This is a genomic window from Sphaerisporangium sp. NPDC004334 (assembly GCF_053602655.1).
Genome location: NZ_JBSGDZ010000002.1, coordinates 1 through 85,336, shown reverse-complemented (window position 1 = coordinate 85,336; position 85,336 = coordinate 1). Strand labels below are relative to the sequence as shown.

Here is an 85,336-nt window from a genome sequence, read left to right as displayed (position 1 = left end):
GCGAGAGCGAGCCGAACCGGCCGCACGGGCACGCAGAGGACGCGCCGGTCCAGCCGACGGAAGGCGAGAGCACGCCGATCCGGCCGTCCGAGCCGATACGCCCGCTCGGGCGCGAAGCCGGTGGGCCGGTCCGGACGGTCGTGGCGGCGGTGGCCGACGGAGCGGCGGCGATGTTCCAGGCGGTCGCACGGCTGCGGCACGGGCGTCCGCTGCACCCCGACGGGCTGGTCTTCGACGCCACGCTCGCCCTGCACGGCGCCTCCCGCCGCAGGGGCGCCGCCTTCCTCGACGAGCCGGCGGACCTTCGAGGCATCGCCCGCCTGTCCCGCGCCGCCGGCCTGCCCCCTCCCCTGCCCGACATCCTCGGCCTGGCCCTGCGCTGGCGGACCTCTGCCGCCCCCGGCGACGGCGGCGCCGGTGAGGTCACCGCGGAACTCCTGCTCGCCACCACAGGGCACACCCCGCTTGGCCGCCGCCTGCTGCGCCCCGCGACCAGATGGTCGCCCGGCATGTACGGTTCGCTCCTCCCGTACGCGGCCGACGGCGGTCATGTCCTGCTCGGCGCGGTCGCGAGATGGCCCGGCCCGCCGGCGGGCCTCGCGGCGCTCAGACGGGCCGCGGAGGCGGGGCCACTGCGGTTCGACCTGGTGGTCGCCTCCCCTCTCGGCCCCTGGGAGCGGTTCGGTACGCTGACGCTGACCGGCCCCGCCCGTTCGGACGCCGCCGAGCCGACCCGCTTCGACCCCGTTCGCAACCCCATCCCCGGCCTGCCCCCGACCGGCCTGCTCCAGTGGGCCCGAGGCCCCATCTACGGCGCCAGCGAGCGCGTCCCGGACCACGACGCCATTCCATGACGCCCTCGTCCTCACCTGACTCGCCGACGCCGATCGCGGCCGGCGACCGTCTCCGCGGGACCGAGCGCGTCCAGCGGTCCGGGCCCTCGCCGTCGCGGACGCATAATCGGTCACAGGCCGCACGCCGTGCCGGCCTGGCCGGCGTCCGATCCCAGGTGAGGAGTCCCTTGCACGTCACCTTCTCCACGGCGGCCGCTCCCGTCCCGGGCCGCCGCAACGAGGACCTGGTCATCGCCGGGCCCGACTGGGTCGCCGTGCTGGACGGGGCCACGGCCGCGGCCGGGGTGGATTCGGGATGCCGGCACGACGTCGCGTGGTACGTCGCCCGGCTGGGCGCGGGGCTGGCGCGCGGGCTCGCCACCGAGCCGGACGCCGGCCTGCGGCAGATCCTCGCCACGGCGATCGGCGAGGCGACGGACGCCCACGAAGGGTCCTGCGACCTGGCGAACGCGGACTCGCCGTCCTCCACGGTGGCAATGGTCCGGCGGCGCGCGGAAATGCTGGACTACCTGGTGCTGTGCGACTCGCCGATCGTGGCGCACGGCAGGGACGGCGTGGTGACGGTGATCGACGACGACCGCATCGACCACCTCCCCGGCGGCCGGCCGTACAGCCTGGCGCTGGTGCGCTCGGTGCGCAACAGGCCGGGCGGGTTCTGGGTCGCCGGCGCGCTCCCGGAGGCGGCCGGCGAGGCCGTGGCCGGCTCGGTGGAGGCCGCCGGGCTGAGCGGCGTCCTGCTGGCCACCGACGGCGTGACCCGCCTGGTCGAGTGGTACGGCCACACGTGGGAGCACCTGGTGGATACCGCGGCCAAGGCCGGGCCCGCCGAACTGATCGTCCAGGTGCGCGAGGCCGAACTGCGGCACGGCGCCCCCGCCGGCGCCAAGCCCCACGACGATGCCACAGCGGCCTGGGCATGGTGGTGAAACCCTTCGCCGTACCGCGCCGACGCCTTTACAAAGTACGAACCAGTGGGGCGAAAGGGATCAGACCACGTCCACTCGCGTACGTCACCAGTTCGGGCCCGTCGCCCTTGCGTACCTCGAACGGAATCCATCCGTGACCACAGGTCAGCTCCATAGCCAGGTGGGTGGGGAGCCGTGCCAGTCCAGGCACACGGTGGTGGCATCGTCGGCCATGTGGCCCTGGCAGGCGTCCAGCACCGCGGTGACCAGGGTTTGGACGACCTGCCTGGGGTGCTGGTGGCGGGTGTCGCGCAAGAGGGCGGGCAGGTCGACGGCTGCGGCGCCGCGTTCGTACATGCCGTCGGTGAGCAGGAGCAGCCGGTCACCGGGGCGCAGGTCCAGGTGCTGCACCCGGTAGGAGCCGGGCACATGGACGCCGAAGGGCGGGTCGACCTCCAGGGTCACCTCCGTCACCGTGCCTTCGCGCAGGCGTAGCGGCCAGGGATGGCCGGCGTTGACGAGTTCGATCCCGGTGCCGTCCATGGCGACGCGCAGCAGCTGCCCGGTGGTCAGGGCGCCGTGACCGTGGTCCAGGAGGGCTTGGTGGGCCTGGCGTGCCTGCTCGGCGATGTCGGCGCCTGCGCGGCGGGCTCCGCGCAACGCGTTGACCGTGAGGGTGGCCAGCAGTGCCGCATCGACGTCATGGCCCATGGCATCGGTGAGGGAGACGTGCAATGTCCCTTGATCGAGGGTGTAGTCGTAGGTGTCGCCGCCGATGTCGTCGGCGGGCACCAGGCCCGCGGCGAGGGTGAAGTGGGCCGCCTCGCAGCAGGAGGCGTCCGGCAGAAGTTGGTACTGGATCTCGGCGGCCAGGCTCGTCGAAGTGGTGCGACGGCGCCGGTGGTAGAGGTCGGTGAAGCGCCGGTCGGTGATGATGATGTACGCCAGGGCGTGCGCGGCCTGGGCGACCTGCTCCAGTACGTCCTGGTCGAGCTCGGGAACGGTCACCTCCAGCACTCCGATCGGGTCGCCGCGGTTGCTGACCGGTACGATCACCCGCTGCCCGTCCTCGTCGACTGCCACCGAGTACGGCTCCTGCGTGCGCAACACCTCGTCATAATCGCTGCCGTCGAGCCGGATGAATTCGGTGTCTCGCCTGCTTGGCGCCTCGGTCTGCTCGGTCACTCGCACCAGTTCGCGTCCGATGAGGTCGACGATGAGCAAGGACACCCGCCGGGCTCCGAAACGCTTCTGCAGGTTGCGCGCCACCACGTCCAAGGACTCCATCGGCGGCGCGTCCTCCGCGGCCGCCAGTACCTCGGTCAGCTGCAGCCTGTCCTCAGCCATGCCGCCCTCTCTTCCCTCTTTCATCGGTCACATTCAGCGGAGTGGGGTGCATGTATTGACCTTCGCGTGATCTCGTCCCTGCGAGGGTCGGGTGCAGGTACGTCCGGAACCGGATACGGGAGCCTGCGTCGGCTTGGTCGGCGGTGAACCCATCGCCCAGGTGGCTTATCAGCCACAGCCCAGATTCGCGGACCGCACTCGGGCCGGGGCGCTCCGTTACAGGATTCAGGTCCCGTACGACGCTATCCGCACGAGCGAGAGGGCATGGCGGGCGGGGATCACAGGCACTCCTGCCGGGCGGGGGATGTGACGGTTAGTGAGAGGCTAGTCACTCTCTCACGGTTGGTTCCGGCTTTTCTTCGGTTGGGGTGACAGGTCGTCGAACGGGCGGAACCTGGCGGCCGGCCACCGCCTGGGCGCGGCCTGGTCTTCACCGTGCCCGGCCGCGGCACCTATGTACGGGGCGGCCGCACCGTGGTCGACGCCGAGCCCGGCATGCGGGTGCCGGCGCGGCCGGCGAGCGCGCAGGAGCTGACGACGATGGCCCTGGCCGAGGATGTCCGGGTGCTGGTCGTCGAGCGCCGCGGCGGTGACGTCGAGGTGTTGCCGGCGGCTGCGGCCGAGGTGCGCGCTCCGGAGTAGGCGGAGATGACGACGGCCCCGTGGTCCGGAGATCGCGGGGCCGTCGGCGTCCGCCGGCGAGGGCACGCAAGCGGCAGCGGGGCCCCTATGGGATGTCCACCCGCTTGTTCGTTCCGGTCTGTCCGCCCGTCTGGTCGGTGTGACCATGCGTAGCAGAGGGCCCTTTCATGATCGTGCGTCATGATCTTGGAGAACACTGGCCGATACCGACCCATGCCGACTCGTGACGCGTTGCACAACTGCGGGTAAGGGCCTAGATCACGTCCTTGACCAGGAGCACTACGGTCTCGACGTGGTGGGTCATCGGGAAGGCGTCGAAGGCGCGCAGGTCGACGGCGGGGTAGCCGTGGTCGGCGAACCAGGACAGGTCGCGGGCCAGTGTGGCGGGGTCGCAGGAGACGTAGACGATGCGGCCGGCGTCCAGGCCGGCGACCCGGCCGACCACGTCGCGGCCGAGTCCGGTGCGCGGCGGGTCGACGACCACCACGTCGGCCCGCTCGACGCCGAGCCGGTCGAGGGTGTCCTCGACGCGGCCGCGCTCGACGCGCGCCTGCGGCAGGTCGCGCAGGTTGTGGCGGGCGTCCTGCACGGCGCGCGCGTCGGACTCGATGCCGAGCACGGCGCCCTCGGGACCGGCCGCCTCCGCCAGGGCCGCCGCGAACAGCCCGACGCCGCAGTAGAGGTCGAGCGCCCAGTCCCCAGGCCGGACGGCGGCGTACTCCAGGACCGCCTCCAGCAGCACGCCGGGCACGCCGGGATGGACCTGCCAGAAGCCGCTGCCGGTGACCCGGAAGTCGCGTCCGCCGGCCCGCTCGGTGAGCGCCGTGCGCCCCCGCACGGCCCGCGCCTGGCCCCGGCCCTCGTCGACCAGCACGTAGGCGTCGGCGCCGAGCTCGGGCACCGCGACCGTGCGGTGGGTCTTGGGCGTGACGACGACGGCCCGCTCCCCCGTCGAGGTGGCGATGGCCTCCACGGCGGCGGCGCCGCGCCAGTCGGCCCGCTCGACGCCCACGCGCTCGACCTCCTTGTGCGCGATCAGGCAGGCGTCGACCGGCTCGATCTCGTGGGAGCGGTGGCGGCGCAGGCCGGGGACCCCGTCGGGGGTGACGGCGAACTGGACGCGGGTGCGCCAGCCGAGGCCCTTGACCGCGCCGGGGACCTCCTCGACCTCGACCTTCATGTCGATGCCGGCGAGCCGCTGGAGCTGCTCGGCGACGACCTCGCCCTTGAGGCGGCGCTGGGCCTCCAGGGTGGCGTGCTGCCAGTCGCAGCCGCCGCAGCGGCCCGGCCCGGCGAACGGGCACGGCGGGGTGACGCGGTCGGGCGACGCCTGGAGGATCTCCACGGCGTCGGCCCGCAGGAACCGCGTGGTCTCCTCGGTGACCTCGGCCAGCACCCGCTCACCTGGCAGGGCATGGCGGACGAAGACCACCCGGCCCTCGTGCCTGGCGACGCACCATCCCCCGTTGGCGACGCGCTCAACATTGAGTTCGATCGGCACTCCGGTCCCCCCGCTCACGTCTTGACCTGGTCATCCTTACGAGCCACAGCGTACGGCCGGCGCACCGAGCCGGGGGCGAACGTCTCCGGACGGCCCCGGAGCCGGTCGGAGGAGGCCAGCTGCCAGGGCACGCTGGTGACCATCACGCCCGGCTGGAAGAGCAGCCTGCCCTTCAGCCGCAGCGCACTCTGGTTGTGAAGCAGATGTTCCCACCAGTGGCCCACGACATACTCGGGGATGAACACGGTGACGACATCGCGCGGCGACCGGCGCCGCAGGCTCTTGACGTATTCGAGCACCGGCCGGGTGATCTCGCGGTAGGGCGAGTCCAGGACCTTCAGCGGCACCGGGATGCCCCGCTCCTCCCAGTCGGCCTGCAGTTGCCGGGCCTCGTCGGGGTCCACCGCGACGCTGATCGCCTCCAGTTTGGAGGGGCGCGTGGCGCGCGCGTACGCCAGGGCGCGCAGCGTCGGTTTGTGGATCTTGGAGAGCAGGACGATGGCGTGGTTCCTGGCCGGGAGCATGGACTCGTCGACCTCGTGCTGCTCGGGCACGGTGAGCTCGGTGGCGACGTTGTCGTAGTGGCGCCGGATGCCGCGCATCATGACGAACAGCACGACCATGGCGGCGCAGGCGATCCACGCGCCGTGGGTGAACTTGGTGATCAGGACGACCACCAGCACCAGGCCGGTCACCGTCGCGCCGAAGGCGTTGATCACCCTGGACCGCTGCATCTGCGCGCGCTTCTTGGCCTCGCCCTCGGTGCGCAGCAGCCGGTTCCAGTGCCGCACCATGCCGGTCTGGCTGATGGTGAAGGACACGAACACCCCGACGATGTAGAGCTGCACCAGGCGGGTGGTCTCGGCGTGGAAGGCGTAGATCAGCAGGCCCGCCATGGTGGCCAGGATGATGATGCCGTTGCTGAAGGCCAGGCGGTCGCCGCGCGTGTGGAGCTGGCGCGGCAGGTAGCGGTTCTGCGCCAGCACCGAGGCGAGCACCGGGAAGCCGTTGAAGGCCGTGTTCGCGGCGAGCACGAGAATCAGCGCGGTCATCGCCGTGATGAAGTAGAAGGCGGGGGTGAAGTTGCTGAACACCGTCTGGGCGACCTGCGCGATCACCGGGGCCGGGTTCTCCACGGGCCTGCCCGACCCGTCGAGGAGCGTGCTGCCCTGGGAGGGGTCGGCGAACTTGGCGCCGGTGACGTAGGCCAGGGCGGTGATGCCGACGAACATCGTCGCGGCCAGCGCGCCGAGCGCCAGCAGCGTGTTGGCGGCGTTCTTGCCCTTGGGCTTCTTGAAGGCCGGCACGCCGTTGCTGATGGCCTCGACGCCGGTCAGCGCGGCGCAGCCGGAGGAGAAGGCGCGCAGCAGCAGGAAGATCAGGGCGAAGCCGCCCACGCCGACGCTCTCACCGGTGACGGTGTAGCCGGCCGTGGGGGCGGTCAGCTCGGTGCCGAGCGCCAGCCGCACCCCACCCCAGATCATCAGGCCGAAGACGCTGAGCATGAAGGCATAGGTGGGGATGGCGAAGGCCAGGCCGGACTCTCTGATGCCCCGCAGGTTCATGACGGTCAGCAGGGCGACGACCACGATGGCCGCCGCGACCCTGCGGTCGGCCAGGAAGGGCAGCGCCGCGCCGAGGTTCTCCACGCCGGAGGAGACCGACACCGCGACGGTGAGCACGTAGTCGACCATGAGCGCGCTGGCGACGACCAGGCCCTGGTTGTTGCCGAGGTTCTCGGTGGCCACCTCGAAGTCGCCGCCGCCGCTGGTGTAGGCCCGCACGTTCTGGCGGTAGGAGGCGACCACCGTCAGCAGGATCACCACGACCGCGAGGGCGATCCACGGAGTGAAGTGGTAGGCCGCGATGCCGGCGATGCCGAGGGTGATGAGGATCTCCTGCGGGGCGTACGCCACCGAGGAGAGCGCGTCGCTGGCGAACACCGGCAGCGCGATGCGCTTGGGCAGCAACTGCTCGTGGGCCTGCGCGCTTCGAAGGGCGCGGCCCACGAGTAGTCGCTTGACCATATCTGCAACCTTGACCACGAGTGATGATGCTAGTCCTCAGGTGCGGTGCGCATCACATGGCGCTCCCAGAACCGGCCATACTTGGCCTGGTAGCTGTATAACGTCCAGTTGCCGCCTCGATGCCAACGGCGGGGGAGCATGCACATCGTCATCATGGGATGCGGCCGGGTCGGATCGACTCTCGCCCACATCCTCGAGGACAGCGGCCACTCGGTCGCGATCATCGACAGGGACCCGCAGGCGTTCCGGCGGCTGCGCGCCGGGTTCCGCGGGCGCCGCGTCACCGGCGTCGGGTTCGACCGCGACGTCCTGGAGGAGGCCGGCATCGAGTCGGCCGCCGCGTACGTCGCGGTCAGCAGCGGCGACAACTCCAACATCATCTCCGCCCGCGTGGCACGCGAGACCTTCGGCGTGGACAACGTGGTGGCCCGCATCTACGACTCGCGGCGGGCCGAGGTGTACCAGCGTCTCGGCATCCCGACGGTGGCGACGGTGCGATGGACGGCCGACCAGATCCTGCGCCGGGTGCTCCCCGAAGGCGCCGAGCCGCTGTGGCGCGACCCCACCGGCACCGTGACCCTCGCCGAGGTGGCCTACCACCAGGGCTGGATCGGCACCCGCACCAAGAAGGTGCAAGAGCTCGCCGCCACCCGGGTCGCCTTCGTCAACCGCATGGGCGAGGCGCTGCTGCCCAAGGACGACACGGTGCTGCAGGAGGGCGACATCCTGCACGTGATCGCCGCCGACACCGACATGGACCGGATCAACAAGGTGCTGTCCTCGGCGCCTGAGGAGGATTCCCACTGATGCGCGTCACGATCGCGGGCGCGGGGGCGGTCGGCCGGTCCATCGCCGCCGAGTTGCTGGAGAACGGCCACGAGGTCCTGCTCATCGACGCCGACCCGTCGGCCATCAAGATCGACAGCGTGCCGCAGGCCGAGTGGCTGCTGGCGGACGCCTGCGAGATCTCCGCGCTGGACGAGGCGGGGCTGAACGCCTGCCACGTGGTGATCGCGGCGACCGGCGACGACAAGGCCAACCTCGTGGTGTCGCTGCTGGCCAAGACCGAGTACGGCGTGCCGCGCGTGGTGGCCCGCATCAACCACCCGAAGAACGAGTGGCTGTTCAACGAGTCGTGGGGCGTGGACGTCGCGGTGTCCACCCCTCGCCTGCTCTCGGCCCTGGTCGAGGAGGCGGTCAGCGTGGGCGACCTGGTGCGGCTGATGACCTTCCGGCAGGGCCAGGCCAACCTGGTGGAGCTCACGCTCCCCGAGGACGCCCCGGTCGTCGGGCAGCGGGCCGGGTCGGTGCCCTGGCCGCAGGACTCGGCCCTGGTCGCCATCCTGCGCGAGGGCCGGGTGCTGGTGCCTTCGGACGACGATCCGCTGGAGGCCGGGGACGAGCTGCTGTTCGTGGCCAGCCAGGAGGTCGAGGAGGACCTCGCGCACCTTCTGTCCCCGCACTGAGACACCCGCCGAGACCGCAGCGGACGGCCGCGCACCCGCCAGGGGCGCGGCCGTCGCCGTCGCGGCCGTGGGTCGCCGCCGCGGAACGGCCGTCCCTGCCCTCGGCGACGGGACGGTCGTCGTCCGGACGCCCGCGGAACGGGCGCCGGACGGCCCGGGTCAGGTGCCGGTGGGCGGCGGCGCGGGGCTGATCGGGGTGCGGCCACGGGCCAGCACCCACACCATGGCGGCGAGCGCGGCCACCTGGACCGGCCAGCCGAGCGCGACCTTCGCCACCCCGAGCGCGGTGACCTGGTCGGCGAAGTAGAGCGGGAGCTGCACCACCACGCGCAGCAGGCAGGGCAGGATGAGCAGCCAGGTCAGCCGCGAGCAGAGCCGGACGATGCCGGGGTCGCGCCGCCAGCCGGTCGGGTCGCCGGTCACCGAGCCGATGAGGAACCCGACGACCGGCCAGCGGACGATGATCGACAGCGTCATCGCGGCCGCGTAGGCGGCGTTGTAGAGGATGCCCGGCATGAAGACGTCCTTGGCCTCGCCCGTGCGGAAGGCGAAGAACGCGCCGATGCCGATGCCGACCAGGCTGTTGAGCACGAACTGCGGCGTGGAGCGCTGCGCCAGCCGCACCACCAGCAGCAGGACGGCCGCGCCGATGCTGATGATCAGCGAGGTCTTGAGCTGCTCGGTGACGATCCAGGAGACGGTGAAGGCGATCGTCGGCACGGCCGCCTCGACGATGCCCCGCACGCCGCCGAGCGCCTTGGTGAGCTGGGCGCGGATGGCGGCCTCGACGGTGTCGTGCGCGGCCGCCTCGCGGGCCGTCTCGGAGGACGTGCTCACCGGCGCGCTCCCGTGGCCGGCGCGTCCTTGGGCGGCTGCATGGTCATTGGTCTCCTCGCCTGGGGGAACCGTGGTCACTGGCCGCTCGCCGGCCGCAGCTCGTAACGAGGGTTGAACATCACCTTACGGCCGTCCTGGACGCTGACGAGCCCTTCGGCGCGCACGACGCGCCCCGGCTCGATGCCCACGATCTTCCGCCGGCCCAGCCACACCAGGTCGACCACGTCCGACCCGTCGTACAGCTCGGCCTCGAGGGACGGGACGCCGCCCCGGGGCCGCAGCGTCACCGTGCGCAGGGTGCCCGCGACGCAGAACCTCCTGCGCTGGCCGCAGGAGGCGATGGGCGTCGCCCCGTATTGGTCGAGGTCCTCCTGGAGCTCCGCCGCCTCCAGCTCGGCCTGGCTGGTCGTCAGCCGCCGCAGGAAACCGCGCAGCCCCCGTTTGACGGGCTCTGCCGTACTCATCTCTGTTCACTCCTCGCGAGCCCTGTGGTCCTGACCGTCCTGCCCGCAGCTTACGTCAGCGAGTCTCGCTGATCTCAGGTCCGCGCTCGAACGGATCGAGCGAGGGCCGGCCCTCCTGGGCGGCCTGCTGCTCGACGGCCTGGCGGGCCTCGGCGGGCAGGCGCAGCTCGATGGGCTCCTTGGGCGCCATGGGCAGGTCACCCCGGACGACCACGATGTCGCGCAGGACGTCCTCCAGGGTCTTGGCGACGTCGGGGTCGGCGATGGCCCGGCCGCTGATGACCCCGCGCAGGAACCAGCGCGGGCCGTCGACGCCGATGAACCGGACGGGCTGGGTGGCGCCGTCCTGCTCGATCTCGGCGGCCAGCTCGGCGCCGAAGGGGCCCTCGCGCTGCTCGCAGGTGCCCCCGGCGGCGGTCAGCTCGCGCGACAGCTCGCCGCGGACCTCGTCCCAGATGCCGGTCTTCTTGGGCGCGGCGAACGCGTGCACCTGCAGGGCGCTCTCTTCGACCATGACGACGGCGCCGACGATCTGGTCGCCGGCGACGTTGAGCTGGATCTCGAACCCGGAGCCGATGGGCAGGCGCATGCCGCCCAGGTCGACCCGCTCGGTGTCGGGGTGGGGCTCGTCGGCGTCCCACGGTCCCGACTCGCGGACGGGGACCGGCGCCTCGGCGGCCGGTGCCGTCTCCTCTTGCTCCGCATGACGGCGGCGTCGGAACACTTCGTTCACACTCCTTGTCGACTTATCGGCCGGTGGAGCCGAACCCGTCGGCGCCGCGCGCCGACCCGGGAAGCCGCTCCACCTCGTAGAAAGCTGCCTTCTCGACCCGCTGGACGACGAGCTGGGCGATGCGGTCGCCCCGGCGCAGCCGCACGGCGTCCTTGGCGTCGGTGTTGATCAGCGTCACCCGGATCTCGCCGCGGTAGCCGGCGTCCACCGTGCCGGGCGCGTTGACGAGCGTGACGCCGTGGCGGGCCGCGAGGCCGGAACGCGGGTGCACGAAGGCCGCGTACCCGTCCGGCAGCGCGATCGCCACGCCGGTGCCCACGACGGCCCGCTCGCCCGGCAGCAGTTCGACGTCCGCGGCGGCGTGCAGGTCGGCCCCCGCGTCACCCGGGTGGGCGTAGGACGGGAGCGGAAGGCCGGGGTCGAGCCGCTGGATCAGCACCTCGATCATGGATTCACCTCGTGGTCGTGGAGCCGCGCTCGGCTGACGTCGGTGTGACCTCGCCTGCCGGGCCGCCGGGCGCCCACCGGGACCGGCACGCCGGCGCGGCGGCCCGCGGGCGCGCGGGCCGGGCCCTCAGCCTCAAGGTACGCCCTGAAGCGTACCGGGGCCGGCGGGGCGTGCAAGGTGTCACGAACGGAGACCTTACCCGCTGTGCTGCGGCGACACGTCCTCCCCCGCGGCGGGCGCGCGGCCCGCCGCGGGCGCGGCCGGTCCGGCGGCCTCGTGCGGCTCCTGCGGCCGGCGCGGCGGGGGCGGATCGGCGGACTCGCGCGGCCGGCGCGGCGCGGCGGGCTCCCCGGGCTCAGCGGGCTCAGCGGGCTTGGTGGACTCGGCGGGCTCGGTCGGCTCAGCGGGCTCGGCGGGCTTCCTGGGCTCGGCCGGCTCCTGCGGCCCGGCAGGCCCGGCCGGCGGCTGCGGCCCCGGCGGCTCGTGCGGCTCCTGCGGCTGGTGCGGGGCGGCGGGCGGCAGCTCACGCGGGGTCCTGCGCAGCTCGGGCAGGGCGCGGTAGACCACGGCGGCGATCGGCACGGCGATCGCCGCGCCGGCGATGCCGCCGAGGATGCCGCCGATCGCCAGCACCAGGATGATCGCCAAGGGGTGGAACTTCACGGCCCGCCCGACGATCATCGGCTGGAGCACGTGGTTCTCCAGTTGCTGCTCGACGAGCAGGATGCCGATGAAGATCAGGGCGAGGAGGGGCCCCTGCGCCCCGAGGGTCACCAGGGCGGCCAGGCCGCCGGCGATGAAGATGCCGATGATCGGGATGAAACTCGCCAGGAAGATCAGGACCGCGAGCGGCGCCCACAGCGGCACCCTCATGGCGAACAGCACGATGCCGATGATCAGGCCGTGGATGGCGGCCACGATGACCGTGCCGTGGATGTACTGCGAGAGGGTGTGCCAGGCGGCGCGGCCGGCGCGGTCGACCCGGGGGGCGGCCGAGCCGAAGCCGCGCAGGAACCACGACCAGATGCGGTCGCCGTCCTTGAGCATGAAGAAGGTCACGAACAACAGCAGGACGATCGAGGCGAGCACCTCGATGAAGACCGCCGCCGTGGACAGCAGCGCTCCGGTGAGCGCGCTGCGCTGGGTGTTGATCTGGCGGATGATCTCGTCCAGCATGCCGGTGAGCTGGGCCTCTTTGAGGTGGAACGGTCCGGTGAGCAGCCAGCCCTGCACGTCCCGGGTGGTCTTCTGGATCTGCGCGATCAGCCCGGGGAACTCGTCGTTGGCCCGGGTGCCGATGATGAACCCGACGGTGACCAGGACCAGGAGGGCGAAGAGCATGGTGATCCAGGTGGCCCAGATGGGCCGCAGGCCCGCCTTGCGCAGCCGGTCGGTGAGCGGGAACAGCAGGGCGGTCAGCAGCAGCGCGACCGCCAGTGGCAGTGCCACGAAGCTGAGGTGCACGATGATCTGCGCCGAGAAGTAGATCACCACGCCGATGACGATCAGCCGCCAGCTCCAGGCCGCCATGGCGGAAAGCACCGGTGGCACAGTGCGCCCGTCAGTCTCCCGTTCCGCGATCACCATTACAGACTGGCACGCCGGGCGGCCGAACGCGCGCAGGTTACGGCCCGGTTCAAGCGACGGCCTGGTCTCCCCCGCCGAAGGCCACCCGATATGCCCGTCTCGCTGGTGAATGGGTCACCCGGCGGCGGCCTCGGCGAGCGTGACGGTCACCTGCGGCTCACCGTCGGCGGAGCCGAGGACGAACTCCTGGACCGCTCCGGCCGCGCACAGGTCGTCCTGTCCGTGGCGCACCAGCTCGACCGCCGCGCCGTGGACGTCCAGCCGCGCCACCTCCGCGCGCATGGACAGCTTGGCCGCGGACTTGGCCTTGCGGACCTCGCGCAGCACCTCCGACACCGCGGCCAGGACCCGCGCGTCGCCGGAGGCGTCCAGTTCGCCGGCCGACGGCCAGGCGGCGCGGTGCACCGAGCCCTCCCGCCACCAGGACCAGACCTCCTCGGTGACGAACGGCAGGAACGGCGCGAACAGCCGCAGCATCACCTGGAGCGCCTGCCGCAGCGCGGCGCGGGCCGACACCGCTCCGGCGTCGTCCCCGTAGGCGCGGGACTTGACCAGTTCGAGGTAGTCGTCGCAGAACTCCCAGAAGAACCGCTCGGTGGCCTCCAGGGCGCGGGTGTAGTCGTAGGACTCGAAGGCGGCCGTGGCCTCCTCCACCACCCCGGCCAGCCGGGCGAGCATCGACCGGTCGAGCGCCTCAGTGACCTGCTCCCCCGCCGCCTCGCCCAGGCCGAGCACGAACTTGGAGGCATTGAGGATCTTTATGGCCAGGCGGCGGCCGACCTTGATCTGCCCGGTGTCGAAGGCCGTGTCGGTGCCCGGACGGCCGCCCGCGGCCCAGTAGCGGACCGCGTCGGAGCCGTACTCGCGCAGCAGGCCCATGGGCGTGACCACGTTGCCCTTGGACTTGGACATCTTCTTGCGGTCGGGGTCGAGGATCCAGCCGGCGATCGCGGCGTCGCGCCAGGGCAGCACGCCGCTCTCGAGGTGCGCCCGGACCACCGAGGCGAACAGCCACGTGCGGATGATCTCGTGGGCCTGCGGCCGCAGGTCCATGGGGAACACCCGCCGGTACAGGTCGTCGTCGCGCTCCCAGCCCGAGACGATCTGCGGGGTCAGCGAGGAGGTGGCCCAGGTGTCCATGACGTCGGGGTCGGCGGCGAAGCCGAACGGCTTGCCCCGCTGGTCCTCGGCGTAGCCGGGTGGCACGTCGCTCGAGGGGTCGACCGGCAGGGCCTCCTCGGGCGGCACGATCGGCGCGTCGTGGATGGGCTGGCCCTCGGAGTCCAGCGGGTACCACACGGGGATGGGCACGCCGAAGAACCGCTGCCGGGAGATCAGCCAGTCGCCGGCCAGGCCCTGCACCCAGTTCTCGTAGCGCACCCGCATGTGCGGCGGGTGCCAGCGCAGCTCACGCCCGCGTTCGAGCAGCGCCGACCGCAACTCCGGATCGCGCCCGCCGTTGCGGATGTACCACTGGCGGGTGGTGACGATCTCCAGCGGCCGGTCGCCCTTCTCGTAGAACTTGACCGGGCGGGAGACCTTGCGCGGCTCCTCCTCCAGCTCCTCGGTGTCCCGCAGCAGTTGGACGATGCGCTCGCGGGCCGAGTGGGTCGTCAGGCCGGCCAGCGGGGCGTAGGTCTCGGCGGGGACCCCCTCGGGCGGATCGGCCAGCATGCGGCCGTCCCAGCCGATGACCGGGCGGGCCGGCAGGTCGAGCTCGCGCCACCAGACGACGTCGGTGAGGTCGCCGAAGGTGCAGATCATCGCGATGCCCGAGCCCTTGTCGCGCTCGGCCAGCCGGTGGGCGAGCACGGGCACCGGGACGCCGAACAGCGGCGTTCGCACCGTCTTGCCGAACAGGGGCCGGTAGCGCTCGTCGTCGGGGTGGGCGACCAGGGCCACGCAGGCCGGGATCAGCTCGGGGCGGGTGGTCTCGATGGCGACGCCGTCGGCGTACGCGGTGCCGGGGACCCCGCCGAACCGGATGCGGTGGAAGGCGCCCGGCCACTCGCGGTCCTCCAGCTCGGCCTGGGCGACGGCCGTGCGGAAGGTCACGTCCCACAGGGTGGGCGCCTCGGCGACGTACGCCTCGCCGCGCGCCAGGTTGCGCAGGAACGCCCGCTGGGAGGCGGCCCGGGAGGCCTCGTCGATCGTGGCGTAGGTCAGCGACCAGTCGACCGAGAGCCCGAGGTGGCGCCACAGCTCCTCGAAGGCCTTCTCGTCCTCGGTGGTCAACTGCTCGCACAGCTCGATGAAGTTGCGCCGCGAGACGGGGACCTGGCGCTTGGGGTCGGGCTTGCCGGGCGGGCGGAAGCCGGGATCGTAGGGCAACGAGGGGTCGCAGCGCACGCCGAAGTGGTTCTGCACGCGGCGCTCGGTGGGCAGGCCGTTGTCGTCCCACCCCATGGGGTAGAACACCTCACGTCCGCGCATGCGCTGGAAGCGGGCGATCGTGTCGGTGTGGGTGTAGGAGAAGACGTGGCCGACGTGCAGGGCGCCCGAGACGGTCGGCGGCGGGGTGTCGATGGAGTACACCTGCTCGCGGGTCTTGGCCCGGTCGAAGCGGTAGGTGCCCTCGGCCTCCCAGCGGGCCGCCCATACCGGCTCCAGGCCATCGAGAGAGGGCCTTTCGGGAACGGTGACATGGCGCGGTCGCTGTTGGGTCATGGCGCCCTATGGTATGGCGTCACCCCGCCCTCCGGCACGAGGGGCTAGGGTTCATCTAGATCGACGAGGGGAGAAGTCATGGCCAAATCAGACGAGGTCGAGAAGCCCGACATGGCGTGGCGGCTCATCGGCGCGGTGGTCGCGCTGGGCGTCGGGTACGCCACCCGCAAGGCCATCGAGATCGGCTGGCAGAAGACCACCGGCAAGAAGCCGCCGGCCGACCCCAACTCGCTGGAGACCAGCCTCGCCGAGGCCGTGGGCTTCGCGGTGGTGCTGGGCGTGGGCATGGAGGTCGCCCGCATCGTGGTGACACGCTCGGCCCACAAGAGGTACCGGGCGTGGAAGGCCATCCCCGAGAAGGCCGAGCGCGTCGTCAGGTCGTAGGGCGGTCAGCGCTCCAGGGCCGCCAGGAACTCCCCCGCCCACCGGTCGACGTCATAGGTGGCGACGCGGCGGCGCATGGAGCGCATCCGCCGTGACAGCTCGTGCGGGGTGGCCCGCATGGCGGCGACCATCTGCCGCTTGAGCCCCTCGACGTCGTAGGGGTTGACCAGGAAGGCGTGCTTGAGCTCGTCGGCCGCGCCCGCGAACTCGCTGAGCACGAGCGCGCCCCGCAGGTCGTGCCGGCAGGCGACGTACTCCTTGGCGACCAGGTTCATGCCGTCGCGCAGCGGCGTGACCACCATGACGTCGGCGGCGCAGTACAGAGCGGCCAGCTCTTCGCGGTCGTAGGACTGGTGGAAGTAGTTCAGCGGCGGGACGCCGAGCACGCCGTGCTGGCCGTTGATGCGCCCCACCCGCAGCTCGATCTCGTCGCGCAGGGCGCGGTAGCTCTCGACCCGCTCGCGGCTGGGCGTGGCGATCTGGACGAACACCGCCTCGCCCGGGCTGATCGTCTTGTCGGCGAGCAGCTCGCCGAAGGCCTTCAGCCGCTGGCCGATGCCCTTGGTGTAGTCGAGCCGGTCGACGCCGAGCAGGACGTGCTCGGGCTCGCCCAGCTCGGCGCGGATCTCCTTGGCGCGGGCCAGGATGTGCGGCTCGCGCACCAGGGAGTCCAGCTCGCCGAAGTCCACCGAGATCGGGAACGCCTCGGCGCGGACGGTGCGGTCGCCGACGAAGATCTCCTGCCGCTGGTTCTGCAGGCCGAGCTGGCGGCGGCACAGCCGGATGAAGTTGGAGGCGCCGCCGGGCCGCTGGAAGCCGACCAGGTCGGCGCCGAGCAGCCCTTCGAGGATCTCGCGCCGCCAGGGGAGCTGCCAGAACAGCTCGGCGGGCGGGAAGGGGATGTGCAGGAAGAAGCCGATGCGCAGGTCGGGCCGCAGGGCCCGCAGCATCGAGGGGACGAGCTGGAGCTGGTAGTCCTGGATCCAGACGACGGCGTTCTCGGCCGCGGCGTCGGCGGCGGCCCGCGCGAACCTCTCGTTGACCGCGCGGTAGGCGTCCCACAGCACGCGGGAGAAGACGGGCGTCGCCACCACGTCGTGGTACAGCGGCCACAGGGTCGCGTTGGAGAACCCCTCGTAGTAGAGCTCGACCTCGCCGGCCGAGAGCGGGACGGGGATGAGGTTCATGCCGTCGTGCTCGAAGGGCTTGAGCTCCTCGTCGGGAGCCCCGTGCCAGCCCAGCCACGCGCCGTCGCGGCGTTGCATCACGGGCGCGATCGCCGTGACCAGGCCCCCGGGACTGCGCCGCCAACTGGCGGTGCCGTCCGCCGCGATGGTCCTGTCCACGGGCAACCGGTTCGCGACGATCAGAAACGAGCTGCGCACACGTCCTCCCTCGTTGCCTTGTGATCGGTCCATGACCACCTTACGAAACCGGGTGTGGCTCTCTGTACGGGGCCTCAGGTGGCGGGCGTCACAGGCGGGCGACGGCGCGGGGCGCGGCGAGAGAGATCGACCGGCTCGCGGGGGTCACGGCGAGGGGGTGCGGAGCGGCGCCGGGGGTCAGGGGGCCGAGGTCAGGGGGCCGGCGGTGCGAGGGGCCGTTCGGTGCCCGGGGAGGTGAAGGAGCGCGGCGCCGTCACGGTGAGGGGAAGGACGCCGGTCGGGGGGGTGGACGGGGGTCAGTCGGAGATGGAGGAGCGCTGGTCGGGGGCGGGGAGGGCGAGCTGGCGGCCGAGGTCCTTGCGGACGGCCTGGGCGAGGCGCCTGGTGGCGGCCCTGTTGAGGGCGCCTCCGGCGACGGCGCCGGTCAGGAACGGCCCTAAGGTGGTCAGGTGGCGGCCGAGCGTGCGCATCAGCCGGTTGCGCAGGGCGGCCTTGGCGGCGGCGCCGAGGGCCACCTGCACCGACGCGGGGGCGAGCGGGTCGACCCCTCGCTGCTTGGACCAGGCGACGGTGAACGCCATCGCCCGCTGGCTGCCGCTGCCCGGCACCTGCACGCCGTACACCTCGTACAGCTCGGCGATGAGCTTGACCTCGATGGCGGCGACGACGAGCGTCTCGGCCACGAGCTGCGCGGGCGCCGACAGCAGCAGCGGCGGCGCGGCGAACTCGGCGGCGGCCAGAACCCCGCCGACCGCTCCCACCGCCATCGTCGCCTTGCCCGCGGTGCGCACCAGGTCGTCGGCGAGCGCGTCGCCGGACAGGCCGTAGTGGTGCTCCTGCAGCGTCGCCAGGTCGCGGATCGGCAGGCGCGGCGCGATCGCGGCGAACATGTCGGCGAGCCAGCGGCCCCGCGCGGCGCCCGACCTGCGAGCCCGCCTCTGGGCCGTCACGAGCGCCGCGCTGAGGCGGCCGAGCAGCCGTCGCCGCTCGGCCCCGTCAATGTCGCCGCCGCCGGAAAGCTTGCCGACGAGCTCGGCGACCTCGGCTTCCGCTCCGGTCTGGTCCCCCGGGGGCGGGAGCTCCGGCCGCCCGGGCTGGTCCTGCGGTGTTCGATCCGTTCCAGATGTCACGGACCCTCCAAGATTCTCAGGCGGCGCATTCCCGGCAGATCTGCTGCCCGCCCTTGTCAGAGGCGAGCTGGCTGCGGTGATGCACCAGGAAGCAGCGCGAGCAGGTGAACTCGTCCGCCTGCCTGGGGATCACCCGGAGCGAGAGCTCCTCGTTGGACAAGTCGGCACCGGGAAGCTCGAGCGACTCGGCCAGATCGGTCTCGTCGATGTCGATGCTGCCGGAGGACTTGTCGGTCCGCCGCGCCTGGAGTTCCTGGAGGCTGTCCTCACTCAGGTCGTCGTCGGTCTTGCGCGGGCTGTCGTAATCGGTGGCCATTTGCGTATTCATCCCCCTCATCTATTGCGTGCGCGTCGCGCGTCGCGCGTCTGTAACGTCTGGGCGATCCATCTTGTGCCCGCATCTCTCGGGGAATTTTGCAATCGGTACCCCGTCGGAACGGTGGACGAACCTCCTGACACGTGAGGGTCTTGCCGCCTTCGCCGCGCGGTTAGCCAAATATGGCGAAAACCTAAGCATTGGCGACAGGACCCACCGTGTTCGACGGCACATCCAACCACATGTCTGGCGTGAACGAGACGCCCCCCGCCGTATCAGCCCGCCGGAAGTCTCACCGTCATCACCAGTCCCCCGCCTTCCCTGGGGATCGCCTTCACGGTCCCCTGGTGAGCGCGGACGACCGCGCGCACGATGGACAGCCCGAGCCCCGCACCGCGCGCGGATTCCACGCGGTCGGAGTGCAGGCGCCTGAAAGGTTCGAACAGGTCGTCCACCTCGTACGCGGGAACGTGCGGCCCGGTGTTGGCCACCTGAACAACCGGAGTGCCGTCCACCATTCCCGTACGGAGCCAGACTTCTCCGGACTCGCCGATGTTGTGCTTGATCGCGTTCTCCACCAAGTTGGCGACCAGGCGTTCGAGCAGCACCGGGTCGCCCATCGTGGGCGCGGGGCGCAGGTCGGCGTGCACGCTCACCTGCGTCTCCTCGGCGAAGGACGCGTGCTGCTCGACCACGGTCTGCCCGACGTCGCGCAGGTCGACGGGCTTGCGGGTGGCGAGCTCCCGTTCGCTGCGGGCGAGCAGCAGCAGGCCCTCGATGAGGTGCTCGTTCCTGGCGTTGGTGCCGAGCAGGGTGCGCCCGAGGACCTTCAGGTCCTCCGAGGCGCGCGAGTCGCCGAGCGCGACCTCCAGCACCGTGCGGTTGATCGCGAGGGGCGTGCGCAGCTCGTGGGAGGCGTTGTCCACGAAGCGCCGCTGGGCGTCGAAGGCCCGGTTGAGCCGGGTGAGCATCGCGTCGAAGGTGTCGGCGAGCTCCTTGATCTCGTCGTTGGGGCCCTGGAGGTCGATGCGCTCGTGCGCCAGCGAGGTCTCCGACAGCCGGCGCGCGGTCGCGGTCATCTTCTGGATCGGGCGCAGCGCCCGGTCGGCGACGAAGTAGCCGAACAGCAGCGCCAGGATGCCCACTCCGCCGAGGGCCAGCAGCGATCTGATCAGCAGTTGGTGCCGGGCGGCGGTGATGGTGTCGGCGCGGAAGTTCGCCCATCTGTCCTGGAGGACGGCCGCGTAGCCGGTCGGGACGTCGTCCAGGTTGAACGGGAAAGCCGGCCAGGAGTCCTGGATCGCCTTCCCGACGAAGGAATAGATCACGAAGAGCAGCAGGGCGCCCGCCGCGAAGAACAGCGCGCCGTAGGTCAGCGTCAGCCGCACCCGGATGCTCATGCGCCCGGTGACCCGCTTCAGCCGGGCCAGCAGGTCCTCGGCGACCGGCCTCGGGGCGATGGGCGGCGGCCCGTCCCAGGCGGGCGGCCCGCTCGGCGGCGGGGGCGCCGCCTTGGGGCGGAACGGCTGGCGGCCGCCCTCGAACGACAACACCTCGCTCCGCCGGCCGCCTCCCCAGGCGGGCGGGGTCTTGGCGGGCTGCGCGGGGACGCGGGGGCCGGGCTCGGCGGCGCCCGCCGAAGGCGAGGGCTGGACGACGGGGGTGGCCGTGGCCGCGCGCGGCGGTGAGCCGGCCGGCCGCCGGCCTGCCGCCGCCGTGCCCTGCCCGCCCGCGCGGACCGGCGCCGCGTTCTGCGTGCGCTCGCGGACCTGCGCGGCCTTCTGGGAACCCGTGCGGACCTGCGCGGCGTTCTGGGCGCCCGCGCGGACCGACAGGGCCGCCGGTCCCGGCGCGGCGCCGGCGTCCTCGGCGCCGGCGGGCAGCGGGGAACCGGGCGGGACGATGACCGGCTGGGGAGCGGCGAAGGTGGGACGCCCGGCCTCGGCGTCCCGCGCCGCGTCGTGTTCCTCGCTCACAGCTTGTAACCCACTCCCGGCACCGTCTCGATCACCGCCGGCTCGCCGAGCTTCTTGCGCAGCGTCATCATCGTGACCCGCACCACGTTGGTGAAGGGGTCGATGTTCTCGTCCCAGGCCTTGTCGAGCAGGTCCTCCTGGCTGACGACGGCGCCCTCGGCCCGCATCAGCTCCTCAAGGACGGCGAACTCCTTCTTGGTCAGCGCGATCTCGTTGCCGTCCCTGGTGACCAGGCGCTTGCCCGGGTCCAGGCGGACGCCCGAGCGCTCCAGCACCGGTGGCAGCGCCGGCGCGGAGCGACGGCCGAGCGCCCGCACGCGGGCCACCAGCTCCATGAAGGCGAACGGCTTGGCCAGGTAGTCGTCGGCGCCGAGCTCCAAGCCCTCGACCTTGTCGTCCACCTCGCCCGACGCGGTGAGCATCAGGATGCGCGAGGCGGTGCGGCCGGCCACCAGGCGCCGGCACACCTCGTCGCCGTGGATCTTCGGCAGGTCGCGGTCCAGCACGATCACGTCGTAGTCGATGTACCCCGTGCGCTCCAGCGCGCCGGCGCCGTCGTAGGCGACGTCGACGGCCATCGCCTCCCGGCGCAGCCCCGTCGCGATCGCGTCCGCGAGCACCCGCTCGTCTTCCACCACAAGCACTCGCACGGCCCTGGCACCTCCTGCTAGTCGCGACCTCGCGCGATCGGTCATTGCTCCACGGCCGGGCGGTTGCGCTTCCCGCGCCCGTGGCCGTACCCCGCGCAGGCCCATTCTTGCCACATCCGGCTTAAGCGCATGGTAAGCACTCGTCCGCCGTGCGCCGGACGCGTGACATAAAGCACACCCCGGACATAAGGCATGGCGGGTTTAAGCACGACAGAGCGGTGGGTAGACCCGCAAGACCCACTCACATGGCCGGGGAAGACGTTGTGCTCTCCCCAGGCGGTAGGTGGCCACACTGCTCCTTCGCCCCTCGAGAAAGAAGGTGAGATGGGCGAGTTCACCAGCACGATCACATACCGGCTCGACCAGGCCTATAAAGGTCTCGAGGAGGCGCGCACGAGCGGCGACGACTTCCTCGCCGACACTCTCACCGCCGAGATAGAGGATCTGCGCCGCATCGCCGTCGACAACGGCGTGCCGATCCAGACCTGACCGGCCTCCTCGCCCACGGCGCCGGGCCCGCCCCTACCCATGGGGCGGGCCCTTCGCATGCCGGGGAGCCTCGTGGACGTCCGGCGGCGCCGGGCTACAGGTCCCGCTCGGGGTTCAGCGGGACGAGCAGGTCGTGCAGGTCCTGGAACAGGCCGGGCGCCGCGCACAGCGTGAGCCTGCGGCTCTGCGGCCGCCCGTTCAGCCCGCCGATCCTGGCCCCCGCCTCGGCGGCGATCAGGCCGCCGGCCGCGAAGTCCCAGATCTGCGGGCCCCGCTCGTAGTACCCGTCCACCCGCCCGGCCGCGACCGAGCACAGGTCCACCGCGCACGACCCGCCCCGGCGGATGTCGCGCACCACCGGCAGCACCCGCGTCAGCACCTCGGCCTGGACGGCCCGCCGCTCGGGCAGGTAACCGAACCCGGTGGCGATCAGCGCCTCGGCGAGCGGCACCCCGGCGGTGCAGCGCAGCCGCTCGGCCGCGACGCCCTCGCGCAGCAGTTCGGCCCCGCCGCCCTTGGCCGCCGCGTACAGCTCGCCGCGCGGCGGCACGTTCACCACGCCGGCGACCACCTCCCCGTCGACCTCCACGGCGATGCTGACCGCCCAGTCCGGCAGGCCGTACATGAAGTTGACCGTGCCGTCGATGGGGTCGACGATCCAGCGGACACGGCCTTCACCGGTCTCGGCGCCCGCCGTCTCGCCTTCCTCCTCGCCGAGGAAGGCGTCATGCGGCCTTTCGGCCCTGACCCGCTGCCTGATCAGCTCCTCGGAGGCGCGGTCCAGGGCGGTGACCACGTCGGTCCTGCTGGACTTGGTCTCGATCGCCTCCGGGCGCGCGGTGCGCTTGGCGAGCAGCATGTCCCCCGCCTCGCGCGCGATGTCGGCGGCCAGCCGCAGGAAGTCGGTCATGCCACCGACTCCGGGCGCTTCCACTCCTCGCCGAGCACATGCTGACCGAGGAACGCCAGCACGGTCTCGTACCAGGCGACCGCGTTGCCCGGCTTGAGGATCCAGTGGTTCTCGTCGGGGAAGTAAAGGAACTTCGACTCCACCTGCGACCTGCGCAGGTCCCACCACAGGCGCAGCGCCTCGCCGATCGGCACGCGGTAGTCCTTGTCGCCGTGGATCACCAGCATCGGGGTGGTGATCTCGCCGAGCCAGTGGTGCGGCGACAGATCCCGGTACAGATCGCCGCCGACCGGGCCGAACTCCCGCTCCCAGTAGTCGGAGGCGTCGGTGGTGCCGGCGAACTGCTCGAGGTTCCACAGCGAGGCGTGCGTCACGACGGCGCGGAACCTGTCGGTGTGCCCGGCGATCCAGTTGGCCATGTAGCCGCCGAAGGACCCGCCCATCATGCCCGTGCGCCCGCCGTCGATGTCCGGGCGGGCGACGCACGCGTCGGTCACCGCCATCAGGTCGGCATGGGTGCGCGGGCCCCACTTGCCCCAGCCGCGCGCGATCATGTCCTGTCCGTACCCGGTGGACATGCACGGGTCGGGCATCAGGACGGCGTAGCCGTGCTCGGCCATGATCCAGGGGTTCCAGCGCCACATCCAGTCGTTCCAGCTCGCCATCGGGCCGCCGTGGACCCACAGCAGCAGCGGCGCGGGGTTGTCCGCCGAGGCGCCGGCGGGCAGCGCGAGCCAGGCCCTGATCTCCACGCCGTCGTCGGCGACCGCGGACACCTCGGTGAGCGTCCCGGGGATCTCGACCTTCGGCGCCGGGGACGGCAGCTCGGTGATCCCGCCGCCGCCCAGGTCGATGCTGACCGGAGCGGGCGGGGCGTCGGGGAAGCTGCGCAGCGCGTACAGGCGCCGCCCGTCGGGCGAGGGGCACAGCTCCTGGTAGGCGCCGTCGGGCGGGGTGAGGCGCTCGTGCTCGCCGGAGAGGCTCACCTTGAAGATCGGGCGCCTGCCGTGGTCGTCGGCGGCGACGTAGAGCGAGCCCGAGTCGGGCGCCCAGGCGACGCCCGCGGCCGGCAGGGCGACGGTGCTCGCCTGTCCGCCGTCCTGCCCGGCCTCCAGGGGACCGATCCACAGCGTGTACTCGACCGGCCGGTCCACGGCGCCGGGGCGCATCATCAGGCAGGCGACGTGACGGCCGTCCGGGGAGACGGTCACCAGTCCCGCGACCTCGAGGGCGGGGTCGGACACCAGGGTGCGCCGCTCGCCGGTGGCCACGTCGATCGCCACCAGCTCGAACCGGACGCCGCCGGTCGGCAGCGGCACGCCCCAGGAGGTGACGACGGTGGAGCCGTCGGGGGTGAGCGCGAAGGAGACCTCCTGCAGCGCGCCGCCCGGGTCGGGGGTCAGATCGCGCGGCTCGGCGAGCGCCGGGAGCGCGGCGGCGAACAGCCGGGTCCGCGCGGGGCCGAGGTCGTGGTCCCAGAAGCGGACGGGATATCCCTCGTGCAGGACCGCGCTGATCCCGGCGTCCTTCCTGGCCTTGCGGCGCTCGGCCTCGGAGGCGGCGTCGCCGTCGAGCACGTCCGCGGTGAAGACCACGCCGTCACCGGCGGTCTCGACGGCGCCGATGCCGCCGGGCCGGTCGGCCACCCTGCGCGCCTCGCCGCCCTTGGCGGACAGCAGCCACAGCGCGGGCACCTCGTCCTCGGGCTGGTCCTTGACGTCCGGGTCGGGACGCCGCGACACGAACAGCAGGTCGCCGTCCCGGGTGAACCGGGCGCCGGTCTCCCCCTTGGCCGAGCGGGTCAGCCGGAACGCCTCACCCTCGGGCTCGACCGGCACCTGCCAGATGGAGGTTCCGTAGGACTTCCCATCGGGGTTCAGCGACTGGACGACGGACACCAGCCGGGACCCGTCCGGGGACAGTTGCAGCGACAGCACTCGGGGAATGGCGACAAATTGGCGTATGTCCTTGAAGAGGCTCACTTCCCCGAACCTACCCCCCTCTCCCGCCGCCGCCCCAACACCACACCCACCCCGCCCCGCGCCGACGCCGCAGAGCCCTCCCTCCGCGCCCCGCGCCCGCGCCGACGTCAGCGCCGCAGAGCCTTCCCTTCGCGCCTCGAGTCGCCGCACATCCCTCCTCTGTGCCTCGCGCCGCCGCACACCCCTTCCTCCGCGCCTCGCGCCGGCGCCGCCTCGCCTTCGCACGGTGCTTCCCGACGCCGCTCCCCGACGCCGCATCCCGCGCGATGGGGTTGGATGGAGGCATGGCTCGTTACGACGCGTTGCTGATCGTCTCCTTCGGCGGGCCCGAGAAGCCCGAAGACGTCATGCCGTTCCTGGAGAACGTCGTCCGCGGCCGGGGCGTCCCCCGCGAGCGACTGCTGGAAGTGGAGGCCCACTACCAGGGCTTCGGCGGGGTCAGCCCGATCAATCAGCAGTGCCGCGACCTGATCGAGGCGCTGCGGCCCGAGGTGGACCTGCCGATCTACTGGGGCAACCGCAACTGGCACCCGTTCCTGCGCGACACGCTGGGCAAGATGGCCGCCGACGGCGTCACCCGCGCGGCCGCCTTCATCACCGCCGCCTACAGCTCCTATTCCAGCTGCCGCCAGTACCTGGACGACATCGCCCGGGCCAGGGCCGAGGTCCCCGGCGCTCCGGAGATCGTCCGGCTGCGCCACTACTACGACCACCCCGGCTTCATCGCCGCGATGACCGACCACACCCGCGAGGCCCTCGAACGGCTCCCCCAGGAGCACCGCGACGCCGCCCGGCTGGTCTTCACCGCCCACAGCATCCCGGTGTCCATGGCCGCCTCCTCCGGCCCGTCCGGTGGGGCGTACGAGGCCCAGTTGCGCGCCGCCGCCGCGCTGGTCGCCGGCGACCGGCCGTGGGACCTGGTGTGGCAGAGCCGCAGCGGCCCGCCCCAGGTGCCGTGGCTGGAACCCGACGTGTGCGACCACCTCGCCGCCCTGCACGAGGGCGGCACGAGCGCCGTGGTGCTGGTGCCCATCGGGTTCGTCTCCGACCACATGGAGGTCGTCTACGACCTCGACACCGAGGCCGCCGCCGTCGCCCGCGACCTCGGCATGCACCTCACCCGCGCCGCGACGGCCGGCACCCATCCGCGGTTCGTCTCCATGGTCCGCGAACTGCTGGACGAACCCGAGCCCGCGGCCTGCCTCGCCACCTGCTGTCCCGCCCCCCGCCCCCGCCCCCAGGCGTAGGCGCGGGCCTCGCGCTCAGGCGCGGGCACCAGGTCCCGCGCCAGCAAGGGCGCAGGCCCACTTGCGGGCGCGGGCGTCGCGCTGAGGCGTAGGCGCGGGCGTAGGCGTCGCGCTGAGGCGTAGGCGTCGCGCTCAGGCGTAGGCGCGGGCGTAGGCGTCGGCGATGCCGAGGACCTTGTTCACGTAGTCCCAGGAGTGGTTGTAGCGGAAGACCGCCGAGCGGAGCTTCGCGCCGCCCTGCCCGGCGCCGTTGGCGCACAGGTAGCGGGCGGCGCCGGGCACGGCGTCGTACGGGCTCCAGATGTCGGACCTGCCGTCCCCGTCGCCGTCCACGCCGTAGGCCTTCCAGGTGGCCGGCATGAACTGCATCGGGCCGAGCGCGCCCGCCGAGGACGGGCCGTTGTTGCGCCCGTGGCCGCTCTCGACCTGCCCGATGGCGGCCAGGACGGTCCACGACAGCCCCGGGCAGCCCTGCGCCGAGAGCTTGTAGAGGTCCAGGTAGCCGGCCGGCCGGCCGACCCGGTAGGTCCCCGGCTGGGCCTGCGCCGTCAGCGGTGCGGTGCTCGGCGCCGCGCTCGGCGGGGCCACCGGCACGGGCGTGCCGGCCGCGCTCCGGGCGCCGACCACCACCACCTGTGCGCCCGCGCCCAGCAGCCGCCTGACCCGCACGCCAACGGCCGCCGCCTTGCCCGCCGGGGTGTGCACGAGAACCGCCACGCCGGGGACCATGCCGAGCGCGCGGCCCACCTCCTTGCCGACCAGCCCGTCGACGCCCGGCAGCCCGAACGGCGCCGACGCGGCGACGCGCAGCCGCGACCCGGCGCCCGCCTCGTACTCGCCGCCGAGCTGGAGCAGGTAGCGGCCGGCCGTCCTTGACTCGGCGATGAACTCTCCGCGCGCCAGCGCGCTCCACACCTCGGGCTCCTCGGCCACGGCCTTCGGCGCCCACGGGCGGAACTCCGCCGGGTCGACGGCGAGCAGGTTCAGCGTGGCCGTGGAGAAGCGCACCGCCCCGGCGTCGGCCAGCGTCACCTTGCCGACGTACTTCAGCGCGGCGATCCGCCGCAGCGCCGCCTCGGTCACCGGCGTGCGGGCCACGGCGATCAGCCGGGGCGGCGTGGCGGCCACCCGCTGGTACGCCGCCGAGCCGGAGGCGGTCGCCTCGGGAGAAGGGGTCGTCGTAGGCCTGGCGTTCGCGTCCGGACCGGCGTTCGCGTCCGGACCGGCGTTCGCGTCCGGACCGGCGTTCGCGTCCGGACCGCGCGTGGAGGTCGTCGTCTTCGGTCCCCTGTCGCTCTTCGGTCCCGTCTCGCTCTCGGGTCCCGCGGTCCTCTTCGGTCCCGTCTCGCTCTTCAGTCCCGCCGTCCTCTTCGGTCCCGCGATCGTCTTCGGTCCCGGGCTCGTCCTGGGGTCGACGGTGGTTCTCGGAGCCGTGGTCGTCCTGAGGTCCGGGGTCGCCATGGGGTTCGCCGTCGTGCTCGGGTCGACGGTCGTCCTGAGGCCGGTGCCGCCGTCCGGGACGGTGGCGGCGGAGGACGGGAGCGGCGACCCGGCCACGATCGGGCCCGGCGTCAGGACCGGGAACGGCGACACCTGCGCGGACAGGTCACCGACGCCGGCCAGTTGGGTGCGGGCGGCGGCGGGAACGGCGCCGGCCGTGCCACGGCTGACCAGGAAGGCTCCGCCGGCCGCGACGCCGAGGACGATCAGCAGTGCCAGCCCGGCCATGACGGCGCGCGCCGGCAGCGGCCGAGGGGGAGGGGACACTTGACCCACGTTAGCCCCAGGAGTCCGTATTCGTGTACGTTGCCGGAAAATCACTTGAGCCGCGCTTCGATGGTGCGCGAAGGTGATGCGACACCGTAAGACGTGCGCCGGGGGCGTGCGAAAGGGGCGAGATCGTGGTCGGGCCGTATCGAGATCTGTTCAGCGCGCCCGGCACCAGAGGCTTCGTGATCGCCGGGTTCGTCGGGCGGATGCCCATGTCGATGCTCGGCATCGGCATCGTGCTGCTCATCTCGGCCCTCACCGGCTCGTACGCGACCGCTGGAGCGATCTCGGCGACGGTCGCCATCGCCTACGCGGTCGCCGCCCCGCTGTCCGGACGGCTGGTCGACCGCTTCGGCCAGGCCAGGGTACTCATGCCGCTGGTGCTGCTGCACGGCGCCGCGCTGGTCGTGCTCATGCTGTGCACCGCCCTGGGCGCGCCCATGTGGGCGCTCTTCGTGTCGGCCGTGGTCGTCGGCGGGGCCGCGACCTCGCTCGGCTCGATGGTGCGGGCCCGCTGGTCGCACATTCTGGGCCGCTCCGCGAAGCTGCACACGGCGTTCTCGTTCGAGTCGGTGGCCGACGAGGTGATCTTCGTGGCCGGACCCGCCCTGGTCACCGGCCTGACCACCCTGGTGAACCTGTACGCAGGCCTGATCTTGGCCCTGGTGTCCACCGTCGTCGGCACGGTGGCGTTCTCGCTGCAGCGCGGCACCGAGCCGCCCGTGCGCCCGGCGCACGCGCAGTCCGGCAGCCCGATCACCATCCCCGGCGTCGCGCTGCTGTCGTGCGTGTTCCTGGCGATGGGCGCGGTCTTCGGGTCGGTCGACCTGATCACCGTGGCCTTCGCGGAGGACCACGGCGCCAAGGCGGCCTCGGGTCTGCTGCTCGGGTCGTTCGCGGGCGGCAGCATGGTCTCCGGGCTCTGGTACGGGTCGCGGCGCTGGCGCATCTCGCTGCGCCGGCGGTTCACGCGCGGCATCGCGGTGTTCGCCGCCGGCCTGACGCCGATCCTGCTCATCGGGGACATCAAGGTCATGGCGATCGCCCTGTTCTTCGCCGGGCTGGCCATCTCCCCCACGATCATCACCGGGTACGCGCTGATCGAGCGGCTGGTGCCGGGTCACCTGCTCACGGAGGGCATGTCGTGGGTGTCCACGGCGGTCGGCTTCGGCGTCGCCATCGGCGCCTGGGCGGCGGGACGGCTGACCGACGCCTTCGGCGCGTCCAACGCCTACGCGTTCTCGTTCGTGTGCGCACTGCTGGCCGTGGCGATCGGCCTCGGCGGCAGCACCTTGCTGCGCACGCCCGAGGCCGGTCATGCCGAGGCCAGCTCCCCCGCCACCTGATCTCCGCCCCTGCCCGGCGGCGGGGCCGGCGGATCCGCCCGCGGGCGCCGCACATGAGAGCTGCTCACATCTCTGGTCTTCGGCGTGCCACGTGGTTATCGTGCTCGTGCATGAAGGCCGTCTTCCGCAACTGGGCCGGCAACCAGTCCGCCGTCCCCGCCGAGGTCCGCACCCCCGCCTCCGCCGGCGAGGTGTCCCAGGCCGTGCGGGACGCCGCCGCGCGCGGCCTGCGGGTCCGCATGGTCGGCACCGGGCACTCCTTCACCGGAGTGGCGATCACCGATGGCATCCTGCTGCGGCCGGACGCGCTCACCGGCGTTCAGGAGGCCGGCGACGGCCGGGTGCGGGTCGCGGCCGGCACGCCGCTGCGCGTGCTGAACGAGGAGCTCGACCGGCGGGGGCTCGCGCTCGCCAACATGGGCGATATCACCGAGCAGACCGTCGCCGGCGCGATCCAGACCGGCACCCACGGCACCGGCCGCGACGTCGGCGGCCTGGCCGACCAGGTCACCGAGCTGGAGATGGTGCTCGCCGACGGATCGGTCGTCACGGTGTCCCACGGTGACCTGTTCGACGCGGCCCGGGTCGGCCTCGGCGCGCTCGGCATCCTCACGGCGGTCACGTTCAAGGTCGAGCCGTCGTTCCTGCTGCGCAGCGACCGGCGGCCCATGGCGCTGGGCGAGATGCTCGACTCTCTTCCGGAGATGACCGGCGAGAACGAGCACCTGGACTTCTTCTGGCTGCCGCACACCGACACCTGCCTGACCAAGCGCAACAACCGCACGCCCGGCCCCGCCGCGCCGCCCGGCGCCTTGCGCCACTGGCTGGACAGCGTCTTCATGGAGAACACGCTCTTCCACGCGCTGTGCGCGGTCGGTGGGCGCTTCCCGGACGCGATCCCCAGGCTGAACGGCATCTCCGCGGGCGCGCTGTCCGCCTCCTGTCACACCGACAAGGCGTACAAGGTGTTCACCAGCGTGCGCAACGTGCGCTTCCTGGAGATGGAGTACGCGATCCCGCGCGAGCGGCTCGGCCAGGCCCTGCGCGAGACCCGCGACCTCATCGAGCTCAGCGACTGGCTGATCACCTTCCCCATCGAGGTGCGGGTCACCCCGCCCAGCGACGCGTGGCTGTCCACGGCGTTCGGCAGGGAATCGGCGTACATCGCCTGCCACGTCTACCGCCCGACGCCCAACCCCGCGTACTTCGAGGGCGTCGAAGCGATCATGACGCGGCTCGGCGGGCGCCCGCACTGGGGGAAGCTGCACACCCGGGACGCCGCCTATCTCGCGACGGTCTATCCGCGTTTCACCGACTTCACGGCCCTGCGCGATGAACTGGATCCGGGCCGCCTGTTCGCCAACGACTACCTGACCGGCGTCCTCGGCTGACGCCGCATCCGTCGCGCCGGTGGCCGCTACCTGGCAGTGACCGCCGAGCCGTCCGAGGTTCCCGAGGTGCCGGTGCCGGACGTACCGGAGCCTCCGTCCGTCCCGCCCGAGGAGTCGCCCTGACCGCCGGTGTCCTGGTCGGCGGTCGGCCCTCCGGTGGCGCCGCCGGTGCTCTGCGGCGACGCGGCGTCCGACGGCTCGACCGACGGCTTCTGCGAGCCTCCGCCGGTCTGCCCGGACTCGTCCGTGGTGGGCTTGGCGGACCCGCCCGCCGAGGGTTCGCCCGCCGGCGCCTCGCCGGATTCGTCTCCGGGGGCGGACGGCGCCGGCGAGGGGTCTTCCCGATCGGACACCGTTCCGCCGAAGCTCGTCCCCGAGCCCTGCGCGCCGTGCACCGTCGCGGTCAGCGGTTTGCCGCTGACCAGCTCGAAGGCCACGATCCCGCCCATGCTCAGCCCGAAGGTGGCCACCGCCGCGGCGATCATCGTCACCCAGAGCGGCCTGCGTCCCGTCTTCCGGTGCGGAGAAAGCGGATCGCCGTCATTCCCGCCGGTCGGATGGGAATCCCCGTCGCCCCCGGCCAGCCGGACGGGCTCCCCGTCGCGCCCGCTCAGCCGCACCGGGTCGCCGGCGCCGACGGGCAGATCGGCGGGCCCGTTATCGCGGACGGTGGCGTGCACGGCCGTCGCCAGCCCCTCGTCTCCGGCCCGCGCGACCACCGTCTCCTCGGCCCGCTCGGCCAGTTCGTCGCTCTCCCGCTGCCCGGTGATCAGCGAGTGCGCCTCCAGGAGCCGGTCCTTCGTGCGGTGGATGTAGTGGGTGTAGATCGCGTTGCCGACCGTGGTGCCGGCGCTGGCCAGCGCCGCCCCGATCACCGTCCCGTGGACCCCGAGGAAGGACGCCGCCACGGCCGCCGTGGCCGCCGCCAGTGCACTGCCCGCGATCTGCGGTGCGCTCAGGTCCAGCCCTTGCTTGTCGCCCATCGGTCTCCTCGCCCGCCGTTCGTCGTCCCGCGTCCACGGCGGCCCGCTCCCCCCGGCCTCCCCGCGACGACGCCGCCGTGGCCGTGCGCGGCACGGGGCGTCTCGGGGCACGCCGGAGAGATCGGAACACCGCCGCATCGCTTCTATCCGGGATGGAACGAAACAACCATTTCACCCTGTTTTGGCCGGTCAGTCGGTGATCGACCGCTTCTCGCCGTCCCCGCTCGCCCGTCCCCCGGCGCACCGCGGGCCGGATCGCTCCATGCCGATCCGGTGTCCGTTCAGTGAAGTGGAGGGTGCGGAGTCGCGTGATTCGCGAGAATCTGGGAAGGACGCCTAACCCCGTTTGCTGCATATCGAGCAGCCGGTGGATAGGGTGAATGCGACATTTGAACCGCCTCTCATCGCTTCCCGCGTCTTTGAGGAAGGCGATGTTCGGACATGCCGGGTACGGTGCTGGCAGGCAACCGGCTCACGCGAGAGACTCAAGGGTCCGGGGGAAGATTGAGCACGACGACGAAGGGACTCGCATGCAGGAGCTCCGACTCGTCGCGGTGAGCGAGGACGGAACGTACCTCGTGCTGGCCACGGCCGGCAGGGGTACTCGGTTCACGCTTCCCGTCGACGAACGGCTCCGAGCGGCGGTCCGCGGCAACTTCTCCCGTCTCGGCCAGTACGAGATCGAAGTGGAGAGTCCGTTGCGCCCCAAGGAGATCCAGGCCCGCATCCGTGCGGGGGAGACCGCGGAGGAGATCGCCGCCACCGCGGGTATTCCGGTGGAGCGTGTCCGCTGGTTCGAAGGACCGGTTCTGCAGGAACGCGAGTACACCGCGCAGCAGGCTCAGCGCGTCGCCGTGCGAGTGCCCGGCGAGTCCACCCCCGGACCCACCCTCGGCGAACTCGTGACCGAGCGGCTGAGCCGCCGCGGCGTGCCCGCCGACGAGATCGACTGGGACTCCTGCAAGCGTGACGACGGCCTGTGGCGCATCAAGCTGGGCTTCGTCTGGAACGGTCACACCCGCAGCGCCGAGTGGCTGTTCGACCTGCGGCGGCGCCATGTCACCCCCTACGACGACGAGGCGCTGCGGCTGTCGGCCACCGAGTACGTCGAGCCTTCCGAGGAAGCGACGGTGACGCCCTTCGTGCCGAGGCTCGCCGCCAAGCTCGCGCCCGTCCCGGCCATCCCGGTCGAGGCGCCCGCATCCCTGCCCGGCGTCCCGCGACACGACTCCGGCCTGCGCGACCACCCGGAGCAGCCGCGCGCGGAGTTCCCCCGCGACCACGGCGACCACTCGCGCCCCGAAGTCTCCCGCGCCGGCGCGGAGGCTTCCCGGCCCCACCCGGACGCTTCCCGGACCCACCCGGACGCCTTCCGGCCCCATCCTGAAGGGCCACGGACCTCCCCCGAGGCACCCCGGCCCTACTCTGAGTCCGCGCGCATCCACCAGGAGCCGCCGCGCGGCGATCGCCTCGAGCCCACCTACGCGGCCCTTCCCCCGCACGCCCGCCAGGCGCCCACTGCGGAGCCGTCACGCGCCGATCTCCACGAGTTCCCGCAGCCCGTGCCCGCGTCCCCGCGCGCCTCCGCAGAGGTCGACCTGCGCGAGCCCACGCAGTCGTACCCGCGCGAACCGGCAGGTACGGAACCACGCGACTCCACCCAGGCCGGCCCGCGCGAGCCTGTGCGTACGGACTTGCGCGAGCCCGCACACGCGGATCCGCACCAGCCCGCACAGGCGGATCCGCGCGAGCCGACCACCCCGCGATACGGCGAACCGGCGGCCTACCGCCAGGAGCCGGCCGCGCCGTCCCACGCCGAGCCGGTGCCCACCCACGACCCGGCGCACGTCCAGCACCTGCGGCACGAGCAGCCGCAGCACGAGCGCCTGGAGTCCGAGCAGGAGCAGCCGCGGGATGCCGCCGAAGCAGTCGAGCCGTACCTGACGGCACTCGCCGCGTCCGAGGGTTCCCAGCACCCGGCGGCCGGCCAGGCCCACGACGACACACCCGCCCCGATGACGGCGCGGCCCGTCGCGCGGGCTGAGGCCACGGTCGAGACGGAAGCAGCCGCGCACGCACAGCAAGCCGCGCACCCCGACTCGGCCACACCCACGCCGCCGACCGCCCAGACGCAACCCGCCACGCACGCGCAGCCGACCGCCCAGGCGGAGCTCGCGAACACCCAGCGGCCGGCCCAGCCCGGACCAGCCGCGCACGCGCAGCCGACCGCCCAGACCGAACCGGCTCCGCACGCTCAGCCGACGGCGCACGCCGAACCCGCCACGAACGCGCAGGCCACCGCCCGGACGGAACCGGCGCACGCTCAGCGCCCCGTCGAGGCGGATTCGACCGCGCAGGGCGATTCGACCGCGCAGACGGACCCGACCGCGCAGACGGACCCGGCCGAGCCGGTCGCCGTTCAGCAGGCCGCCGCGACCGTGCCGGCGGCACCCGCCATCAGCGCCCCGGCGGCCACGGCGGAGCCTGATGCGGCATCGGCTGCTTCGCCGGCGGACGAGACGCGCCGGGAGGCCGCCATCCCGGCCGCCCAGGGCACGCGGACGCCGTCGGCCGAGTCGGCCACGACCGTCACGCCGGACGCGGCCGACGCCGAGCGGACGCCGGCCGATGCGGAGCGGCCCGAAAGCGAGGCCGCACGGCAGGACGTGCCCGCCGCACCGGTGGCGCAGCCCGCTCCCCAAGCGGCTCCCGCCCCAGCGGCCGCGGCGACCGTCGCCGAACCCGCTCCCGCAGCGGCCCCGGTGGCCCGGCCCGCGCCGACCGCCGCCCCTGTGCCACGCCCGGCACCGACGGCCGCCCCCGTGGCACGGCCCGCGCCCACGGCCGCCCCGGTCGCCCGGCCCGCACCCACGGCCGCCCCGGTCGCCCGACCGGCCCCCTCGGCGGCGCCGGTCGCGCGACCCGCACCCTCGGCCGCTCCGGTGGCCCGGCCCGCGCCCGGCGCCAAGAAGTCCGCGGCCGCCAGGAAGGCCGAGGCGGAGGATGCCGCGGTCGCCGTCCCGGCGGCGCGCACCAGCGGCGAGGCGGCCGACCGTCCCGCGGCCGCCGCCGAACCCGAGAAGGCCGAGCAGCCGGAGAAGGAGCCGAAGGCCGCCGAGCCCGCCGTTCCTCCGCAGGCTCCCAAGCCGCGGCCCGCGCGCAAGGGGTCGCGTGGCCGCCGTGCCTCCGTCCCCACCTGGGACGAGATCATGTTCGGCGCCCGCCGCCAGGACTGACCTCACCACCCAACGGCACCGCCCCATGGCAGGTCCACCGGCCCCCTACCGGCGGGCCTGCCAAGAACCCGCGCCCACTCCCCCGGCCGGCTCACCCTTCACCGACCAACGGCCCGCGGACCTCGACCTCGGGCCGGTCGGCTCACGGCCCGATGAGAGTCGACCTTGGACAGGCCGACCGACGGCCCCGCTGACCTCGACTCAAGGCGGACCGACCGACGGCCCGGTGAGGGCCGACCTTGAGTGGGGGCCGGCCGATGGACCGGTGAGCTGGGCCTCGAACTTGGGGGGCGTTCGCCGGTTCAGCGTTCGGCGGTGAAGGGGGTGATCCAGTCGGGGGTGACCTCGGCGGCGAATCGGACGCCCTGTTCCTCGCCGGTGTCGATCGCGGCGTAGCCTCCGCTCCCGGCGCCGACTCCGGCGATGACCGTCAGGACCCTTGACCGCCGCTGGAACCAGGTCTGCCGCAGAGTCCAGCCCACCACGGCGCGGCGTTCCACCACGGCCTGCGACCGGGGAAGCGACCCGGACCGCACGGCAAGGCGGGCGCCGTCGTAGGCGTGGCCGAGCGAGCGATAGCGGTCGAGCCCGAGGGGGACGCCGAGCGCGGCGACGATGACCGCGACGACGCCGAGCACGACCCAGCCGAGCAGGAAGGCGACCACGGCGACGGCGGCGCCGGGGGCCACGGCGCGGAAGAGCCGCCGCTGCAGTGCTTTCGGGGGGTGCGGACGCAGCGCCGCGCCGAAGGGGCCGATCGCCTCGGCCGCCACGCGGACGGCGAAGTCACGCGGCGCGACGGGGAGCAACTGGCCTCGTGTCCGTGAGTCGCCGAGGCCGGTGACGATCGCCCAGAGTCGCACGATCTTCACGCGCCGCTCGAGGACACCGTCGGCGATCTCGTAACCACGGATCCTGGCGTGTTCGAGCGCCACGCTGCGCCGTGTGATCAGCCCCCGTTCGGCCACCAGCGAGGAGCCGCGCCGGCTCAGCGTGAAGTGCCAGTTGAAGACCGCGTACATGACGGCCCCGGCCACCGGCATCGCCAGCACCAGTGCGATGGCGACCGCGACGAGCAGGAGGGGCCGGTGCCACAGCCACTCCCCCACGCCGATGGCGGCGCGCTCGCTCAGGCCGAACTCGTTGCCCCACTGAAACGCCAGGCCGACCGCGCCGCCCAGCAGGGCGAACGGGGTGAACAGGAACGCCCCGGACAGCGGGCCGTACAGCAGCCAACGCCAGGGAACCCGCGCGTACACCTGTTCCGGCTCGCTGACGGGCGTGGCCATCGGCGCGGGCCAGGCCCCGGGAACGGAGCCGGACGCCGCCGCACCGGCCGCACCGGCCGTGCCGGCCGTGCCCGCCATGTCCTCCAGGTCCGCCCTGGCCGCTGCACCCGCCGTGCCCGCCGCACCCGCTCTGCCCGTCGCGGCCGCGGGGCCGGCGTCGTGCCGCGCGGCACGGCTGCGCCGCAGGAGCACCTCACGCAGGCGTCCGGCCTCGGCGAGGGGGAGCCCGTCCAGTTCGCCCTCCTGCTTCTCACCTCCGCCAGCGCCGGTGTCGATGCGGACGACGGCGAGGCCGAAGAGGCGGTGCAGAGGCGGGGTGGTGACGTCCACGCCCCTGACACGGTGGAGCGGGATCGTCCGGACCGATCGGCTCACCAGCGACCGCGTGATCTCCAGCCGGTCACCGGCGACCCGGAAGGTGAAGGTGACCCAGCGCACCACGGCGTACCCGATCGACCCGACGACACCGAAGGCGGCCCAGAGGAACGACGACGGTGAGAAGCCGCCCACGAACAGCACGCCCATCAGGGGAAAGAACAACGAAGGCAGCATGCGCGCCAGATCGGTGAGCAGCACCAGCGGGCTCACCCGCGACGGCGCCCCCCATGCCGCATCCGCAGGCCCTCCAGGAGGCCCGGGAGGCGCGGGAGGCCCCGACTTTCCAGGGCCGGTGGGGCCGGCCGTGCCGGTCGGACCGGCCGGACCTGGGGGGACGGGACGGTGCGAGGGCTGGGACGGCTCGTCGCGGAGAGCGGGATCCTCGGTCAAGTGGCGTCGTCCCTCAGTTCGTGGGCCCGGTGCGCGAGGTCCTCGGCCAGCCGGGCCGCCACGGTGAAGTCGAGGCCCTTGATGGTCGACGAACCGGCGTAGGACGCCGTGCGGATCTCGACCGTGGCCAGACCCAGAAGGCGCTCGAACCAGCCCTGCTCCTTGTCCACCGTCTGGATGCGGCTGACCGGCACGAACACCCACTGGCGGCTGAACCACCCGGACCGGGCGTAGACGACGTCGTCCGCGAGCTCCCATCGGTGGACGGCGTACCGCCACAGCGGCTCGATCACTATGAACGGGAGCTCCACGACGCCGAGCACCCCGGGCAGCCACCAGATGTGCTCGCGGATCCACGACGGCACCCAGGACCAGCCGGAACCGGAGACCCAGGACGCCACCAGAGCGGTGCCCCCCACCAGCAGGACGTACCCGACGAGCGCCTCCAGCAGCCACAGCGTGATCGCGCGGCGCGAGACACGGTGAGCGGGATCACGCAGGGGAGCAGTCACGTCCCCCAGCCTAACGAGATCCCCTACCGGCCGGACGTGGCGGTGTCAGCGATCTGTCAGCGGCCGGGGCCGGGCGATGATCGGTCCTCAGGGAAATGTCAGTGCCGTCCAGCAGAATTCTGGTCAGTCACCCGGGCCGCGAGCCGAGAGTGACGGTCTTTCCCCCTTCACTTGAGGAGCTCGAAGCGATGCGATATGCGGTCCAGGCGGAAGGCCTGGTGAAACACTACGGGGAGACGCGCGCGCTCGACGGCGTCGATCTCGTCGTCCCCGAGGGCCGGCTGCTGGGTGTTCTCGGCCCGAACGGCGCGGGCAAGACGACCGCCGTGCGGATCCTCGCGACCCTGCTCAGACCCGACGCGGGCCGGGCGTCGGTCGGAGGTTTCGACGTCGGCCGCGAGGCGCACAAGGTCCGTTCCCTCATCGGCCTCACCGGGCAGTACGCCGCCGTGGACGAGACGCTGACCGGCGTGGAGAACCTCGTGATGATCGGCCGCCTGCTCGGCGTCTCCCGCGCAGGCGCGCGGCGGCGCGCCGAGGAGTTGCTGTCACGGTTCGACCTGACCGACGCCGGCGGGCGCGCCGCCAAGACCTACTCGGGGGGCATGCGCCGCCGCCTCGACCTGGCGGCGAGCCTCGTCGGCCGGCCCCAGGTGCTGTTCTTGGACGAGCCGACCACGGGCCTCGACCCGCGCAGCCGCACCGAGCTGTGGGACGTCGTGCGCGGCCTGATGGCCGAGGGCGTCACCGTGCTGCTCACCACGCAGTACCTCCAGGAGGCCGACGAGCTCGCCGACGACATCGTGGTGTTCGACCACGGCCGCGTCATCGCCTCCGGCACCTCCGACGAGCTGAAGGCCACCACCGGCGCGCAGGTCCTCCAGGTGCGGCCGCTGCTCGGCGAGCACATCCGGCTGGTGACCGATGTGATCACCGACGTGATCGGGGCGCGGCCCGAGGTGAGCGGGGGCCTCGCGACCGTGAACGTCAATGACCCCAAGGTGGTGCCCGCGATCGTGCGCCGCCTGGACGATCTGGGCGTGGTGGCCTCCGAGCTGAGCCTGCGCAAGTCCAGCCTCGACGAGGTGTTCCTGGCCCTGACCGGCCACCGCGCCGTCGAGGACGACACCTCCGCGCGGCACACCGAGCAGAAGGAAGAGGTGCCCGCGTGACCACGCTGACCGAGGCCGTTCCAGCGCCCGCCATCGCCGCACGCGTCGGCCCGGCCGCCGCGTTCCGGCACACCATGACGCTCGCCTGGCGCAGCCTGGTGCAGATCAAGCACAACCCGATGGAGCTCCTGGACCTGTCGGTGCAGCCCATCATGTTCCTGCTGCTGTTCACCTATGTGTTCGGCGGCGCGATCTCCGGGTCCACCTCCGAGTACCTCCAGTTCTCGCTGCCGGGGCTGGTGGTGCAGAACATGCTGTTCGCCACGCTGACCACCGCCATCGGGCTGAGCACCGACATCAACAAGGGCGTGTTCGACCGGCTGCGCAGCCTGCCGATCGCGCGGTCGGCGCCGCTGGCCGGCCGCATCGTCGCCGACACGCTCAAGCAGGTGTGGGCGTTCGCCCTGTTCGTGGGCCTCGGCACCGTGCTGGGGTTCCGCGTCCACACCGGGTTCGCCGGGGTGCTGGGCGCGCTGGCCCTGCTGCTCGGCTTCGCCCTGGCGATGTCCTGGCTGTCGGTCCTGATCGGCCTGACCGCCTCCGAGCCCGAGAAGGTGCAGATCATCGCGTTCTCGGTGATGATGCCGCTGACCTTCACCTCCAACGCCTTCGTCCCCACCAAGACGCTGCCCGAATGGCTGCAGCGGTGGGTCGAGGTCAACCCCGTCACCCATCTGGCCGACGCGGTCCGCGGCCTGCTCAGCGGGGGGCCGGTGGCCGGCCACGCGACGATCTCGCTGGCCTGGGGGCTCGGCATCGCCCTCGTCTTCGCCCCCCTGTCCCTGCGCGCCTTCCGTTCCCGCGGCTGAGATCCGGGTCGAGGCTCCGCCGCCATCCCAGCGGAGACCCGCGGCAGAGAGGCCGCCGGGGGCGGGGTGGGTCAGGGCTCGGGGGCTAGGGCGGGGGGAGGGTGCAGGTGGCGGTCGAGCAGGGTGCGCAGGGCGGACGGGGGCAGGGCGCGGCCTCGTTCGTGGGCGAGCCGGTACTCCTGCGAGCCGAGCGCGGCGACCGCGGCGCCGGCGATGCGGACGTGGTCGTGGCCGACCACGTCGTCGAGGCCGCGTACGCGGGCGGCGGCCCCGAGCAGCATCGCGGCGGCCGTGGCGTCCTCGCGCACGACCAGGCCGGCGACGGCGATGAGCGCCAGGCCGAGCGCCCCTGCGTCGTGCGTCGACCAGGCGAGGCGCAGCGCCTCGGCGTGCGCCTCGCGGGCGGCCTTCGGCTCGCCTTCCTGATCGGCGAGCAGTCCCATGGACGAGTGCAGCAGGGCGCGGAACGGCGCGGGCATCAGGTCGTCGGAGGCGCGGGCCAGGGCCCGTTCGTAGTGGAACCGGGCCAGCGGCAGGTCGCCCTCCTCGCGGGCGAAGTCGCCGCGCACGCTGTGCACCCCCGACTCCCCCATGAGGTCACCCGATATGCGGCAGGTCTCCATCGCGCGGTCGAGCACCGCCTGGGCCGCGGCGCGGTCGCCTGAGGCGTGCAGGGCCATCGCGAGCCGGGTGCGCATGTACGGGGTGTCCTCCACGGCGCCGATCTCCTCCACCAGGGTCAGCGCCTCGCTGATCGTCGTGATGGTGGTGGCGTTGTCCCCGCGCAGTGTGCTGGCCTCGGCCAGGGCGGCCATGGCCGTGCTGACGCCCCACCGGTCGCCCACGCCGCGGAAGCCTTCGAGCGCGGCCCGCACATCGGCCTCCCCTTCGGCGAGGCGGCCGGCGTTGTAGCGCAGGTGCGCGCGCAGCAGGTGGGCGGAGGCCACCACCCACGGGTCGGGGTCGCCGAACATCTCGCTCAGCAGCCGCGCGGAGCCTGCGGCATGCGTGACGAACAGGGCCAGCACTGGCTCGGCGAGCGAGAGCACCGCGGGCCAGGGACGCATCACCGACGACCTGGCCAGGCGCAGCGCCTTCTCCAAGATGTCCATGGACTCCCGCCACTGGGTGGCGCCGCCCGCCATGAGGATTCCCTGGACGGCCATGGCGACCGCCCGTTCGCGCGGCCCGGCGTCGTCGGCCCCCTCCACCAGGGCCATCACCTCCGCGGCACGCTGGGCGCCCTCCGTGCGGCGTCCCATGAGGAACCAGTACCAGCCGAGCGCGCCGACCAGCCGGAGCGCGAGGTCGCGGCCGTCCGCTCCGACGGCCCAGCGCAGGGCCGCGGTGAGGTTGTCGTGCTCGGCCGACAGGCAGGCCAGCCACTCCACCTGCTCGGCCCGGCGCAGCCGCGGCTCGGCGGTCTCGGCCAGAGCGGTGAAGAAGCGGGCGTGCGCGAGCCTCACGCCGGGCTCCTCGCCCGACTCCGCGAGCCGCTCGGTGGCGTACGCCCTGATGGTCTCGAGCATCCGATAGCGCTCGTCGTCGTAGGCGACGAGCGACTTGTCGACCAGCCTGCCCAGGGTGTCGAGCACCTCGGCGCGGGTCAGCACGCCGTCCGCGCACACCGTCTCGACGGCCTCGAAGGTGGCGCCCCCGGCGAAGACGGCCAACCGGCGGGCGAGCACCCGTTCGGGTTCGTCCAGCAGGTCCCAGCTCCACTCGACGACGGCGCGCAGGGTCTGGTGGCGGGGCAGCGCCGTGCGGCTGCCGCCGGTGAGCAGGCGGAACCTGTCGTCGAGGCGGTCGGCGATCTGGCCGGCCGACAGAGTGCGCAGGCGGGCGGCGGCCAGTTCGATGGCCAGCGGCATGCCGTCCAGTTCGCGGCAGATGCGCGCGACCGCCTCGTCGTCCGGCGTGTGGCCGGGGCGGGCCATGGCGGCGCGGTCGGCGAACAGGCTGCGGGCGTGCTCATGATCGAGCGGCGGGACGTGCCACAGCAGCTCGCCGCCGATGCGGAGCGGCTCGCGGCTGGTGGCCAGGATGCGCACCTGGGGGCGGTCGGCGAGGATGCGGTCGGCCAGCCGCGCGGCCGCCTCGACGACGTGCTCGCAGTTGTCCAGGATGATGAGCCGTTCTCCGGGGCCGAGGGCGGCCACCACGGTCGCGGTCAGGTCCGCCGTCTCGAACGGCACGGGAGCCTGCGGGCGCATGGGGGCGCGGCCGGTGTCGCGCAGGCCGAGCGCGGCGAGCACCGCGCGCGGCACGTCCTCGGGGTCGCGCACGGGCGCCAGCTCCGCCAGCCAGACGCCCGCGGGCATGAGCCCGGCCAGCCTCTCCCCCGCCTCGACGGCGAGCCGGGTCTTCCCGGCGCCGCCGGGGCCGAGCAGGGTGACCAGGCGATGGCGGCCGAGCAGTTCGGCGGCGTGTCTCAGATCCTTGTCCCGGCCGACGAAGCTGGTCAGCCGGCCCCGCAGGTTGCCCTTCCGCGACCCCGCCCCACCCGGTTCGTTCCCCTTGCCGCCATAACCGGCCACGCCCAGCGCGCCGCTCGCGCCGCCGCCACCCCCGCCACCACCTTGACCGCCCCCCGCTGCATCGCCGGCGGCACCACCATCCCCAGAACCACCGTCACCGCCCTGACCGTTCACCCCCAGCACACCGGCGGCGACACCGCCATCACCTTCACCGCCCTGACCGGCCACGGCCGGCGCACCGGCCCCGGCACCCCCGGGAACACCGGGAACACCGGGAACACCGGGAACACCGTCACCGCCCTGAGCGACCACGGGAGGCGAGCTGCCGGCGACATCCCCGTCTTCGCCTCCGGCGGCGAGGTTCATCGCAGCGGACGCGGTTCCGGCGGTTCGCTGGAGTGGTGCGGCGGGTTCTCGGTGGGTGCCGCGGAGCATGGACAGGTGGAGGGCGGCGAGGGCGGGCGAGGGGTCGGCGCCGAGGTGGGCGGCGAAGGTGTCGCGGGCGGCCTGGTAGGCGGCGAGCGCCTCCACGCGGCGTCCGGCCGCGTACAGCGCGCGCATCAGCAGGCCGTGCGGCCGTTCGCGCAGCGGGTGGGCGGCGATGAGCGCGGGCAGCTCGGCCGGCAGATCGGCGTGCCGCCCGAGCAGCAGGCCGGCTTCGGCGCGGTCCTCGACGGCGGCCAGCCGCAGCCCTTCGAGGCGGGCGATCTGCGAGGCGATCTCCGGATCGGCGTCCCCGGCGCCCGTGAGGTCGCTGAGCGCCGGGCCCCGCCACAGCGCCAGGGCCTCCCCGAGGATGTCCGCGGCCCCGGCGGCCTCTCCGCGAGCCAGGGCCTCGCGGCCTTCGGCGGCCAGGCGAACGAATCGGTGGACGTCCACCTGATCCGGAGATATAACCAACCGGTAACCTGACGCTTCTGCGGCCACCACATCGCGTCCCAGGGCGGCTCGCAGGCGCGAGACGAGCGCCTGCAGAGCGTTGCCCGCGCCGCTGGGCGGGCCGGTGTCCCACACGGCGGAGACAAGCATGTCGACAGGCACGGTGCGACCGGCGCTGAGCAGCAACGACGCGAGGAGGGCGCGCAGCCGCCGACCGCCGATCGCGAGCGGCGCGCCGTCGTGAACGACCTCCAGCGGGCCGAGCAGCGCGAAGCTCAGGCGCGTCTCGGGCGCCGCCGCATCCATGCCTCGATTCTGGCCGATCCCACCGCTTCGCGGCGCCGCCCATTCCGGCGATGGGGTCAGGCCACCCCCGGAACGCGCGTAGCATCAGCGACCATGGGGCTGCCGAGAAACACCGTGCGGATTGGACGCATGGGACACCGACGCATCGCCGTCGCCGCGGCGACGGCGGTGGCGCTGTCGGCCGGTTGCGGCATCGTGGGCGGCGGCTCGCCCACCGAGAACTCGCTGGACGGGCTCAGCGTCTCGAGCCCGCGCTTCCGCGACCAGGCGCCCCTTCCTTCGGAGTTCTCCTGCACCGGGCAGTCGGGCAATCCGCCGCTGCGCTGGTCGGGCGTGCCGCAGAAGCAGACCAGGTCGATCGCCCTGGTGGTCGACGCCACCAACGCGCAGGGGGCGGTGGAGGCGCATTGGGTCCTGTTCAACGTCGACTCGCTCACCACCGAACTCGCGCCGAACAGTGTGCCCAAGGGCGCGCTGCAGGGGTTGTCCTCGAACGGCAAGGTGGGTTACGCGCCTCCGTGCCGTCCTGACGACACCTACCGGTTCAGCGTGTACGCGCTGAACGCCGAACTCGCTCTCAAGAACGGCGCCGGGCTCCGCGAGACGCTGGAGCAGATCGCCCAGCACACGATCGCGCGCGGGCGGCTCTCGGCGGCGCACATCGAGTGACATGCTGAGCACCGCAGGTAGTAATGGATACCGGATCTTCTCGTAGGGTGTGACAACGCTCATAGTGGTCGGACAGAATCAGATGCAATCCTCGAGCGCAGGTGGTCAACGGGGGCAGATCGCGTCGATGGCCGCGCGGTCTCCTCAGCGCCACTGGAAGGCGATGGCCATGAAGGTGGTGCAATGATCGCGGTCATTTTCGGCCTGGTCGCCGTCGTGCTGCTCGTACTGATGGTCGTTGCATTCGGCATGCGGTCCATGAACCGCCGCGAGAGCAACCTTCCTCCCGAGCGCCTGGAGAAGCTCGCCAAGCAGGCGGAGGATCCATCGGCCAAGCGTCCCGGCCGTCCCGCCGAGGAGACGTTCTTCGAGAGCTTCCCCGAGGGCTTCGACGCCTTCACCGAACCCGAGCGCGCCACCGCGCGGCTGCGGCCGGGCGGCAACAAGGCCGGCGCCCGTCCCGCCGGGCGGCCGGGCGGCCGTCCCGCTCCGCGCGGCAAGCAGGCGTCCTCGCGCGGACGCCGCGGCGTGGACGAGTGGGGCGACGCCGACGACTACGACGACGACTACTGGACGCGCGTCCGCGCGGACGACGGTGCCTTCGGCGGCACGATCGCCGCCCGGGTGGGCGCGAGCCGTCCCGACGTCGCCTCCCCATCCTCGGAGGCCGCCAAGCCTCCCGCGCCGAAGAACAAGGACGAGGTGGACGCCAACGCCGCCACCGTCCAGGCTCCCCTTCCCACCCGCTCGCCCGGCCGGTCGGGCGTGGCGGAGCCCTCGCGCGCGAGCGCGCCGCCGTCCTCCTCGGACGCGGCGGCCGCCGACCGCACGGTCGCCTTCTCCGCCCCGGTCCCCGCGCCGTCATCCCCGGCCGCGCCGCCCGCCGCGGTCCCGGCCGCGTCGGCGGCCGACGTCCTGGGCGCCATCGGCTCGGCCCAGTCGCCGGGCCGCACCCGCCGCGGCTCGCGTCCCGACCCGGCGGACCCGCTGGGCATCACCGACACCGGCCGCGCCAAGCCCCGGCGGCGTCCGGAGTCCGGCGGCGGCGACCCCGGCCGTCCCGCGGCTCCGGGCCGTCCCGCCGAACCGCGCAGGCGCACGGGCGCGGGCAGGCCCGCCGAGGCCGGGCGCGCCGCCTCCGGCCGTCCCGAGCCGGCACGTTCGGACCCGCCGGCCAACGGCCCCCGGGTCGACCCGCTCACCACCCAGCCGCGCATCGACCCGTTGTCCACCGGGCCGCTGGCGGGCGCGCACCCCACGGGGTCGCTCGCGAACGACCCGCTGTCCAGCGGCCCGCTGTCCGGCGGCGCCGCGTCCCGTGACCCGCTGAGCGCGCGCGATCCGCTGGGCGGCTCGCCTGCGGGCAGGGCGCCGTCCGGCGGCGCCGTGTCCGGGGCGGCGACGTCCCGCGGCCCGCTGCCCACCGGCCCGGGGTCCCGTCAGGCCGGTTCGGGCTCCACCGGGTCGCGTCCGGGCGGCCCCCTGGACGGCTCCCGCGCCGCGACCGGCCCCTTCGACGCGAGCCGTTCCTCGACCGGCTCCTACGAGGCCCCCCGGGCGGGTGGCTCCCCGCGCGGCACCGGCCCGCATCCGGCGTCCGGCTCGTTCGGGGCGGCGGGAGACTCCCGCGGCTCGACCCCGAACTCCGCCACCGGCGAGTTCCCCGCCTCACCGGCGGCGGACCAGTCGTGGCCGGCCCGCCCGGCCTACCCCGCCCCCGGCACCTACGACATCCTGGACGGGCCCACGTCCTCGGCGGCTTCCTCCGGCGAGACCTGGAAGGCGTCGGACTACCAGCTGCCCTCCTACGAGGGGTACGCGGCGGGGACGCCGGCCGTGCCCAGCGCCCCGTCCTACGAGGTGCGCCCGGGGTGGGCGACGATCGACGACTCCGACGCGGCCGGCGGGCCGACTCCTCCGGCGGGCATGCCCGCCGGCTCCTCCCGCGGTCCGCAGGCGTATGACGCCCCGGCCGGCCGGCCGTCCAGGGGTGACGACGCGCGCCCGGGGCCGGGCGGGCAGGGGCAGGGCTACGGCGGCGGCTACGAGGCCGACCGCGCCTCCTCCTCCGGCGCCACGTCCGGGTCGTGGGCGCAGCCCCAGCAGAACAACACCGGCGGCAGCTGGCCTTCCTACGGCGAGCTGTACGGCACGGCGGCGGGCGGCACCGAGGACCCGACCATCCAGTCGTCGAAGGGCACGCCGTCGCGTGGCGGCCACCGCCGGCCCACCGACACCGACTATCCCGACTATTACCGCTGATCACCCAGCATTCCATCGGTAGATGGAAAACGCGGCGGCCAAAGCCTTAATCGGCCGGCCGCCGCGTCGTATGGTCACAGCATGACCGGGCACACAGAATGTGACGAGAGTAAGACTCAGCGTATTCGATCGGTGCTCCGGCACGACCTTCCGGCCTCGCTGGTGGTCTTCCTGGTCGCCGTCCCGCTCTCTTTGGGCATCGCCGTCACCAGCGGCGCGCCGCTGATCGCGGGCCTGGTCGCGGCGGTGGTCGGCGGCCTGGTGGCCGGGCCGCTCGGCGGGTCGGTCGTCCAGGTCAGCGGGCCCGCGGCCGGCCTGGCCCTTGTGGTGTCCGAGCTGGTGCGCACCTACGGCTGGCGCGCCACCTGCATGATCACCCTGACGGCGGGGGCGCTGCAGATCGTCCTCGGCGCCTTCAAGGTGGCCCGCACGGCCCTCGCGGTGTCGCCCGCGGTGGTGCACGGCATGCTCGCCGGGGTGGGCGTGGTGATCGCCCTGTCGCAGCTCCACGTGGTGCTCGGCGGGCAGCCGCAGCGGTCGGCCGTGGAGAACATTCTGGAGCTGCCCGCGCAGATCGCCGACAACCACAGCCACGCGGTGGCGGTGGGCGTGCTCACCATCGCCCTTCTCGTCCTGTGGCCGCGCCTGCCGCGCGTCAACGTGATCCCGGCCCCGCTGGCGGCGCTGTCCATCGCCGCGCTGACGGCCGGCCTGCTGGGCTGGGACGTCGCCCGCGCCGACCTGTCGCGGGGGTTCACCGACTGGGCGACGCCGGTACCGCCCACGGGCGACTGGCACGGCATCGCCGGAGCCGTGCTGCTGGTCGCGCTCCTCGCCGGCGTCGAGTCGCTGCTCTGCTGCGTGGCGGCCGACCGCCTGCAGGACGGGCCGCGCGCCAACCTCGACCGCGAGCTGACCGGCCAGGGCCTGGCGAACCTCGTCTCGGGCGCGCTCGGCGGCCTGCCCGTGGCGGGCGTCATCGTCCGCACCACCACGAACGTGCGGGCGGGGGCCCGCACCCGGTGGTCGGCGACCCTGCACGGCGTGTGGGTGCTGCTGTTCGCGGTCTGCCTCGGGTGGTGCGTCACGCTGATCCCGCTGGAGGCGTTGGCGGCCCTGCTCGTCTTCATCGGCGTCCGCATGGTCAACCTGGGCACCGTCCGCGGCCTGCACGGACACGGCGAGCTGCCGATCTACGTGCTGACCATGGGCGCGGTCGTCGTGGTGGGCCTGGCCGAGGGGGTGCTGCTCGGCCTCTGCCTGGCCGCGCTGTTCGCCCTGCGGCGCCTCACCCGGGTGTCGATCCAGGTGCGGCTGGAGCCGGACGACCGCTGGCACGTCGTGGTCACCGGGTCGCTGACGTTCGTGGGCGTGCCGTCGCTGACCTCCAGCCTGCGGGCCATCCCGGCGGGCGCCGCCGTCGATCTCGACCTCAACGTCGACTTCATGGACAACGCCGCCTTCGAGGCCCTGCACGGCTGGCGTCTGGAGCACGAGCGCGGCGGCGGCACCATCGCCATCGACGAGATCCACGACCAGTGGTACACCACGGCGGCCGCGAGCGGGACGCGGGTGTCGGCGGCCAAGACGCCGCCGCGAGCGCCGGATCGCTGGTGGCTGCCCCGTGCGTACCGGCGGGGCGGCCCGCTGTCGCGCATCCCCGTGCGGCACGGGCAGACCTGGATGCCCTCCCGGGAAGGCGGCGACGAGACCGGCCCGCACGGGGGCGCCGTGCCCGACCTGCTCGCCGGCACCGCGGACTTCCAACGGCGCACCGCTCCCCTGGTGCGTCCCTTCCTCAACCGCATGGCGCGCACGCAGGAGCCCTCGCACCTGTTCATCACCTGCGCCGACTCCCGCGTGGTGCCGAACCTGATCACCGCGAGCGGTCCCGGCGACCTGTTCACGGTGCGCAACATCGGCAACCTGGTGCCCCGGCACGGCGCGGCCCCGCCGGACGACTCGGTGGTCGCGGCCATCGAGTACGCCACCGCGGCGCTGAACGTCTCCACGATCACGGTGTGCGGCCACTCGGGGTGCGGGGCGATGGCCGCGTTGCTCTGCGGGGGCGAGAACATCGGCGCCCTGCCGGGCCTGGGCAACTGGCTGCGGCACGGCGACCACACGCTCGCCCGCTACATCCTGTCCGACCCCTCCGGCGAGGACCACGGGCCGCTCGACCGGCTGTGCAGGGTGAACGTCGCCCAGCAACTGGACAACCTGCGCACCCACCCGTCGGTGGCCAGGCTGGTGGACTCCGGGCGGGTGCAGCTCGTCGGCCTGTACTTCGACATCGGCGCGGCCCGCGTGCACGTCCTGGACCGCGAGGGCTTCTCCCCGGTGACCACCTGCCCCCGCTGACCGGACAGGCCCACCGCTGACCGGACAGGCCCACCGCGGCGCGGACGGCCCAGGGCGACGCGCACGGCCGGCGGGCGCCGCCCGCGGCGGACGGCAGGCGGTGATCGCTCACGGTGAACGGCGCGCTCCAGCGGCCGCTCGGAGATCCGCTCACCGTGAAAACGTGCGGCGCGGCGGTCGCAGGGGGCGACAGTGGTGGACATGAGGATTCTGGTGATCGGTGGCTCGGTGTTCCTCGGCCGGGCCATCGTCGAAGAGGCGCTGCGCCGCGGCCACGACGTCACGACGTTCAACCGGGGGCGCTCAGGCGAGGACCGGCCGGGGGTGACGGCCCTCCGGGGCGACCGGGAGGTCCCCGACGACCTCCGGGCGCTGGCGGCGGGCCGCGAGTGGGACGCCGTCGTGGACGTGTGCGGGTACACGCCGAAGGTGGTCGCCGAGTCGGCCCGCGCCCTGTCCGGCCATGCCGGCACCTACACGTTCGTCTCCACCGTCTCGGCGATCTCCAGCTACCCCGCGCAGCCCGCCGACGAGTCCTCGCCGCTGTGGGAGTGCTCGCCGGACGCCGGCCCGCAGGACGGGGACTACGGGGTGCTCAAGGCCGGCTGCGAGCGGGCGGTCGAGCGCTATTTCGAGGGCGCCGCGCTGATCATCGCGCCGGGGCTGATCCTGGGCCCGTGGGAGAACGTCGGCCGCCTGCCGTCGTGGCTGCTCCGCATCGCCCGCGGCGGCCGTGTGCTGGCCCCGGGCGACCCCGAGACGCGCATGCAGCTCATCGACGCCCGTGACATCGCGGTGTTCACCCTCGACCAGACCGAGAAGGGGGTGAGTGACCGGTTCATCACCACCGGCCCGTCCGGGAACACCACCTTCGGGCGGTGGCTGGCCGAGTGCGCCGAGGTGACCGGCTCGGACGCCGAGCTGGTGTGGGTCGACGACCGCTTCCTCGCCGGCCAGGACGTGCAGCCGTGGGTCGAGCTGCCGCTGTGGCTACCGGCCGAGCCCGACGCGGCGGGCGTGTGGAAGGTCTCGGCCGGGAAGGCCGAGGCCGCGGGGCTGCGCTGCCGTCCGGTGGCCGAGACCGTGCGCGACACCTGGGACTGGCTCAAAGGTCACGACGAGGCGGCCCTGCGGGCCCGCTACCCGCGCTGGAGCAGTTACGGCCTCACCCCTGAAAAGGAGGCGGCCCTCCTCACCGCCTGGGCGGCCACCAGGTGACCGGCCCTTCCACGGCGGGCGCGCGACGTCTCAGCGGGTGAGCAGGTCGATCACACCCGCGATGCCCTCGTCCCCCTCGCACTAGTGCAGAGGTATGACGCCTCTCGTAGTCACTCCGCCGCTGTAGAGGGGTTTTGACCGATGTGATCGCTACGGCCGGTCTGCGGGTGTTAGCGTCGGCGACGTGGCAGACGTGGAGACCGGCGGTCCGGACCAGCACGAGAAGCCGAGGGCCTTCACCAGCCCCGGGCCCGACATGTCGTACGTGAAGACGCTGCGCCCACAGGACTACAACGAGGTCCTGTACGTGGGGCACTTCTTCCGCAAGGGCATGCCGGTGGTCATGGACCTCACCGGCATGTCGGACGCCGACGCCAAGCCGCTGGTCGACTTCGCGGCCGGGCTGGTCTTCGGCCGGCGCGGGGACATGGACCGCATCGCGCACAAGGTCTTCCTGCTGGTGCCCCCCGGCATGGTCATCAACGCCTGACCCGTTGCCGCGCCGGGGCCCTGCGGCCGGGCGGTCATGACACCTCCTTCCCGGCCGGCCGGCTTCGCCGTACGGCGATCTCTTCGGCCGGCCGGCTTCGCCGTACGGCGGTCTCGGCGGCCGTACCGTCGCCGGCGGCGGCGCCTTGGCGCCCCCTTCCCGGTGGTGGCGCCGTACCGCGATCTCTTCCGGGCCCGCGCCGCACCGTGATCTCGTCGGCGGCCGCGCCGTGCCGTGATCTCGTCGGCGGCCGCGCCGTGTCTTGATCTTCTCTGGGGCCGCACCGTTCTGGCATCATCAAGCAACTCAGGTTGACTAAGAGGGAATTGGTCAACTACGGTTGCTTACATGTCCGGTGTTGAGAACTCCGCGTCCCGGGAGCCCGCCGACGCGCTGGCGGCCGTCGCCGCCCTCAGGCGCCTCGCCGACCAACTCGAGGACGCCGCCGTCGAACAGGCGATGCGTGAGGGCTGGAGCTGGCCGCAGGTCGCCGAGGCGCTCGGAGTGACGCGCCAGGCGGTCCACAAAAAGCACGCCAAACGGCTCATCGAGGCCGGCGTCCAGCTGAGGAGGCGCTGAGGATGGCCAGCACGTTCGACCACTATCTTGCGACGATCATGGAGGAGGGGGCGCGCGAGGCTCGCGAGGCCGGGTCGGCGACGATCGAGGCGGAGCATCTCCTGCTGGCCGTCGCCGCCGAGGGAGAGTCCGCCACCCGTCAGGTCCTCGTCTCGGCCGGCCTGGACCACCAGGCGATCCGCGAGGCCCTGGACCGGGAGTTCGAGCACAGCCTGAGCGCGGCGGGAGTGTCCCTCGGGGCCTTCGATCTCCCCCGCCCGAGCCGCGCCGCCAAGCTCCCGTCGCAGCTCGGCGCGTCGGCCAGGCTCGTGCTCGAACGCCTGATGGGAACCTTCCGCAAGAAGGACCTGCGACCGGCACACCTGCTGCTCGGCATCCTGCAGGCCGAGGTCGGCACGGTCCCGCGCGCGCTCACCCTCGCGGGCGTCGACCGGCACGCCCTGGCGGCCCAGGCACGCCGGACGATCACCGGCCAGGACGACTGACCCCCACCCCACCGACGCCCGTCCGACCGCCCAGACCGACACGCACCCCACTCTCCCGCCGCGACGCGCCAAGGCACATCCTTTCCCCGCACCAGCTCCCACCGCGACGCGCTGAGGCACATCCTTCGCCTACACCTGCCCCCGCCGCGACGCGCCAAGGCACATCCTTCCCCCACACCGGCTCCCACCGCGACGCGCTGACGCCGCGCCGCTCCCCGCGAGCGGCCGGCCCGTCGTCTTCCCGCCATCGGGGAGCACACCGGCACCGCAGGCGGCTTCGCCGTGCCCTCGTACAGGGCCTCATGACGCGTTCCGCCGATCCTCCGTGCGGGCCCAGGCGGCCCGCCCCCTATCCCAGAAGGAACGAACCCATGCTCACACGCGCGACCCGCGCCCGCCTCGGCCTGCTCATCGCCGGGACGACCGTGGCGAACATCGCCATGATGACGCCGTCCCCCGCCTCCACCTCCGCCGCCGCGCCCACCCATGAGCACGCCGCGCTCCAGCGCCTGCTCGACCGGGCCGTGGCCGTGGGCGGCGTCCCGGGCATCCTCGCCGAGGTCAGGGACGGCGGACGGCCCTGGTCCGGCACGGCGGGAGTCGCCGACACCGCCACCGGCCGCGCGCGTCGGGCGCGTGACCGGTACCGCATCGGCAGCACCACCAAGACGTTCGTGGCCACGGTGATGCTGCAGCTGGTGGCCGAGCACAAGGTGAGCCTGGACGACACCGTCGACAGGTGGCTGCCCGGCGTGGTGCGCGGCAACGGCCACGACGGCGGCGCGATCACCGTCCGGCGGCTGCTCGACCACACCAGCGGGATCTTCAACTACACCGACGACCAGGCGGCGCTGAGCCGGTACCCGAGCCCCACTCCCGAGCAGCTCCTGGGCATCGCGATGTCCCACCCGCCGGCCTTCTCCCCCGGGACGAGCTGGGTGTACTCCAACACCAACTACATCCTCGCCGGGCTGATCATCGAGCGGGCGTCCGGCGGGACGCTGGCCGACGAGATCGCCACACGGATCGCCCGCCCGCTGCGCCTGGCCGGGACGTACCTGCCGCGCGGCGCCGACCCGGTGATCCACGGGCCGCACTCGCGGCACTACACGAAGAAGTTCCAGACCGGCCCCGACGCCGTGATCTACGACGCGACCGAGATGGACACCTCGCTGTTCTGGGCGACCGGCGCCATGATCTCCACGGCCGGCGATCTGAACCGGTTCTTCCGCGCGCTGCTGTCCGGACGCCTCCTGCCGGCGGCGCAGCAGCGGGAGATGTTCACCATGGTCCCCACCAGGGACTGGATCGCCGGCAGCGCCTACGGCCTGGGCATCTCCTCGGTGACGCTGTCGTGCGGCACGACGGTGTGGGGCATGGGCGGGGCCCTGTTCGGCTCGTTCTCCTACACCTACGGCACCCGTGACGGCGAGCACATGCTCGCGATCAACGTCAACGGTGACTGGACCGACGGCGGATGGGAGGACCCGATCGCCATCTTCACCGACGCCCTGGAGGTGGAGTTCGGCTCCGGCGACTCCCGGGCGCCCCGGCGCTCCACCGAGCCCGCCGACCCCGCATAGGCGCCGCCGGGTGGCCGGAGCACGCCCGCCGTCCTCGCGAGCACATCCACCGGCCCCTCATGAGAACGCCCGCCGGTACGGCGATGCCGCATCCGGGACACCCCGGACGCGGCACGCGCGTTCGCCCCATCAGCCCGTGCGGGGCCTAGAGCGGCGGAGTGAGTTCCACGAAGGAACCGCAGTTGCCCGGCCAGGCCGGGTTGCCGCCGGTGCCGGGCGTGGGGTTGAGGGTGCATGCCGTCTGGCGGATCAGACCGGTCGTGCTGAGCACCGTGACGTGGAGGTTGTTCCCCATCACCGCGAGGCTGACGTCGCTGGCGTTCCCCGGATATCCAGGCAGCGTGGAGAGGTCATGCCAGGGCGGGGTGGTTCTCGGGTCCCGGACGAACGTCGGACCGTTGCCCTGGGCGTAACCCACGAACTTGTTGTTGCCCTGGAACGCCGTGTCGATGCCGGCACTGCGGCCGGGAGTACCAGGAGGTCCGGGAGGACAGTGCTTGCAGCACCTCTTCTTGCCGTCCTCGTCACCGTCGCCCCCGCGGGCCTTCTTCTGGGCGACGACGGCGACACCGGTGGCGGGAGCGTGGACCGGCGCGACGTGGTGCGCCCGGTGCCCCGGGACGCCCCGCGTCTCCGTACCGGCCTGCGCCATGGCCGGGAGCGACAGCGCGAGCACTCCACCGGCGATCGCGGTCGCGAACGCCACAGTGAACACGCGCTTACCTATGAAAGGACCTGTTTCCCGAGGAATCACTCGGTTCCCCCATATCGCTTGAATTCCGATGAATCGGACTATTTCCGTGCCACCGCGGCAGCACTGCGATCAGGGAATACCCATTCAGCGAACCAGCGACGCCGCAGCGGCGTACTGATAGGGAAAACAGACGAACACAATAAAGAAAAGAAACCCGACTCCAGGGGCACGTCATTCCGGAATACCCATTAGACGGGAATCCGTCCGCTATCGAGGACTTCGGCGGCTTTCCCGTTTCGGCGACGATGACCCGCGGCCGACGCCGCCCTGATCACGCGGCATGCCGGAAACAGCACGACAGACGGTCCCGCACGCCGTCCGCGTCCTCTCACCGGCCGGCCGCGCGCAGCGGATGCGAGCCATCCGAGCGAAGAACACCGGCACGTTCAGCGCCATCGGCGACCGCTTCTGACCGGCTCCCCACACCCCGTTCCCAGCCCGGCCCCATGCCGTCCGGCCACCACCGGACCGCCCACGGATATCGCCGGACTTCTTCATCTCCTCCCCCGAAGAACCCGAATAACCCGATATTCCGAATTTCCGATCCTCGTCCGGCAAGTCGGCTCAGTCCGGTCATCACCGCTCCTCACACACGCCGACGGCACGCGCCGAGCGCCGGCCTCGTCCCCGACGCCACGACCGCGGGCCGGCCGTCGGACCACCACCCTTCACGCCGTGCCACCACCCCCTCCCGGATCTGCCGCTTCCCCACCGCACCCCTGCCCTGCCGGCCCCCGGCCCTCCTCGGAAGACCGAGAAGGCCGTACCGCCCGCCCGCCGAAACGGCCGTCCGGAGACAATGAGCCATGCCCACCGACACGGACCGACCGGACAGCGCGGCCACCACCGACCAGGCGGAGGGGACGGCCGCCGGGAACCGGACCGGCGAGGCGCCCGGCGCGACCGGCTCCCGCCCGGCCGTCGACATCTCCGGCTCCCGGCCGCCGCTGGACTACTACCTGGTCGTCCCCGGCCACCGCGCCCCCGCGGCGCTCGTCACCCCCGTGTCCGCCGCGGCGACGGTGGACGGCATCGTCGTCGAAGAGTTCGTCTTCGACGACGACCACACCACGGTCGGCCTGGACACCGCCTGCTGGTGGGCGTCCGACGGCGCCTGGCGCAGCTCGGCGGCCCTCAGCCGCGACCTGCGCGGCGACCCGGCCCTGCGCCTGCGTGTCGTGCCGGTCCCCCGGCGCGGCGCCGAGGACGCCTACCGGCTGGCCCACGGCCGCGAACTGCCCGGCGAGCCGGCTCTGCGCACGCTGTTCACCGACCGCCTTCCCGTCCCCGGCTCGGCTCCCCTGCGACTGGAAGACGCGCACGTTCCCGAGGGCTTCCACGACAAGCGCCTGCATCGCGTGCTGTTCGCCGGCGACCTCACTCCCGGCCGCCTCCCCGCGCTCCAGGCGGCCTGGGGGATGACCCTCACCGGCGACGCCGCCGACCCCCGCACCCGGGTCCTCGGCACGGCCCGCGTTCATGTCGCCGGCGACGTCTTCACCTGGGAACTGCGCCGCGTCGGCCCCGGCGGCGCCTGCGCCCTCGACCTGACCGCCTGCCTCGCGACCTCCTCGGACGCGACCATCGGCCCCCTGTTGCGACGGCTCACCACGACCCTGAGCCACAGAGGCGGACTGATCCCCGTGATGGTCGAACGCTTCTCCTAGCCCGCCACCACCGCCCCGTCACGGCTCCCGCGGGTCAGCCAGGGTAGGGGCGGTTGAACCGGGGCGGGGTGAACGGGACATACCGCGGGGCGGGGTCGGCCGCCAGTGCCGCCGCGCGGGCGTTCATCGCCGGGGCGGACGTCGCCGGCCAGTGACCGCTCTGCAGCCGGTCGAACATCGTCACCAGCGCCGCTTCCTGCTCCGCCGGCGAGAAGTCGCAGTGGCCGACGGTGCGGGTGTACGTCTGGCGCAGCAGGGAGCCGGCTCCCGCACGGCGCACCTTCTCCTCGTACGACTGCTGCTGGGCGACGGTGGAGATCTGGTCGCCGGTGGCGGACACGGTCAGCACGGGGATCCGCAGGTGGCCGTCCAGGACGAGGCCGTCGGCGAACCGCTTGACGGCCTCGGGGTCCGCCGCGACGCGGGGCGCGGCGGCCAGGTTCCGCAGGTCGGCCCCGAGCTCCAGGCCGGCCGCCTTGTACAGTTCGCGGACGGCGCGCCGGAGGGCGGGCTCGGCCAGGCGCAGTTGCCCGGCGTAGTCCACGCCGGTGTTCCAGGACGGGTTTCCGCCGACCACCGCCATGAGCTGGCGCCGGCTGCCCATGGCCTGCCCGATGTAGGGCAGAGGCCCGCCGGCGAGCGCGAGGTAGGCGCCCTGCTCCAGACCGCCGGCGTCCCTGCCGTCCGGAGGCGGTGTCGCCGATCCGTCGGGGTTGCGGCCCCAGGCGGGCAGCTGGCCGATCGCAGCGGCCAGCGCGATGCGGGCCCGCCCCTCGGGGGTCCGCTGCGCCGCGGCCAGGGCGTCGATCCATGCCTTCCGGGCCGACTCGACGTCCTGGGGGATGTCGATGACAGGCAGCCCCGGGGCGACCAGGCGCTCGAGCACGAAGACCGTGTCGAGCTTCTGGTTCCACTGGCCGACGGACCCGCCGAGGCCGCCGCACATCGGGACGGCGGCGTCGAAGGCGTCCGGGTGGAGCTGGGCGACACCGGCCGCGATGAACCCGCCCATCGAGGTCCCGGCGGCGATCGCCCTGCGAGCGGGGCCGTAGGCGGCCTCGAAGCGGGTCAGCGCCTCAGCCTGGTTGTCGATGGCGGACCGGAGGTTCCAGCCGGTGATGGCCCGGCTCGTCCCGCCGCGGGCCACGCCGTCGGCCAGCAGCCGCGCGGTCAGGGGTTCGTCCCGGCCCGCGCCGGCGAAGTCGAGGGCGACCACCACGGTGCCGTTCCAGGCGGCCGGCACGACGAACTCGTAGGGAGTGCCGTCATCGAGGGCGCCGCTGACGCAGGTGGGATGGGCAGGGGACTCGGCCAGACACGGTGTGCCGCCGGGGGGCCGGGCGGAGGCGGCGGCGGTTCCGCTCCCGGCGGCGGTCGCCAGCGCGACGGCCAGGCACACGGCCGCTCCACGGCGTATCGCGGCGGCGGCACCCTTCGACTCGGTTCCCATGGTGTGTTTCCTCCACAGTCGATGGACGGGCGGGAGTGCGGCCCGAGGCCCGGCCGGGTCCGCGAACGGCCGGCGGCCCGCCTGGCAGCCGTCGCGGGACGAATGCCACCGCTAGTGGAGACGATCGTTCAGTCTTATGTCACCGATGTCAATCCCCCGATCACCGGGAACAGCCCCGACGCGGAGCCGGTGACGTAGGATTCACGCAGGTCGAACCCGGTAAGCCCGTTCGCCCCTGCACGTCGTCGAACGGGTGCCCGCACCGGCCGAGGAGTCTGACGATGGAAGAACGCCTGGTGGCCGCGTCGCCGGAACCCGGCTCCCTGCCCAGAGCCCGGCAAGGGGCCGAACCTCAGCGCCTGCTGACCACGCTGCTGGGCGACTACTGGTTCTGGCGGCAGGAGCACATCCCGTCGGCGGCGCTGGTCGCTCTGCTGGAGGAGTTCGGCATCACCGCCACCAGCGCCCGCGCCGCCCTGCGGCGGGTCGCCGCACGAGGGCTGCTGGAGAGCTCGCGCAACGGGCGCACCACGGCCTACGGACTGCCCCCCCGGGCGTCCGACGTGATCGTGGCGCACGCGCGCCGCCTGCTGACGTTCGGCGCCACCACCCCGCGCTGGGATGGGCGGTGGACGGTCGTCACGTTCTCGGTGCCCGAGGATCAGCGCGACACCCGCCGGGCGCTGCGCGACGGGCTGCGCCTGCTGCACTTCGGCATGGTCTTCGACGCGGTGTGGGTGTCGCCGCACGACAGGACCGACGACGTCGTCGAACTCGTGCGCAGGCTCGGCGTGCGGGGGACGGTGGTGTTCCGGGCCCGCACGGTCGCCGACGACGACCTGGACCCGGTGCCGCATCGCGCCTTCGACATCGCCGGGCTGCGCGAGCGCTACCTGCGCTTCATCGATGCCCACCGGCCGGTCGCCGAGCGGCTGGCGGCCGGCGGCCCCTCCCCCGCCGAGGCGCTGCTGCTGCGGACCGCGATCATGACCGACTGGCGGGTGTTCCCCACGCTCGATCCCGACCTTCCCGCCGAGCTGCTCCCCGCGGGCTGGCCGCGCGACGAGGCCAGGCGGCTGTGCGTGCGCATCTACGACTCGCTCGGGGAGTCCGCGGAGCGACGGTTCCGCGAGATCCTCGCGCAGTTCGACCCCGGGCTGGCCAAGCTGGCCGCGCATCACACCTTCGCGCAGGTGTCGGCCCTGAAGTCGCCGGAGGTTCGCCGTCACACCAGTTTCGACGAGACGACCGACCGTGATCGGCTGGACCTCCTCGCCGGCGGCCGCGGCGACGGCCGGCGCGAACAGCGGTGATCGCGGCGGGCCGGACGGCCGCCGGCGTCGATGGCTCCGGCGGCCCGATGGCCGGGGCGTGGCGGCAGGACGGTGGAGCTTCGTACCAGTGCGGCGCGAGATCAGCAGAAGCATGACAATCGAGTAACGTACGCGTCTGCAAGCGTCGTCAATATACTCGTGTCGTGAATCATCGCGAGAGGTCCGAGGCAGAGGACGTCGATTTCCCGCGCTCCCAGGTGGGCACGCCCCCGCAGCACTTGATCACGACGCTTCTCGGGGACTACTGGATCAGCCGGGCCGAGCAACTGCCGTCCGCCGCCCTGGTGCGGCTGGCCGAGGAGTTCGGCGTCTCCGCCGTGGCGGCCAGGGCCGCGCTCAGCCGCCTCACCAAGAGGGACCTGCTGGAGTCGTCCAAGGTGGGGAGGCGCACCTACTACCGCCTGACGGACCGGGCCGCCGCGGTGATGGTGGAGGGGCGGCAGCGGATCATGTCCTTCGGCCTGGAGCAGGGCGCGTGGGACGGGCGATGGGTGATGGCGGCCTTCTCCATCTCCGAGGAACAGCGCGACCTGCGCCACGCACTGCGCGCGAGGCTGCGCTGGCTCGGCTTCGCCCCGCTCTACGACGGGCTGTGGGTCTCGCCGGCGGCGAACGCCGACAGCGCGGCGGCGGTGCTCACCGAGCTGGAGATCCCCATGGCGACGGTCTTCCGCGCCGAGGCCCTGAGCGCCGCGGGCATGCGCGCCCCGCAGGAGGCATGGGACTTCGACGAGCTCCGGCGCGGCTACGAGGAGTTCGTGGCGCGGTACTCGCCGCTTCTGGAACGCGTCCGCAGGGGCGTGGTCGGCGCCTCGGAGGCGCTGGTGGCGCGCACGGGGATCATGGACACCTGGCGGCGGTTCCCCAACCACGACCCCGACCTGCCGGCGGAGCTGCTGCCCGCCGACTGGCCGCGCGCCGCGGCCAGAGATCTGTTCGTGGAGGTCTACGACACCCTCGGGCCGCTCGCCGAGTTCCGCGTCAGGCAGATCGTCGCGGAGTTCGAGCCGGCCCTGGCCGGGCTGGTGGCCCACCACCGGACCGGCTCCATCCTCGCGCTCACCTGATCGCACCCGCGGACGTGGCGCGGCGGCTCCGCCCGCCGCGCTCGTCTCCGCCCTCGCACAACCACCCCTTGACAGTCGTGCATCCCTAGGTGTGACATTTGTCCCCACGACCGCAAGATTAACTGCCGCATTATCCGGTCGCGGGAAGGACCACCATGAGATTGCCCAGGACCATCCTCGCGGGTGTGGCGGCTTCGGCCCTCGCCGGCGCCGCGGCGTGCGGTGGAGGCGGTGGTGAGACGCCGCGCCCGGCCGGCGGGACGGCGCTCTACGACGCCCTGCCGGATGACATCAAGGAAGCGGGCGTCATCCGATTCGCCGGGGATTCCCACCCGCCCTACCGGATCGTCGCCAACGACGGCAAGACCGTCACGGGCATCGACAAGGAGGTACAGGACGCCCTCGGCGAGGTCCTGGGCGTCCGCACCGAGATCTCGATCGTCAGCGGCCTGCCCGCGGCGCTGTCCGGCATGCTCGCCTCCAGGTACGACGCCTTCAACGGCCCGGTCAAGGACACCCCCGAACGCGAGAAGCAGTTCGACGCGCTCGTGTGGATGGTCACCCGGACCTCCTACCTGATCCCCAAGGCCGGGTCCTCGGCGATCAAGAGCGCGGGCGACCTGTGCGGCAAGCGCGTCGCCGGCACCGCGGGCAGCATCACGGAGGACCAGGCCGAGCGCCTCACCGAATGGTGCGCCAAGCAGGGGAAGCCGGCGCTGGAGTTCATCGGCTTCGCCGACACCAACGGCACCATCCTCGCCGCCAAGTCCGGCCGCGCCGACGCGGCCGGCATGACCGAGAGCGCGGCCCTGGACGTGATCGGCAAGGAGAAGGACGCCTTCACGTACGTGACCCAGACCGACGAGCAGGGCGCCGGCGTCGACCAGCTGGCGATGCTCGTGCCCAAGTCCAGCGGTCTCGGCCCGGTCATGCTCGACGCGTTCAAGGAGATCTTCAAGAACGGCGAGTACAAGAAGATCATGGACAAGTACGGGCTGCAGAAGGTGGCGGTGGAGGAGCCCAAGCTGAACGCAGCGGCGACGCAATGACCATGACCCGGCAGGTCGGCGACGTCGTGGACGTCGCCGCCGCGCGGCCTCGCCCCCGCCCCCTGCGCTGGGTGGCCGCAGTGGTGCTGCTCGTCCTGATCGCGCAGTTCGCCTGGTTCCTCGTCACCAACCCGCGGTTCGAATGGCCGGTGGCCGGCGAGTACCTGTTCGACCCGAACATTCTGCGCGGCCTCGGCATGTCGCTGTTGCTCACCGTCATCGGGATGGTGCTGGGCAGCGCGCTCGGGGTGCTTCTCGCGGCGGGCAGGCTGAGCGGCTTCACGCCGGTGGCCTGGGCCTGCGCCGTCTACGTCGCGGTCTTCCGCGGCATACCGCCCCTGGTCCAGCTGATCTTCTGGTTCAACCTCGGCTACCTGCTGCCGCGGATATCCCTGGGCATGCCCTTCGGCCCGACCTTCGTCTCCTGGCCGACCAATTCGGTGATCAGCTCGCTGACCGCGGCCATCATCGGGCTCACCCTGCACGAGGCCGCGTACATGGCCGAGATCGTCAGGGCGGGCATCATCGCCGTGGACGACGGCCAGCGCGACGCCGCGCGCGCGATGGGGTTCACGACCGCGCAGAGCTTCGCCAAGGTCGTGCTCCCCCAGGCGATGCGGGTGATCGTCCCGCCCACCGGCAGCCAGTTCATCAGCCTGCTCAAGGGCACCTCCCTGGTCAGCGTGATCGCGATGGCCGACCTGCTGTACTCGGTGCAGGTGATCTACAACAGGACCTACCAGATCGTGCCGCTGCTCATCGTCGCCTGCGCGTGGTACCTGGCGGTGGTCACCGTTCTGTCGCTCGGCCAGCGGCGCCTGGAGCGTCACTTCGGGAAGGGGTAGCGGTGAGCGACACACCGGTCCTGCGCGTCTGTGAGGTGCGCAAGCGGTTCGGCGCCCAGGTCGTGCTCGACGGGGTGAGCCTGGAGATTCGGGAGGGCGAGGTCGTCGCGGTGATCGGCCCGTCCGGGTCGGGGAAGTCCACCCTGCTCCGCTGCGTCCACCAGTTGGAGAGCATCGACGGCGGGGCCATGTACCTCGACGGAGAGCTGCTCGGCCACGAGATCCACCGGGGCCACCTGCGTCCCTTGCCGGAGCGCCGGGTGGCCGCCCAGCGCGGCCGCATGGGCATGGTCTTCCAGCAGTTCAACCTGTTCGCGCACTGGAACGTGCTGCGCAACGTCACCGAGGCGCAGGTGTCGGTCCACCGCCGCAGAACCGGGGAGGCGCGCGAGGAGGCGTTGAGGTTGCTCGCGCGTGTGGGGCTCGCCGGCAAGGCGGACGCTCATCCCCGGATGCTGTCCGGGGGCCAGCAGCAGCGCGTCGCCATCGCCAGGGCCCTGGTCACCAACCCCCGGATCATGCTGTTCGACGAGCCCACCAGCGCCCTGGATCCCGAGTTGGTGCAGGAGGTGCTGAGCGTCGTGCTCGACCTGGCCCGCGGCGGCATGACCATGATCATCGTGACCCACGAGATGAGCTTCGCCCGCGAGGTGGCCGACCGGTGCGTCTTCATGGAAGAGGGCCGGGTGGTCGAGGACGGCACTCCCGAGGAGATCTTCGACAACCCCGCCTCGCCCCGCCTGCGGGCCTTTCTGTCGCGCTTCTCCGGGCGCGCGGCACGCGACTCCGACGAACACCTGCTGGAGGAGGAGACCACCACGTGAGCTTCACGGTGATGGCCGTCGGCGACCTCATCGTCGACGAGCCCGACCCCGCGTCCTTCTTCGCCCCGGCCCGGGCGACGCTCGGCCGGGGCGATGTGGTGATCGGCCACATCGAGGTGCCCCACAGCACGTCCACCGCCCAGGTGAGCACCGACGTCCCCGCTCCGCCCGCCGACCCAGCCGCGCTGGCCGCGGTCGCCGGCGCGGGCTTCCACGTGGTGACGCTCGCGGGCAACCACGTCTACGACGCCGGTGACCAGGGGGTGGCCGACACGATCACGTACGCGACCGGGGCCGGGCTGACCACCGCCGGCGCCGGCATGACCCTCGACGAGGCCCGTCGTCCCGCCGTCGTGGAACGCGACGGGCTGCGCGTCGGCGTGCTGAGCTACAACTGCGTCGGCCCGCGCGAGTCCTGGGCGACCAGCCGCAAGCCCGGCTGTGCCTACATCAAGGTGCTGACGCACTACGAACTCGACCACGCCAGCCCCGGCGGGCCGCCCGCCGTCTACACCTTCGCCGACCCCGCCGGCCTAGAGCGGACGGCCGAGGAGGTGGCGGCCCTGGCCGCCGAGGTCGATGTCGTCCTGGTGTCACTGCACAAGGGCGTCGGGCACACCCCCGCCGTCCTGGCGATGTACGAGCGGCCCGTCGCCCATGCCGTCATCGACGCCGGCGCGCACGCCGTGTTCGCCCACCACGCCCACATCATGCGCGGCGTCGAGATGTACCGGGGCAGACCGATCTACCACGGGCTGGGCAACTTCGTGACCGTCACCCGCGCGTTGACGCCCGCGACGGGCGACGAAGGCGAACGGGCCGCGTGGGCGCGCCGCAGAGTCGAGCTGTACGGCTTCGCCCCCGACCCGGACATGCCGTACTACCCCTTCCATCCCGAGAGCCGGAACACCGCGATCGCGGTCTGCCGGTTCGACCGCGACGGCCTGGTCTCGGCCGGCGTCATCCCCTGCCGGATCGACGGCGCGGGCCGGCCGGTGCCGCTCGGCGACGACGAGGAAGGGCGGCGGGTCGTGTCCTACATCGAGCACATCACGCGGCGGGCGGGTCTTGCGACGCAGTTCCGCTGGGAGGGCGAGGAGGTGGTGCTGCGTGGCTGACCGTCCGCTCGCCGGCCGCACGGTGATCGATCTGACCACCGCGCTGTCCGGACCGTACGCGACCCTGCTGATGGCCGGTCTCGGCGCCCGCGTGATCAAGGTGGAGAACCCGCTGACCGGCGGCGACACCTCCCGCAACAACGCCCCCTACCTCGGCGCCGAGGGGCTGGCGCTCGCCCGGCACGGGGAGGACGACATGTCGGTGTCGATGCTCCTGCGCGGCCGCAACAAGCAGAGCGTCACGCTCAACCTCAAGCATCCCGAGGCCCGCGAGATCCTGGCCGGTCTGGTACGGACGGCCGACGTCATGATCGACAACTACAGCGCCGGGGTCATGGCGCGGCTCGGCATCGGCCACGACTGGGCGAGCGCGATCAACCCGCGCATCGTGTGCACGTCGATCAGCGGCTTCGGCGCCCAGGGCGGTCCGGGCTCGGGAAAGGCGATGGACACCATCGTCCAGGCGCTCAGCGGCGTGATGATGACCGCGGGCGCGCCCGGAGAGCCGCCCGTCCGCTTCGGGCTGCCGGTGGGCGACCTGGTCGCGCCGCTGTACGCGGTGATCGGCACGCTGGCCGCGGTCCTGCGGGCCGACGCGACCGGCCAGGGCCAGCACGTGGACGTGTCCATGCTGGGCGCGCTCACCTCGATGGTCGCGTGCGAGCCGTTCGACGCCTACGAGAAGCTCGGCCTGCCCATGCGCACGGGAATGACCGTGCCCAGGCTGGCGCCGTTCGGCACCTTCGCGGCTGCGGACGGCTGGTTCGCGCTGTGCGGCCCCACCGACGCGTTCGCCCGCGGCCTTTTCGCGGCGATGGGGCGCGACGATCTGGCCGCGGATCCGCGGTTCGCCTCCCGGGACGCGCGCGTGGCCAACGCCGGCGAGCTGCACGAGCTGGTGGGCTCGTGGGCCGCGGACCGCCCGCTCGCCGTGGTCCTCGACCTGCTCGCCCGGCACGGCGTCCCCGCCGCCGAGGTCCGTGAGCCCGGCGCCGCCGTACGCGACCCGCTCGTGCTCGAGCGCGAGGAGGTCGTGCCACTGGAGCATCCGCGCCACGGTCGCCCCGCGGACCTGTACGGGACCGGCGTGCCGATCCGCTTCTCCGCCTGCGAGGCGGCGCTCGACCGGCCGGCGCCCGCCCTCGGCGAGAACAACGCCGAGATCTACGGCGGCCTGCTCGGCTACTCCGAGGGCGAACTCACGACGCTGGCCGAGAAGGGGGTGATCTGACGTGCTGGCAGCGCTCGCCGCGCTGGAGGAGGCGTACGCCCGGCGCGGCGCCCCCTTCGAGGGCCGCACCGGCGCGGGGGCGCCGGTCGTCGGCTACGTCGGGGCGGACATGCCGGTCGAACTGCTGACCGCCGCCGGCGTCCGCGCGTTCCGCCTCACCGGCGACCCCGAGTCCGATGCCGCGCTCGGAGACCGGTACCTGGGCCGCGGGGTGGACCCGATCGCCCGCTCGGTGCTCGCCCGGCTGCTCGCCGGGTCCTTCGGCGACCTCGATCGCGTGGTGGTCTCCCGCGACTGCGAGGCGTCCCTGCGGCTGTTCTACGCGCTGCGCGAGCTGTCCCGCGTGGAACCGGGCAGGAGGCTGCCCGAGGTGTACCTGGTGGACATCTTGCACCTGCCGCACCGCACGACCGCCCTTTACAACCGTCGCCGGATCGGCGAGTTCGCCGCCAGGCTCGAAGCCTGGACCGGCCGCCCCCTCGACCTGGCCGAGGCGGTGGCGGCGCACAACGAGCGGCGCCGTCTGCTGGCCGCCGCCGCCGAGTTGCGCAGGGCGGTGCCCGCCCGCCTGACGGGGCGGCAGTTCCTCGCGGTCGCCGGCGCGGCCCTGCCCGTGGAGGAGCACATCGCGCTGCTGGAACGGCTGCTGGCCGAGGCCGGACGGCTCGCGGAGCACGCCGGGCGGCGGGTCTTCATGAGCGGCAGCGACCACGACACCCCGCACGTCTACGAGGCCATCGAGTCCGAGGGCCATGTGATCGTCGGTGAGGACCACTCCTTCGGCGAGCCGCTCCGCGCCGAGCCGGTCGGCGGGGGCGGCCTCGACGCGCTGGCCGAGCACTACCACCACAGCGGTCCGACCGCCCACAGGGCGACGGCGGCCGAGCGCGCCGCGCACGTGGCGACGGCCGTACGCCGCTGCCGGGCCGAGCTCCTCCTCTCCTATTCCAGGGCCGGCGACGAGGCCCCGGCGTGGGATTTTCCCGCGCAGCGCGCGGCGGCCGGCATCCCCGCGGTCTCGCTGGAGCGCCAGGAGTACGGGCGTGCCGACCTGACCGCCCTGCGGAAGGACGATCCATGCGCAGTGTGAAATCCCTCGCGACGGCGGCCGAGGCGGGCAGGCACCAGCGCGAATGGTTCGCCGACCTGCGCCGGCGGGTCGCCGCCGGCGAGCCGTTCGCCCTGCTGAACGCGGACGTCCCCCACGAGATCTTCCGCACGATGGACATCCCGTACGCGGTCGGCCAATGGTGGGCGTCCCTGGCGGCCGCCAAGCAGCGCTCGGGGCACTACCTGGAGCTGGTGCGGCAGCGCGGCTATCCCGACTACTCCGAGCAGTACAACTCGGTCACCCTGGGCTCGGCCTTCGATCCGGAACCGGAGTCCGGCCCGTGGGGCGGCCTGCCGAGGCCGGACATCATCGTCGGCGACGCCTCCGGCGACCTCACCCGCAAGATCTTCGACATCTGGGGTCAGGAGCCCGGGGTCGCTTTCTACCCGCTGGAAAGCGCCGCCGAGAACGAGGTCCCCGCCAACTGGTGGGAGCTCATGCCGCACGGGTGGGAGCAGGCCGTCGGCCCGGCGAGGCTGGACCTGCTCACCGCGGAACTGGAGAACCTCGTGAGGTTCCTGGAGACCACCACCGGCAGGCGATTCCGCCAGTCCCGTTTCCGTGAGGTGATGGCACTGGTCAACGAGCAGGAAGAGTGGAACCGCAAGACGCGCGACCTCATCGCCCGCGCCCGGCCCGCCCCGCTCGGCGTCGTCGACAGCATCCCCAGCGTCATGCTCCCCCAGTGGCACCGCGGCACCGAGTGGGCCAGGGACATCGCCAGGCGCTTCTACCAGGAGGTGCGCGACCGGGTCGAGGCCGGTCATGCCGTGTGCCCGGGCGAGCGGGCCCGGCTGATGTGGATCGGCCGCGGCCTCTGGTACGACATGGGCTTCTACCAGCGCTTCGAGGAGGAGTACGGCGCGGTGTTCGTCTGGTCGATGTACCTGGCCATCGCCGCCGACGGGTACATCCGCCATGGCGAGGACCCGATGAGGGCGCTGGCGGCACGCTTCGCCGCCTTCACCGACCAGCTCTACACCCCGCCGTGGTCCAGCGAGTGGTACGTGAAGGAGGCCCGCCTGCACGGCATCGACGGCGTGGTGCACCTGGTGTCCGACGACCCTCGGGGCAGCTACTTCACCGCCCGCGCACTGGAGGCGGCCGGGTTCCCGGTGATCGAGATCCACGCCGACAACGTCGACACGCGCACCTTCGGCGACGAGGTGGCCGAGCGCGTCGGCCGGTGGCTGGAGCAGGTCGTCCTGGCCTGACCCGCGTCTTCTCCATCCGCTGAAAGCGCAGGCCGTGCCGGTTCTCCGCTCCGCCATGAGGCCGGCATGGATCCGCCGCGTGCACGGGCACCTCTCCACGACAGAACGCTGAACAGATTTTTGACGATCGTCATTCAAGTGACTTATATTCGCACCATTCGCCGTCCCAACTCAGGGGGAGTCCCATGGATCTATCCGGCAAGGTCGCCGTCGTCACCGGTGCGGGCCGCGGCCTCGGCCGCGCGTACGCCGAGGCGCTGGCCGCGGCCGGGGCGGCCGTCGTCGTCAACGACGTGGACGGCGAAGCGGCCGCACAGGTCGTCGGCGCCATCACCGCCGACGGCGGCAGGGCACGGAGCGTCGTCGGCCCCGTCGGATCCGCCGAGGTGGCCGACCGGCTGGTCGCCACCGCCGCCGAGGAGTTCGGCCGGCTGGACGTGATGGTCACCAACGCGGGCATCCTGCGCGACCGGGTCCTGTGGAAGATGTCGGACGACGACTTCGACGCGGTGGTCGAGGTGCACCTGCGCGGCACGTTCACCTGCGCGCGGGCCGCGGCGGTGCGGATGCGCGAGCAGGGGACCGGCGGCCGGCTGGTCCTGATCTCCTCGCCGGCGGGGCAGCGCGGGAACTTCGGCCAGACCAACTACGCGGCGGCCAAGGCCGGCATCGTGGCGATGGCCAGGACGTGGGCGATGGAACTGGCCCGGGCGGACATCACCGTGAACGCGGTCGTCCCGGTGGCGGCCACCGAGATGACCAAGAGCATTCCCGTGTTCGCGCCGATCATCGAGGAGGCGGAGCGGACCGGCGGGCCGCTGCCCGGGTGGCTGCGTAAAGACGAAGGCCTGGGCACGGTCGAGGACGTGGCGGGCCTGGTGGTGTTCCTCGCCTCGGACGCCTCCGCCGACGTGACCGGCCAGGCGATCGGCATCGGCGGCGACCGCCTCGCACTGTGGTCGCACCCGGCGGAGAAGGCCGTCGCGTTCGCCGACGGAGGATGGACGGCCGAGGCCATCGCGACCTCCTGGCGGTCGGGCGTCGGAGCCGAACCGGAGACCTACGGAATCCCCGCGCCCGCGGTCCCGGCCGCGGAGGCTCAGGGAGCCTGACATGACGGTCATGAACCTCGCCGAGCTGGTCGCGATCGACGTGCACACCCACGCGGAGGTCTCCAAGGACGGGCACGGCTCGCTGAGCCCGGAACTGGTCGGGGCCTCGGCGGACTACTTCAAGGCCCACGGGCACCGGCAGCCCACCATCGCGGAGATGGCCGCGTACTACCGGGAGCGGAAGATGGCCGCGGTGGTGTTCACCGTGGACGCCGAGCACGCCACCGGGCACCCGCGCATCGCGAACGAAGAGGTCGCGGAGAGCTGCGCCGAGCACGCCGACGTGCTGATCCCCTTCGCCAGCGTCGACCCCTGGAAGGGCAGGGCGGGCGTGCGCGAGGCGCGGCGGCTGGTCGCGGAGCACGGCGTGCGCGGGTTCAAGTTCCACCCGAGCATCCAGGGCATCGCCCCCAACGACCCCGTGGCCTATCCGCTGTACGAGGCGATCGAGGAACTCGGCGTCCCGGCGCTGTTCCACACCGGGCAGACCGGCATCGGGGCCGGCGTCCCCGGCGGGGGCGGCATCCGGCTCAAGTACGGCGACCCGATGCTGGTGGACGACGTGGCCGTCGACTTCCCCGAGCTGCGGATCATCCTGGCCCACCCGTCGTTCCCCTGGCAGGACGAGGCGCTGGCCGTCGCCACCCACAAGCCGTACGTCTACATCGACCTGTCGGGGTGGTCGCCGAAGTACTTCCCCCCGCAGCTCGTGCGGTACGCCAACACGCTGCTGAAGGACAAGGTGCTCTTCGGCTCCGACTACCCCGTGATCACCCCCGACCGCTGGCTGGCCGACTTCGCCAAGCTGGAGATCAAGCCCGAGGTCCGCCCGAGGATTCTGAAGGACAACGCCGTACGCCTGCTCGGGCTCGGCTCCCAGGAGAGGACGACAGACATATGACCACCACGGCGAACGGGCTGGACGAGATCAAGGCGCTGGCGGGCAGGGATCTCGGCCACAGCGGCTGGCTGGAGATCACCCAGGAGCGCGTGAACACCTTCGCCGACGCCACCGACGACCACCAGTGGATCCACGTCGACCCCGACAGGGCCAAGAGCGGGCCGTTCGGCGGCCCCATCGCCCACGGGTACCTCACCCTGTCCCTGGTCATCCCGCTGTTCAACGAGCTGCTCGACATCCAGGGCGTGAAGATGAGCGTCAACTACGGCCTGGACAAGGTCCGCTTCCCCAGCCCGGTCAAGGTGGGCGCCAAGATCCGCCTGGGCGCCACCGTCGCCTCGGTCGAGGACGTCCCCGGCGACGGCGTGCAGATGGGGCTCGACTGCACCGTCGAGATCGAAGGCGCGGACAAGCCCGCCTGCGTCGCCCGCGCCATCTACCGGCACTACGCCTGACCCACGCTCGGGCGCCTTCCCTCATCTGGCAGGCTCACAGGAGGTCGAACACCGATGCGCAACGCCGGACTGGGAGGGTGGCCCGCCCGCCGGGCCCTGATGACCCCGGACCGGACCGCGTTCGTCTTCGCGGACCGGCCCGTCACCTACGCCGAGGTCCATGAGCGGACGACGCGGCTGGCGTCACGGCTCCGCGCCGCCGGGGTGCGGGCCGGTGACCGAGTCGCCTACCTCGGCCGCAACCACCTCGCCCTCGTCGAGACGATGTTCGCCTCGCACCTGCTCGGGGCGATCTTCGTGCCGCTGAACTTCCGTCTGGCCGCCCCCGAGATCGCTTACATGCTGGACCACTCGGGCGCCGAGGTCCTGGTCTACGCGCCCGAGTGCACCGAGATCGTCCGAGCCCTTCCCGGCACCACGGCTCCCCTCCGGCTGATCGTGGCCCTCGGTGCTCCCGGGCCGGGGGAACGGCATTACGAGACCTGGCTCCAGGAGGGGGAGCCCACTCCGATCGACACGCCTGTGCGGCTGGAGGACACGGCGCTCATCCTCTACACCTCGGGCACGACCGGGCGTCCCAAAGGGGCGATGCTCACCCACGGCAACCTCGTGTGGAACTGTTTCAACCTCCTGTCCGGCGTCGACGTCACGAGCGAGGAGGTGACGCTGATCAGCGCGCCGCTCTTCCACGTCGCCGCCCTGGACCAGACCCTGCTGCCGACCTTCCTCAAAGGCGGCCGCTCGGTCATCACGCCGTCGTGGGACGTGGAGGAGTGTTACGACCTCATGGAGAAGCACGGTGTCACCTGGATGTTCGGGGTCACCACGATGTTCGCCGCGTTCGCCCGCTCGCCCCGGTGGACCGGCGCGGACCTGTCGTCGCTGCGCCACCTCATGGCCGGGGGCGCGGCGGTCCCCGCCGCGCTGATCCGCACCTACCAGGAACGGGGCCTGGTGTTCTGCCAGGGATACGGGCTCACCGAGACCGCTCCCGGCGCCACCTTCCTCGAGGCCGACCAGAGCGTGCGCAAAGTCGGCTCGGCGGGGGTGCCGGTGTTCTTCGCCAACGTGCGGGTCGTCCGGCCCGACGGTATGGACGCGGCGGCGGGACAGCCGGGCGAGGTGCTCATCCAGGGACCGAACGTGACCCCCGGCTACTGGCGCGACCCGGAGGCGACCACGGCGGCGTTCACCGACGGCGACTGGTTCCGCTCCGGCGACGTCGCCGTGCTCGACCAGGACGGCCACCTGTACGTCATGGACCGGCTCAAGGACATGTACATCTCAGGCGGGGAGAACGTCTACCCGGCCGAGGTCGAGGCGGCGCTCTTCGAGCATCCGGCCATCGCCGAGACCGCGGTACTCGGCGTACCCGACGCCGAATGGGGCGAGGTCGGCCGCGCGTTCGTGGTCCTGCGCCCCGGCGCGAGCGTCACCCCCGCCGAACTGCGCGCCTTCCTCCGTCCCCGCCTGGCCAAGTACAAGATTCCCGTCTATTTCGACCTCACCGACGACCTCCCGAAGACGGCCTCAGGAAAGATCCAGAAACCCCGCCTGCGCGACCTCCCACCCCCGGACACCGGCCCCTCTACCTCGCCGGCCCCTCTCTGAGAGGCGGAGACGCCCCCGCACCCGACCGCGAAGAACTTGTTCATCGAGATCTTCGGTCCGGTGTCGGCTGTTCCAGGGGTCTACGGGGACCTCACTGCCCGCCTGACTCGAAAATGCACAATCTCTGCCCCCCACTTGTCCAGATACGGCAACCGGGCCAAAATCAGTTCAGCCTTCAACTATCTGGTCGAGGGTCACTGCACGGATGAGGAGAGGCATGAAGCGCACCATCTCTGTTCTCGCCGTCACCACCGGCGTCCTCGGCGCCATGCTCGCCGGCGTCAGCCCCGCGTCCGCGGCCGCCCCCGCGGTCGACTGCTCCACGGGCGGCTACACCCGGGTCCTGAACACCTACATCCCCACCAACATCCAGCGGGGGGCCGTGGACGGCCGTATCTACAACATCACCGGTCCGACGGCCTACACGTACGAGATCTGCCTCGACATCCCGGACACCTCGACCTTCACGATCGAGGCGCACATCCGGGCCGCCGACGGGTCCACCAGCGTGTTCCTGGACGACCGGCCCGGAGACAAGGTCCTCCACTTCTCTCCCGGCGCCAACACCTTCTGGCAGATCTACGGCACGATGACCGGCCCCGGCAGCACCTACATCTACTACACCTGGAACGAGAAGCAGATCCCGGCCTGACGTGAACCGGGCCGGCCGCCCGCCCAACGAGCCGGCCGGCCCCCTCCCCTGCCCCGTCCCAGACTCTGAGCGAAGCACACGACAGCGGACGAGCCGGCCTGCAGACCGGGTTCTTCCGGCAGCACTTCTCTGACCTGCGGTAATCCACCGCGACCGCTTGTGAGCTGGGACTCTGCATCTCAGCGGTTGTCAGCGGTTTCGGAGGTCTTCCGCGTTCCGGCGGAACAGCCGTGAGTCACCGCTCTGACCGGAACGTGACGGCCACGCGGCTCATGAGTCCCGATAGGCGCGCCGGCCGGCGGACAACCTGGCCATGGCGTCGTCGGATGGAGTGCCGGGCTCGGCATGTGCGACAAAGAGTCGCTGGCCGGGGACACCGTCGATGGCGAACGTCGCATGCCAGAGAGTCAGATCGCCGACGCGACGATGGTGGTAGCGCCCCGTCTCGTGCGCTTTGACCTGTATGTCATGGCTTTCCCACATTCGGCGAAAGTCCTCGCTGGCGAGCGACAGCTCCTCCACCAGGGCGAGAACCGATGGGTCGTCCAGGTCTGCACCGACTGCAGCGCGCATATGGGCGACCTTGAACCGTGCCTCCTGTTCCCAGTCGAGGAAGAATTCGCGTGACGCCGGGTTGAGGAAGGTCAGTCGAAGCAAGTTGTCACTATGGGACAAACCCTCAAGAAATGCTGCGGTCTCGGCGTTTTGGACGAGGATGTCCAACCGGCGGCTTACCACAAACGCCAGGGCATGCTCCCAGTTGTTCACGAGGCGGAGAACGGACGGGCAGGCGTGGTCGGCCACATGCGTACGTCTGAAGTTTCCTCGCGCAGAACGGGCAAGCTCGTGCAGGTGTCCTGTGGCCTCGTAGTCAAGGCCGAAGACTCCGGCCAAGGCGTTCAGCACAGCATCGGAGGGGCTGCGTTCCCTTCCCTGCTCCAGTCGCGTGTAGTAGTCGATGCTGACTCCTGCCAGCACTGCGACCTCGTCGCGGCGCAACCCTGGCGTGCGGCGGCTGCCCGCGCCTCGCATTAGCCCGGCCCGTTCGACGGTTGTCGCCTGCCGTCGGGCACGCAGGAACTCGCCTAACAGGTTTTCCACGCTAGACACAGTAAGAAGTTCTATGGCAAGGCATGGCAAAGCGGTCATCTATGGTCAGCAACGTACGGGAGTGGTTCGACACTGCAGCCTCGGTTGATGGTTGACATGATCAAGCAGTAGGCGTGCCAGGTGTGCGACCCGCGGCATGAGCGGGTGTTCCCATGTGAGGGAGTGCTGTGTTGCCGGTTGAAGGTTGCGACGTGTAGGACGACTCTTGTCGTCACGTCCGTACGCCCGAGGGGCCGGGAGCCGAATCATGGATGATCGTTTCAACGTGATCGTGAGTGCAGGATCGCTGAAGGTGACGGACGAGCACGCGGTGCATTTCCCTCATCGATGGACGCCCGAGGGCGTGAGCGTCAGGGCGGACTTCACCGGAGGACATCTCCTTCACCTCGCGGCGGCGGGATGCGTCCTCAACGACCTTTACCGGGAGGCCGCCGCACTGGGAATCGAACTCCTGGGAGTGCGCGTTTCCGCAGCCGGCGGCTTCGATATCGAGAGCTGGCGGTCAACCGGGATCACCTACACCGTCGACGTCAGCTCCACTGCTCCAGCCGGGAGCATCGCCCACCTGATCGACATCGTGGACTCCGTCGCCGAGATCCCCCGCGCCATCCGACGGGGTGCCACCGTGCAGAGGATCAGCTAACGACCATGCAGGAACACAGCCAACGAGGCTTGATCCGCGCCGACCTCGATCCGAAGGTCATCCAGTCTCGCCTTGGACATGCGGCGATCTCCGAGACGATGGACACCATGGGCATCTGTTCCCGGACGATGCCGACCTTGGACGGGGAGCCATCGACAGCATGATGAAACTCGCCGACCGGAACAGCAGCGGAACAGAGGTCACCCCCGGGCGTTGAAGCCCTGGTCAGAGGGGTGACAGCGGGCGAGTCGGCTTGTACGCCCGGTTCTAATCCGCCTTCCCATGACCTGCGGCGAGATCAAGGAGATCGCTTCTGAGCTGCCAGAACGCTGCCGTTGGTTGACAGTGCTCGCCACTGTCTTCCTACGCCATGTGCCCTCAATGTGCCCTCAATGTGCCCTCGACGCTTCCGCGTCATCCTCAGGGACCGTCACCACGCCTGCGGCTTCGTCGGATTCCGAAGTCGATCAGCCACATCCGCACGGCCGGAACAGGAACCACCAACAGCATCCCCGTAGTGAAAGCCTCCCCCATCGCGGGCGAGCCACCATAGTCCAGAATGCCTCCCCGCTCATACCGCTCGCACTGGATACCGCGGATGACGCCTGTCATGATGAGCCGATCCACCTGCGTCTGATCTCTCACGCCTGACCCTTCTCAGGTCAAGTCTCCACGGTAGGAGGGGCAAGCCCAGGGGGAAGCCGGCACCGTCTGATGATGCGGTGGGACAAGGAAGGCACCGATGACCGGTAGCGAGAGCGCGTTCGTCACGGACGACCTCTGGGAAGAGTTCTGGATCAATCTCTTCCCGGTGTGGCGGCGGGTGTTGTGCGGCTCCGACACCCTCACGCCCCCGCCCGCGGCTCCGATCCTGCGTCGACGCCGCCTCACCACCGACTTCGACTGGGTGGGGACGTTCGAGCCCGTCAGGTTTCTGTCGGCCGTGACGCAGGCGCTGCTGTGGGACGAGAATGGCATGGATCTGGGACCTTTGACGGGCCGGTCGTGGCAGCTGCTCCAGTTGGGCGGCCCCGCCAACGTGGATCTGAAGCAGTTGAGCGGAACCTCCGTCCGCCGACTCATCTTGTCGAATGTAGACGTAGAGGACTTGTCGGGCCTGCAGGACATCGTGGGCCTGAGATCTCTCGCTCTGGCGCATGGCGACTTCGGGTCGTTGCCACCCCTCGATCACCTCGCCGAGCTCGTTCTGTACGCGGAGGCCGACGTCGATATCGCCGCCGCGCGGACCCCCTACCTTCGGGTGATCCGCATCAACGAGCCCTATTTCCCACCCTTCGGCCCTGACGACGTGTGAGTCGTCGAACCGGCCCCAGAGCCGCACGGCCTCATCGCCGCTCATCCACATAACGAACGAGAGGGCGTCCAAACAATCATGTGATGTGCCCCGTATTTCCGGTGGAGGCTTCGAAGGTTCCGGGCAGCGCACTCACCGTGATTCAGAGGCCCGGCGGCTCAGAACATCGAGATGCGATCAGTTCAGAGGGCGCCTTGGGTGATTGCTCAGATGATCGGTTGAGCTGATCTCTCAGCGTTCGTCGGTTCTCATCTTTGGGCACTGCTTGTCACGCCCATGTGCCCTGGCTGCGCCCTGCTTTCACTCAGCCTGTGACGACCTCACTGCGGATAGCGAGATAGCGAGTTGTGCCTATGACGACTCCCCCGCCAGCCGGGATGGCTCCCTGAGAATGCCCTGATCTTGCTGGAGTGTGGAAACATGCTGGCCAGAGGGGTGACAGCGGGCGAGTCGGCCTGTAGGCCGGGTTTTGTCCTTTGCTGGCGCAAAGGGGCGACCATCCATCTAGGGCCGCCGTTGCCGGTGGCCTCAAGCGGTCTACCCGCGCGACTCGGGCGGGTCACCCTCGAACGCCGCGCGCGGGGTCTCCGAAGAGACCCCTTCTTGACCTTGCTCCAGGTGGGGTTTACCTAGCCGCCCACGTCACCGTGGGCGCTGGTGGTCTCTTACACCACCGTTTCACCCTTACCTCCCGCGAAGGGGAGGCGGTCTGTTTTCTGTGGCACTGTCCCGCGGGTCACCCCGGGTCGGCGTTACCGACCACCTTGCCCTGTGGAGCCCGGACCTTCCTCGGCGGGGCTCGAGAGCCCCGACGCGGTCGCCCGGCCGACTCGTCCGCTGTCGTCCCACTCTATCGGATCACAAGTCGCCGCCAACCCGGTGACAAGCACGACCAGGCCATATGGGACGGGCACGGCGGTGATCGTCCACGCCTCCGCGTCGTCGCGGCATGCCGGGACGGCGCCGGCAGGCGGCAAGCGCGTCAGGAAACCGTGGTCAGCGGAGGTGGGCGGTGTCGTTGAGGGATCTGACCAGCTCGGGGCCGTCGGGGAAGTAGTCGACGGTGGACAGGGACGCGACGTCGAGGTGCATGCGGTACAGCGCGGCGGAGGGCGCGAGCAGCGCGAAGCGCAGCAGCAGCTTGATGGGCGTCACGTGCGACACGACGAGGACCTTCTTGCCCTTGTGGTCGAGCAGCAGGCGTTCCTTGGCGGCCTGGACGCGTGCCGCCGCCTGGTCGAAGCTCTCGCCGCCGGGCGGGGCCACCGACGGGTCGGCGAGCCATGCCTCGAGCTCGGCGGGCCAGCGGCGCTGGATCTCGGTGAAGGTGTGCCCCTCCCACGCGCCGAAGTCGACCTCGCGCAGCCCCTGGTCGACGGCGACCTTCAGGCCGGCGCGCGCGGCGACGGTCTCGGCGGTGCCCTGGGCGCGCCGGAGCGGAGAGCTGACGATCACGTCGATCTCGTACGGCGGACGGGACAACCGGGCGGCGGCGGCCTCGGCCTGGGCGACGCCCTTGGGGGTCAGCTCGGGGTCGCCGGTGCCGGAGAAGCGGCGTTCGACGGAGAAGGGCGTCTCGCCGTGCCGCAGCAGCAGGAAGGTCGTGGCGGTGCGCGCCGGGCCCATCCATCCGCTGCCCGTGCCGTCCGAGGATGCCGTCGCCCGCACGCCGGACGACGCCGCGGGGTGCAGAGCGGCCTGGAGGTCGGTCTGCAGATTCGACGGCACGGCGCCCGCGCCGGGCGATGTGGTGGTTCCGGGACTCGACGCGGCCGTGGGCCCGGCACCGGGCGGGGCCGTGGCCGCGAGGTTCGGCGGTGCTGTGGGGCTCAGACCGGGCGGGGTCGTGGGCTGGGCGCTCGACGGGGGCGCCGTGCGGGAGCCGGGACGCCAGCGGTCGCCTTGGGCGGCGGCGTCCATGGCCTCGTTGGCCAGCCGGTCGGCGTCGCGGTTGCGCTCGCGGGGGATCCACTTCCAGCTGACCCGCAGGCGGCCGGCCAGCGCGGCGGCCTCGCGGGCGAGCGGCCGCAGGCCCTCGTGCTTGATCTTCCACCGGCCGGCCATCTGCTCGATGACCAGCTTGGAGTCCATGCGGACCTCGACCGCGGCGCCCTCGCCGCCGAGCGCGAGGGCCGACCGCAGGCCGGCGATCAGGCCCTGGTACTCGGCGACGTTGTTGGTGGCGACGCCGAGGGCGTCGGCGGCCTCGGCCAGCACCTGGCCGTCGGTGTCCTTGACGACCGCGCCGTACCCGGCGGGGCCGGGGTTGCCGCGGGAGCCGCCGTCGGCCTCGACGACGAGGTTCACAGGCCGGACTCGGGCGTGCGCACCAGGATCCTGCGGCACTCCTCGCAGCGGACGACCTCGTCGTGGGCGGCGGCCCTGATGCGGTTGAGGTCGGCGATCGAGAGCGACACCTTGCAGCCCTGGCAGCGCCCGCCGTGCAGCATGGCGGCGCCGACGCCGTACTGCCCGCGCAGCTTCTCGTACAGGGCGAGCAGGTCGGCGGGGATGTCGGCGGTGATGCCTCCGCGCCGGCCCTTGGCCTCCCCGCTCTCCTTGTCCAGCTCGGCGAGGGCGATGTCGCGCTTCTCCTCCAGCGTGGTCAGGCCCGCGCCGATCTCGGTGCGCTCGGCGGACAGGCGGGCGACGTCGGCCTCCGCGGCCTCCCGGCGCTCCATGATCTCAAGGACGACGTCCTCCAGGTCGCCCTGGCGGCGGTGCAGCGAAGCGATCTCGGACTGCAGGTTGGACAGGTCCTTGGGCGAGGAGACCTGGCCGGAGTCCAGGCGCTTCTGGTCGCGCTCGGAGCGCACCCGGACGGCGTCCACGTCGGACTCGGCCTTGGTCTGCTCGCGGGCGAGGTCACCCGCGCGGGTCTCGGCGCCGATCACCTCGGTGGCGAGCCGGGCGAGCTTGGCGGCGCGCTCGTCGATCTCGGCCAGCTCGGGAAGCGTGCGGCGGCGATGGGCCAGCCTGTCCAGGACGGCGTCGAGCTCGGCGAGCTCGAGCAGGCGCTTCTGTGCTTCAGGGGCAGCTTTCACTTAATCCTCGCACTGTGCTGTTGTCGTCCAGGCGTCCGTCACCGTCGCGGAAACGCGCGTCTCCACATTAATCCCCTTGGCGGCCAACCCGGACGTGAGAATGCCGGCCGCCTGCCCCAGCCAGGGCCATTCGGTCGCCCAGTGGGCCGCGTCGATCAGGGCCGGGCCGCCCGCGAACCCCCCGGACTCCATGAACTCGCCGGCCGGATGGTGCCGCAGATCGGCGGTGAGGAAGACGTCGACGCCCGCGGCGGCGGCCGTGCCGAGCAGGGAGTCGCCCGCGCCGCCGCTGACGGCGACCGTGCGCACCGGCCGGGACGGGTCGCCGGCGACGCGCAGGCCCCAGGCGGTGCGCGGCAGGCTCCGGGCGGCCCGGGCGGCGAAGTCGCCGAGGGTCGTGGGCGCCGCCAGGTCGCCGACGCGCCCGAGGCCGCGGGCCGGGTCGCCGGAGGAGGGCTGGAGCGGGCGCAGCGCCCCGGTGAGCCCGACGGCCCTGGCCAGGGCGTCGGAGACGCCGGGGTCGGCCACGTCGGCGTTGGTGTGGGCGGTGTGCAGGGCGATGTCGTTCTTGATCAGCCGGTGGACCAGCGCGCCTTTGGCGGTGTCGGCGGCCACGGTCGTCGTGCCGCGCAGGAACAGCGGATGGTGGGTGACGACGAGGTCGGCGCCCCAGGACACCGCCTCGTCGGCGACGCTCGCCACCGGGTCCACGGCGAACAGGATCTTCCGTACAGGTTGGGCGGGGTCTCCGCAAACCAGGCCCACAGCGTCCCAGGGCTCCGCCCAAGCGGGGTCATACGTCGATTCAAGTTCCGCGATGATCGCGGACAACGCTGTCGGGGACACGTGCGCAGACTACCGGCACGATCTACCGTAAGTACGTCCTGACACCCGGAGGGCTGGCGAATGGCACCAACGGTAGCGATCATCGGCGCCGGCTTCGGCGGGCTGTGCATGGCGATCCGGCTTCGGAAGGCGGGGATCACCACCTTCACGGTGTTCGAGAAGGCGGACGGGCTGGGCGGCACGTGGCGCGACAACACCTACCCGGGGGCGGCCTGTGACGTGCCCTCCCACCTGTACTCCTACTCCTTCGAGCCGCACCGGGGCTGGTCGGGGCGCTACCCGGCCCAGCCGGAGCTGCTGGCCTACCTGCGGCACTGCGCCGACAAGTACGGCCTGCGCCCCCACCTCCGGCTGAACACCGAGGTCACGGCCGCGGAGTACGACGAGCGGGCGAACCGGTGGCAGGTGACGACGGCCGACGGCGAGCGGCGGGCGTTCGACGTGGTCGTCTCGGGGGTGGGCCAGCTGAACCGCCCGCGCCTGCCCGGCATACCCGGCGTGGAGACCTTCGAGGGGACGAGCTTCCACTCGGCCCGCTGGGACCACGGGCACGACCTGGCCGGGCGTCGCGTCGCCGTCATCGGCAACGGCTCCTCGGCGGCGCAGTTCATCCCGCGCATCGCCCCCGTCGCCGGCCACCTGGACGTGTACCAGCGCACGCCGAACTGGGTGATCCCCAAGGCCGGCGGAGCGTACGGCGAACGCGAGCGGCTGGCCTTCCAACATGTGCCGTTGCTGCAGCGCGCCGAGCGCGAGCGGGTCTTCCGGTTCGTGGAGACCGTCATCTTCCCGGCGCTGGTGGACGGCTGGAGCAGAAACCTGGTCACCCGGCGGGCGCAGGAGCACCTCCAGCGGCAGGTGAAGGACCCGGGGCTGCGGGCCAAGCTGACGCCCGGCTATCCCATCGGCTGCAAGCGCATCGTCATCGACAACGACTTCTACCCGGCGCTGACCCGCGCCAACGTGGACCTGGTCACCGACCCGATCACCCGGGTCGTCCCGGGCGGCGTCGAGACGGCCGGCGGCCGGGTGCGCGAGGCCGACACGCTGATCTTCGCCACCGGGTTCCACGCGACCGACTTCCTGGCCCCGATCGAGATCACCGGACGGGACGGCCACCGGCTGGCCGAGACGTGGAAGGGCGGCGCGGAGGCGTACCTGGGCATCGCCATGCCCCGCTTCCCCAACCTGTTCCTGCTGTACGGGCCGAACACCAACCTCGGCCACAACTCGATCATCCTCATGATCGAGTCGCAGGTCCGGTACATCATGGGCTGCCTGGCGCTGCTGCGGGCGCACGGGCCGATGGAGGTCCGGCAGGCCGCCATGGACGCCTGGCGCCGGGCGCTCGACGCCGCCATGGAGCGCACGGTGTGGCAGGCGAGCTGCCACAGCTGGTACAAGAACGACGCGGGCCGGGTGACCAACAACTGGCCGCGGCCGACCACCGTGTACCGCCGCATCACCCGCGCGCCGCGCCGCGAGGCGTACCGCTTCGGGTGACCCTCGCCGGGTCCTGTCCGCACATTCGGGGAGGCGTCGAACGCCGCCCGGGAGGTCGCCGCCGGCCGGTCGCGACTCCGGGGAGGTTCGTCCGGCCGGCGCCGTCCCTCCCGGCCCAGGTCATCTCCTCGTCCGGCCCCTGGACACCGGTGGTACCGGCGTGCGTATACCGTCGGAGCGAGGAGCGCGAGGGAGCGGCGCCGGCGCCGGGGAGGATCCACGTGTACGCAGACCTGCATCGGGACGCCATCGTGGCGGACACCCACAACGACCTGCTGATGACCGTCTCCGCGCGGCCCCCGGGGACGTGGGCGTCGTTCTTCCGGGAGCAGTGGCTGCCGCAGCTTCGCGAGGGCGGCGTGGACGTGCAGGTGCTGCCGGCCTTCATCGACGTGCACTTCCGCCCCGAGGGCGCGCTCCGGCAGACCCTGCGCATGATCGAGTGCGCCCACGTCCTGGCCGAGGGCAACAGCGACGAGGTGCGCGTCTGCCTCGACGGGAGCGAGATCGACCAGGCGCTCGCCGAAGGCAAGATCGCCCTGGTCATCGCCCTGGAGAGCATGCCCGGCCTGGACGCCAGCGTGGAGCTGCTGCCCACTCTGCACCGCCTCGGCGTCCGGGTGGCGTCCATCGCCCACTGGGGACGCACGCCGCTCGCCGACGGCAGCGGCGAGGACGACACCGAGAGCCGCCTGACCAGCCACGGCGTCGCGGTGCTGCGCGAGATGGAACGGCTGGGCATGGTGTTCGACGTCTCACACCTGGGCGCGTCCGGCGTGGCGCACGTCCTGGAGATCGCCACCCGCCCGGTGATCGCGACGCACTCCTCCGCCCGCGTGCTGCGCGACCACCACCGCAACCTGACCGACGAGCAGCTGCGCGCGGTCGCCGCGGGCGGCGGGGTGGTCTGCGTCAACTTCCTGGCCGCGTTCCTGTCGGACCGGCCGGAGGGGTACACGATCGAACGCCTCGCCGATCACATCCTGCACATCGCGGACGTCGCGGGCGTCGACCACGTCGGCCTCGGCCCCGACTTCATGCGCGAGGTGCTGCTGGACGTGACCCCGCCCTGCGAGTCGTACAGCACCACGGGGCTGGACACCATGGCGACCATCCCCGGCCTGGACGGGCCGCGGGGCATGCCGCTGGTCACGCGGGAGCTGCTCCGGCGCGGGGTGGCCGAGCAGGACATCCGCAAGATCCTCGGCGGGAACGTCATGCGGCTGTTCCGCGCCGAGCTCGGCCGCCCGGCGGAGCACGCTCCTGGCGTGCCCGCGGCGGCCCGCGAGGCACTCCCCTCGGGCGCGGCCGTGCCGCAGGGCGGACCGGTGGCGGCCGTCGCCTCCGAGCACGCCCGGTGAACCAGGCCGGGATGCCCGCCGACTCCTCCTCCGGGCGGGGCGACGCGGCCACCGGCCGGTTCGAGGCGGCGGCCCGGCGGGCGGGCGTCCAGGTGCGCGAACTGCGGGAGATCGCCGAGTTCGAGCAGGTCGTCGAGCTGTACGACGGCATCTGGGAGACCGAGCCCGGCCACGCCCCGATCAACGTCGAGCTGCTGATCGCCTTCGCCCACAGCGGCAACTACGTGAGCGGCGCGTTCGCGGACGGCGGGCTGGCCGGCGCGAGCGTCGGCTTCTTCGCGGCCCCCTCTGGCCGGGCCCTGCACTCCCACGTCACCGGCTGCGCCCGCGGCCGGGGCATCGGGTTCGCCCTCAAGCTCCACCAGCGGGCCTGGGCCCTGGCGCGCGGCCTCGGCGTGATCTCCTGGACCTACGACCCGCTGGTGCGCCGCAACGCCCACTTCAACCTCACCAAGCTCGGCGCCCGCCCGGAGCGCTACCTGGAGTCCTTCTACGGGGCCATGGGGGACGCCATCAACGCCGGCGACGAGTCCGACCGGCTGCTCGCGGTGTGGCCGCTGGACGATCCGCGCGTCGAGGCCGCCTGCTCGGGGGCGGCGCGGCCGGTGGCCGTGCCCGGCGGCGCGGTGATGGCGCTGGCGGAGGAGGACGGCCGCCCGGCGCGGGGCTCCCCGGACGGCCGGACGCTGCTGGTGGGCACGCCGAGGGACATAGAGACGCTCCGGCCCCGCGACCCGGCGACGGCCAGGGCATGGCGGCACGCCGTCCGCGACGTGCTCGGCGGGCTGCTGGAGGACGGCGCCCGGGTGACCGGGTTCACCGCCGGCGGCCACTACATCGTGGAACGACCGTGAGGCGCGGTCCCGTCGTGAACCGAACCGCGAGACCTGGGACACCATCGTGGACCGATCACGAGACGGGCGGCACGATCTGCAAGCGATCACGCGACGGGCGGCACGATCGCGGAAGCGATCGCCGAAGCCGCGCCGTCGGCGTGGAACGATCGTGACGTGCCGCGGCGCCGTCGCGCAGGGGGTGTGGACGTGAGGGAGCGCACGTGAAGATCACTGGAGTGGAGCTGCGCAGGGTGGCGATGCCGCTGGTCGCGCCGTTCCGCACGTCGTTCGGCACCGAGACCGAGCGTGACGTGCTGCTGGTCAGGGTGGTCACTCCTGAGGGCGAGGGGTGGGGCGAGTGCGTGGCGATGTCCGATCCGCTCTACTCCTCCGAGTACGTCGACGGGGCCGCCGAGGTCCTGCGGCGCTTCCTGGTGCCCGCGCTCGCCGCGCTGCCCGGCGCCGGCGCCCACGCCGCCGAGCGGGCGCTGGCGCCGTTCAAGGGCCACCGCATGGCCAAGGCCGCCCTGCTGACGGCCGTGCTGGACGCCGAGCTGCGTGCCACGGGCACCTCGTTCGCCGACTTCCTCGGCGCCGCCCGCGACCGGGTGCCGTGCGGGGTCTCCGTCGGCATCATGGACTCGGTCCCCCGGCTGCTCGACGCGGTGGCCGGGTACGTGGACGAGGGCTACGTGCGCGTGAAGCTCAAGATCGAGCCCGGCTGGGACGTGGAACCGGTACGGGCGGTGCGCGAGCGGTTCGGGGACGACCTGCTGCTCCAGGTGGACGCCAACGCCGCCTACACCCTGGCCGACGCCCCGCACCTGGCCCGGCTGGACGAGTTCGGCCTGCTGCTGGTCGAGCAGCCGCTGCCCGAGGACGACCTGGTGCAGCACGCGGCCCTGGCCCGGCGGCTGCGCACGCCGGTCTGCCTGGACGAGTCGATCGAGTCGGCGCGCGACGCCGCCGCCGCCATCTCGCTCGGCGCGTGCTCGATCATAAACGTCAAGCCGGGGCGGGTGGGCGGCTATCTGGAGGCCCGCCGCATCCACGACCTGTGCCGGGCGAACGGCGTCGCGGTGTGGTGCGGCGGCATGCTGGAGACGGGCCTCGGCCGGGCGGCCAACCTCGCGCTGGCCGCGCTGCCGGGCTTCACGCTGCCCGGCGACACCTCCGGCTCCCGCCGCTACTACGCCACCGACGTCACCGAGCCGTTCGTCCTGGACGGCGGCCACCTGGCCGTCCCCACCGGGCCCGGCCTGGGCGTGGACCCGCTGCCGGACGTCCTCGCCGAGGTCACCACCTCGACACAGTGGCTCCCCGTCTGACCCCGGCCACGCCGCGCTCGATCCGCGAGCGGGTCCAGTTCGACGTGCGCCGCCTCGCCGTCCGGCCGCGGCCCGCGGGCGTCGGAGGGCCCGGTGACGGGGAGTAACGTCGTGGACCGATCTTGCAGCATGGAGGCACGACCATGACGCCCTTCACCCTTCCGCCCGCCGTCCGGCGGGCGGTGGACGCGGCCAACGCCGGCGACATCGAGGACTTCCTCGGCTGCTTCACCGAGGAGGGCGCGGTCGACGACTGGGGACGGGTGTTCCGCGGCCCGGCGGCCATCCGTGGCTGGAGCGACAAGGAGTTCATCGGCGTGCGGGTGAGCCTGACCGTCACCGGCGTGCGCCAGAACGGCGACACGGTGGTCGTGTCGGCCATGGTCGGCGGCGACGGCTTCAACGGCCCCTCCGACTTCGCCTTCACCGTCGAGGCCGACCGCGTCTCCCTCATGCGCATCACCGCCTGAGGCCGGCCGCCTCCCCTGCCGTCGTGACGGCCCCGCCGGGCGGGAAGGAGATCGACAGTTCCAGGCCGCCGTCCGGGTTGGGGGTGGCGCGGACGGTGGCGCCGTGCGCCTTGGCGATCGAGGCGACGATCGACAGGCCGAGGCCGCTGCCCTGTTCGCGGGTCGTGTGCAGGCGACGGAAGGGCGCGAAGAGGTCGCCGAGACGTTCCTGTGGCACCTCGGGGCCGGTGTTGCGGACGGTGAGGACTCCCTGGGAGAGCGTGATCGCGACCGTTCCGCCAGGGTGGTTGTAGCGGACGGCGTTGTCGACCAGATTGGTGACCAGCCGGGTCAGCAGCACCGGGTCGCCGTCGACGACCAGCGGCTCCACGTGCGCCGTGACGCGCACCTCGCCGGTGCCGGCCTCGGCCGCGATCATCCGCGTCACCTCGTCCAGGGCGACCGGCCCGGTGCTGTCCAGTCCGTGTTCCGCCTGGGCGAGCACCAGCAGGGCGTCGATGAGCTTCTCGGAGCGGCGGTTGTGGAGCAGGAGGGTGTCGCGGATCTCGCCGACGTCCTCGGGCAGGCCTATCTCGATCGCCGCCCGCTGGACGGCCAGCGGGGTCCGCAGCTCGTGGGAGGCGTTGGCGATGAACCGGCGCTGCGCCTCGACGGAGCGTTCGAGCCGGTCGAGCATCGCGTCGAAGGTGTCGGCCAGCTCCTTCAGCTCGTCCTTCGGCCCGGTGAGCGCGATGCGTTCGTGCAGGTTCGACGCCGACAGCCGGCGGGCGGTGGCGGTGATCCTGTGGACGGGCCGCAGGATGCGCCCGGCGACCAGCCACCCGACGATGACCGACACCAGCGCCAGCGCGCCGACCATGAGCGTGGTGATCTCCCACTGGTAGCCGACCACGTCCTCCACCAGCCCGGGGATCGGGTCCGGCCCGCCCTGCGGCACCAACCGCGGCGCCGGCGGCGCGTCCGGCGCCATGGGGATCCGTGCGAAGCGCAACCGCAGCGCCTGGCTCAGCAGCACGTTGACCGTGACCAGCAGCACCATCGAGGTGAGCAGGAACAGCCCCGCGTAGATCAGAGTGAGCCGCACCCGCACCCGCACCGACGCCGCGGCCGGCCACCTGACCGGCGCCACGGCATCCGCCCCGTCCGTCACCGTCGCGGACGGCCTGTCCGTCGCCGCGGCGCAGGGCCGGTTCGCGGTCACAGCAGGTATCCGGCGCCGGGGACCGTCTGGATGCACGGCGGGTCGCCCAGCTTGGCGCGCAGGCGGCTGACCACGACCCGCACGACGGTGGTGAAGGGGTCGGCGTTCTCGTCCCAGGCCTCCTCGAGCAGCCGTTCGGAGCTCACGACCGCGCCGTCGGCCCTCATCAGCACCTCAAGGACGGCGAACTCCTTGAGCGACAGGCGCAGATGGCGGCCGTCCCGCGAAGCCTGCAACCGGTGGGCGTCCAGCACGATGCCGTGCCGGCTCAGCACGGGCGGGACCGGCGACCTGCTGCGCCGTCCCAGCGCCTGCACGCGCGCGACCAGCTCGGCGTAGTCGAACGGCTTGGGCAGGTAGTCGTCGGCGCCCATGCCGAGGCCCTCGACCCGCTCGGGCACCGACGCCGCGGCCGTCATCATCAGGATCCGCGTGCGGCTCCCCCGCGTGACCAGCTCGCGGCACACCTCGTCGCCGTGCGTCTCCGGCAGGTCCCGGTCCAGCACCAGGACGTCGTAGTCGTGCACCGCCAGCCGTTCGGCCGCGGCGGCTCCGTCGTACACCACGTCGACGGCCATCGCGTGGCGGCGCAGTCCCGTCGCCACCAGATCGGCGAGGTCGCGTTCGTCCTCCACCACCAGAACCCGCATGCCGATGTCGTACCCCAACCGGGGTAACAGCGGCGTTAACGGTTCCGTTCACGGCCGCGCAACCCGCCTCCGGCCACGCTGGCCGTCATGAACAAAACCTTG

The 85,336-nt window shown here is 72.4% G+C and carries 72 protein-coding genes and 1 other RNA gene; 43 read left to right on the top strand and 30 right to left on the bottom strand.

All coding sequences use genetic code 11. From position 1 onward, the window contains the following. Both ACWEN6_RS02375 and ACWEN6_RS02370 read left to right on the top strand, forming a co-directional pair. A partial coding sequence (locus ACWEN6_RS02375; protein WP_452568581.1) for a hypothetical protein occupies positions 1-854 on the top strand: 854 nt, incomplete at its 5' end. 167 nt (positions 855-1,021) lie between these two features. Continuing rightward, positions 1,022-1,780, top strand: a complete 759-nt coding sequence (locus tag ACWEN6_RS02370) for a protein phosphatase 2C domain-containing protein (protein WP_452568580.1) — start codon at positions 1,022-1,024, stop codon at positions 1,778-1,780. Between the two features lie 144 nt (positions 1,781-1,924). Here ACWEN6_RS02370 and ACWEN6_RS02365 read toward each other — a convergent pair whose 3' ends face one another. Beyond that, positions 1,925-3,106 (bottom strand): PP2C family protein-serine/threonine phosphatase, encoded by a 1,182-nt coding sequence (locus tag ACWEN6_RS02365; protein WP_452568579.1) that lies wholly within the window; start codon positions 3,104-3,106, stop codon positions 1,925-1,927. A gap of 435 nt (positions 3,107-3,541) precedes the next feature. Between ACWEN6_RS02365 and ACWEN6_RS02360 the strand changes: the two genes are divergently transcribed. Beyond that, positions 3,542-3,748 carry a hypothetical protein gene (locus ACWEN6_RS02360; RefSeq protein ID WP_452568578.1) on the top strand — a complete coding sequence of 69 codons (207 nt, stop codon included), beginning with the start codon at positions 3,542-3,544 and terminating at the stop codon, positions 3,746-3,748. A 253-nt stretch (positions 3,749-4,001) separates the two neighbouring features. Here ACWEN6_RS02360 and ACWEN6_RS02355 read toward each other — a convergent pair whose 3' ends face one another. Next, positions 4,002-5,267: a class I SAM-dependent RNA methyltransferase gene (locus ACWEN6_RS02355; protein ID WP_452568577.1), complete on the bottom strand. Its 1,266-nt coding sequence runs from the start codon at positions 5,265-5,267 to the stop codon at positions 4,002-4,004. Beyond that, positions 5,264-7,276 carry an APC family permease gene (locus ACWEN6_RS02350; protein WP_452568576.1) on the bottom strand — a complete coding sequence of 671 codons (2,013 nt, stop codon included), beginning with the start codon at positions 7,274-7,276 and terminating at the stop codon, positions 5,264-5,266. Before ACWEN6_RS02350 ends, ACWEN6_RS02355 begins: the two co-directional genes overlap by 4 nt. Positions 7,277-7,414: 138 nt before the next feature. Here ACWEN6_RS02350 and ACWEN6_RS02345 point away from each other — a divergent pair, with 138 nt between their 5' ends. Further along, on the top strand, positions 7,415-8,083 hold the full coding sequence (locus tag ACWEN6_RS02345; protein WP_452568575.1) for a potassium channel family protein: 669 nt from the start codon (positions 7,415-7,417) through the stop codon (positions 8,081-8,083). Continuing rightward, positions 8,083-8,742, top strand: coding sequence for a potassium channel family protein (locus tag ACWEN6_RS02340; RefSeq protein WP_354851047.1), 660 nt, complete (start codon positions 8,083-8,085; stop codon positions 8,740-8,742). Before ACWEN6_RS02345 ends, ACWEN6_RS02340 begins: the two co-directional genes overlap by 1 nt. A 159-nt stretch (positions 8,743-8,901) precedes the next feature. Here the strand turns inward: ACWEN6_RS02340 and ACWEN6_RS02335 are convergent, their stop codons facing one another. From ACWEN6_RS02335 to valS, 6 genes are all read right to left on the bottom strand, one after another. After that, positions 8,902-9,579, bottom strand: coding sequence for a DUF3159 domain-containing protein (locus ACWEN6_RS02335; protein ID WP_452568574.1), 678 nt, complete (start codon positions 9,577-9,579; stop codon positions 8,902-8,904). A 74-nt stretch (positions 9,580-9,653) separates the two neighbouring features. Next, positions 9,654-10,043: an OB-fold nucleic acid binding domain-containing protein gene (locus tag ACWEN6_RS02330; RefSeq protein WP_354851042.1), complete on the bottom strand. Its 390-nt coding sequence runs from the start codon at positions 10,041-10,043 to the stop codon at positions 9,654-9,656. A gap of 55 nt (positions 10,044-10,098) precedes the next feature. Continuing rightward, complete coding sequence (locus tag ACWEN6_RS02325; protein WP_452568573.1) at positions 10,099-10,776, bottom strand: DUF3710 domain-containing protein; 678 nt, start codon at positions 10,774-10,776, stop codon at positions 10,099-10,101. 13 nt (positions 10,777-10,789) lie between these two features. Continuing rightward, positions 10,790-11,224: a dUTP diphosphatase gene (gene dut, locus ACWEN6_RS02320; protein WP_354851036.1), complete on the bottom strand. Its 435-nt coding sequence runs from the start codon at positions 11,222-11,224 to the stop codon at positions 10,790-10,792. 195 nt (positions 11,225-11,419) lie between these two features. After that, the gene (locus tag ACWEN6_RS02315; protein WP_452568572.1) at positions 11,420-12,766 is read right to left on the bottom strand and encodes an AI-2E family transporter; all 1,347 of its coding nucleotides are present in this window, start codon (positions 12,764-12,766) and stop codon (positions 11,420-11,422) included. Between the two features lie 159 nt (positions 12,767-12,925). After that, positions 12,926-15,478, bottom strand: a complete 2,553-nt coding sequence (gene valS / locus ACWEN6_RS02310; protein ID WP_452568571.1) for a valine--tRNA ligase — start codon at positions 15,476-15,478, stop codon at positions 12,926-12,928. Positions 15,479-15,556: 78 nt separating this feature from the next. Here valS and ACWEN6_RS02305 point away from each other — a divergent pair, with 78 nt between their 5' ends. Continuing rightward, complete coding sequence (locus tag ACWEN6_RS02305) at positions 15,557-15,862, top strand: DUF4235 domain-containing protein (protein WP_354851027.1); 306 nt, start codon at positions 15,557-15,559, stop codon at positions 15,860-15,862. Between the two features lie 5 nt (positions 15,863-15,867). On the opposite strand, the gene ACWEN6_RS02300 is transcribed toward ACWEN6_RS02305, so the two are convergent. The 5 genes from ACWEN6_RS02300 to ACWEN6_RS02280 all read right to left on the bottom strand — a co-directional run bounded on the left by ACWEN6_RS02300 (position 15,868) and on the right by ACWEN6_RS02280 (position 21,319). Beyond that, entirely contained in the window at positions 15,868-17,280 is a 1,413-nt protein-coding gene (locus ACWEN6_RS02300) for an alpha,alpha-trehalose-phosphate synthase (UDP-forming) (RefSeq protein WP_452568570.1), read from the bottom strand. Between the two features lie 263 nt (positions 17,281-17,543). Further along, entirely contained in the window at positions 17,544-18,377 is an 834-nt protein-coding gene (locus ACWEN6_RS02295; RefSeq protein WP_452568569.1) for a hypothetical protein, read from the bottom strand. Positions 18,378-18,393: 16 nt separating this feature from the next. Then, positions 18,394-18,693 carry a DUF4193 domain-containing protein gene (locus ACWEN6_RS02290; RefSeq protein WP_114029376.1) on the bottom strand — a complete coding sequence of 100 codons (300 nt, stop codon included), beginning with the start codon at positions 18,691-18,693 and terminating at the stop codon, positions 18,394-18,396. 275 nt (positions 18,694-18,968) lie between these two features. Then, on the bottom strand, positions 18,969-20,153 hold the full coding sequence (locus ACWEN6_RS02285) for a sensor histidine kinase (protein WP_452568788.1): 1,185 nt from the start codon (positions 20,151-20,153) through the stop codon (positions 18,969-18,971). Positions 20,154-20,665: 512 nt separating this feature from the next. Further along, positions 20,666-21,319 (bottom strand): response regulator transcription factor, encoded by a 654-nt coding sequence (locus tag ACWEN6_RS02280; protein ID WP_354851018.1) that lies wholly within the window; start codon positions 21,317-21,319, stop codon positions 20,666-20,668. A 324-nt stretch (positions 21,320-21,643) separates the two neighbouring features. Here ACWEN6_RS02280 and ACWEN6_RS02275 point away from each other — a divergent pair, with 324 nt between their 5' ends. Further along, a complete protein-coding gene (locus ACWEN6_RS02275; protein WP_452568568.1) occupies positions 21,644-21,808 on the top strand; it encodes a hypothetical protein in 165 nt (54 codons plus the stop codon). A gap of 94 nt (positions 21,809-21,902) precedes the next feature. Here the strand turns inward: ACWEN6_RS02275 and ACWEN6_RS02270 are convergent, their stop codons facing one another. Together ACWEN6_RS02270 and ACWEN6_RS02265 are read right to left on the bottom strand one after the other, a co-directional pair. Further along, positions 21,903-22,718, bottom strand: coding sequence for an inositol monophosphatase family protein (locus tag ACWEN6_RS02270; protein WP_452568567.1), 816 nt, complete (start codon positions 22,716-22,718; stop codon positions 21,903-21,905). Continuing rightward, on the bottom strand, positions 22,715-24,700 hold the full coding sequence (locus tag ACWEN6_RS02265) for a S9 family peptidase (protein WP_452568566.1): 1,986 nt from the start codon (positions 24,698-24,700) through the stop codon (positions 22,715-22,717). The genes ACWEN6_RS02270 and ACWEN6_RS02265 overlap by 4 nt, the downstream gene beginning before the upstream one ends. A gap of 284 nt (positions 24,701-24,984) precedes the next feature. Between ACWEN6_RS02265 and ACWEN6_RS02260 the strand changes: the two genes are divergently transcribed. Then, positions 24,985-25,947: a ferrochelatase gene (locus ACWEN6_RS02260; RefSeq protein ID WP_452568565.1), complete on the top strand. Its 963-nt coding sequence runs from the start codon at positions 24,985-24,987 to the stop codon at positions 25,945-25,947. A gap of 132 nt (positions 25,948-26,079) precedes the next feature. Here the strand turns inward: ACWEN6_RS02260 and ACWEN6_RS02255 are convergent, their stop codons facing one another. After that, positions 26,080-27,714, bottom strand: coding sequence for a lytic murein transglycosylase (locus ACWEN6_RS02255; RefSeq protein ID WP_452568564.1), 1,635 nt, complete (start codon positions 27,712-27,714; stop codon positions 26,080-26,082). Between the two features lie 134 nt (positions 27,715-27,848). Here ACWEN6_RS02255 and ACWEN6_RS02250 point away from each other — a divergent pair, with 134 nt between their 5' ends. Further along, positions 27,849-29,063: an MFS transporter gene (locus ACWEN6_RS02250; protein WP_452568563.1), complete on the top strand. Its 1,215-nt coding sequence runs from the start codon at positions 27,849-27,851 to the stop codon at positions 29,061-29,063. Positions 29,064-29,173: 110 nt separating this feature from the next. Beyond that, complete coding sequence (locus ACWEN6_RS02245) at positions 29,174-30,454, top strand: D-arabinono-1,4-lactone oxidase (RefSeq protein ID WP_452568562.1); 1,281 nt, start codon at positions 29,174-29,176, stop codon at positions 30,452-30,454. A 26-nt stretch (positions 30,455-30,480) separates the two neighbouring features. On the opposite strand, the gene ACWEN6_RS02240 is transcribed toward ACWEN6_RS02245, so the two are convergent. After that, positions 30,481-31,437, bottom strand: coding sequence for a hypothetical protein (locus ACWEN6_RS02240; RefSeq protein ID WP_452568561.1), 957 nt, complete (start codon positions 31,435-31,437; stop codon positions 30,481-30,483). A gap of 530 nt (positions 31,438-31,967) precedes the next feature. On the opposite strand from ACWEN6_RS02240, the gene sepH reads away from it, so the two are divergent. After that, positions 31,968-34,673, top strand: coding sequence for a septation protein SepH (sepH, locus tag ACWEN6_RS02235; protein ID WP_452568560.1), 2,706 nt, complete (start codon positions 31,968-31,970; stop codon positions 34,671-34,673). 302 nt (positions 34,674-34,975) lie between these two features. On the opposite strand, the gene ACWEN6_RS02230 is transcribed toward sepH, so the two are convergent. Both ACWEN6_RS02230 and ACWEN6_RS02225 read right to left on the bottom strand, forming a co-directional pair. Further along, positions 34,976-36,550 (bottom strand): PH domain-containing protein, encoded by a 1,575-nt coding sequence (locus ACWEN6_RS02230; RefSeq protein ID WP_452568559.1) that lies wholly within the window; start codon positions 36,548-36,550, stop codon positions 34,976-34,978. Positions 36,551-36,726: 176 nt separating this feature from the next. Continuing rightward, positions 36,727-37,242, bottom strand: coding sequence for a PH domain-containing protein (locus tag ACWEN6_RS02225; RefSeq protein ID WP_452568558.1), 516 nt, complete (start codon positions 37,240-37,242; stop codon positions 36,727-36,729). 188 nt (positions 37,243-37,430) lie between these two features. Here ACWEN6_RS02225 and ACWEN6_RS02220 point away from each other — a divergent pair, with 188 nt between their 5' ends. Together ACWEN6_RS02220 and ACWEN6_RS02215 are read left to right on the top strand one after the other, a co-directional pair. Next, complete coding sequence (locus ACWEN6_RS02220; protein ID WP_452568557.1) at positions 37,431-38,414, top strand: ATP-binding cassette domain-containing protein; 984 nt, start codon at positions 37,431-37,433, stop codon at positions 38,412-38,414. Next, positions 38,411-39,223, top strand: a complete 813-nt coding sequence (locus ACWEN6_RS02215; protein WP_452568556.1) for an ABC transporter permease — start codon at positions 38,411-38,413, stop codon at positions 39,221-39,223. The genes ACWEN6_RS02220 and ACWEN6_RS02215 overlap by 4 nt, the downstream gene beginning before the upstream one ends. 71 nt (positions 39,224-39,294) lie before the next feature. Here the strand turns inward: ACWEN6_RS02215 and ACWEN6_RS02210 are convergent, their stop codons facing one another. Continuing rightward, positions 39,295-42,885 (bottom strand): AfsR/SARP family transcriptional regulator, encoded by a 3,591-nt coding sequence (locus ACWEN6_RS02210; RefSeq protein ID WP_452568555.1) that lies wholly within the window; start codon positions 42,883-42,885, stop codon positions 39,295-39,297. A 129-nt stretch (positions 42,886-43,014) separates the two neighbouring features. Between ACWEN6_RS02210 and ACWEN6_RS02205 the strand changes: the two genes are divergently transcribed. The 8 genes from ACWEN6_RS02205 (at position 43,015) to ACWEN6_RS02170 (ending at position 52,532) form a co-directional block, all read left to right on the top strand. Continuing rightward, positions 43,015-43,554: a YbhB/YbcL family Raf kinase inhibitor-like protein gene (locus tag ACWEN6_RS02205; RefSeq protein ID WP_354850977.1), complete on the top strand. Its 540-nt coding sequence runs from the start codon at positions 43,015-43,017 to the stop codon at positions 43,552-43,554. Between the two features lie 183 nt (positions 43,555-43,737). Further along, positions 43,738-45,816, top strand: coding sequence for a hypothetical protein (locus ACWEN6_RS02200; protein ID WP_452568554.1), 2,079 nt, complete (start codon positions 43,738-43,740; stop codon positions 45,814-45,816). 81 nt (positions 45,817-45,897) lie between these two features. Further along, on the top strand, positions 45,898-48,177 hold the full coding sequence (locus ACWEN6_RS02195) for a SulP family inorganic anion transporter (protein WP_452568553.1): 2,280 nt from the start codon (positions 45,898-45,900) through the stop codon (positions 48,175-48,177). A gap of 201 nt (positions 48,178-48,378) precedes the next feature. Next, a complete protein-coding gene (locus ACWEN6_RS02190) occupies positions 48,379-49,395 on the top strand; it encodes an NAD-dependent epimerase/dehydratase family protein (protein ID WP_452568552.1) in 1,017 nt (338 codons plus the stop codon). A 184-nt stretch (positions 49,396-49,579) separates the two neighbouring features. Further along, positions 49,580-49,885: a cell division protein SepF gene (locus ACWEN6_RS02185; RefSeq protein WP_452568551.1), complete on the top strand. Its 306-nt coding sequence runs from the start codon at positions 49,580-49,582 to the stop codon at positions 49,883-49,885. 348 nt (positions 49,886-50,233) lie between these two features. Continuing rightward, on the top strand, positions 50,234-50,464 hold the full coding sequence (locus ACWEN6_RS02180) for a hypothetical protein (protein ID WP_354850958.1): 231 nt from the start codon (positions 50,234-50,236) through the stop codon (positions 50,462-50,464). 2 nt (positions 50,465-50,466) lie between these two features. Continuing rightward, positions 50,467-50,949: a Clp protease N-terminal domain-containing protein gene (locus ACWEN6_RS02175; RefSeq protein WP_452568550.1), complete on the top strand. Its 483-nt coding sequence runs from the start codon at positions 50,467-50,469 to the stop codon at positions 50,947-50,949. 371 nt (positions 50,950-51,320) lie between these two features. After that, the gene (locus ACWEN6_RS02170) at positions 51,321-52,532 is read left to right on the top strand and encodes a serine hydrolase domain-containing protein (RefSeq protein WP_452568549.1); all 1,212 of its coding nucleotides are present in this window, start codon (positions 51,321-51,323) and stop codon (positions 52,530-52,532) included. A 145-nt stretch (positions 52,533-52,677) separates the two neighbouring features. Here the strand turns inward: ACWEN6_RS02170 and ACWEN6_RS02165 are convergent, their stop codons facing one another. Then, positions 52,678-53,247, bottom strand: a complete 570-nt coding sequence (locus ACWEN6_RS02165) for a hypothetical protein (protein ID WP_452568548.1) — start codon at positions 53,245-53,247, stop codon at positions 52,678-52,680. Positions 53,248-54,092: 845 nt separating this feature from the next. Between ACWEN6_RS02165 and ACWEN6_RS02160 the strand changes: the two genes are divergently transcribed. Then, a complete protein-coding gene (locus tag ACWEN6_RS02160) occupies positions 54,093-54,953 on the top strand; it encodes a hypothetical protein (RefSeq protein ID WP_452568547.1) in 861 nt (286 codons plus the stop codon). Between the two features lie 34 nt (positions 54,954-54,987). On the opposite strand, the gene ACWEN6_RS02155 is transcribed toward ACWEN6_RS02160, so the two are convergent. Continuing rightward, a complete protein-coding gene (locus ACWEN6_RS02155) occupies positions 54,988-56,403 on the bottom strand; it encodes an alpha/beta fold hydrolase (RefSeq protein WP_452568546.1) in 1,416 nt (471 codons plus the stop codon). A gap of 281 nt (positions 56,404-56,684) precedes the next feature. On the opposite strand from ACWEN6_RS02155, the gene ACWEN6_RS02150 reads away from it, so the two are divergent. The 14 genes from ACWEN6_RS02150 to ACWEN6_RS02085 all read left to right on the top strand — a co-directional run bounded on the left by ACWEN6_RS02150 (position 56,685) and on the right by ACWEN6_RS02085 (position 70,927). Continuing rightward, positions 56,685-57,716: a PaaX family transcriptional regulator gene (locus ACWEN6_RS02150; RefSeq protein WP_452568545.1), complete on the top strand. Its 1,032-nt coding sequence runs from the start codon at positions 56,685-56,687 to the stop codon at positions 57,714-57,716. Between the two features lie 164 nt (positions 57,717-57,880). Beyond that, positions 57,881-58,804: a PaaX family transcriptional regulator gene (locus ACWEN6_RS02145; protein WP_452568544.1), complete on the top strand. Its 924-nt coding sequence runs from the start codon at positions 57,881-57,883 to the stop codon at positions 58,802-58,804. Between the two features lie 155 nt (positions 58,805-58,959). Continuing rightward, on the top strand, positions 58,960-59,853 hold the full coding sequence (locus ACWEN6_RS02140; RefSeq protein WP_452568543.1) for a transporter substrate-binding domain-containing protein: 894 nt from the start codon (positions 58,960-58,962) through the stop codon (positions 59,851-59,853). Further along, the gene (locus tag ACWEN6_RS02135) at positions 59,850-60,698 is read left to right on the top strand and encodes an amino acid ABC transporter permease (RefSeq protein WP_452568542.1); all 849 of its coding nucleotides are present in this window, start codon (positions 59,850-59,852) and stop codon (positions 60,696-60,698) included. The genes ACWEN6_RS02140 and ACWEN6_RS02135 overlap by 4 nt, the downstream gene beginning before the upstream one ends. Positions 60,699-60,700: 2 nt before the next feature. Next, on the top strand, positions 60,701-61,522 hold the full coding sequence (locus ACWEN6_RS02130; protein ID WP_452568541.1) for an amino acid ABC transporter ATP-binding protein: 822 nt from the start codon (positions 60,701-60,703) through the stop codon (positions 61,520-61,522). Continuing rightward, positions 61,519-62,640 carry a CapA family protein gene (locus tag ACWEN6_RS02125; protein WP_452568540.1) on the top strand — a complete coding sequence of 374 codons (1,122 nt, stop codon included), beginning with the start codon at positions 61,519-61,521 and terminating at the stop codon, positions 62,638-62,640. The genes ACWEN6_RS02130 and ACWEN6_RS02125 overlap by 4 nt, the downstream gene beginning before the upstream one ends. Then, positions 62,633-63,871, top strand: a complete 1,239-nt coding sequence (locus ACWEN6_RS02120) for a CaiB/BaiF CoA transferase family protein (protein ID WP_452568539.1) — start codon at positions 62,633-62,635, stop codon at positions 63,869-63,871. Before ACWEN6_RS02125 ends, ACWEN6_RS02120 begins: the two co-directional genes overlap by 8 nt. 1 nt (position 63,872) lies before the next feature. Then, entirely contained in the window at positions 63,873-64,961 is a 1,089-nt protein-coding gene (locus ACWEN6_RS02115; RefSeq protein WP_452568538.1) for a 2-hydroxyacyl-CoA dehydratase, read from the top strand. Next, positions 64,949-66,196 (top strand): 2-hydroxyacyl-CoA dehydratase, encoded by a 1,248-nt coding sequence (locus tag ACWEN6_RS02110; RefSeq protein WP_452568537.1) that lies wholly within the window; start codon positions 64,949-64,951, stop codon positions 66,194-66,196. Before ACWEN6_RS02115 ends, ACWEN6_RS02110 begins: the two co-directional genes overlap by 13 nt. Before the next feature lie 185 nt (positions 66,197-66,381). Then, a complete protein-coding gene (locus ACWEN6_RS02105; RefSeq protein ID WP_452568536.1) occupies positions 66,382-67,308 on the top strand; it encodes an SDR family oxidoreductase in 927 nt (308 codons plus the stop codon). A 10-nt stretch (positions 67,309-67,318) separates the two neighbouring features. Next, the gene (locus tag ACWEN6_RS02100) at positions 67,319-68,209 is read left to right on the top strand and encodes an amidohydrolase family protein (protein WP_452568787.1); all 891 of its coding nucleotides are present in this window, start codon (positions 67,319-67,321) and stop codon (positions 68,207-68,209) included. Further along, entirely contained in the window at positions 68,206-68,664 is a 459-nt protein-coding gene (locus ACWEN6_RS02095) for a MaoC family dehydratase (RefSeq protein ID WP_452568535.1), read from the top strand. Before ACWEN6_RS02100 ends, ACWEN6_RS02095 begins: the two co-directional genes overlap by 4 nt. Before the next feature lie 54 nt (positions 68,665-68,718). Then, the gene (locus tag ACWEN6_RS02090; RefSeq protein WP_452568534.1) at positions 68,719-70,275 is read left to right on the top strand and encodes an acyl-CoA synthetase; all 1,557 of its coding nucleotides are present in this window, start codon (positions 68,719-68,721) and stop codon (positions 70,273-70,275) included. A 217-nt stretch (positions 70,276-70,492) separates the two neighbouring features. After that, the gene (locus ACWEN6_RS02085) at positions 70,493-70,927 is read left to right on the top strand and encodes a hypothetical protein (protein ID WP_452568533.1); all 435 of its coding nucleotides are present in this window, start codon (positions 70,493-70,495) and stop codon (positions 70,925-70,927) included. 270 nt (positions 70,928-71,197) lie between these two features. On the opposite strand, the gene ACWEN6_RS02080 is transcribed toward ACWEN6_RS02085, so the two are convergent. Further along, complete coding sequence (locus tag ACWEN6_RS02080) at positions 71,198-72,028, bottom strand: helix-turn-helix domain-containing protein (RefSeq protein WP_452568532.1); 831 nt, start codon at positions 72,026-72,028, stop codon at positions 71,198-71,200. A gap of 256 nt (positions 72,029-72,284) precedes the next feature. On the opposite strand from ACWEN6_RS02080, the gene ACWEN6_RS02075 reads away from it, so the two are divergent. Then, positions 72,285-72,680 carry a hypothetical protein gene (locus ACWEN6_RS02075; RefSeq protein WP_354850898.1) on the top strand — a complete coding sequence of 132 codons (396 nt, stop codon included), beginning with the start codon at positions 72,285-72,287 and terminating at the stop codon, positions 72,678-72,680. A 742-nt stretch (positions 72,681-73,422) separates the two neighbouring features. Then, positions 73,423-73,995: a hypothetical protein gene (locus ACWEN6_RS02070; protein WP_452568531.1), complete on the top strand. Its 573-nt coding sequence runs from the start codon at positions 73,423-73,425 to the stop codon at positions 73,993-73,995. Positions 73,996-74,437: 442 nt separating this feature from the next. Here ACWEN6_RS02070 and rnpB read toward each other — a convergent pair. From rnpB to ACWEN6_RS02050, 4 genes are all read right to left on the bottom strand, one after another. Then, an RNA gene (gene rnpB / locus ACWEN6_RS02065) (RNase P RNA component class A) lies at positions 74,438-74,828 on the bottom strand. A gap of 163 nt (positions 74,829-74,991) precedes the next feature. Beyond that, positions 74,992-76,302, bottom strand: coding sequence for a bifunctional RNase H/acid phosphatase (locus ACWEN6_RS02060; protein ID WP_452568530.1), 1,311 nt, complete (start codon positions 76,300-76,302; stop codon positions 74,992-74,994). Continuing rightward, positions 76,299-77,039: a zinc ribbon domain-containing protein gene (locus tag ACWEN6_RS02055; RefSeq protein WP_354850890.1), complete on the bottom strand. Its 741-nt coding sequence runs from the start codon at positions 77,037-77,039 to the stop codon at positions 76,299-76,301. Before ACWEN6_RS02055 ends, ACWEN6_RS02060 begins: the two co-directional genes overlap by 4 nt. Next, a complete protein-coding gene (locus ACWEN6_RS02050; RefSeq protein WP_452568529.1) occupies positions 77,040-77,885 on the bottom strand; it encodes a Nif3-like dinuclear metal center hexameric protein in 846 nt (281 codons plus the stop codon). A 60-nt stretch (positions 77,886-77,945) separates the two neighbouring features. Between ACWEN6_RS02050 and ACWEN6_RS02045 the strand changes: the two genes are divergently transcribed. The 5 genes from ACWEN6_RS02045 (at position 77,946) to ACWEN6_RS02025 (ending at position 83,383) form a co-directional block, all read left to right on the top strand. After that, positions 77,946-79,388, top strand: a complete 1,443-nt coding sequence (locus tag ACWEN6_RS02045) for a flavin-containing monooxygenase (protein ID WP_452568528.1) — start codon at positions 77,946-77,948, stop codon at positions 79,386-79,388. Positions 79,389-79,609: 221 nt separating this feature from the next. After that, entirely contained in the window at positions 79,610-80,749 is a 1,140-nt protein-coding gene (locus ACWEN6_RS02040; RefSeq protein WP_452568527.1) for a dipeptidase, read from the top strand. Further along, positions 80,746-81,603, top strand: a complete 858-nt coding sequence (locus tag ACWEN6_RS02035) for a GNAT family N-acetyltransferase (protein ID WP_452568526.1) — start codon at positions 80,746-80,748, stop codon at positions 81,601-81,603. The genes ACWEN6_RS02040 and ACWEN6_RS02035 overlap by 4 nt, the downstream gene beginning before the upstream one ends. A 203-nt stretch (positions 81,604-81,806) precedes the next feature. After that, a complete protein-coding gene (gene menC / locus ACWEN6_RS02030) occupies positions 81,807-82,913 on the top strand; it encodes an o-succinylbenzoate synthase (protein ID WP_354850875.1) in 1,107 nt (368 codons plus the stop codon). A 143-nt stretch (positions 82,914-83,056) separates the two neighbouring features. Further along, the gene (locus tag ACWEN6_RS02025; RefSeq protein ID WP_452568525.1) at positions 83,057-83,383 is read left to right on the top strand and encodes a nuclear transport factor 2 family protein; all 327 of its coding nucleotides are present in this window, start codon (positions 83,057-83,059) and stop codon (positions 83,381-83,383) included. On the opposite strand, the gene ACWEN6_RS02020 is transcribed toward ACWEN6_RS02025, so the two are convergent. Then, positions 83,373-84,512, bottom strand: a complete 1,140-nt coding sequence (locus ACWEN6_RS02020; RefSeq protein ID WP_452568524.1) for a HAMP domain-containing sensor histidine kinase — start codon at positions 84,510-84,512, stop codon at positions 83,373-83,375. The two genes, ACWEN6_RS02025 and ACWEN6_RS02020, sit on opposite strands and share 11 nt — an antisense overlap. A 68-nt stretch (positions 84,513-84,580) precedes the next feature. Continuing rightward, positions 84,581-85,234 (bottom strand): response regulator transcription factor, encoded by a 654-nt coding sequence (locus ACWEN6_RS02015; RefSeq protein WP_452568523.1) that lies wholly within the window; start codon positions 85,232-85,234, stop codon positions 84,581-84,583. Positions 85,235-85,336 lie beyond the last annotated feature (102 nt).

Bases quoted from the DNA above. Each gene is read 5' to 3' on its own strand.
- ACWEN6_RS02190 (WP_452568552.1), top strand. From the start codon at position 48,379: ATGAGGATTCTGGTGATCGGTGGCTCGGTGTTCCTCGGCCGGGCCATC.
- ACWEN6_RS02275 (WP_452568568.1), top strand. From the start codon at position 21,644: ATGGGCGAGTTCACCAGCACGATCACATACCGGCTCGACCAGGCCTAT.
- ACWEN6_RS02205 (WP_354850977.1), top strand. From the start codon at position 43,015: ATGGGACACCGACGCATCGCCGTCGCCGCGGCGACGGCGGTGGCGCTG.
- ACWEN6_RS02105 (WP_452568536.1), top strand. From the start codon at position 66,382: ATGGATCTATCCGGCAAGGTCGCCGTCGTCACCGGTGCGGGCCGCGGC.
- ACWEN6_RS02175 (WP_452568550.1), top strand. From the start codon at position 50,467: ATGGCCAGCACGTTCGACCACTATCTTGCGACGATCATGGAGGAGGGG.
- ACWEN6_RS02340 (WP_354851047.1), top strand. From the start codon at position 8,083: ATGCGCGTCACGATCGCGGGCGCGGGGGCGGTCGGCCGGTCCATCGCC.
- ACWEN6_RS02180 (WP_354850958.1), top strand. From the start codon at position 50,234: ATGTCCGGTGTTGAGAACTCCGCGTCCCGGGAGCCCGCCGACGCGCTG.
- ACWEN6_RS02200 (WP_452568554.1), top strand. From the start codon at position 43,738: ATGATCGCGGTCATTTTCGGCCTGGTCGCCGTCGTGCTGCTCGTACTG.
- ACWEN6_RS02140 (WP_452568543.1), top strand. From the start codon at position 58,960: ATGAGATTGCCCAGGACCATCCTCGCGGGTGTGGCGGCTTCGGCCCTC.
- sepH (WP_452568560.1), top strand. From the start codon at position 31,968: ATGCAGGAGCTCCGACTCGTCGCGGTGAGCGAGGACGGAACGTACCTC.
- ACWEN6_RS02220 (WP_452568557.1), top strand. From the start codon at position 37,431: ATGCGATATGCGGTCCAGGCGGAAGGCCTGGTGAAACACTACGGGGAG.
- ACWEN6_RS02330 (WP_354851042.1), bottom strand. From the start codon at position 10,043: ATGAGTACGGCAGAGCCCGTCAAACGGGGGCTGCGCGGTTTCCTGCGG.
- ACWEN6_RS02085 (WP_452568533.1), top strand. From the start codon at position 70,493: ATGAAGCGCACCATCTCTGTTCTCGCCGTCACCACCGGCGTCCTCGGC.
- ACWEN6_RS02095 (WP_452568535.1), top strand. From the start codon at position 68,206: ATGACCACCACGGCGAACGGGCTGGACGAGATCAAGGCGCTGGCGGGC.
- ACWEN6_RS02305 (WP_354851027.1), top strand. From the start codon at position 15,557: ATGGCCAAATCAGACGAGGTCGAGAAGCCCGACATGGCGTGGCGGCTC.
- ACWEN6_RS02270 (WP_452568567.1), bottom strand. From the start codon at position 22,718: ATGACCGACTTCCTGCGGCTGGCCGCCGACATCGCGCGCGAGGCGGGG.
- ACWEN6_RS02195 (WP_452568553.1), top strand. From the start codon at position 45,898: ATGACCGGGCACACAGAATGTGACGAGAGTAAGACTCAGCGTATTCGA.
- ACWEN6_RS02260 (WP_452568565.1), top strand. From the start codon at position 24,985: ATGGCTCGTTACGACGCGTTGCTGATCGTCTCCTTCGGCGGGCCCGAG.
- ACWEN6_RS02070 (WP_452568531.1), top strand. From the start codon at position 73,423: ATGACCGGTAGCGAGAGCGCGTTCGTCACGGACGACCTCTGGGAAGAG.
- ACWEN6_RS02045 (WP_452568528.1), top strand. From the start codon at position 77,946: ATGGCACCAACGGTAGCGATCATCGGCGCCGGCTTCGGCGGGCTGTGC.
- ACWEN6_RS02160 (WP_452568547.1), top strand. From the start codon at position 54,093: ATGCCCACCGACACGGACCGACCGGACAGCGCGGCCACCACCGACCAG.
- ACWEN6_RS02210 (WP_452568555.1), bottom strand. From the start codon at position 42,885: ATGGATGCGGCGGCGCCCGAGACGCGCCTGAGCTTCGCGCTGCTCGGC.
- ACWEN6_RS02075 (WP_354850898.1), top strand. From the start codon at position 72,285: ATGGATGATCGTTTCAACGTGATCGTGAGTGCAGGATCGCTGAAGGTG.
- valS (WP_452568571.1), bottom strand. From the start codon at position 15,478: ATGACCCAACAGCGACCGCGCCATGTCACCGTTCCCGAAAGGCCCTCT.
- ACWEN6_RS02240 (WP_452568561.1), bottom strand. From the start codon at position 31,437: ATGGGCGACAAGCAAGGGCTGGACCTGAGCGCACCGCAGATCGCGGGC.
- ACWEN6_RS02015 (WP_452568523.1), bottom strand. From the start codon at position 85,234: ATGCGGGTTCTGGTGGTGGAGGACGAACGCGACCTCGCCGATCTGGTG.
- ACWEN6_RS02150 (WP_452568545.1), top strand. From the start codon at position 56,685: ATGGAAGAACGCCTGGTGGCCGCGTCGCCGGAACCCGGCTCCCTGCCC.
- ACWEN6_RS02350 (WP_452568576.1), bottom strand. From the start codon at position 7,276: ATGGTCAAGCGACTACTCGTGGGCCGCGCCCTTCGAAGCGCGCAGGCC.
- ACWEN6_RS02345 (WP_452568575.1), top strand. From the start codon at position 7,415: ATGCACATCGTCATCATGGGATGCGGCCGGGTCGGATCGACTCTCGCC.
- ACWEN6_RS02135 (WP_452568542.1), top strand. From the start codon at position 59,850: ATGACCATGACCCGGCAGGTCGGCGACGTCGTGGACGTCGCCGCCGCG.
- ACWEN6_RS02090 (WP_452568534.1), top strand. From the start codon at position 68,719: ATGCGCAACGCCGGACTGGGAGGGTGGCCCGCCCGCCGGGCCCTGATG.
- ACWEN6_RS02170 (WP_452568549.1), top strand. From the start codon at position 51,321: ATGCTCACACGCGCGACCCGCGCCCGCCTCGGCCTGCTCATCGCCGGG.
- ACWEN6_RS02365 (WP_452568579.1), bottom strand. From the start codon at position 3,106: ATGGCTGAGGACAGGCTGCAGCTGACCGAGGTACTGGCGGCCGCGGAG.
- ACWEN6_RS02155 (WP_452568546.1), bottom strand. From the start codon at position 56,403: ATGGGAACCGAGTCGAAGGGTGCCGCCGCCGCGATACGCCGTGGAGCG.
- ACWEN6_RS02025 (WP_452568525.1), top strand. From the start codon at position 83,057: ATGACGCCCTTCACCCTTCCGCCCGCCGTCCGGCGGGCGGTGGACGCG.
- dut (WP_354851036.1), bottom strand. From the start codon at position 11,224: ATGATCGAGGTGCTGATCCAGCGGCTCGACCCCGGCCTTCCGCTCCCG.
- ACWEN6_RS02300 (WP_452568570.1), bottom strand. From the start codon at position 17,280: ATGGACCGATCACAAGGCAACGAGGGAGGACGTGTGCGCAGCTCGTTT.
- ACWEN6_RS02100 (WP_452568787.1), top strand. From the start codon at position 67,319: ATGAACCTCGCCGAGCTGGTCGCGATCGACGTGCACACCCACGCGGAG.
- ACWEN6_RS02290 (WP_114029376.1), bottom strand. From the start codon at position 18,693: ATGGCCACCGATTACGACAGCCCGCGCAAGACCGACGACGACCTGAGT.
- ACWEN6_RS02110 (WP_452568537.1), top strand. From the start codon at position 64,949: ATGCGCAGTGTGAAATCCCTCGCGACGGCGGCCGAGGCGGGCAGGCAC.
- ACWEN6_RS02245 (WP_452568562.1), top strand. From the start codon at position 29,174: ATGAAGGCCGTCTTCCGCAACTGGGCCGGCAACCAGTCCGCCGTCCCC.